This is a genomic window from Conexibacter stalactiti, assembly GCF_033542075.1.
In the GTDB taxonomy this organism is placed as follows: domain Bacteria; phylum Actinomycetota; class Thermoleophilia; order Solirubrobacterales; family Solirubrobacteraceae; genus Conexibacter; species Conexibacter stalactiti.
Map to the genome: position 1 here is coordinate 113,550 of NZ_JAWSTH010000002.1, position 81,930 is coordinate 195,479.

Here is an 81,930-nt window from a genome sequence, read left to right on the forward strand (position 1 = left end):
GCGGGCTGCTGAACGGCTGCGACGGGAGCCGCGGGAGCGGCGCCGACTGCCCGAGGTGCCGGTCGCCACCGACCGCGCGCACGCTGGCATGGCGTCCACGCAGCAGGCGTTCGGACGCTTCTTCTCGGACCTCGCGCACGCCGCACCCGACGTCGCGGCGCATGTCGTGACCGTCAGCCCCGACGTCGCGTCTTCGACCAACCTGGGTGGTTGGATCAATCGCGTCGGTGTCTGGCATCCCGGCGAGCGCGTCGACTGGTTCGCCGACGACACCGACACGCTCGTCAGATGGCGAGAGTCTGAGCACGGCCAGCATGTCGAGCTGGGAATCGCAGAGGGCAACCTCGTCGGCCTGCTCAGCGAGCTGGGCACGACCTGGTCGCGTGACGGGCAGCCGCTGCTGCCGATCGGGACGATCTACGACCCCTTCGTGAGCCGCGCGCTGGAACCGTGGTCGTTCGGGATCTACGCCGGCGCGCAGGCAATCCTCGTCGGAACGCCTTCCGGTGTCACGCTCGCCCCTGAGGGAGGCGCACACCAATCGATCGGGACGCCTTCGATCGGGATCGAGCAGCCGAGATGCGTCGCCTGGGAGCCTGCGTTCGGCCAGGACCTCGAATGGACCCTGCTGCACGCGCTCGGCCGCCTCGGCCGCTCGGGCGGCAGCTCCGCGTACTTTCGTCTCAGCACTCGACCTGTGGACCAGCGGCTCGCGGCCGTGCCCGACGATCCGGCTGCTCGGGAGCAGCGACGGCGTGCAGTCCTGGCGGGCGGTTACACCGTGCGCTATGCCGACGGACCGCCGCACGCGACGTTGATCGGGATGGGCGTGATGATGCCCGAACTCCTCGGAGCGGCCGACGAGTTGACCGCCTCTGGGATCGAGGTCGACGTGATCTGCCTCACATCGGCAGACCTCGTCTTCCGCGCTCTGCAGGCGCGTCGCGGACTCGCCGACGGCGAGGACGCGATTCTCGACGCCCTGTTGCCGGCGGAACGCGCGGCGCCGTTGATCACCGTCCTCGACGGCCATCCACACACCCTCGCTTTCCTCGCAGGCGTCAACGGCTCGCCGATCTCCTGCCTCGGTGTGCAGGACTTCGGCCAGTCAGGCGACGTCGAGGACCTCTATCGCCACTTCGGGATCGACGTCGAGACGATCGTTGGCGCGACCCTCGACATGCTCGGTTGAGCACGGAGACCACGCATGACGCAGATCACGATGCCAAAGCTCTCCGATTCGATGATCGAGGGCACGATCCTCAGCTGGCTGATCGAGGACGGGCAGCTGGTCGCCCTCGGCGATGAGCTGGTCGAGATCGAGACAGACAAAGCGACGGTGACCTACGAGGCCGAGGGGGAAGGGACGTTACGGATCGTCTCGCCCGTCGGGACGTCAGTGGCCGTCGGCGAGGTCATCGCACAGCTCGACGAAGTCCCTGCAGGCAGCTTGGTCCAGGAGGCAGGGGAGACGCCCGCGATCCCCGAACCCGTTCGGCCTACGGCGGTCCGTTCAGGCGCCCAGAGCGCCCCGGCCTCCGTGGCGGCAGTGGAGGCGTCCGCTCCCGACCTCGTCGTCCGCGCAACGCCGCTGGCACGACGTGCGGCTCACGCCCACGGCGTCGTGCTCGAGGGAATCGAAGGAACTGGTCCGCGTCGCCGGATCGTCCGCGCTGACGTGTTCCGCGTTGCCGGCCTGATGCTGCCCGATCCGGTTGTGCCTGAGCCCGCCGGGCCGCCCGCCGAGGCTGCCGGAGCAGCCCCGGTAGCTGAGACTGCGCCGTCGGCGAACGGCCTCACGGCCTCTGGCGCCGCCGCGCCGAACGCGGTCGCGGATCCGACAAGGCGCGAGCTGACGCGGTTGCAGCGCGTGGTCGCGAAGCGCATGGCCGAGGCGAACTCGACGGTTCCCCACTTCCAGGTCCAGACCGAGGTGACGCTCGACAGCGTGATCGCGCTGCGCGCGCAGCTGAAGCAGAGCGCCGGCGCGGAGACAGTCGTGCCGTCGATCAATGACCTGGTGGTCAAGGCATCTGCACTCGCGCTCCGCCGCCACCCCCTCGCCAACGGCAGTTTCCGCGACGACGGGCTCCAGCTGCACGAGCGGGTCAACGTCGGCGTCGCCGTCGCTGCCGAGGGCGCGCTCGTGGTGCCGGTCATCAGAGACGCCGACGTCAAGTCGGTCGGGCAGATCGCACGCGAGACGCGCGCGCTGGCCGCGCGCGTGCGGGACGGCTCGAGCACGCCCGAGGATCTCGACGGCGGCACATTCACGGTTTCCAACCTCGGCATGTTCGGCATGACGGCGATCTGGCCGGTCGTCAACCTTCCGCAGGCGGCGATCCTCGGTGTTGGCGCTGCAAGGGAGGTGCTTCGACGCCGCGACGGCGAGATCGTCGACGCGACAATGTTGACGCTCACGCTCTCATGCGACCATCGCATCCTCTACGGAGCCGATGCCGCTCGCTTCCTCGCCGACATCGGGCAGATGCTCGAGCGGCCGCTGGAGCTCGCGTTGTGAGCGAGTGCGAGGTCTCTCGCCGCCTTCTGGCGGCGGCCGTGATCGTTGAGCGCGTCGAGGTCGAGGCCGTCGATTCAGGGCTCGTGGTTGGCGTTCGTCTCAACGCGACGCTCGTGCGAGCCCGCGCCGAGCAACAGGGGATCCCTGACGACTCCATCGGGGCAGCTGCCCGGGATCCCCGGGTTCAGCGGGTGTTGAGCGACGCGGTTGAGCGGGTCAACGGCGCCGTCAGAGGCTCGCAGCGAATCGTCGCTCACCGGATCACGCCGATGGTCGAAATGGATGATCATGCAACGTCACGTGACCGAAGTAGACGGAGACCCGTCGCGACCGAGTAGCCGAAGGCGCCGTCAGGTCTTGATCCCGTCGTGCGCAGCCGCTGCCAGGAGCTCGCTGCGAAGGGTCGATGCGGCGGCGGGAAGCGCTCGGTTGGTGGGCGTCAGCAGGACGAGTCGCACCGGTGGCGCGTCGGGTGCATCAAGTGGCAGGGCTTTGAACTCGTCGGGGTGGAGCGTTGCGACGGCCGGGACACCGAGACCGACTGCAGTTCCTCGTCGCAGCGCGCTGAGCGTGCTCTCGTAGCCGTCGACTTCGAGGACGATGGTGGGCTTCAGCCCGATCGCGTCGCAGACCTGGTCCATCAGACTGCGGAACTGGTCGCCGAGAGGCCGTCCGATGAACGGCTGGTCGCGGATGTCGTCGACGGTCACGCGCTCCTGCGCGGCGAGTGGGTGAGTGGTCGAGAGCAGCAGCACATACGGCTCGCTGCGCAGAGTGTCGGAGCGCACGCCGGCGGGAGGGGCCTCGACGGTGATCGTGAGCCCCATGTCGAGGCGCCCAGCGAGGATGGCCGCCGACATCGGGCGGATGCTGAGATGCTCGATGAGCGTGATCCGGACCGCGGGATGACGGCGGCGGAAGTCATCGATGACGTTCGGGACGTCGAGGTCGAACGCGAAGACTGACGATCCGAGGCGCAGCGTTCCACCGGTTCCCTGCGCCACCGAGCGAAGTTCGCGCCATGTCTCGTCGAGCGCGTTCAGCGCTTCCGTTGCATGTGGAAGAAGGGCGGCGCCTGCGTCGGTGAGGGTCAGCGGGCGCGTTCGCGTGAACAGCTGGGCGCCAAGCTCGCGCTCGAGCTTGGTGACCGCCGCAGACACCGTCGGCTGTGTGAGACCGAGCCGATGCGCGGCGGCGGTGAAGTTCCCTTCCTGGGCGCTGGCGACGAAGGCGCTGAACTCGGCGCGATCCATACGTGCAGGCTACGGCCTCATCCCGCCGGATGCCGGCGTGACGGGGCGGGCAGCCATCAACCGGCTCGCGTCTGGATGCCGAGTTCCAGCACCGTGGCGCGACAGGCGTCGCTGACGTCGTCGGCCACCAACGCAACGGCGCTGGTGGGCGCGACGGGCAGGCGGTGGCCCGCTTCAGCGACCGTCGTCGTCGAGTCGATGAGGACAAGAGCCTCACGCGAGTGCTCCAGCATCGCGCCTTTGACGGCAGCCACCTTCGGGTCTCGTTCGAGCAGACCGAAGGGATTCACCGCATCACATCCGATGACGGCGCGATCGACGAAATGACGTTTGAGGGCGTCCACGGCGACACGCCCGACGAAGGTCTGAGTGACAGGTCGAAACGCGCCTCCGGCAAGGACGATCGTCGTATCGTCCCGACCGCGGTCCATCAGCAGCGCAGCGATCGCCAGCGACGTCGTCACGACGTTGATCTGGACGCGTCGATTGACGATCTCATGGGCGACCGCCAGCGCGGCCGCCGAGCCGTCGACGAAGGCGGTCTCGTTGGGCTCCAGAAGGCTGACAGCTGCTGCGGCAAGCCTCCTGCTGGCGACGTTCGCCCCCGTCGGTCGGCGTGAGCCGCGCCTTGGGGGCAACGCGCGCAGCACGATTCCACCGTGTGTGCGCGTGGCGAGTCTTCGTCGAGCGAGCTCGTCGAAGTCGCGCCGGACCGTGACCGAGGAGACTGCGAAACGCGCGGTGACATCGGCCACCGTTAGCGTGCCCGACTCGCGCAGCATCCGTTCGATCTTGATGATCCGGAGGCCAGCGGGCCGCCGGTCGCGGCTGGAAGTGGAGGTTGTCGGTCGGAGGCTGCTCATGTGCGGTCCGGGCAGCTGGCGCGCGGACCGGTCAACGGTACGGCGGGAACACCGGCTCGTTCAACGGGGGTCTACGCGATGCTCGCCATAGCCATCCAGCATGCCGGCGCCGAGTCGGCGGCCGCGCTTTCTCCTCGTGGCCTCGACGATGTCGTCGAGCAGCTCGTTTGCTGCCGGCGACAGCGGGCGGGCTGAGGAAGTGACCGCGCGCAGGGTCGCCGGCGGCAGGTCGGCGTCGACGGTGAGGAGCCGTATGCCAGGACCGGCTGCTGCTGAGAGCGCTTCGGGAAGGATCGTGACGACCTCACCGGCGCGGACGAGTCCCACCAGCATGTCGAGGTGGTGCACTTCGCAGACGATCGGCGCGGGGACGTCGATCTGGGCGAGTAGCACGGCGAGGTCCGACGGTTCTGAGTGGCCGGATCTGAGTGCGACGAACTGCTCATTGGCGAGCGCGGCCGTCGGTACGCACTCGACCGTGGCCAGCGGATGGTCGGCGGCGACCCAGAGCCTGTATGCGTCGTTGGTGAGCGGAGCGACGCGGACCGCGCCCTGCACAGGAAGGACATCGGCCACGAGCGCGATATCGATCGCTCCGCTCCGGAGCAGTTCGGCGAGGGATCTGTCCGTCGCGTGCAGCTGCGAGGTACGCAACTCGACCAGCCGATGCCGTAGGCGGAACGCTGCCAGCACTGCACCGAGGTCGATCCCCGGCAGATAGGCCGAGGCGGCGATGCGGATCGTTCCCTGGTGGCCACCGAGTACGGCACGAACCGCTGCAGCGCCTGCGTCGGCGGCCGCAAGGCAGCGTCGCGCCCCGGGCAGGAGGGTCTCACCTTCGTGCGTCAGTTCGATCGCAGGCCCGGCACGGCGCAGGAGCTCTACGCCCAGCTCGGATTCCAGTCGCCGGATCGCGGCTGAGGCCGCTGGTTGCCCGACGCCGAGTCTGGCCGCGCCTACGGTGAAGCTGCCCGCGTCGGCAACAGCGACGAAGTACGCAAGTTGTTTGAAGTTCATCGCGGCCATCGACTTTGCCTATGGAAGGTATTGCACCGATCGCCCATGACTTTCACGGTACTCGACCATAAGCTCCCGTGACCGCTCACGAATGATCGTCGGTGGTGGTTGGTGAAGAGATCCGCGCACCCAGGTGCGCGGTGGAGGAGGAGAGATGGTGAGATCCAAGCGAGTCATGCTCGCGGTGGGCGCGGCTGTGACGCTCGGTTCCGTACCGCCGGCATACGGTGCTCCGTCGCCGCAGCCTGCGGAGCCGTTGGCATCCCCGGCGACGTTTCAGGCGCCGCCGAAGTCGGTGCGTCCGAGAATTCGCTGGTGGTGGGCGGCGCCGTACGACCTTACGGAGACGCGCCGCGAGCTGGACGCGATGGACAGAGCAGGATTCGGCGGCGCGGAGATCGCCTTCGACGCCGGCTCGTGGGCGAGCGCTGCGCAGCGCAACAACCTCACGGAGGCAATCGCGTTCGGCGAGGAGCGCGGCTTTCAGCTCGACATGACGATGGGCGCGTCGTGGCCCGTGAGAACGCCCAACACCAGAGCGGGCACGGGGCTCTCCTCACAGGAGCTGCAGTACGGCCGGATCGATCTCGATGGCGGCACGACGTTCAACGGCACGGTGCCGACACCGTTTGACGATCCGACCAACACGCGGGGCGCGAGACTCGTCGCCGTCGTCGCCGCTCGGGTGCTCGACGCCGGCCCAGCCGTCGTCAGACCGGACGAAGCGCCGGCGAGATCGACCATCCTCGCGCCGACCTCCCTGACCGATCTGACCGCCAGCATCGGGGCCGGCAACAGCCTGGTCTGGGACGTTCCGGATGGCGGCAGATGGATCCTCTTCGGGTTCTGGTCGCGTGACTCGGCGCAGGGCGTGATGGATCACTTCAGCGCCGATGCGGCCACCGCGGTGACGCAATACCTCGATGTCAACCAGATCGGTGAGGACAACTCGCGCCGGCTGCGCGCGGTCGGCGGCTCGTTCTTTGAGGACTCGCTGGAGATCGACGCCGCCGAGCTGTACTGGACGCCGAAGATGGCGCAGCAGTTCGAGCAGCGGCGTGGCTATGCGATGGCGCGATACCTGCCGCTGATGTTCGTGCAGGGGATGAATCGCTACTGGGTTCCCAACGAGGAGCCGACCCCGGACTTCGAGCTGCCTGACGGGCAGGGCGAGCGGATCCGCCGTGACTACTACCGCACCATCACCGACCTGTACGTGGACGAGCACCTGCCCACCTTTGCGGACTGGGCCCAGCAGCACGGAATGCAGTTCCGCTCGCAGGTCGCCTTCGGTCAGGACCTCGACGCGATCCGCAGTGCGCGCGAACTGGTGCGGATGGGCGGCATCGCGGACGAAGAGTCGCTCAACGCCGGTGACGTGCTGCCCTCCGACCAGACGAACCCGATGTGGCGCTTCGCGCTCGACCACCATCGCACGGTCGCCGGTGGCGTCCACCAAGGCGGTGGCCTGGAGATCAACAACGAGCTCGGCGCCGTCTTCAGACGCGCCTTCCACGTCGGCCTGCAGCAACTGAAGGGCATGCAGGACAAGGAATGGGCAGCCGGCACGACCCGTCCGATGGTTCACGGCTACGCGTACCAGACCGCTGGCGCCGCGTGGCCTGGCCGCCAACAGTTCTTCAGATACATCGCCGACAGCTGGAACGCCGATACCTATCCGCAGTGGAGACGCTTCAAGTCGCTCAACGACTACTGGGCACGCGGCACGCTCGTCCTTCAGAGCGGAATGGCTCGCACCGACGTCGCGATCTACCGTGACGGCTTCCTCACGACCGCTGCGCGTGGCGGAGGGGAGAGCGACTGGACCGTCACAAAGCAGCTGTTCGACGCGCAGGCGATCGAAGAGCAGGGCTACACGCTCGAGTACATCGACCCGGTCGGGGTGGCCGAGCGCCAGGCACAGGGCGACGGCGTGCTGTATCCCAACGGGCCGCGCTATCACGCGCTGGTGATCGACGAGCGCAGACTGCCGGCGGACGCCGCCGAGGCGATCGCCGACCAAGCCGAGCGAGGCCTCGCAGTGGTACTGGTCGGCGCGCTGCCCGACGCCGACACCAGCTACAAGAATCCCGGCCGCGGCGATACCCGCGTGCGGCAGGCGGTCGCGCGGATGCTGCGCGCTCCCAAGGTCGCGCGCGTCGCGACACAGGCAGATGCCGCCGGCGCCCTGCGCCAGCTCGGCGTGCAGCCCGCGGCGGCGTGGGACCGGCCGGTGCAGGTGTACTCGCAGCACCGGGACACCGCCGACGGTGACTACTTCTACCTCTACAACGCGACCGACAGAGCGGTCTCGTTCACTCCGTCATTCGCGACCGTCGGGCGGCCCTACTCGCTGGACTTGTGGGACGGATCGATCGACTCGGTCGTGCGATACGACGAGCAGGGCGGACGTACCAGCGTCCCCCTTACGCTGGCACCGCACGGCAACGCCGTGCTGGCGTTCCGCGCCGGAGAGCGGGCCGGCACGCCGCACGTCGTCTCTGCCGACGCCGACACGATCGTCCCGCACGGCGCGGGCGGCGCGGTCGAGCTGCGTGACGATCAGCCGGGTGCGCGCGAGGTTCGCTTCTCCAACGGTGAGATCCGCACCCCGACCGTTCCTGCCGCCGGCGATCCGATCGTCCCGAGCTCTTGGAGCGTGCACGTCGACGCCGTGAGCGCAGCCGGGACGACGCCGATCGACCTGCAACTCGACGGTCTGCGCGACTGGCGCCAGATCCCCGCACTCGCCACAGTCGGAGGCACCGCCACCTACACCACCAACGTCTCGCTGCCCGCCGGCTGGAGCACGGCCGATCGCGGCATGACGCTCGAGCTCGGACGGGTCGAAGGAGCGATCACCGTCCTGCTGAACGGCAGAGAGGTCGCGCCCGACGGCGTCGCCACCCGCAGCTACGACGTCACCGACCTGCTGAAGGCCGGCGAGAACGAACTGACGGTCAGACTCGCGTCGACACTTGCCAACCAACAGGCAGCTCTGCCCGGCTGGCCGAACATACCCGGGGTCTTCGTGATCGAGCCCCAGACCCAGGCGACCGGCCTCATCGGCCCCGTCCGTCTGGTTCCGTTCGGTCGCGCGGTCGTCGACCCGACTCCGGGGTCGCCGAGACCGCCGGTCGAACCGCCCAGACCGCCAGTCGAGCAGCCGAGACCTCCGGCTGGCAGAAGACCGTCGCGCGTAGCGGTCAGCGCGGCGAAGACGGTCCGGCTCGCAGGCTTGACCAAGCGCGGACTGCTTGTGACGGTGAGGCTGCCTCAGGGCGGCGGAGGCGTGACGGCGATGCTGTCGGCGAAGCTGCCGAGAGCGACGCGGACGAGCGTGCTTGCGCGCTCGAGCCGCAGCACAACGCGAGCGACGACAATCAGCCTTCGCCTGAAGGCCGGTCCGGCCGCCGCCAGACGCCTGCGTCTCGCGCTCGCCAAGCGCAGAAGCGTGAAGGCGAGCATCAGGGTCACCGCGAGAATCGTGGGCGCCAAGCCCACGACCCGAACGTTGCGGGTCACGATCCTCCGCTGACAGACACCGGCCGGGCGGGGTGAGACCCCGCCCGGCCGGTCTTCCGCTGGTTGGCGTGCAGTCTCCAGCTCACATTCATGAAGGGGCGACGGCGCGATGAGACGAGCGAGGCGGCCCGACAGGTTCCGTGACGAGATCATGGACCTGCGCTCGACGAGCACTGCTGCGAACCGCGCTGCGGCTGGCATTGGTCGCGTTGCGCGATTGGGCTGTCGCGCGGTCGGCCGCCTGAGCGCCGGCTACGGCTCGACGAGCTGCTCGGAGACCTCCCACAAGCGCTTGGCGTTCTGCGCGTCGAGCGCGTAGCGGGCGACGCCGCCGAGCGAGCCGGAGCGGGCGTCGAGGGTCTCCTGCTCGGCGCCGTCGTAGAAGTAGCGCCCGCCGACGCCGGCGAGCTCTGGCCGTGCGGCGAGCAGGAGCGACGTGGCGGCGCCCTGCTCGGCGCTCTTGATCAGCTCGGGCGGGACGCGGCCGCTGCCTCTGCCGCCGGTGTGGCGTTGGAGGTTGGTGTAGATCGCGCCTGGCATCAGCGCGTTGGCGACAATGCCGTCCGCGGCCCAGCGGCGCGTCGCTTCGACGGCGAAGAGGATGTTCGCGGTCTTTGACTGGCCGTAGGCCAGCCATGGGTCGTAGGGGCGAAAGCGGAAGTGGAGGTCGTCGAAGATGACGGGGGACACCTGGTGCCCCGTGGAGCTGACGGCGACGATGCGCGCGTCGCCGGCGGCCGCGAGCGCCGGGTGCAGCCAGAGCGCGAGCGCGAAGTGCCCGAGGTGGTTGGTCGCGAACTGCAGCTCCGCGCCGCGGGCGGTGCGCGTCTCGGGCGCGGCCATCACCCCGGCGTTGTTGACGAGGATGTGCAGCGGCCCGGCCCAGCTCACGGCGAAGGCGCGGACCGAGTCGAGGTCGGTCAGCTCCAGCGCCGCGACCGCGGGGGCGGGTCGGTGTGTCGTCGCGGCGATGTTGGCGGCGACGCGGGAGCCGGCGTCGAGGTCGCGCACGGCGAGGACGACGTCGGCGCCAGCGGCGACGAGCGCGCGGGCGGTCTCGACGCCGATCCCGGAGGCGGCACCGGTGACGACCGCGCGACGGCCCGCCAGGTCGAGGCCGTCGACGACGTCCAGGGCGGTCGCGTCGAAGCCAAAGGGGGTGACAATCATCGGCTCTCCTGTCAGCGGCCGGGGTTGATGGTGACGACGGCGCCCGTCGCGTCAGCGGCCGCGTCCATCGCGGCCGGCAGCTCAGACAGCGGGAACTCGCGCACTTCGAACGCCGCGAGGTCGAGCAGTCCCGCCGCGGTCAGCCGCAGCAGCTCGGCTGGGGCGCTGCGCGCGTACATGAACTGGCCGACGATCTCTCGGTTGGAGAGCATCAGCTGCGTGAGGTCGACCGGCAGCAGAGCGCTCGAACTGCCCATGAAGACGAGCCGTCCGCTGTCGTGCAGGGCGGCGAGCACGGCCGCGGTCGCGGCACTGTCGGTCGCGCCCCCGATCATGTCGATCGCGCAGTCCGCCCCGCCGCCGCAGGCAGCCCGCAGTGCCTCAGCGTCGGCGTGGACATCGCCGTTCAGCCGCACCGTCCGTACGCGCGGAAAGGCCGCGAGAGCGTCGAGCCGTGCGCGGTTGCGCCCGGCAGCCACCACGCGGGCGGCGCCGAGAGCGCGCGCTACCTGGACCGCCGCCCCGCCGAAGTCGCCGGTGGCGCCGTTGACGATCACGGTCTCGCCCGCGGCCATCCGCGCGCGCCGCAGGCCGCCGTAGGGGACGAGGCAGCGCAGCAACGGCGACAACGATGCGGACGAGAGGCCGGCGAGCTCGTCGGGCACCGGGGTGACCGTCGAAGCCGGCACGGCGGCAAGCTGCGCCATCGTGCCGGTGCGCCAGTCGTCGAGCAGCGGCTGCGCCTCGGGCCGGGCCGTCATCGACAGCAGCGCTTGGGCCGGCTCGGGCACGTTCTCGGCGACGACGGCATGACCGGTTGCGAGCACGCGCTGCCCGGGATAGATCCCGTAGACGCCGCTCCCGACGCGCTCGACCACACCGATGCCGCTGGTCCCCAGCGTGAACGGCTCGGCTGGTGGCAGATAGCCCGGCAGGCCGCCGCGCACGTACTCCCGCAGGTAGCTGACGACCAACGCCGCTTCGCTGCGGAGCACAACCGCGCCGTCACGTGCGGCCGGCTCCTGGACGTCGGCGAGCGACAGGCCGCCGGTCGACATTCTCAATTCCCATGCTTGCATGGCAGCCATGATGAGCAGGCGTACCAGCCTGGTATAGAGTGGCGTTTACACTGGTACCATTGCCACCACCACCAGGCTCCAGCGGGTCTGCTTCGATGAGCGACGTCGTGCAACGCAAAGAGCTCGCGAGCTTCCTCCGCGCCCGCCGTGAGGCGTCCGACCCGATCGCGCTGGGCCTCGACCCCGGCACCCGGCGCCGCACGCCTGGGCTGCGGCGCGAGGAGGTCTCCCAGCTCTCCGGCGTGAGCGTCACGTGGTACACGTGGCTGGAGCAGGGGCGCGACATCACGGTCAGCCGTCAGGTCGTCGAGAGCCTCGCGCGCGCCTTGCGGATGCCCGCCGCCGAGCGCGAGCACCTCTTCACGCTCGCCGGCCACGTGCTCCCGCCCGAAGCGGACAGTGCGCAGCCGGTCGACGACACTTTGCGGCGACTCGTCGACGAGCTCGCCCCGAACCCGGCTTGCGTCGTCGGTCGCTGGTGGGACGTGCTCGCCGCCAACGACGCCTACGTCGCCATCTCAGGACTGGACCTCGACGGGCCGCCGGCCGAGCGCAACCTCGTCTGGCGGACGTTCACCCACCGCCGTCCGACCGACCTCTACGTCGACTGGGAGGACGAGGCGCGGCAGCTGGTCGGCCAGCTGCGCGTGCAGCTCGCCCGCCATCCCGATGACGCGCGCGGGCCGGCGCTCGTCGACGCGATCTCGCGCGCCGACCCGCGCTTCGTGCGGTTATGGGACGAGCAGACCGTCCGCCGGCCCCACAGCGCACGCAAGCGCTTCCAGCACTCGAGACTCGGCCGGCTGCACCTCGACTACGTCAAGCTCGCCGCCGACGGCGACAACAGCCTGCTCGCCTTTCTCCCTGGAGACGAGCCGACCGCGGCCTCGCTCCGGCGCCTGCGCCGCACGGCCTGACCACGGGTTCCAGTCCCATCGATCAAAGCGCCGACGCGCCGCCGTCGACCGACAGGATCGACCCGTGAACGTTTGCCGCGCGGTCGCTGGCCAGGAACAAGACCGCCTGAGCGACCTCGTCGGGAGCTTTCGACGCTGATCTCGCAGATCGGGCGAACAAGTCCCGCAGCCAAGACGGTGACCGGCGAGCTGCTGCGCCAATGGGAAGCCCATCTGAACGCCGGCGTCCGCGCCATGCAAGCCAGCGGGCTCGTCGACGCGGAACTCGACCCCCAGCGTACTGCCAGCGCGCTCGTCGCAGCGATCCAGGGCGGCGTCGTGATCATGCTGGCCACCGGAAGTAGCGACCACCTGGAATCGGCGATCGATCTCGTCTTGGACCATCTTCGCTGCGGCGTGGGAGCTGCCGGGCCGCCCGCGGACGCTGTCGTCTAGCGACGAGCTCGAAGCGGGCCGCTGACGTCGGCGCCGGCTGGCAGCGCCGTCGCAGCGATCACACGAGCTTGAGCGTGCGGTCGACCACCGCCGAGTGCACACCCACCGAGCTGTCGAGCATGTACCCCTTGCGCAGCTCGTGGGCCTTGGCGTAGCTGTCGGAGGCGAGCGCCTCCCGCATCGCCTCCGGCGAGTCGAAGCTGATCTGGACGATCGCGTCGATCGGTGGCTCGGCGGAATCGGTCGCGAGGTCGCTGAGGTAGTGGTGGACGTATGAGCGGGTCTGCGGCAGCGCCACGTACGTAGGCCCGTAGTCGAATTCCATGAAGCGTCGGAAGGCCTCGGTCGTGACCTCAGGACGCTTGCGAATGACAGTCAGCAGCGTGTACACGGATGTCCTTGTTCTGTGGGGTGTGAGGGTCGTCGTCGCGATGCGTCTAGGCGGCGGGTTGGATCAGCTCGAGCAGGTTGCCTTCCGGGTCCTTGACGTAGGCGAAGCGCGCGCCGGGCCGGACCGCGGGCGCCGGCGGCGAGACCGCGTCGGCGCCGGCGCGCAGGACGGCGGTGTAGACGGCGTCGAGGTCCTCGACGTTGAGCGCCCAGTGGAAGTAGCCCTGGATGCTGGCGCCGTCGAGGGGGTCGGCGAACTCCTGCGGCGTCGAGCCGCCGCGCTCGACGAGTTCGAGCTTGAGACCGTCCGCGCTGCGAAGGATCGCCGTTCGGACCTGGGCCTCGGGCAGCTCGAACGTCTCCTCGGTCTCGGTCAGGCCGAGCGCCCGCGCGTAGAAGCGTCGCTGTGCGTCGAGGTCGCCAACCGAGAGTCCGACGTGGTCGAGGTGCGGTGCCGTCATGCGGCCTCCTGTGCGGTGTTAATGCTGTTCACATGGCACAGGATAGCCGACATTGTGAGTCGCGTTAACATCGTGGCATGACGCCCAAGCCCGACCCCCGGCGCCGCTACCACCACGGAGACCTGCGCAATGCGTTGGAAGCGGCGGCGCTGGAACTCGTCGCGGAGCGCGGCCCGCACGGCTTCACGCTGGCCGAGGCCAGCCGCCGAGCGGGCGTGAGCGTCGCAGCACCGTTCCGTCACTTCGCCAATCGCGAGGCGCTGCTGGCCGCGCTGGCCCTGCGCAGCTTCGCCGAGCAGGAGCGACGGTTCGCGGACGCCGTCAGCGCGGCGGCGGAGCCCGTCGCGCAGCTCGCGGCGTTCGCCGCGGCCTACGTCCAGTTCGCGATCGACGAACGCGCCCTGTTCGACATGACCTTCGGCGCCGACATCGACAAAGCCAGCTATGCCGAGCTGGAGCAGGCGGGACAGCGCGTCCTGGACGTCATCCTTGCTCCGGCGCTCCGCCTGTGCCCCGACCCGCGCGCCGCGCTTGAACTCGTCTACGCGGTTGGGGCGGTGGCGCACGGCTACGCCGCGTTCCTGCGCGAGGGGGTCCTGGGCATCGACCAGGAGGCGGGGGTGCGGGCGATGCACGGCGCGGCCCGAGGCGCCGAAGCGCTCGCCGAGGCGTTGGCGGACGGCGATCGTCCCATGAAGCTCTGACGGGTGGCGACCGCGGCGTGCTCTCAGGCGTGCTCATGCGAGCCCCCTTGCTCAAGGCGATACTCGCGGCGGCACAGCAGCGGCTGCTAGATCGCGCCACCGTTGGCGTAGAGGATCTGGCCGTTGATCCACCGACCGGGTCCGGCGAGGAACCGAACGACCGCAGCGATGTCGTCGGGAGCGCCCATTCGCTCCAGCGGCGACTGTCGGCGGATCTCCTCACGCACCGCTTCACGGCCGACCAGGAACGCATCGAGCATCTCGGTCTCGATCGCTCCGGGCGCCACCGTGTTGACCGTGACGTCCCGCCCATCCAGTTCGCGGGCGAGCAGAAGCGTCAGCGCCTCGACGGCGCCCTTGCTCATCGTGTACGCGGCGTTGCCCGGTCGCGCGAAGCGGGTGACAGAGCTGGAGAAGGTGATAGTCGCCCCGCCGCGACTGACACGGCGTGCCGCCTGCTGCGCCACGACGAACGTTCCGCGGACGTTGGTGCGCAGCACGGCGTCGAGCTCATCGAGGTCGAAATCAGCGACCGTCCCCAGCGGCATGATGCCCGCGGCGTTGACCACGACGTCGACGCCGCCATGGTCGCGCTCGACGGTTTCGAACAGCGACGCGATCGCCAGCTCGTCGGCGATGTCGGCGCGCACCGCAGAAGCGGTCCCGCCTGCCGCCGTGATGGCGGCGACCGCCTCATCGGCGGCCCCCTGGTTGCCGACGTATGCGATCACGACGGCGCAGCCGTCCGCGGCGAGCGTCTCGGCGACCGCTCGGCCGATGCCGCGAGAGCCGCCGGTGACGATTGCAACGCGAGTGGGTGTTTGGTCCAGGTCACCATGATGCGACCACCGATCCGAACTGTGAATAGGCATCCGTCCCGAAAACTCGTGCGAAAGTACGAGCATGGTCGATGACCCGCTGTCAGACGCCCTGGCTTTGGTAGACGCTCGCTGCGTCGTCTCAGGCGCGTTCTCGGCCGCCGGCACCTGGGCGCTGCGCTTCGCCGCAGAGTCGCGGCTGAAGCTGACCGCTGCCGTTCGGGGCTCCTGCTGGGTGATCGTCGACGCGGCCGGCGAGCCAGTGTTTCTGCGGGCTGGCGATGTGGCTGTGATCAACCGCCACGATCGGCTCGTCCTTGCCAGCGACCGCGAGCCGAGGACGACGCCACGGGAGGCCCATCCCCTGTTCGTCCGGGCTGGCCGGTCGATGCTCCGGCTGGGCGCGGCCGAGGAGAGCGTGATCGTCGGTGCCCACGTCGACGTCGACCACGGCGGCGACGACCTGCTGCTCGCATCGCTGCCGGCGGTGACGAAGATCGGCACCGACCAGCCAGAGGCGCCGGTCATCGCCTGGCTGCTCGATCGGCTCCTGTCCGAGACGATCGCCGGCCGTCCAGGTGCGGTGTTCGCGACGCGCCAGCACGCCCAGCTGCTCTTCGTCGAGGTCCTCCGTGCATGCCTGCGCGAGCCAGCGGCGTTTCCGAACGGATGGCTGCGCGCGCTCAGCGACCCCGCCTCGCGCCAGCGCTTCGCAGCATGCACAGCGACCCCGCCCGACGATGGCACGTCGAAGACTTGGCCCAGGCCTGCGGGATGTCGCGCACGACGTTCGAAACGCGCTTCAAGGCGGCCGCGGGTATTCGCGCCGATGGCCTACCTCCACGCCTGGCGCATTCGTCTGGCCCAGCGCGCCCTGCGGGATGACGATGTCCCGATCGCCACGCTCACGACAATGCTTGGCTACGGGTCCGACAGCGCATTCAGCACCGCGTTCAAGCGCACGGTCGGGGTCGCTCCGCGTCACGACCGCGAGGCGACCACCGACCGCTCCGCGTGAGCTCGGCGGTTGATGGAGCGTGTTCCTGCCTAGACGGCGAAACGCTGGCGGCGTTCGCGCGAGAAAGCAGGTCGCGTCGCCAGACTTGTCGCGCGGCCGACAGCTGCTCGAACCCGTGCTCGCTGGATCTCGTCGCTAAGGGAGGACGGGGTTGAGAAGGTAGATGTCCCGCCCGGTCATTGTGCGACGACGCCAGGTCGAGGCGCTCGGGCGGGTCGGCTCGACCGGCGGCCGCCCTGTGCGGCGCAGCGCAGCGCGACGCTGCGCCGTGGCGGTCCAATCGATCTCGAAGGTCTCGCCTGTGAGCACCACGCCGCAAACGTCCTCCGCGAGCCGTCGCGAGACGATTCCGTCGCGAACGTCTCGTCGGACATCCTCAACGTCGCGGTCGTAGGGATTGCCCCAGCCACCTCCGCCAGTCGACACACCGACATGCGTCTCCGCTGAATCGATGCGAAAGTGCGCGTTGGCAGAGAGGAATCGGCGCGAGCCGTCAACCTGCTCGATGTACTGGCCACCGCCCGCTGCCATCGTGCCACCGCGGATGCCATGAGGAGGGTTCTCGAGGCCGTCGCCCCATGACACCCCCTCAATGGAGCTGTGCGTCGGCTGCACTGCGAAGCGGATGCCCGGCCCGCCTATGTACTCGCCGAGACCCATCGAGTCAGGCTCGATCTCCATCTCGAGGCACAGGAGCGGGTAGAGGAGCTCCAGTTGCTCGATCGGTGAGGCCTTCTGACCACCCATCGCCGCAGGCGTGATGTAGATGGGCCACCCGTCTGCACCGCGCGCGGCCGGGCCGCCTCCACCGTTGTTGGCGAACAGCGCCCCCCAAACTTCGTTGTTGCGGTCGTCGAAACCGCTGAGCATCGGCTGACCGGCGCACCGTGCGCTTCCCGCGATCACGAGGTCCGGCGCAGCATCCACCATTGCCTTGTTGATGATGTCCTGCATGGCATCCGTTGGCAGCACCGTTGCCGCTGAGGTCGAGGCCGGGTACCGCGCGTTGCAGATCGTACCCTCAGGAGCGCTGACTTCCAGATGCCGCAAGCAGCCGTGGTTGTGCGGTACGTCGGGATCGATGTAGTACAGGAACGGGATCGCGCCAGCGCCCTGGGATGTCGCAAACGTGCCGTTGATCCCCGTCGGCGACTGCGGCGCGCTGCCGGCGTAGTCCACGTGGGCTCGATCGCCATCGATCGTGACGGTCACCTTGATCGGGATGTCGACAGCGTCGGCCCCGTCGCTGTCGACCCAACCCTCGGCTCTGTAGACGCCGTCCGGGATCGCCTGGATGGCGTGGCCCATGCGCTTGTCGGAGTAGTCGATGATGCGGTCGACTCCCTGGACGACCGTGTCGATGCCGTACTCGTCAACGAGTTCCCGAAGGCGCACACGCCCCTTGCGGATCGAACCGAGCTGCGCGTGAAGGTCCCCCCGCAGCATGTCCTTGTAGCGGAGGTTCGCGAGATAGAACTCGATGACGTCCTTGCGTGGAGCACCACGATCGTAGATCTTGACGGGAGGGATGTGGAGACCCTCTTGCCACACGTCTCTGGCTTGCGGGACGAGGCTCGCCGGGATGAACGCTCCGATGTCCTGTTGATGACCCTTTGCGACCGACCAGAAGAGGTGCTGCCCGTTCGCGAACACGGGCTCGGCCGTGACGACGTCCCCCACGTGCGTGTTGCCCATGAAAGGGTGATTGCACAGGAAGACGTCGCCCTCGTTGATGTCGTCTCCGAAACTCTCGGCGATCGCGTCGAGCACCAGATGCATCGAAGTGACGTGGATCGGCAGCGCGTCACCCATCGCTACCTGTCGTTGTCTGGCGTCATAGATCGCGCAGGAATAGTCGTGCACCAATGCGAGGACGGCGCTCCACGCGGTGCGCTCGAGCGTCTGAGTCATCTCCTTCACTATTTCGTTGAAGCGGCTCAGCATGACGCTGAACGTGATCGGATCGAAGCCATCGTTGGCTTGCTCGAGCTGCGCGGACGACTCCGACATCAGCGGCTCCTTCTCGTTCGGACCATCGCACAAGTGTTCGGGAGCGTCGGTACGGCGCAACGATTGCCAGTGACAAGCGGCCCAACCGACGCTGTCTCGAATGCTAGAGCCGGTCGCGCTCGCATGTTCTAACGCTGGTCTAAAAGCATCCTCTCCTATTGCGCTCTGGGACTATTGCCCTCGCCCATCTCTACGGCGCAGCATCTTCGTACGCAGCGTTCTGCACGAACGTGCCGCGCGCGCTGCGCGCCGGCGAAACCAAAGGGAGATCATGGGCTACCGCATCGGCATCGACATCGGAGGCACATTCACGGACTTCGTCGTGATCGGCGATGACGGCAAGGTGACCCTCTGGAAGCAAGACTCGACGCCGAACCAGCCCGAAGTGGCGATTGAGAAGGGACTCGGTGCGATCGCCGAGCAGCTTGGCGTGCCACTCAGGGGGTTGCTGAGGGCAAGCGAAGCGTTCGTCCACGGCTCCACCATCGCGACGAACACGCTGATTGTGCGAGACGGCGGCCCCGTCGGTTTGGTCTGCACTGAGGGTTTCCGCGACGTCGTGTACTTCCGGGACGGATACAAGCCGCAGCGGTTCAACGTCCACCTTCCGCGCCCGATCGACTTCGTCGATCGATATCTCCGGGTCGGGGCGTCGGAACGGATCGACTACACCGGGCGGGTGGTGAAACCACTGGACGAGGATTCTGTTCGCGTCGCCACCGCGCGCTTCCGTGCGGCGGGCGTGAAGGCTGTCGCTGTTGCGCTGCTCTGGTCCGTCGTCAACGGCGCGCACGAGGATCGCGTCGCCGAGATCGTGCGGGAGGAGATGCCGGGCATTGACGTCATCTGCTCCAAGGACGTGCTCGGCGAAACACGTGAGTGGCAACGCACCTCGGCAACCGTTCTGAGCGCATACGTGCGTCCGAAGATCGGGGACTACCTCACGCGACTGGAGGCCTTTCTCGCAGACAACCAACTCGCTCCTCGGGCACAGTACATCCAGATCAATGGTGGCTGCGCGACGATCGAGGAGATCATGAAGCGGCCCGTCAACATTCTCCATTCGGGGCCCGCTGCCGCACCGGCCGCTGCGCTCTATCACGCGGGAACAACGCTGGCGAGACAGACACGCAATGGTGGGGGCCATGAGCGTGATGCGCTCGGCGGAGGGAACCTGATCACGGTTGACATGGGCGGGACGAGCTTTGACGTCAGTCTCATCCGGGACGGCCGCCCAGTGATGTCTCGTGAGATCCAAGTCGAGTTCCAGCCGATTGGAGTCGCTGGCGTGGAGGTGGAATCGATCGGCGCCGGTGGCGGATCGATCGCTTGGATTGACAGCGGCGGTGCGCTGCGCGTCGGTCCCCAGAGCGCCGGTGCCACACCTGGGCCGGTCTGCTACGACGGCGGCGGCACGGAGCCAACGGTGACAGACGCGAATGTCGTTCTCGGCTACCTGGCGCCCGATGCCTTTCTCGGCGGACGGCGGCAGCTTCGAGAGGATCTCTCCCGCGAGGCGGTCGCGACTCGGATCGCCGAGAAGCTCGGACTCGACGTCGAGCACGCCGCTGCCGGGATCATCGAGGTGGTGAACACGCACATGGTCGGCGGCATCCGTACCGTCTCGGTCGAGCGTGGGATCGATCCGCGCGGTTACCTCCTCGTCGCAGGAGGCGGCGCCGGGGGGCTCCATGCCGCCCGCCTCGCGCGTCGACTCGGTATGCGCCATGTGCTCATCCCGCCGGAGGCGTCCACGTTCTGCGCCTTCGGCATGACGGTCACCGACGTTCGCCACGACCACATCGCGCCGCTCCATGCCCTGTCCTCGAATGTCGATCTCTCGCGGATTGACCAGCTGTTCGCCGGATTGGAAGGCGAAGCTCGCCAGCGCCTCCTCGACGACGGCTTTCGTCCAGAACAGATCGTGCTTGAGCGAATGGTCGACGCGCGCTACCGCAAGCAGGTGCACGAGCTGACGATCCCGATTCCTTCAGCGAAGCGATACGGCGCAGCGGATCTCGATGCGATCGTCGCAAGCTTTCACCGCACGCATGCGTCGCATTTCACGTACGCGCTCGAGGACGTGCCGGTGGAGTTCCTGCACTGGCGAGTCACCGCCATCGCGCTGACGCCGGAGATCGTCCGTACGTCCACGATCGAGTCCGCTGTCGATCCGATGCTTGCCGCTGCCGCAGCAAGGGTGGGAACGCGGCAGGCGTATTTCCCCGAGTTCGAGGAGATGGTCGAGACCCCCGTGTACTCGGCCCCCGCGCTCGTGTCAGGAGCGATGATCGAGGGCCATGCGATCATCCAGTCCCCGACAACAACCATCGTCATCAACCCTGGAGACCGTCTCTCGGTTCTGGAAGGCGATCGCCTGCTCGTCGAGGTGGCGTGACGCTTGTCGGGGCCGCAGGTGCTGCGGTTCGGAGAATCAGGCGTCGCGAGCAGTCAGACGACGTCGATCAAGCCACGGTGATAGTTGCGGGTCGGACGCCGTGACAGCGCGGTCGTGATCTCGTAGTTGATCGTGTCGACGCGACGTGCGAGTTCTTCGGCGCTGATGCGTTCGTCGCCGTCGGCGCCGAGCAGAACCGCTTTGTCCCCCTCGGCGATACGGGGCGTCCCCGGGCCGACGTCGACAGTGAGGCTGTCCATGCTTACGCGTCCTACGATGGGGTACCGGCAGCCGGCGATCAGTACATCGGTTCGGCCGGAGAAGGCTCGCCGCCAACCGTCGCCATAGCCGATCGGGATGGTAGCTATCCATCCTGGCTCGGCTGCGACGAACTGGCCGCCGTAGCCGACGCTTTCGCCTGGTGCGATCGGCTTCAGCGCCGCCACGTAGGAGCAGAGTTCAAGCGCGGGACGAAGTCCATGGTGCGCAGGGTCGCGGCCGAATGGGTCGAGGCCGTACAGCGCAACGCCGCAGCGCACCATGTCGAGTCGGCTCTCGTGAAGCGACAGCGTCGCCGCACTGTTCGCGGCGTGGAGAACCACATCGGGCGCGAACGACTTCAGTCGTGCCCCGAAGGTGCGAAACGCCCGAACCTGAGCCCGCGACCGCTCGGGATCTTCGTCGGCGCAGGGAAGGTGAGTCATGGCTCCAGCCAACCGCAGAGCAGGGGTGGCGACGATCTGTCGTGCCAGCGCCTCGAGAGCGTCGGCCTCGCGAACGCCCAGGCGTCCCATCCCGACGTCAAGCTTGACGTGGATGGCGAGCGGCTCCGCGGACACCGAGCGGAGCCCCAGCACGGTCTCCAGGAACTCGGCTCGCCAGGCGACGACTTCCACGCGGGCTCTCAGGGCACGCGGTATCTCATCACTCGTGAGCGGGCCGAGCAGCAGCACTGGTGCCGTGACTCCTGCATTCCGCAACTCCTCGGCCTCGTCGACTGTTGCGACGGCGAGGCGGCTTGCCCCGCCGGCGAGCGCTGCGTGGGCGACTGCAGGCGCTCCATGACCGTAGGCGTCCGCCTTGACCACCGCGCACAGTTCCACGAGCGGTCCTGTCGCGGCGCGAATCGTCGCGCAATTGCGCTCGATCGCATCGAGATCGATGTGCACAGTGGCTCGCATGGGCCGCACAGCTCGACTGAGACGCGAAGCGCTCAGCGAGTATGCGTCCGGGCGAACAGCCGGATGCGTTCTCGCGCGACAGCGCGGACTGCGCGTTGCGCGGGACCCAGCAGCGAGGGCAGATCATCGCGATGGTGAGACGCCTCGGCGAGGCCGTCCCGCAGGGCGCGGCGAAGCTCCGTGTTGACATTGATCTTCGCCACCCCAAGGGCCACCGCCGAGATCAACTGGTCGTCAGGGAGCCCCGATGCTCCGTGGAGCACCAACGGCACGTCGATTCGGCGCGAGATCGCCGCCAGCAGGTCGAGATCGAGCTGAACGGGCTTGGCTGGGATGCCGTGGACGTTCCCGATTGCCACCGCGAGCGCATCGACACCGGTCGCGCTGACAAATGCCGCCGCCGTGTCGGGATCTGTCAGACCGTCCGCCTGCACCTCCTGGGAGCTGTCTTCGTCGCCGGCGATCCCGGCCAGTTCAGCCTCGACCCAAGCGCCTCGCGCATGCGCTTCGGCAACCGCTTCGCGCGTGAGCCGAATGTTCTCCTCGAGCGGAAGCGCCGAACCGTCGAACATCACCGAGCTGTAGCCGAGCTTGAGGCAGTGCTTGACCTCTTCGAGATCACGCGAATGGTCGAGGTGCACGCCCACATCGGCAGACGACTCCCGCGCACAGGCCAGGGCGAGCGCGGCGAGCGGCTCCCGGCCTGCGTACGAGAAGGCACTCGAACCCGCCTGCAGGATGACCGGCTCGCCCTCCACTGTCGCAGCGTCGCAGACAGCTCGCGCTTGCTCCAGGTTGTACACGTTGAACGCGGCGAGCGCTCGGTGCTCGGCACGGGCTTTGCGGAGAGCATCGATGGGCAGGTGTGCGGTCATTCGCCCTTCATCCTTTCGAGGGTGATCGAGAGTGCGTCGTCAGCGCCGACGTTGCCGGGGAAGACGACGTACGGAATCTCGGACCGTCGGCTCGACTCGGCGAGCCGCCAGACCGACACGAGGCCGGGGAACACCTGCCCCAACACATGCGCACGACTTACGCCCAACCCTCGTGTCGCAACGTCGCTGGAGGTGATTCCGCCCTTTGCCACGATCCATCCGAGCGGTTGCTCCGCCGGCAGGGAACGCACCACCTCGACGATCGCGTCGGCGACGAGCCGAGCGATCTCCAGATCTCGACCCGCCACGACGGAACGACGCACCATCCGGCTGGTCACGAGAGCCGCGTCGCCACGCTGGAGCAGACTCCGAAGCGCGGCGCTGCACGCCTCGATCTCGCGGCGGGTTCCGTCGAGGCGGTCCACGCGCAGCTCAACGGTCGGGATGTCGTGGACACGGCGTACGTGCTCCAGTTGGCGCGTCGTCACTGCCGTGTGCGAACCGACGACAAGGAGTCCCGGGCCTTGGCGCGGACGGATCTGCGCTGTCGTCAGGGGCGGCGTCAGCTGCTGCCCGAGCCGTGCACCCACGAACGATGGCGCGGTGCGGTAGACCAGGCGCAGGCCACGCTGCTCGGCGGCTAGGAGGCCCAGCGTGACGACGTCGAGGTCGGCCTCTTCCACGGCGTTGACGACGATCACGTCGGATGACCGTCGCATCAAGCGGCCGGCGACCGCGTCAGGGCCGCCTGTACGGATCGTGGCCAGATCCAGGCTGGAGATCGTCGCAGGGTTGACACCTCGTTCCTGCGCCCAGGCGCGAAGGTTGGAGGAGGTGAAGCCGAACGTGGCGTCGCGCGCGAACTCCGTCTCGGCGACTGGGACCAACCGGTCGCTGCTCATCACGTAGTGCACGTCGTCGACGGTCATCCGTCCCGCGTCGAAGAACGCCGGTGCCAGGAGGATCCCTTCGAGCTGCTGACCACCCCGTGAGAGCCCTTCGATCAAGGCGTCGACCTCGTCGGGAAAGTGGCCGCGGAGTGTCGAGTCGCTGCGGCTAATGCAGCGGACGTCGATGCCGTGAGCCCGTCCGCGGCGCGCGAGCCGCTCGCCGACCTCGAGGTTCAACTTGACCGCGTCGGCAGCATCGAGGCTGCGGCTGTTCGTCAATACGACGAAGGCCGTTTCCGCCTCGGCCAGCGCCCAGTCCACATTCTCGTCGGTCCAGCTGGTGATAACCGGCAAGCCGGCGACGACTTGCGTGCCGGTGGGATCGTCGTCGATGACGGCGATCTTCGTCCCGCTCTCGACGAACGACTGGCGAATGCGGTTTCGAGCTCCGGGAAGGACAAGCGGCGGCGGCAGCTGTCGCAGCGGTGCGTAGCCGCCGTCGGGGACATCGGTCGGAGCGGTCATCTGGCGCAGTTCTACGTGGCGGCCCGACGACTGGGAATACTCTCCGGGTACAGGCCGAGGCAGGACCTTTGGTTCGCAATCAGGGGTCGGTCTCCCGCGGCGGGACGACGCTGCCGACCGATTCGCAGCGCCATGCCGTGGCCAGGCCCCGTCGGCGCCGCTGTACCTCGCGCTAGCCGAGGGCGGGAACGTTTGCTCCGGTTCCAATGGCCTCTTGCTGTCGAAGAGGCGAAATTACGCGCGCCAAGATGAACGGACAAGGGACACACATGTCGAGCCAGCCACTTGAGGGAAGACGCGTCGTAGTCACGGGCGCAGGAACAGGCTTGGGTTCCGTCTACGCGGAGGCGATCGCCGCCGCGGGCGCTGCGGTCGTCGTCAACGACATCGAGCCAGACAGAGCCGCAGCGGTCGCCGAGCGCATCGTCAGAAGCGGAGGACGTGCGATCGCGTTCGCTGCCGACGTCTCCGATTGGGAGGCCGCCGGCTCGATGATCGAGGCATGCGTGTCAGAGTTCGGCGGCATCGACGGTCTGGTGAACAACGCCGGCATCCTCGGCAGACTCTGCCCGGTTCACGAGGCTGACGCCGGCGCGCGGAATGTCATCGACGTCAACGTGGTCGGGACGCTCTATCCCGGCATCCACGCAGCACGCACCATGGTGGAAGCGGGCTCGGCGGGATCGATCGTGAACGTCAGCTCGGGCTCGCAGTGCGGTCAGACGATGTATGGCCCGTATGGGGCCTCGAAGGGAGCGGTCGCCTCGCTGACGTATGGGTGGGCGCGCGATCTCGAGGATCACCACGTACGCGTCAACGCGCTCTCTCCGAATGCCTGGTCCGGGCAGAACGAGGAGATGGTCCGCCAGCTCGGGTATGACGCCGAGCCCCATATCAAGAGCCACCCGAGCAAAGCGGACAACGCTGCCGTGGTCGTCTACCTCCTCAGCGACGCCTCTCGCAAGCTGAGTGGCCAGGTCGTACGAGTCATGACGGGGCAGGTGACGCTGCTCACGCACCCGTACATCGTCACTCCGGGTGTCGAACTGGATGAGTTCAGCGTGGAGACGGTCGCCACGGCCTTCGACGGGGGAGGCCTCGATCAGCGCCTCCAGCCGGTGGGCATCGCTGCCGGGCCTGCTCCCCAGCTCGAGCTCATCCTCTAGGCCCGAGGCAGAGGACTCGACGATGCGCATCGCGCAAGTGGAGGAGGTCGCGAGGCAAGGCCGGCGACGACAAGTCAGGTCAGTCGGTTCGGTACACGTGCCATGAGATTCAGCTTGAGTGTCAGCACGCTGTACACCGAGGTTCCCTTGCCCGACCGATTCGCGCTTGCCGCCGAGGCCGGCTTCTCCGCAGTCGAGTCGTGGTGGCCAGAAGACGTCGACCTCGACACGTATGTCGACGCGGTTCGTGACGCAAATCTCCGCCTTGCGGTCCTCGGCCTCTATGGGGGGGCGCTGGCCGAGGGCGACTGGGGCGTCCTCAGCGACCTGGAGCGGGCTCACGAGTTTCGCGAAGTCGCGCCGAAGGGGCTCGAGGTCGCCGAGACCTTGGGCTGCTATCGCCTTCACGTGCTCGTGGGGAACGAACAGCCAGGGCAGCTGCGTCCGGACCAGCTGCGCCTGGCGGTCGAGAACGTCCGCTGGGTCGCCGACCTCGCGGCCGCCCAGGGCGCAACGATCTTGATCCAACCGTTGAACCGTCGCGATGCCGGTCCGGCACTGATCCAACACGTCGACACCGCGATCGCGTTCATACGGGAGGTAGCGCGTGAGAACGTCGGACTCCAGTTCGACGCCTACCACGTCGAAGGTGCGGAAGGCTATCTGCCCGCGCGCGTTCAGCGTGCGGGTGGGCTGATTCGCCATGTCCAGATAGCCGACTATCCCGGAGCTCAATACCCCGGAAGCGGACGCATCGACTTCCCGGCCCTCTTCACTGCTCTCACGCGACTCGGCTACAACGGCTACGTCGGCTTGGAGTACATGACGGTGCGCGGCACTACTGCGGACTTGACCTGGCTGCCGGAGAGACTTCGCTCCGGCTCCTTCACGGCCGCTGACATTCAGCGGATCCTTCCGCGTACCTCGCGTGACGTCGCGCGAACGCGATGATCCGTGACCTACGCGGCCTTTAGGTCGCCGCTTCCTGGACGAGTGAAGGACAACTGATTTCAAACGTGCCGTCCCGCGCGTCGTGCAGTCATGGCGAGACGCTCCGGGGCGGCATCGGCTAGGAGAGCAGCAATGGGAACAGCAAGCGACGAGCGTCGGGTCCTCGATTCGATTCCGACGCAGCTTCACATCGGCGGCGAATGGGTCGACGGCCGTCACGGCGAGACCATCTGCGTTGAGGATCCGGCCACGGAGGAGCCGCTGGTCGACGTAGCTTCAGGCGACCAGGACGACGCGCTCGCTGCCCTCGATGCGGCCTGTGCCGCGCAAAGCCAATTCGCCGCGATGGCGCCGATGGCTCGCGGCGAGATCCTTCGCAAGGCATATGAAGCGATGAAGGAACGTGCTGAGGACCTCGCGCTTCTGATGACGCTTGAGATGGGCAAGCCGCTGGACGAGGCACGGACCGAGATCACCTACGCGGCGGACTTCTTGCGTTACTACGCTGCCGAGGCCAGTCGTATCTCGGGTCACTACGGCGCTTCCGTCAGTGGGACCGGCCGCGTGCTCGTGATGCAGCAACCGGTCGGACCCGCGATCCTCATCACTCCGTGGAACTTCCCGATGGCGATGGGCACCCGCAAGGTGGGTCCCGCGATCGCAGCCGGCTGCACCATGATCTGGAAACCGGCTGCGCAGACGCCACTGTGTGCGCTGGCGCTGACGCAGATCTTCGAACAGGCAGGCTTGCCGCCAGGCGTTCTGAACCTTGTCCTTGCGAAATCGGCCGGAGCGACCATGGAGCCCGTGATCCTGGATGGGCGGGCCCGAAAACTCTCATTCACCGGATCCACCGCGGTCGGGCGGACGTTGATCGCGCAAGCCGCTTCGAACGTCTTGAACGTGTCGATGGAACTCGGCGGGAACGCGCCTTTCCTCGTCTTCGACGACGCGGACCTGGATACCGCCGTCGAAGGGGCGCTGCTCGCCAAGATGCGCAACATCGGGCAAGCTTGCGTGGCTGCCAACCGCTTCTACGTCGCGGAACCAATGGTCGAGCAGTTCACGACGATGCTCGCCGCGAGGATGCGCGGTCTCAGGCTCGGGCGTGGCACCGATGTGGATGTCGACGTGGGACCGCTGATCGATGACTCGCAGCAGCGGAAGGTCAACGACCTGGTCGGGGACGCGGTGGCCAAGGGCGGCGAAGCGATCGTAGGGGGGAAGATCCCGGACGGTCGCGGCTACTTCTTCGAGCCGACGGTGTTGGCGAACGTTCCAGAGCATGCCCGTCTGCTGAAGGAAGAGATCTTCGGACCGGTGGCGCCGATCAGCTCCTTCACGTCCGAGGAGGAGGCGATCGCTGCCGCCAACGACACAGAGTTTGGTCTCGTGGCCTATGTGTTCACCAAAGACATGACGCGGGCGATGCGAGTCTGCGAACACCTTCAAACCGGGATGGTCGGCCTCAACCAAGGCGTCGTCTCGAACGTGGCCGCGCCGTTCGGCGGGGTCAAGCAGTCAGGCCTCGGCCGGGAGGGCGGTCGCTGGGGGATCGAGGAGTTCTTGGAGCCGAAATACGTCGCGATGAACGTCTGATCCGCGGGGCGCGCACGACACGGAGGCACGCCTCGAGGCCGGGTCGCGCTTCACCGTGCGGCGCGCTCGACCTGCTGCGTCGATGATCTCGGCGTGCCAACTCGCGGGCGACGGCGAGCCCCACGATGCCGCCGCCGACCACCGCAACGTCCACTCTGGGCATGGCGCGCAGGCTAGTGCGCCATGTTCTGCCGAGGGACTGTGTCCGGATACAGTGATTGGCATGCTGGTGTGCGTCGAGGCTAGGTGCGGTCGCTGGTGCCTTGCGGGACGGTTCATTCGTCGGAGCTGTATCGACCGATGAAAGGGAGTCGAGAGAACCCGTGACGACACAGTCCGCCACCGGGGTCACGGTCGCTGAGATCGTGGCGCAGCCGCACCTGGCGTTCGAGGTCCTCACAGGGCATCGGGGGCTCGATCGCGCCGTTTCGTGGGCCTATGTCGCAGATAGCGAGCGACCATGGGATTGGGTTGATCCCGGCGACATCGTGCTCACATCAGGGTGGGTGATCCCACGCGATCCGCCGGCGCAGGAGAAGTTCGTCGAGCGGTTGGCGGCGGCCGGGATGAGCGGTCTCGTGGTGAGCGACGAACGGTGCCCGCCCCTGAGCGATGAGATGCTCGACGCCGCGGTTCGCCGGAACTTCCCGATCATAAAGACGGACGCTGGCACGTCATGGGCGAGCATCATCCGCTTTGTCGCACGCGCCAACCAGTCGCGCGAGGGACGGGTTCTGAGTTCCATCATGCGTGTTCACGACGTCGTTCGGATCGGGCTGCTCGCCTTCCGCACATCGCTGGAGTTCCTCGATGACCTGATGGACGTCGTGGGATGCGAGCTGTACGTCGTTGATCCAGATGCATGGGAGCCCCTGCTGCCGCGGACGCAGGCTCCGCCTCCGAGTTGGGGACGCGCTCTGACGAAGGCGTTGGCGGAGCGGGGTGGCGGCACGCCTCCTCTCTCCATCAAACTGGAGATCGACGATACGGTCGCGCTCGCGCTGCCGATCCCCAGCAACCGTCCGGCATTTCTCTTCGCTGATGTCTCATCGGGGGTTACCCCCCGACTTGCGCTCCTGCAGCATGTCGGTGCGGCCTGTGCGTTGGAGATCGCACATGTCGAGGCGTTGTTCGACAAGGAGTGGCGAGCTGGTTCGGCGCTGATGTCGGAGGCGCTTCAAGGGCGGCTGGAGCCGACCGCCTTCACTGCCGGCGTCCGGGAGATGGGTCTCGAACTGCCGTGCATCTGCGTCGCCGTCGGCGCACCGCCAGAGACGGCTGAACGAATCGACCGATACTGGGCGATCCGCCGTGTTCCGCACATCGTGATGCAGATGGGTTGGGTGCACGTCATGCTCATCGCGGCCGAGGAGGAACGACTCGAAGATCTGCGCATGCTCAGCGCGAAGCTCGCGTTCCGGGCGGGGATCAGCGAGCCCTTTCTGGTCGCGACCGCGCTAGGCGATGCAAGCCGCCAGGCGCGATGGGCGCTCGAGACCTTGCGTCCAGGCGTCGCCGGCGTGGCGGCCTACGGAGATGAGGGCCACAGCTTCCTCCCGCGAACGCTGGCTGAGTCAGAGCAGGCGGTCGAGCGCATACTTGGACCGTTGATCGACTACGACTCCGAGCACGACGGCGAACTGGTCAAGACGCTTCACACCTACCTGGAGTGCGATCGATCGCCGAAACGGGCAGCGGCCGAGCTCTTCGTTCACAACCAGACGGTGAACTACCGACTTGCCCGTGTGCAGGAACTCACAGGACGCTCGTTGCGTTCTACGGCCGACATCAGTGAGCTGTGGCTCGCACTCCGCGCGCTGGCACTCACCCGAACTGCTGAGCGCCGCGACTAGTAGCCCCGGGGGAGCGTCCTGGCTTGCGGGCCGGGCGCGTCGGCCGGAGGTGGAGCCCGATGCGTCATGCGCCGGGCTGTGTCGGCGGACAACGAAGTGCCGGTTCTCTTGCGTCGGGACTAATCGCGATGCCGCCCGTCCGTCGCGATGCTGTCGATGCGTCCACCGATCCGCGAGGGATCGGAACTGGGCCTCCAAATCCGACAGCTGGAGGGGATACATGGATTTCTCAATGTTCATGGTGCCGTACGTTCTCGCCTACACCGAAGGACGGCGAACTGCGGCTGAGGTCATCGACTGGGATCTGAAGCTCGCGTCCTGGGCAGATGAGTACGGTCTGACCGGCGCGTTCTTCGCCGAGCACTACACGATCGGTCACGAGCCAAGCCCGTCGCCGGAGCTGATGATTGCCGCGGCCTCGCAGCGGACGAGCCGCATCAAGCTCGGCGCCGCGGCTCACCTCTTGCCTTACCACAATCCGGCCAACTTGGCACACCGACTGATGTGGCTCGACCACATGACCGGCGGCCGGTACATCGCCGGATTCGCGCCTGGTTCCTTTCCGACCGACGCGCAGCTGTTCTCCACCGCCAAGGAGAACCCGAAGATGATGATCGAGGCGCTCGACATCATCGAGGCGATCTGGATGAAGGAACCTCCGTTCCGTATCGAGGGTCAGTATTGGACTGTCGACATGCCTGCCTTCACGACCCAGTGGGCGGGGCCGCATCTCAAGCCGCTTCAGCGCCCGCGTCCCGAGGTGGTCCTGACCGGCATGCAGGCGCAGTCGCCCACGTTCACAGAGGCGGGGAAGCGCGGCTACTCGCCCATGAGCCAGCAGGTGAGCGTCGACGTGCTGCGGCAGCAGTGGGATCACTACGCCGCGACCGCCCGCGACAACGGATACACGCCAGACCGCGCGAACTGGCGGGTCATTCGAGACGTCTTCGTTGCGGATACTGACGAAGAGGCGCGGCGCCTCGTCCTGGACGGCGCGATGGGCGAGACGTGGGAGCGGCACATTCTGCCGACGTTCAAGTCGGTTCGCGCCCGCGGCTTCCAGAGACCGTACGCGCTGGGAAGCCTCCTGGTCGACCCCGGAATGGAGGTCGAGGACCTCACGATCGAGTGGATGGTCGACAACTTCTGGCTCGTCGGCTCGCCGGACACTGTTGCGGGGAAGGTGGCGAAGCTCAACGATGAACTCGGTGGCGTCGGCGAGATCGTAACGGTCACGTTTGACTACAGCGCGGACCCCGAGCCGTACCGGCACAGCATCGAGCTGCTGGGCACCGAGGTCATCCCCCGGGTCGCGGACGTCGGCGCACGCGCCACGGCCGCCGCATAGCCACACCCCGGCGACGACCCTGTCCGTCATCGCCTCGCCTCGTGCAACGCGCTCAGGCGACCTGACATCGCTCGGCGGCGGCGGCCACGTGACCCGGGCGGAACCCGACGCCTCGGCGAGGAAGGCAGACGCCGTCCTCGCCGGCGGCTGTCGGCGCGCGCCTTGAGTGCGCGCCTCTGACTGCCAGCGCTGGGCGGTAGTCGGCTGCAGCGCGGAGGGCGCTTGAAACACATTCGCAACGGTCGCGAGGTTCGTTCGTCCGCGTCCAATTCACCGGCGCGGGTATGACCGCCCGGGTCCGGATCGCACGAGACTGCGCTGCGCCCGACGGGGTCGACCGGGCCGAATCGACGTGGGTCGTGTCAACCGCGCGCGAGCGTGTCGAGCGCGGCCGGAAGCGACTCCGGCCGCGCGCTGCGCGACGCAGCTGGATCGACCCGGCGCTCAGCTGCCTCGAACCTCGTCCACGCTGGACGTGAACCTCGGCGAGCGCTGGTACTCGGCCAGCTTCTCCTGCATCTGCCGGGTGAGCGGTCCGGGACGTCCGTCGCCGACCGGGGCGCCGTCCAGGACGCCCAGCGGAATGATGCCGCCGGCGGTACTGGAGCCGAAGATCTCGTCAGCGCTGCGGAGCGCTGACAGAGTGACGGTCGTCGCCGCGCACGGGATGTTGAGCTCGTGCGCGATGTCGATGACGGTCATCCGCGTGATTCCTTCGAGGACGCCGGAGGCCGGCGTGAGCAGCTTTCCGTTCTCCACGATGAAGACGTTGAAGCCAGGGCCTTCGGTGACATCGCCCTTCATGTCGAGCAAGATGGTGGTGTCGGCGTTCTGCTGCTGAGCGTCACGCAGACTCTGCACCAGGTCCTGCCAGTGGAAGTTCTTGATCGTCGGGTCCACCGAGGACGGATCGATGCGCCGCTTGGGACCGACCGTGGCAGCCAGCGCACGATCTTCTTCCCCGGGTTGCACGAAGACCGGCATCGGCACAGCCATCGCGTACAAGCGGTTGCGGGCATGACGAGGGTCGCGCGACATCCCCAACGGCGGGACGCCTCGGGTCGCGATGACGTACACGGCGCAGGTCTCGAGCCCTGAGCGAGCCACCACCTCCCCGAGGATCGCGCGGACCTGTGGCCATGTCTCGGAGAGTCTGAATCCCAGTCGGTCGCACGATCTCCTGAAGCGAGCGAGATGATCGTCGATTCGGAAGAACCGAAGCTGGTTGACCTTCAGCACGTCGTAGGTGGCGTCGGACCGAAGGATGCCCCAGTCCATCAACGGCATCTTCGCCTCGTCGATCGGGCAATAGCGACCGTCGACGTAGGCGTATCCCGGACCGGCGGTCGCTTCGGCGGTCTGGCGTGAGCCAGTGGACTGCGTTTCGGTGGTCATGCGCGCGAAGCTAACACCGGGCGCGACGCGGCTGGGGGGATCCGGATATGAACGATCAGCGAGGTTTGTGCTTCCCGGCTGGTCGGCACGTTTCGCTCGGGAAAGTCCGACGAGGGTGCGCGCGCAGCGGCTTGGAACGCCGTTTGTATCGGCTGCTAGATGCGGAGCGGCGTTTTGTTCGGTGGGGCGTGGCAGCGGGCAAGCCGGTGAGGAGAAACTGGCCGCACCGCGCTGGACGGAACGAGTTCGCGCGCGGGCGACGAGCACTGCCAATCCACGACTCTGATCCGGAGAGCAGATGAAGACTTTCGTGACTTCGAGGAGAGGCCTTCTCGCATGGCCCGGGTGCCCTGTCGGATGAGTCAGATCGACGCACCGCCATCGTCCAGCGCGCCCATGGGTTCCGAGGTCGACCCGATCACCCTCAGCGTGATCATGAGCCGTTTCAACGCGATCGTGACTGAGATGACACGCGTGGTCGAGAAGTCGGCTTGGACCACGATCCTCGCACTCGCACACGACTACTCGTGCGCGATCTACGACGCGGTCCCGCGTCAGGTCTCGATGCACGAGGCACTCCCGATCATGACATCGGCGATGCATTTCGTCGTCGGGGAAATCGCTGATGCCTTCGAAGGCGACGTCCACGACGGCGACGTGTTCCTGTGCAACGACCCGTACTCCGGCAACACGCATGTCGGCGACTACGTCACCGCGGCGCCGGTTTTCGCGGATGGCAAGCTGGTGTTCTGGTCGGTCACCAGCGCCCATCAGATGGACACAGGGGCTTTCGTCCCCAGCTCCGTCGCTCCGTCCGCCCTCAACGTCTATCAGGAAGGCATCACGATCCCGCCGACGCGACTCGTCGAGCGGGGGACGATGCGCGACGACCTGTTGCGGCTGCTGCTCTCCAACCTGCGCTACGCGGAGCTGATCGAGGGCGACCTTCGGGCGTTGACGGGGTCGATCGAAAAGGGCCGCCAGCGCCTTAGGGAACTCTGCGATGAGTACGGCACCGAGGTCGTGCTCGCGTACGTCGAGGAGATGATCAGCTACTCGAGCCGACGGGCGGCGCAGGAGTTCCTTTCGATGCCCGATGGTCGTTATACGGCCGAGGGATGGGTCGACTCTGACGGGCTGGATGCGGAGCACATCCCGGTCAAGGTGGCGGTCACCATCGACGGGGACCGGGCACACGTCGACTACACGGGGAGCGGGCCTCAGGCGCGCGGCGGAACCAACGGGTCGTTCGCGACCTCCCAGGCCGCGGCGCGCGTTCCGTTCCTCCACTACATCGCCTCGGACATCCCCCACAATCACGGTGTCCTCTCGCACATTGACGTGTTCGCGCCCGAGGGCACGATCTGCAACGCGAGATTCCCGGCATCGACCAGCGTCGGGACGACCGTTCCGTCTGACCTGATGCAGGAGGTCGTCAGTCGTGCGCTGGTGGCAGCGATGCCGGATCGCGTCCCGGCCGGCGGCGTACGCTGCGGATGGAACCAGACGATCTCCGGCAAAGGAGCCGACGGTGCGTCGGAATGGGGTTTCATGCTGTTCAACGGCACTGGCGGAGGACCCGCGGCCAAGGGAGCGGACGGCTGGCCTCATTGGGTGACCGCGTCGGCCGCCGCCGGCGAGAAGATTCTTCCTATCGAGCAGCTCGAGCTGTTGTTCCCGGTTCGGATCGAGCGGTGCGAGATCGAGCCAGAGTCGATGGGCTTCGGTCAGTGGCTGGGCGGACCCGGGATCCGGTGCGTCGTGCGACCGCTTGTCGATGAACGCATGTACGTCGTCTCCCACGGTGACGGGGCTGCGAATCCGCCGCATGGTGCGATGGGCGGGACTCCCGGTTGCGGAGGCGGCCAATACGTCCATGACCTCCCGACCGGAGCGCGTCGATTCATCTCCGTCAACGGGGTGTTCACCGTCGACTGCCGGAGCGAGCTCTACGTCGGCGTCTCCACAGGCGGCGGCGGCTGGGGGCAGCCGTACGAACGCGCCGCCGACCAGGTGCGGCGGGACGTCCGAGACGGCGTGGTCAGCCGGCACGCGGCAGCGGAGGTGTTCGGCGTCATCCTCACGGACGACGAAGATCCTGTAGTGGACATCGAGGCCACGACCGTCAAGCGCGATGAACTGCGACGGACGCCCGGTCCTGTCGTCTCACCGACGCACGCCAACGCCTCGACGTGGCTCGGCGAGAACATGCGCGAGGGCGACGAGTACTTCCTCAATCCACGACTCTGAACCGGGGACCAAGTGGCATATCGCATCGGCATCGACATCGGTGGAACCTTCACCGACTTCGTCATCGCAAAGGACGACGGCGAGCTGTTCCTGTGGAAAGAAGACTCCACGCCCGACGACCCCGCGCGTGCGGTGCTCGTCGGGCTCGCGGCAGTGGCTGACGAACTGAACACCGACGCTGGTCGGCTGTTGGCGGACACGGAGCTGTTCGTGCATGGGACCACCGTGGCTACCAACATGCTGATCCAGCGCAACGGACCTACCCTCGGGCTGCTCTGCACGGAGGGATTCCGCGACGTCCTCTACTCCCGGGACGGCTACAAGCCAGAGCGGTTCAACTTGCACCTCGAGCGCCCGAAGGAGCTCGTCGACCGTTGGCTTCGCGTCGGGGTGCCAGAGCGGTACGATGCGCATGGAAACGAGGTCGTCGCGCTCGACGAGGAAGCCGTCCGCGTTGCCGCCGCGAAGTTCCGTCGGGCTGGCGTCACCTCGATCGCCGTAGCGTTCCTCTGGTCGATGTTCTATCCCGACCACGAGAGACGGGCAGCGGAGATCCTCCGGCAGGAACTCCCAGACGTGCACATCGTCTGCTCCAGCGACGTGCTCCCAGAAATCCGGGAGTGGGAGCGCACGTCGGCGGCGGCGATGAGCGCCTACATCCTCCCGCGCATCCACGACTATCTCGGACGGCTGGCGGACCAGCTCGTCGAGACAGGGCTCAGAGCGACGCCGCTCATCATGCAGATCAATGGAGGGTGCGCGCGAATCCCCGACATCCTGCGCGTCCCAGTGAACATTCTTCACTCTGGTCCGGCGGCGGCACCGGCTGCGGCGCAGCACTTCACGAACACAGTCGGCGACGACCTGATCATCGTCGACATGGGCGGCACGAGCCTTGACGTCTGCATGATCCGGGAGGGCCGCCCGGCGATGAGTCGCGAAATCCAGGTCGAGGATCAGCCGATCGGGGTGTCTGCCGTCGACGTGCACTCGATCGGCGCCGGTGGCGGATCGATCGGGTGGATTGACGGCGGCGGCGTCCTGCGGGTCGGTCCCCGAAGCGCAGGTTCGCTTCCAGGTCCCGCCTGCTACGACCGCGGCGGTGTCGAGCCGACGGTCACAGATGCCAACGTCGTGCTGGGCTACATCCAGCCCGATGCGTTCCTCGGTGGCCGCCGGCAGCTGCGCGACGATCTGTCGGCTGCGGCGGTGGGCGAGCACGTTGGTGACGGCCTTGAACTCAGTCCCGTCGACGCGGCCGCGGGGATCATCCGGGTCGTCAACGCCAACATGGTCGGGGCGATCCGTGCCATGTCGGTGGATCGTGGGGTAGATCCACGAGGCTTCACGCTCGTCTGCGGTGGCGGCGCGGGCGGTTTGCACGCCGCAGAGCTCGCGCGTGCGCTCGGCATGACACGCGTCTTCGTCCCTGTCCAGGCATCCGTCCTCTGTTCGTTCGGCATGACGGTCACTGACGTGCGTCACGACTATGTCGCGGCGATGCACGGCACGACGAGCGAACTGGACCTCGCGAAACTCAACGCGCTCTTTGAGAATCTTGAGAGTTCCGGTGGGTGCGCGCTGCAAGAAGAGGGGTTCGCGCCAGAGCGGATCCGCCTGGAGCGCAGCGTCGACGCTCGCTATCCCGGTCAGGTTCACGAGATCACGGTGCCCGTTCCCGACGATGCCGTGCTCACACGTGAGTCGATCGCAGCGCTCGAGGCGACGTTTCACGAACAGCACCGGGCACAGTTTGCGTACGACCGGCCAGGATTGCCGGTGGAATGCCTGCACTGGCGCGTCGCCGCGGTAGGGGAGAGCGTCGTCGAGCCGGCGCCTTTCCCAGTTGCATGCCGTCCAGAGGCGATCGTGCCGACCGGTGAGACGCTCGCATACTCACCTGATGCAAGAGAGATGCGTCCGACGGCCGTCTTCGAAATGGACCAGCTCGCCATCGGCACGACGATTGCCGGTCCCGCGATCATCGTCGCTCCGACGACGACCGTGGTGATCCACGCTGGCGATACGGCGTCCCGGACCGCTCGCGACGGGGTGCTGATCGAAGTGGCTCAGCGGACGATGGCCGCGAAGGTCGCCGTCGTGGAGGACCGCGAGTCGGTGTGACCGATCGGCTGTGTGACGCGGCGACGACCGCCAGCCGAGCAGCGGCTTTTGGGCTGTCGGTAGGCGGCCGCGGGGCCGCCGGCAGCGATCCCCCGTCGAACATTCGGATGCGTGCTCCGCACGCAATGTTCTGCCTCGCACGAGCGCCGAAAGCGCCGCCTGCGTCAGCGAAGCGGTCGCCGGCGGCGCCGCGCCTGTTCGTCGTAGCTCAGGCAGCTGAGCGCAGCGAGAGGATCGGCGCGCTTGTCAGACCCTCGGCGACGGGGGTCGACTTGCGACAGGATGCGCCTGCTGACAGCGAACGTCCGTGCGTCGTCTCGGGCGCACCCTCCCACCGCGCGGTGATTCGCGACATTCGCGACGTCGCATCTTCATCGATGCTGAAGCCCCGGCACGCTGCCGTTCACGGCCACCCGGCGGTTCCGAAGGGCTATCCCCGCATACAGGGGCCGGCTAGCGATTCGTGCATTGGTCGCATCGCGTTCACATCTCGGTCGGGTGAAACTCGCGTCGTCATCATCATTGGTTCGCCGTGGACAGGAGCAAGCGTGGACACTGGAAGGCGTAACAAGAGAGACTCCGCCGTTCTGCGCAGACAGAACGGCAACAGGTCGCTGGGCGTCGCGTGCCGTGTGCTTGGCGCGACCGCCGCGACGGTACTCGCGTTTTCGTTCGCTGCGTGTGGCGACAGCGGGACGGCGGGTTCTGACGCAACGACCTCTGCAGGCGGAGGCGACGAAGTTTCCGGGAAGGTCTACTACCTGACGCCCGGACCTGCGCAGGCTGAGCGCTACCTCAACATCGACGCTCCGAACATGAAGGACGCGTTCGAGAAGCTCGCGCCGGGGATCGAGTTCCAGGCGCTCGACTCGCACAACTCGACCGCGACGCAGCTCGCACAGGCCGAGAACGCCATCTCGAATGGCGCAAGAGCGATCATTCTCTCTTCGGTTGATGGGAACCAGGCTGCGGCGATCCTCGCCAAGGCAGCGGCTGCCAGAGTGCCGGTGATCTCATACGCGCCGGAAGCGTTCGGCGGTCCGCTCTACGCTCGCGTGTCGGTGCCCTTCGTCCAGATCGGCCAAGATCAAGCCAGATACTTCGTAGAGCACCTCCCGAGAACCGAAGGACCGGTTCGGCTGGCGCTGATGTACGGCGACCCGGCCCAGGACTTCTACAAGGAGCTCAAGAAAGGCTTCGACGAGTACCTCGATCCGGTGATCGCGGATGGGAGAGTCAGTGTCGTCTGCAGAGGCGACGCCATCGACTGGGACCCCGCCAACGCGCAGCGAAACATGGAGCAGTGCCTGACGAAGACCAACAACGGCGTCGACGCGGCGTTGGTGATGAATGACGGCACCGGGACCGGTGTGATGGCCGCCATCTCACGTGCCGGCGTGGCCGACAGAGTCAAGCTCTATGGAGGCTACGACGCGACGATCGAGGGAGTCCAGCGCGTGCTCGCCGGCAAGCAAGCCGCCGACATGACAGCGGACTACGCGCTGATGGCCAGAACAGCCGCGGAGCTCGCGATCACAGGCATCAGAGGCGAAGAACCGCCGAGACCACCGATCAACGGTGTCTTCGACAGCAGATTCTCGGACTCAGTGCCCGCCGCATATCTGCCGAACACGTTCGTGACCGCGGACAACGTGCAAGAGACGATCGTTGACACCGGCATCTACGACAAAGCCACGATTTGCACGGGCGAGGCGCGCTCGTCGAGCTTCTGCAGACGCTGATCTCATGACTCTTCTCGAAGTTCGCTCTGCGACCAAGCACTTCGGCGGCGTGACCGCACTTGACGAGGTGTCGATCTCGGTGGATGCCGGAGAGGTCGTTGCGCTTGTCGGAGACAACGGGGCGGGGAAGTCGACGTTGGTGAAGACCATCGCCGGCTACCTCCCACCGGATCACGGAGAGATCCGGTGGCGAGGAGAGCCAGTGGATCTGCGCCATCCGACCGACGCAACGGCCCTCGGCATCGAAACGGTCTATCAGGACCTTGCTCTCTGCGACAACCTCGACACGGTCCAGAACCTCTTTCTGGGACGAGAGAAGGTCATGTATGGCCTCTTTGGTCGCCGTCTTGCTCGTGCCGAGATGGAGAAGCAAGCGCGCGCGGCACTCGACGGCCTCAACATCGTCACGCTCAAGAGCCTGCGGACTCCGATCGGCAAGCTTTCAGGCGGCCAGCGCCAGTCGGTGGCCGTCTGTCGGTCGATCCTGACGGATCCTCAGCTGGTGCTGCTGGATGAGCCGACCGCGGCCCTCGGCGTCGCGCAGCGGAGAGAGGTGCTCGATCTCATCCGTCGTGTACGTGACCAGAACCGGGGAGTGCTTCTCATTTCACATGACTTGGCAGACGTCAAAGAGGTGTCGGACCGTGTGGTCGTGCTCCGCCTTGGTCGTACCGTCGCAGAACTCGATGGTGCGAGCTGCACGCACGAAGAGCTGATCGCACACATCACCGGAGCAGCGACTGGGGGTGTCAGCTCGTGAGACGGCGTGACCTGACCGAGAAACTGAGCGGCGAGTGGCGCCTCCTTCCCGTCCTGGCGACGTTGGCGCTGATCTGGCTGTTCTTCGCCACCCAGTCTGACGCGTTTCTCACTGCTCGCAACCTCTCGAATCTCTCACAGCAGATTGCCGTGACGGCGATCATCGCATTGGCGCTGGTGTTCGTCCTGATCTTGGCGGAGATCGACCTCTCGGTCGCCGTCTTGAGCGCGGTGTGCGGCGCGGTTACCGCAAAGCTGGTGGTGGAGTCAGGGATGCCCGCCGTACCGGCCATCATCATCGGTGTCGCAGTCGGCACGGGAGTGGGAGCGATTCAAGGCGGAATCGTGACGACATTTGGCGCGCCGGCATTCATTGTGACGTTGGGCGGCTCGCTGGCTCTGCAAGGGGTTCTGCTTCAGGTGCTTCCTGCTGACACAGGAATCGTCCCGCTGTCGGACACGTCTCTTGCCGGGATCGCGAACGACTATCTCTCCGACGTGGTGGGGTATGCGCTCGCTGCCGTGCTTGCGGTGCTCGTCGCGGCGCTCCGGTGGCAGGGTTACCGGAGCCGAGTTCGGGAAGGGCTGCCGGCGGACCTTGGAAGGTCCGTGGGCGCGCCCGTGGCCGCCGTCCTGGTATTAGGTGTCGCTCTCGTCGCGATGTTCAACGCGTATCAGGGCGTGCCCGGTCCGATCGCCATCCTGGCAGTCCTTCTTGTGGTGTTTTCGTATGTGACGACCCAAACGCGCTGGGGAACGCATCTCTACGCGATCGGTGGCAACGCAGAGGCCGCACGCCGTGCTGGCATTCATGTCAGTCGTGTCACGCTCACCGCATTCATGCTGGTCGGTGCGCTGGTGGCTGTGGGTGGAATCGTTGCTGCTTCCCGTCAGCTGGGCGTCTCGGCGCAGTCGGCCGACTCCACGCTCGTGCTGGAGGCGGTCGCGGCCGCGGTCATCGGCGGGGCGAGCCTCTTCGGCGGGCGAGGGTCAGTCTGGGCGGCGTTGTTCGGCGCGCTGATCATCGGATCGATCGCAAACGGACTGGCGCTGCTCAACGCGACGACCCAGGTTCGGTTGGAGGTCGAAGGCGGCATTCTGGTGGCGGCAGTCGTCATCGACGCCCTCATCGTGCGAGGACGGTTGCGGAGTCCGTAGGGCGGTTCTCCTCGTGGCCTGATCCTCAGATCGTGGCGACGCGTGCGACGACGTGGGTGGGCTTAGCGTCTGCGTCGTCGCACGCCGCGGGCATACGGGGTTCATATTGATCGCAGCGCGCACCTAGGAGAGACTGCAGATATGTCGTCGATCGTGAGCATCCTGTATGCACGACATCAAGCAACGTGTGGGCTTTGTGGGAACTCGCGACACGAAGGGATCCCGCACGAGGCGGTTTCTCCCCAGGCGCAGCCTGACAAGGAAAGAGGTCGCCGCGACGCCGCAATTCGCGTCGTCGCCGATGCTCCGCGGCATCGTCCTTAGCGAACAACTGCTGGTGGCCTGACGCAGGGCGATACCGAGCACAAGCTGCGATCGCCTCGCGCCACGAAATTCTGCGTCGCCTTCGGCGGCGGCACCGTGCTATCGGCCGCACGGTCTCGGGGTCGCCGCGAGAGTCTGCCGAGGTCGCGCACGATCCGTCTGCGCCTGACGATCGGCCGGACCCGGCCGAGCCGGCGCGCATGTCGTCGCGGTCCGCATGCGGGTCGGCGGCGAGACGGTGACGCAAAGCGTCCACCTCCGCGTCACGCGGGCGGCGTCGATCGCCTCACGGCGGTCGGACAGGACGAGCGCGAGCGGGCCCGCCCGGGAGAGACGTCGCCCGGGGGCCCGTGGGCAGCGCTGGAGACTAGTCGGCGGTCGCAGCGTGATCGGCGGCGCGCCGGCGACGACCACCGTGCGGGCACTCGTCGCGTTTCATGTTCGGACGCCGTCGGTCGAGGCTTCCGTGTCGCCCTGCGCTGTGTGCCATCGCTCGGAGGCTGAGCGTCATCACGACCGGATCGTCGATGCGGTGGGCTCGCCGCGGCGGGCGTGCGTGAGGGCCTCGGCGGCGCGGCGGCGTGCCTCCGGAACCGGCGGATCGGGTTGAGCGATCCGTCGGTCCGTGCGGTCGAGGTGCAGCGCCGACCGCAGCTCGCTATCTGGTGGAGCCGATCCCCGCCTGCCAGCGAGCAAATGAGACCACCTGGTAAGCAAGGAGTGCGAGCTGCGGCGCAGCTGCCGAAATGGGATCGGGGGCGGCGTCGCTACTCGCGGAAGAGTTGATGGTGACGCCGAGAGGTGTCGGCCAGCCGCGGAGGGCGTGAACCGTGGAGCGGACGGCGGCGAGCGTCGTGGCCGTCGCCTGCCAACCTGCAGCGCAGACGATGCAGCCCACTGCGCGGCCTTCAAGGTACGGACGAGGTTCGTCTCGCAGCTCCTCGGTGTAGTCGAGGGCGTTCTTGAGCAACCCGGAGGGGCCGCCGTGGAAGCCGGGGGTTGCGATCATCAGCCCGTCGCACTGGATGATGAGGTCGAGCATGCGCCTGGCTTGTGGAGTGAGTTCATGCTGTCCCGGCGCGTAGTGCGGCAGAGCGAGATCGACAGCCGACAGAATCTCGGTCGTCGCACCAAGAGCTCTCGCTTCGCCGAGTGCCAGGCGCAACGCGCGCTCGGAGGAAGAGCCCGGTCTCGTAGTCCCCCCGAGGCCGAGGATCAATGGCGAGGTGCGGACGTCGTCGTTCGGATTCACCGATGCGCCGGGGTTCGCGCGCGATGGGGAAGCAGTAGAGGTCATAGGCGGATGGTGCTCCCGGATGGGGAGTGGGCCTACTGTGGGCTCGCACAAAGTGTGGAGATGCGTTCATCGCGGCCCTTCCGCGAGTCGGAGCGAAGGTCCGCATGCCATATCGCGGCACAGCACCGACGACGCTTCTTAGATGCGTGCCTGGCGTGGGTCCGATCGCGCTCGACGAGGATAGAGAGGATGAGCGCACACGCGATCACGCGCGAAGCCAGCCTGGAGCGGGACACGTCCGCCGAGACTGCGGTCCGGCACGCGTTGCGAGATATCGCCCTTGGGAGGATGGTCGTCCTCGTGGACGATCTGTCACCGGAGCACGGTAGTTGCCTGGTCATGGCCACCGAGTTCGTGACAGGCAAGCATGTGAACGCGATGACGCGGGAAGCCGGCGGCATGATTTGTCTCGCCCTGACCTCTGAGCGGTGTGAGCAGCTCGAGCTGAAGCCGATGGTCGGCAGGAACGAGAACGCCCGCGGCACGGCCTTCATGGCGACGATCGATGCACGTGAGGGAGTGACGACCGGCGCCTCAGCCGCAGATCAAGCTCACACGATGCTGGTTGCGATCGACCCTTCGAGCACGCGCAGCGACATCGTGATGGCCGGTTGCGTGCATCCACTCCGCGGCCGCCCTGGCGGCGTTCTCGAGCGTTGCGCGCATACCGAAGCGTCGATCGACTTGGTGCGACTGGCCGGCTGTCGACCGGCGGCAACCATCTGCGGCGTCCAGAATGACGATGGTGCGGTGGCGGGGATGCTGGAGTCCCGCGCGTACGCTAGGCGCCACGGCCTTCAGGTGGTGACGATCACTGACGTCATCGCGTTGCGCCGGTTGCACGACCGTCGCATCCAGCGTGTCGTTTCGACGGCGATGCCGACGCGCTTCGGGACGTTCAGCGCAGTGGGCTATCGCTCAGGGGACGGTGGTGAGCACCTCGCCTTGGTCAAAGGTCAGGTCGACGGCAAGGAGAGCGTCCTCGTCCACGTCCATCGGGCGTGCACCACCGGAGATGTGTTTCACGCGCGTGGCTGCACGTGTGGAGAACGGCTTGAGGCGGCAATGAGAAGCCTCGAAGCCGAGGGCGCCGGAGTGCTGATCTACTTGTCATCGGACGCGCCCGCCGAGGCCCTGGTCGAGCAGGTCATCTCGGAGCTCGGGGTGGCCTCGACGCGTGTCACTCCCACGGCGGCACCGTCCGCCGGGGGATCGTGCGAGCACCTCGTCGCCGGCGGTGAACGCGAGCGGTGGCTCGATGCCGGCTCACGCTGATCGGCACGGGAGCGTCGCAGGTAAGGCTTCCGGCGCGGCATCCGCTGCGTCGGTGGGTGGGGCACCGTCACTCGAGGGCGCCGATCAAGGTAGCTGAGTGCCATAGTCCGGCGCGGTCGGATCACGCGACGAAGCGGACGGGCAGTCGATCGATGCCCTGGAGCGTGTTGTTGCGGAGCCGGCCTGGGGTGCCCGCGACGATTCGATCGACGCGTGGGACCATCGCGTCGAGGAGGAGGCGCATCTCGAGCTTGGCGAGGTGGATGCCGACGCAGGTGTGCGGGCCGTTGCCCCAGCCGACGTGCTGACCGTTGGAGCGGTGGAGGTCGAAGCGCTCGGGGTCGGGGAAGTGGGTCTCGTCGAGGTTGGCCGCGCCGAACAGGAGCGCGACCCGTGCGCCTGCGGGCAGCGTGATGCCGTCGATCTCGTGGTCGGCGGCGAGCTGGCGGGTGAAAGCCCGGATCGGTGATGCGATGCGGACGTTCTCGACGACGGCTGCGGGGGTCAGCGCGGGGTCGGCGCGGATCTCGGTCCAGGCGTCGGGGTGCCGCGCGAGGGTCCACAGGAGATGGGTGGAAGCGAGGATGGTGGTGTCGAGCGAGGGCGCGACGAAGTCGATGACGAGCGCCTTCGCTTCCTCAAAGGTCAGCTCGCCGGCGCGCTGCGCGTCGAAGACCGATGCGGCCCAGCTGCCCGAGGCGACGCCGCCGGGGCGCAGACGGCGGCTGTAGAGCAGGAGGCCGAGCGAGCGTGGAACGGCTCGGAGGCCGCGGCGGTTGATCGGACCGAGGACTTCGAAGGTCGCCGCGGCCCAGCGCAGCAGTCTGTCGCTGCTGCCGTCGACGCCGACGAGCTCGGAGACGACGCGAGTCGGCAGGCGGCTCGCGAAGTCGCTCGCGGCGTCGAAGTACGCGCGGCCGAGCAGCTCGCCGACGACGGCGGCGGCCTCGTGCGCGAGCGGTTCCTCGATCGCGGCGACCGCCTTCGCGCCCAGCGATCGCATCAGCACACGGCGGCGAGCGGTGTGGACCTCGTCGTCGCTGCTGAGGGTCGTGTGCCTGCCCAGTCTGTTGACGAGCGCGTTGGCGGCGACGCCGTCACCGCTGCGGAAGTGCGTGTCGTCGCGCAGGGCGGCGCGGACATCTGCGAAGCGGCCGATGGCATACATGCGATGGCGGGGAAGCCAGACGACCGGGCCCGCGTGCCGGATGCGGGCGAACAGGCCACGGGAGTCCGCGAGCACGTCGTCGCTGTAGAGGTCCGCATCGACGACGGGAGCGGCGGTCGGAGCCCGGCGGCTCGGCGTGACGATCATCTCAGCCGCCATCTGATGGAGTACGGGGAAAGGGCTTCGTGGGCATCCCGCTCGCTGATGCCGGAGGTCTCGACGACGACCTCGCCGTCGTGGAGGTGGGCGTGGACGTCGTCGGTGCGTCCGCGCAGCGCGTCGCGTGCCGCGTCTTCGGCGGCACGGCGGCGCAGCTCGGGCTTGAAGGGCTTGCCGACGATCGTGAGCGGGATCGCGTCGACGATTTCGACCTGCTTGGGGACCGCGGCGGGCTCGGGGACGCGGGTGGCGGCCCATGCGCGCAGCTCGTCGGTCGTGACCGAGGCGCCGTCGGCGAGCTGGACATAGGCGATCGGGACCTCGCCGGCGTGCGGGTCGGGACGGCCGACGGCGGCCGCGGCAGTGACGGCGGGATGATCGAGCAGGACGTCTTCGATCGCCGCCGGATCGATGTTGTGGCCGCCGCGGATGATGAGGTCCTTGACGCGGCCGGCGAGGGTGACGTAGCCGTCGGCGGCGACGCTGCCGCGGTCGCCGGTGTCGAGCCAGCCGTCGCGGACCTTCTCGCCGGGGTCGGCGACGAGCCCGTCGCGGCTGTCGGTCAGGTAGCCGGCGAAGACGTTGGGGCCGCGGATGACGAGCGTGCCGATCTCGCCGTCGGGCAGGAAGCGCCACCGACCAGTGGTCTCGTCGATCTCGATGGCGCGGATCTGCTGGTAGGGCATCCGCTGCCCGACGCTGCCGGGGCGGATCGCGCCGGGCCAGTTGCGGGCGCTGGCGCAGGTGCCCTCGGTGAGGCCGTAGCCCTCGCAGAGGTCGAGGCCGGTGCGGTCGCGAAATGCCTCGGTGACGGCGGGCGGCAGTGGCGCGGCGCCGACGACGGGGTAGCGCAGGCTGCTGATGTCGGCGTCGACGGGAACCTGCCCGAGCACGGCGTAGACGGTCGGGACTGCCGACATCGCGCCGATCCGATAGCGCTCGACGAGTCTCCAGAAGACGCCGTAGAGCGGGATGTCGCGGTACCCGAGTGGACCGGCCCAGACGACGTGCTGGCCTCTGAGCAGTGCTGCCAGCACCGTGACGACCAGCGCGTTGGTGTGGAAGAGCGGCAGCGCGGCGAAGGCGCTGCTGTCAGCGTCGAGCGAGGTCGCCGCAGCGACCATCCAGGCGTTGGTGATCTCGTTGCGGTGGGTGCGGGCGGCGAGCTTGGGGGTCCCGGTCGTTCCGCCGGTGTGCAGGCAGCTCGCGAGGTCCTCGGCGGCCGCGGGAGGAAGCGCCGCGGGCGCGGCGTCCGCGTCCTCCACGGCCTTCTCGAACCATGCGACGAAGGCGTCGTGAACCGGCTCCAACTGCGGCGGCGGGCCGCTCGCGGCGGTCGGCCGCAGCGCGAGCAGGACGGCTGACGGCGTCGCGGCGGCGAGGCGCCGACCGAGCTCCCATGCGTCGGGGTCGAGTTCTGGTCCGGCCGCGACGATGACCGGCGTGTTCAGTCGGCGCAACAGTGGGTGGGCGTGCTCGAATCTGAGCGCTGGGTTGATCGGAGCGGCGATGCCGGCGACCTCCGCGGCCAGCAGCGCGGTCAGCATCTGCTCGCAGTTGACCGACACGAGCGCGACCGGCGTCTGGCGTCCGACGCGCAGCGCGCGGAGCGCGCTGGCAGCTCGCTCGACGTCGTCCAGGAGCCGGGCGAAGGTGCGCGTCGAGGGCTGCTGCCACCGTTCGGCGTCGGGCAGGAAGGTGACGGCCGGGCGGTCGGGCCAGCAGGTCGCGGCACGGCGCAGCAGGTCGTGGGTGGTGGCGGGCAGGCCACGCTGTGCCAGCGGCACCTGTTCGATCGCGGCGAGGTCGTCGGGGCCGTCGGCGCGCGGCCACAGCAGCTGCTCGGTCGCGGTCATGCCCGCACCGTCGCGGTCGTCGTCTCCGGCGGCCGGCCGTCGCCGACCGCCCACGGGGGTCGGCCTGGCTGGGGTGGGGCGATCGGGAAGCCGGTCAGCAGGAAGCGGGGTGGGGGCGGAGCGCCCCATTGGTTGATCGTGCCGGGATGCATCGACCAGCGTCTGGGCTGGTAGCGGTCGGCCTGCATCTGGGCGAGCTCGGAGCAGCATTCGATCATCGCGCCGTCCTGGTCGTGGAAGTAGAGGAAGTGGTTGTTGCCGGGGCCGTGGCGGCTTGGCCCCCAGATGCACTTCTGGTGGCGCGCGGCCTTGAGGCGGTCGGCGACGCGTCCGAGCGCGGCGAGGTCTCCGAACGTGTACGCGTAGTGGGAGAGCTCGGCGCGCGGGGCGAGCGTCAGCGCGATCCCGTGGTGGTCCTCGTCGCAGTGCCACCAGGAGGCGAGGAAGCCCATCCGGTCGGAGCAGCGGAAGCCGAGCCCCCGGGTGAGGAAGCGCTCCTCGGCACGGTGGTTGAGGACCTTGGTGGAGACGTGCTCGAACTTCAGCGGCCGGTCGCCGGGCGGCGGCGGTGCGACGGTCTGCATGCCGCAGAAGAGCTTGTAGACGTGACCGGCGGGCGAGGCGACCTTCAGCGCGCGGTCGATCCCCGGCTCGCCGTCGTAGACGCCGCCGAGCACCGTGCCGCCCGCGGCGGCGATCCGCTTGCCGGCGGTCTCCAGGATCCCGGCGTCGGCGACCTCGAGCGCGAGGTGGTCGTAACCGCGGCGGTGCGGGTCCTCGATCAGGATCAGCTCGTGGTGGCGGTCGTTGCAGGTGAGGTAGCTGACACCGGCGAGGCGGTCGGTCTCGACCATGCCGAGCACCTGCTGCTGGAAGTCGACGGCGGCGTCGAGGTCGGCGACGTGGAGGGCGATGTGTCCGACGCGGGTGACCATCGTCAGCGGGTCTCCTTGGGGGCGTGGTGGGCAAGCGCCCGCGCCAGCGGCGTCGCGGGCGCGAACTGGTCGCGGTGCTCGTCGAGGAACGCCTCGATCGAGCGGGGCGCGGCGCCGGTGAGACGCCGAACGTGATCGGTCGGATGGCCGTCGCTGCCGGCGGCGAAGTACGCCGCCATGCGCACCGCGTGGTCGACGGCGTGCGGATCGGCATCGCGGCGCGCGAGCGCGCGGCCGACGAGCCGTGGCGGGATCGAACGGTGTCGAGACCCGAGCAGCGCGGCGAGGCGAGTGAGCGTCACCGGTCGCGGTCCGGTCAGCTGCCATGTCTGGTCGGAGGGGGCCGGGTTCAGCAGCGCCGCCGCGGCGCAGGCGGCGATGTCGCGCACGTCGACCATGGCGATCGGCGCGCCGCCGAACGGGTCGACGACGATCCCTCCGCGCGACGCCAGCGGTGCGACGGTCTCCAACAGGTTCTGCATGAAGAACGAGGGGCGCAGGAAGGTGAAGCCCAGGCCGGTCCGCTCGATGCGCCGCTCGCTGCGCCAGTGGCCGACGGAGGTGGGGGTGACGCCGTTGGGACCGAGCGTCGGCGCCCCGCCGGAGATCTTCACGATGTGCCGGACCCCGGCGGCGGTCGCGGCGTCGATCGCGGTCGCTTCGAGCTGCTCCTGCGCAGGGCCGCCGGGCGTGACCAGCAGCAGCCGCACGGCGCCGGCGAGGGCGGCACGGACGGTCGGCGGGTCGGTCAGGTCCGCGGCGACCGACGCCACCGGCAGGCCGGCCTCGGCCGGACGCCGCACGAGCGCGCGGACCTCGACCTCCGCCGCCGCGAGCTGTTCGGCGACGTGGCGGCCGACGCGGCCCGTGGCGCCGATCAGCGCGATCATGCGACCGCTCCCACCGGTGCGGCGAGCGCTCGCCAGGCCGCGCAGACGGGGCCGATCTGCTCGGCGCGACCGGCGCCGAAGACGAAGCGGTCGGGGCGCAGCAGCGCCCACGTCAGGCCGCGGTCTCGCAGCCAGGCGCCGTCGGCGCCTGCGTCGTGCACCGGCAGTCCTTCCTCGGCCAGCAGCGATGCGGCGAGGTCGTCGACGGCGACGGCCGCCCATCCGTGGGGCAGCCGGTCGTCGAGCCGGTCCGACTGGGGAAACAGCGTCCCGGCCGTGCGGCGGTTCGGGATGCGCGCCGGGCGCCGCGCGAAGGCTCCGGAGCCGTAGGTCGGCAGCGGCTTGACGTTGGTCGCGGCCCAGCGTTGAAGGCGGGTGCCGTCGATCGCGTGCAGCAGCGCGTCACGAGCGCGGACGATGCGCGGGTCGGTCGCCTGGACGAGCCCGCCCATCGTGGTCGCCAGGCGCTGCATCGCGGCGACGTGCGGCTTGCGCTCGGCCTCGTAGCTGTCGAGCAGCGCGACCGGCGCGCCGGCGAGCACGTCGGCGAGCTTCCAGGCGAGGTTGGCGGCGTCGCGGGCGCCGGAGGAGAAGCCCTGGCCGGCGAAGGGCGGCATCACGTGCGCGGCGTCGCCGGCCAGCAGCACCCGCCCGACGCGCCAGCGGCTGGCGGTGCGGGTGTGGAAGGTGTAGACGACCGCGCGCTCGATCTCGACCGTCTCGCCGTCGAGCCATGGCGCGATCGCGCGGCCGATCGCCTCCGGCCGCAGGCGCGGCTCGGCGTCTTCGCCAGGCTTCAGCATCCACTCCCAGCGGTGGCGGCCGGGCGACATCGGCAGCGTCACCGCCTGCTGCGCGGCGCTGCCGACGAAGTGCGGGTGCGGCACCTTCGCCAGCGGACGGTCGACGAGCGCGTCGACGACGATCCACCGCTGCGGCGCCGTGCGGCCGTCGAACGGGACCTGCAGCCGTGCGCGCACCGCGCTGCCGGCGCCGTCGCAGCCGATCAGCCAGCGGCAGCGGATCAGCTCGCTCGGCCCGCCGTCGGCCGGGCGCACGAACGCCTCGACGCGATCAGAGCGACGGTCGAGGACGTCCAGCGCGACGCCGCGCCGCACCTCCACCGACGGACGCTGCGCCAGCGCGGCGAGCAGGGTGCGCTCCATCGAAGGCTGGTTGATCGAGACCAGCGGCGGGTGGCCGAGCGGCCCGGTGCGCGAGCGGAAGACCTCGACCGGCCGGCCCGCCGCGGTCACGATGCTCGCGCCCGGCTGCACCTGGGCGTCGGCGAGGACCGCCCGATCGAGCCCGACCGACTGCATGATTCGCAGCACCTCGTCGTCGATCACGGCCGCGCGCGGCAGCGTGTACGGCGCGGGCGCGCGGTCGATCGCGATCGTCGCGACGCCGCGGTCGCCGAGCAGCAGCGCCAGCAGCTGCCCGACCGGGCCGAGGCCGCAGATCAGCACGTCGCAGTCCACCGGTGGCTCCTAGACCGGGGTGGCGCTCGTGGAGATCCGGTTCGTCAGCGTGCCGATGCCGTCGATCTCCAGCTGCACCGTCTGGCCGGGTCGGACCCAGCGCTCCAGCTCGAGGCCGCAGCAGCCCGGCATCGTGCCGGTCGAGATCACGTCGCCGGCGTCGAGGCGCTCGCCCGCGGAGGCGTAGGCGAGCATCTCGCCGAGGCCATGCTGGGGGCCGGCGGTCGCGCCCTCGCACCACACCTCGCCGTCGACGCGGACGCGGCCGGTCATGCGCGTCCAGTCCGGGACGGCATCGGCGGTCACGACGTCGCTGCCGAGCGAGTTCGCGAACGACTTCGCCTTGATCACCGGCCCGAAGACGTTGCGACGCGCGTCGTCGGCCTGCACGTCGCGCGCGGTCCAGTCGTTGAGCACCATCCAGCCGCCGACGGCCTCCAGCGCCTCCCGCGGCGTCGCGTCGGCGATCGGTCTCGCCAGCACGCAGGCCAGCTCCAGCTCGAAGTCGAGCGCTCTCGTGTGCGACGGCCACCACATCTCCTGCCCGTCGGCGAGGATCGAGGTGTGGTTGGCGACGTAGAAGGTCGGCGCCTCGTAGAAGCGGCCATTGGGCTTCAGCTTCGGGAACGGCCGTCTCGTCACCCGCTCGAAGGCCGAGACCGCCTTCCACGCCGGCGGCGGGAAGAAGTGCTTGACGAGCATCCGGCTGGAGGCGACCACGTGCGACTCCCACAACATGAACGCCCGCAGCGACCGCGGCCGGAACGGCAGCCCCGCCGCCGCCGGATCGACCACCTTCGCGTCGTCGTCGGCGAGTGTCGCCGCGGCGCGCTCGCGTGCCGCCCCGCCCTCGGCCAGGAACGACAGCAGGTCACGCTCGTCGGGCAGGAGGACCCATCGATCCCCCCTCGGGTCCTCGGCGATCAAGCCTTCAGCGGTGGTGCGCAGTCTCACGGCATCTCCTCCGGTAGTCAGTGCTCGCCCGGCAGTGAGACTCTACCCAGAACTGAAGAAATCCTCAATCATGTGCCGATCCTCAGAACTGTAAGGTTCTCGTTCATGTCGACGGACGCTCCGGAAGGCAGGGTCAACCGCGGCGAACGCCGCAAGGCGCAGACGCGCGCTCGCCTGCTCGACGCGGCGCGCACGCTCTTCGCCGCCCAGGGCGTCGACGCGACCCGCATCAGCGAGATCACCGACACCGCCGACGTCGGCGCCGGCTCCTTCTACAACCACTTCACCGACAAGGACCAGCTGGTCTCGGCGATCCTCGCCGAGCTCGCCGAGCAGCAGGGAGCGCTCGTCGACCGGATCACGCAGGATCTCGAAGATCCCGCCGAGATCGTGGCGTACGCCCACCGTCACTTCGTCCGCCTCGCCCGCGAGGACGCCACCTTCGGCAACCTCGTCGTCCGCCTCGACCTCTCCCACCGCCTGCTCATGCACGCGCTGGGCCCGCGCGCCGTCCGAGACGTCCAAGCCGGCGTCGCCGCCGGTCGCTTCGAGGTCCCCGACGTCGCGCTCGCCGTCTACGGCACAGGCGGCGCGCTGCTCGGAACCATCCGCGCCGTCCTCGACGAGGCCACCGGCCCCGACGCCGACCAACACCACGCAGAAGGCGTGCTGCGCTCGCTCGGCGTGCCCGCGCCCGAGGCCGCCGAGATCGCGCGACGGCCGCTGCCGGCCGCATGAAGGGGTGCGCACCGGCGAGCCGGCCGCGGCGGTCGAGTCACACCGCGCGCGGAATCCAACGCAAGCTCGGCCGCGCCCGCCGGTCCGACGTCGTCGGCTACGCGCTGGAGCGGGGGGTGGTGAAAACGTCGGACCGGGGGTGAGACTAGAGCGTCCGGCGAGCGTCGGCGCTCTCCCACAAGCGCGGCTCCCCGGCGCGGATCCGCGCGGCGATCTCCTCAACCTCGCGGAGGCTCGCGTGACCGCCGCGGACCCGCCAGGTGAGCTGCTGGCGCGGCGGGTTAGCGCTCGTCGCGATCACTCGCCAGGGTCGGTCGAAGAGGTGCAGGACGGCGCCGCAGAGGAAGGCGACCACGTACTCGACGGGCATGAGCAGCCATGCGGCGAGCCAGAAGACGACGCCGGCAGCATCGAAGTCGAGATGGGTCGCGTCGAACCGCCGACGAACCCGCCACGGCGTCCATCGCCGCTCCACCGTCCACTCAATACCGGCGGGGTCGCGCACGGTCGCCATCACGCGGGGATGATACGCAAGAAAGCTGTCTGATTGTGCCGATCGGCAACAGCTCGCTGGCTCGTCGCGCTTCGTGAGTCAGCAGCGCACCGCGTGCGCATCACTGTTGTCTATGCAATGTATTGCACGAACACGGGATGTAACCCGTCCGTAACGACCATAAGCTCCCAATAGTCGTCGTTGGTCGCGCATTCGGCGCGGAGAGCGGCGAGGAGTGGAGAGAGAGCAGCACCAACGCGCCCGTCGCCTTCCCTCGGGTCGCCCGCACATCGCCCTGGGCGGTGCGGATCGTCGGTGGCGCTGGAGCTCACTAGCAGGAGGAGCAGGAGTGACGAGAATCGTGATGGACGCGCCCGACGCGAGGCGCGCTCGCTCCGGCGTGCGCGCACGTCGGAGCCTGATCGGGGTCGCGGCGCTCGTCGCCGTGGCGGCCGGGCCGGCGCCGTCCACCCACGCGGCACCGGCGTTCGACGTCAAGCTCGTGGATACACCGACGCTTGACCAGGCGAGTTTCGCGAACCCGCCGATGGCGGTCCGTCCGAAGTACCGCTGGTGGATGCCGCGCGGTGCGACCGATCCGGCGGAGCTGTCGGCCGAGATTCGCGCGATGAAGGCGGCCGGCGCCGGAGGTGCCGAGATCTCGCCGTTCGCGGTGCCCGGTCTGGCAAACACCACGGGCCAGGGATTGCAGCAGAACGGCTGGATGAGCGACGCCTGGATGCAGCGTCTGACGCAGATGTACGAGACTGCCGCCGAGGAGGACTTCCTCCTGGACGACACGATGTCGGGGCTCGGGTCCGACGCGATCAGCGTGCCGATGCCGGGTGCCATCAACGCGGCGGCCAACAGCAAGCGCTATGTCACCGGCTACACCCTCTTGACGGACGGCGCGTCCTACGATGGCGCGCTTCCGACGACCGCCAATGTGACCTTCAGCACCGCGCTGTGCGCGCCGGCGCAGGCGGGCGCGACACAGATCCTTCCCGTCATCACGCGTTCGCTGAGCGTGGGCGACACGATCACGGTCGGCACAGGCGTTGATGCCGAGACCGCGAGAGTCGCTCAGGTCGGCGACGGCTCGTGGGGCTGCGGACGCACGTTCACGGCGAGCGCCGCCGGTGACAGCCGCATCTTCGTCTCGTACCTGGCAGGCGGCGGCGGACAGGACAGCGGCGGCGGCCGCTTCACGCAGTTCAACATCGGACAGAGAGTCGTCGTCGGCTCGGGAGTAGACGCGGAGACGGTGACCGTCAAGAGCATCGGGCGCGCCCCGTCCGCCGCTCCGACGACGCTCGCTGCTCCCGTGAACGCCGGCGATGCGACGGCCAGAGTCGCGAGCGCCTCGACGATCGCCGTCGGCCGCTACGTCCTGCTCGACGGACAGCTTCTGCGGGTCAAGACAGTCGGCGTCGGCGGTGACGCCAGAACGATCGAGTTCGAGACGCCGATCGCCAGAGCGGCTGCCGCCGGAGCGCCCGTGCAGGATCTCGGCGAAGGGATCGAGGTCACACCGCTGAACAAGCCTCACGGAGCGAGCGAGGACGTCGTCGTCGATGCGCCGCAAGGAAGAGGCATCGCACTTGAGGCCCCGCTCCAGAGAGCGCACGGCTTGACCGACCCCGTCACCTCCGACGCGCGCAAGACGCTGGTCGCGGCGCTTGCTGTCAAGTGCGCTGACAGATGCGCGGAGGCCCCGAAGCTGCTTGATCCGAGAGCGACCATCGATGTCACTCAGGATGCGGCGGACGGAACGATTGACGACTTGGCCTGGCGGACGCCGGGCACCTGGGTCGTCTACGTCCAGCAGATGGTCAACGATCCCGCGTTTCAGAAGGGCGCGTTCTCGCCTTTGGCGCAGGACTATCCCGTTGATCACCTCAGCGGCAGAGGCGCCAGAGCGCTGATCGACTACTGGGACGCCAACGTTCTCACGCCGCGGATTCGCGCCGCGATCGCGAAGAACAGAGGCGGTCTGCAGACGTTGTTCGAGGATTCGCTCGAGATGCCGTTCACGCCGAAGTGGACCGGCGACTTCCTCCAGGAATGGGAGGCGCGGCGTGGATACGACCTGACCCCGCTGCTGCCCGCGCTGTCGGGAACCAACCAGCAGGCGAGACCATCCGGGTCAGCCGCGAACCAGTTCGCCTTCCAGGGCCTGGACGTCGAGCGAGTCCGGGAGGACTACCGCCAGACTTGGAGCGACCTGTTCATCGAGCGGTTCGTCTCGCCGATCCAGAGATGGGCGCAGAAGCAGGGTCTCGGTGGCCGCTTCCAGCTCTACGGCAGCTTTCCGATCGACACCTCCGCGGCCTCCAGCGTCGTCTCCAACCCGGAGGCCGAATCGCTCGGTTTCGGCAACGACCCCCACGCGTACACGATCGTCGCAACCGGCGCCCACATGTCCGGGACCGACGTCGTGTCCAACGAGTGCTGCGCCGCCAACGGCCAGACCTATCGCGCGCAGGTGGCCGACAAGCAGTCGCCCCTCCAGCAGATCTACCAAGCGTTCGCCGGCGGCGTGACGCAGCAGATGTGGCACGGCTTCGACTACAAGACGTCCGCGATCGCCAAGTGGCCGGGCTACCACGCGTGGAGCCCGGAGGGAATCACCTCCAGCTTCTCCGAGGCGTTCGGCCCGCGCATGCCCGTGTGGGGATCGGGCGGCATCAAGGCTGTCAACGACAACGTCGCTCGTCTCAGCCTGGTCCTTCGCCAGGGCAGCCCGCGCTACGACCTCGCCGTCTACAACCAAGTCTTCGGCGCCGGCACCTTCCAGGGCCCTCAGGCGCCGACGATCAGACCCAATGGGCCGCTCGCCCAGTCGGGCTTGTCGATGGAGTTCCTGAGCCCTGACTACCTGGTCTCCGATGCCCGGCGGATCTGGGACGGTCGACGACTCTTCCCGGACAACTCCAGCTACCGGGCGCTGGTGCTCAACAGACAGGAGACGATGGCCCCTGACGTCGCGCGCCGGATCGTCTCGCTGGTCGAGGACGGTATGCCCCTGCTCGTGATCGGCGGGCTGCCGTCGCGTGCCGCCGGGCTGGATCCGGGAGGTGTCAAGGATCGCTCGCTGGCGCGGGCGATGGGCCGGCTCGGCGAGCTGATCGCCGAAGGACGGAACGCTGGGCAGGTCGCGGACGAGAGCGGCGCCGCCGCCGCGCTGCACGCGCTCGGCGTGAGACCGTCGGCCGAGAAGGCGCAGCCGAGCACGACGCTGACCGTCCGCCGTGCCGCCGACGGCGTGGACTACTACTACCTCTACAACAACAGCGACGCTCCCATCACTGACGTCTGGACCTTCGAGGGCGAGGGTCGGCCGTTCCGCCTCGACGCCTGGAGCGGCAAGATCGTCGGCCTCGGAAGCTATGAGGCCGGACCACAGGGCGTCACGGTGCCCCTGACGATCGGCGCGCGAGACGTCGCGGTGATCGCTGTCGCTCCGGAGCCTCCGGGCTCGACGTCGACGCCGAAGGATCATGTCGTCGCCGCCGACGGCGATGCCGTCGAGCGTGACAACGGCACGATCGGTGTGCGCTCGACTCAGAACGGTCCGGTCAGCGCGACGCTCGCCAGCGGCAAGGTGGTCACGGGTGCGATCGAGGGCGTGCCTGCCGCCCGGGTGCTCAACAGATGGTCGCTGCGACTGGAGTCGTGGCAGCCGGGGCCCGATCCGACGTCCGATGACTATGACTGGATGGTCGACAAGGTCGACCGCGGCACGTTTGAGGTCGCCGCGAGCGGCGAGGATCCGCTGCCGTCGTGGCGCAGACTCGTCGGTGACAGCTCGCTTGACTTCGTGTCGGGCATCGGCGCCTACACGACAACGGTCGACCTGCCCGAAAGCGCCTGGACCGGCGGTCATGGAGCCTACCTCGCACTCGGCGAGACAAATGACTCCGTCCGGCTGACGGTCAACGGCCACGACGTGCCGGTGAGTCTGCAGGATCTCTCCCGCATCGACATCGGGCCGTTCTTGCGAGGTGGTGCGAACACGATCGAGGTGAAGGTCGCCTCGACGCTCAACAACGTCGCGAACCGAACGAACGTTCAGGACTATGGCCTGCTCGGACCCGTGAGACTGACGCCCTACGGTGAGACGACGGTTGTCGGCCCGGTCGCGCCCACCGCGACTTCCGCGCCGGTTGTCTCCGGCACACTCAAGGTCGGCGAGACGCTCCGCGCCACAGACGGTATCTGGGACGTCACGGATCTTTCCTTCGCGCACCAGTGGCTGCGTGACGGCCAGCCGATCCCTGGCGCAACAGGTCTCGCCTACACGTTGACATCTGCTGACGCGGACCATCGCATGGCGGTCACGGTCACCGCATCCGGCCCCGACTACCAGGACGCCAGATCCACATCTGAGCAGACGGCGCTCGTCGCTCCCGCTGACAGACAGGGCGGTGGCGGTGCTCCGAACGGCCCGAGCGCCCCGAACGTGACCATGCCGCCGACCATCAGCGGCACGGCGATGGTGGGCCGCACGCTGAGCACCTCCAACGGCGTATGGACCGTCGAAGGTCTCACGTTCGGCTACCAGTGGAAGCGCGACGGAAAGCCGATCGCGGGAGCGACCAAGGCGACGTACCGCGTCGCGATCGCTGACGCCGGCCGTACGCTGAGCGTCGACGTGACCGCTTCCAAGGCAGGTCTGATCTCGACGACGGTCGCAGCGAGACCGATCTCGGTGCGCAAGCTCGCCGCAACGCTCAGCTGGCGACTGAAGGCAGCGAGAGCGAAGGTTGGCATGCGTGTCGGCGCCGTCGCTCGCGTGCGCGTCAGTGGCATCGCGCGACCGACCGGCGTCTTGCGCGTCCTCGATGGCCACAAGGTCGTCACGGTCAAGACGCTCCGTCCCCGCGACCGGGGCAGCCTCACCTTCCGGCTGCCCAAACTCGCGCGGGGCAAGCACAAGCTCACGCTCAGCTACGGCGGATCTCCCGCCATCAGAGCGTCGCGCTCAAAGCCCATCAGTCTGGTGGTGCGCCGCTAGCTCGCGTTCCAGGCAGGTCGGTCGTCCAGCCCTCCTTGGAGCTTGGTGGTTCTGAGAGCTCCGCTCCAAGGAGTTCTGGCCGGCCGCAGACGAGGCAGTCGCACGGCTGACATGCACCAGGGCAGCTGCGCCGCGGACTAGCGAGATCGCCGCCAGTCGTCCTCCGGACGACTGGCGATCCGCAGGTCCAAGCGGATTGATTGGATGAGGATCGCGGTGACAGTGTCGATTGCGAGAAGCCGATTCTCGTCGTTCTCATGCGTCGGCCTGTCGGCATGGGGAACTGCGGCACCTCCGCGCTGAGTCCCAGCGCGGGTGGCAACCGGCGGGACGCCGCAGATCCCGGAGTCCGCTCAGTTCGGCGCCGCGGGGACTGGCCGGTGACCGTGCACATTCCGTGCACACCAGCACGTGTCCAAGCGCCCCCGGACGTGCCCGCAGCGCATCTGAATCGCCGTAGTCACGGGACATCCGGGAACACCGAGGCACTCAGCTCCGCCCTCTCACGGCGGAAACCGGGGTTCGAATCCCCGTAGCGGTACCTCCAGAAAGCCCCGCAAATGCGGGGCTTTCTCGTTGCCCGGTGAGGAACAGGGTGTGGCTGCGGCCCTGGTTCTCCGAGGCGACGTCGAGGCGCTCTGCAAGCGTGGAGAGGCGCTTGTCCTTCGTCCACAGCACCGCGTCAGGGGTGAGCCGGGCGGCAGCCAGGAGCTGGGCGTCGACGTAGCCAATGCCGTGGCCGTGGAGTCTGCGGTCGGCGATCAGACGAAAGACCTCGTCGTGCTCGGCGACGACCGCCTGGGGGAGGTCGCGCAGCAGGCCGAGGATCTCGTCGCGGTTGCGGAGGTTGGCGAGCGCGAGTTCGCCGATGACGCACGGGTGAGAGAGGACGGAGCTGTGGTCGAGCAGGCGGGTGAGCGTGTCGTCGCCGTGACGGAGGAAGTGGATCCAGACGGAGGTATCGACGAGGATCACTGTGGCTCGCTTCGCCGGCGTCGGACGTCCTCGAGCGCGGGCTCGCTGCCGCCGAGGCGGGCGAGGCGGCGGGCGCTCTCGCGCTCGATCAGCGCGCCAAGCGCCTCGCGCACGAGCGCAGTCTTCTCGGTCGTGCCGGTGAGGCGCTGAGCTTCAGCGAGCAGGTCGTCGTCGAGAGCGGACGCACCGGTGACGCGAAGAAAACGCCGCTGGGCCGGGACTTCCGGGGGGCACAAGGGCACTCAGATCCGCCATCTCAAGGCGGAAGCCGGGGTTCGGTTGAAAGTGGTCCTGCGGGCGTAGCGGCACAAACGCGCGCAGCTAGTTCCGCTCGGCCTGCTCGCGCGCTTGGACGGCATCGGCCAAGCGCGCCTCGGCGGCGTCGCTCGCGGCGAGGCGCTCGGCCATGGCCGCCTCGGCGTCATGCAGCGCGCGTTGGGCGTCCGCGGCGGCGGCCGCAGCGGCTTCCTCCTGCTCGCGAGCTTGCGAGATCCGCGCGCGTCGCGCCGCGGCGGCGCGTTCCTCGGCCTCCTGGGCAGCGCGTTCCTCAGCGTCTCTGGCGGCGCGCTCCGCCGCCTCCACCGCGGTCTGCTCCGCTGCCTCTCGCCCAGTTCGCGTCGCAGCCGCGACCGCTCTAGCACTGGTCGCCACCTTCCCCGGTGCGCTGACGTGGGGCGTCGCCTCACGTGGGGCAGGGACAAAGCCACCGAGGTCGCCGAAGCCGCTGGCGACCCGCTCGCGGAGCAGCCGCCCGCTCGTGACGTCGGCGAGCGCGTCGGCGTCGACGGTGGCAGCGCGCAGCGTCTGACGGATCTTCTCGAGCGTTGGTGGATCGGTCACCGGTACGGCGGCGGTGAGCGTGTCGCAGGCGGCGTCGACCCGGGCCTGGGCTTCGCGAAGGTGCGACGGATCGCCGCCGGTGAGCAGTTCGCGCTGGGCGTCGCCGAGGCACCCCGCCGCGTCGGTCAGCTCCTGTGCCGCGTCGGGGTGCTGACGGACGGCGAGGTTGATCGCCCACGCTGCTCGCGTCGGGCGGCGCAGAGCTCTCACGCGTGCGGCGCCGGCTCTGTCGCCGTCGACGCGCAGCTGCTTGGCAAGCGCGTCACGGGCAGCGACGAAGCTGTCGGGTGACTCGACGTAGAGGGCCTCTTCCTCGGACTCGATGTCTGTCATCAGCGACAGACGCTACCGTCGCCGTGTGTTCAAGACCACGTGCGTGCGGGACGTGGTGGCGAGGATGCGGTCGAGGTGGGCGAGCGGGTCGCTGACGGTGGTGGTGCGGAGGTCGTCGAGCCAGACGCGGTAGGCGGCGACGCCGCGGGCGACGAGCAGGCGGGTCCGCCAGTCGGCGGTGCCGCTGTCGTGGTGGCGGCGGTGGAGCTGGTCGGCCATCGCGCGTTCGCGGTCGGCCAGTTGGATGAGCGGTGAGGAGCGGCCGGCGGTCGTCTCGCTCGTGACGCGGAAGTAGGGGGCGAGCCGCTCCCAGTCGGCGAGCATGTAGCGGGCGAGGTCGCGCAGCGCGCCGTCGAGGACGTCGCGATCGGACAGCTCGGGCGGAGCCGCGGCGAGCGCGGCCTGCATGCGGTCGGCCGTCGCGCGGATCGGCTCGAGCAGGACGTGCTCCTTCGCCGGGAAGTAGCGGAAGAAGCTGCGCTCGGCGATGTCGGCCGCCGCGCAGATGTCCGCGACGGAGACGGCGTTGTAGCCGTGCCGGTCGAACAGCGCGATCGCGACGCCGACGACCCTCGCCTTCGCCGCGGCGCGCTTGCGCTCGCGCAACGAGGTCGGTTCGGCAGGCGGGGTGGAGGCCACGAGATAAGTGTGGCATATTATGCCAGTAGGCATAATCTGCCAGGAGATCGAAATGGCCCGCACTGAACCCGTCACACCTCCGAGCGGCCCGGCCGCCGCCCCCGCCGCGTCAGGCGGCTGGACCTCGCAGCAGGTCGCCGCGTTGGCGGTGATCGCGGTCTGCGGCGTGATCGTCGCGTTGACGCAGACGCTGCTCGTGCCGGTGCTGGGGACGATCCAGGCCGATCTCGGCAGCTCGACCGCCGGCACGCAGTGGCTGCTGACCTCCACGCTCCTGGCGGCTGCTGTGGCGGTGCCGGTCTTCGGTCGTCTCGGCGATCTCTACGGCAAGCGGCTGATGTTGATGGTCGCGGCCGGCTCGCTGGCCGTCGGCTCGTTGATCTGCGCGCTCACGAGCGACCTCGCCGTGATGATCGTCGGGCGTGCGATCACCGGCTTCTCCGCCGCGGCGATTCCCCTCGGGATCTCGCTGATCGGCACGATCCTGCCGCGCGAGCGGGCCGGCACGGGCATCGCGCTGGTGAGCGCGACGCTCGGCGTCGGCGGTGCGCTCGGGCTGCCGCTGGCAGCGCTGATCGCCGAGCAGGCCGACTATCACGTGCTCTTCTGGGTCTGCGCGGGCGGCGGCGTGCTGACCGTCGCCGGCCTGCTGTTCGCCGTCACCGAGCCCGCGGGCCGCGGGAGCGGACGGTTCGACCTCGGCGGCAGCATCCTGCTCGGCGCGACGCTCGTCTGCCTGCTGCTGCCGCTCTCGCAGGCCAACTCGTGGGGCTGGGGCGATCCGCGCACCCTCGGCCTGCTGGCCGCCGCGATCGTCGGCCTCGTCGTCTTCGTGCTCGTCGAGAAGCGGCTGAAGTCGCCGCTGATCGACGTCGTCGCCAACGCGCGACCGGCGCTGCTGCTGACCAACGTCGCCTCGATCTGCGTCGGCTTCGCGCTGTTCGCGTCGCTGATCGGGACCGCGTCGTTCGTGCAGGCGCCGCCGGAGGCCGGCTACGGCTTCGGCTCCTCGGTGCTCGAAGGCGGCCTCGCGATGCTGCCGTCGGGCGTGATGATGCTGCTGCTCTCGCCGGTCTCGGCGAAGCTGTCGGTCCGCTTCGGGCCGAAGATCACGCTCGCGCTCGGCGCCTCGATCGTCGCGCTCGGCTTCCTCTTCCGCATCGTCTTCGTCGACAGCTACTTCCAGGTGCTCGTCGGCACGACGATCGCCGGCGCCGGCACCGGCATCGCCTATGCCGCGATGCCGAGCCTGATCCTGCTCGGCGCCAAGCAGTCCCAGCTCGCGGCGGCCAACGGCCTCAACGCGCTCTCGCGCACCGTCGGCAGCTCGCTCGCCAGCGCGATCGGCGGCACGCTGCTCGCCTCGATGACGATCAGCCTCGCGGGCAACGAGCTGCCGTCGCTGGGCGCCTACAGAACGCTCTTCGCGATCTGCGCCGGCGCCGCCCTGCTCGGCGGCCTGATCTCGCTCGTGATCCCCGCCGCCGGGGCTGACGGCGAGGATTAGCGACGCAGCGGCGCGCTCAGAACTGCGGCACGCGGGTGCTGGCGGGGGTGAGGCGGCCGCCGGCGCGGGTGCGGACGGCGTGGGCCGAGGCGGCGGCGTCGCGCACCAGCTGCGGCACGTCGAAGCCGACGAGCTGCTTGTCGCGCTTGAGGATGCGGCCGTCGACGAGGACGGTGTCGACGTTGGCGGGGGTCGCGACGCGCACCACCGCCGACTCGACGTCGGCCGCCGGGGCGATGTTGAGGTCATCCTGGCGGATCAGGATGAGGTCGGCACGCTTGCCGGGGGTGATCGAGCCGATCTGTCTGTCGAGCCCGAGCGCCTTCGCGCCGTTGATCGTCGCCATCGCGAGCGCGTGTCTGAAGAGGATCGGCGGCAGTCTCTCGGTGTCGGTGCCGATCCACGGGATGCCGATGTTCCAGGCGATCCCCATCGACTGGAACATGTCGATCGGCGCGATCGAGGAGGCGTCGAAGGAGAGGCTGGTGAGGACGCCGTCGTTGACCGACTTCAGCAGCTGGTCGTGGAAGCCGCCGGCGGTGCCGAGTCGCATCTCGGAGTGCGGCGAGATGCTGAGCGGGGTGCCGCTGCGGATCATCGCGGCGCGGTCCTCGGGCGTGGCGGGGAGGTTGTGGCAGAGCAGGAAGTCGGGGCCGAGGTAGCCCTGTCGCTCCAGCTCGGCCGCTCTCACGGCCGTCGTCGGTCCCTGGCCGGAGTGGACGCTGACGGGGATTCTGCGCTCGCGCGCCCACGCCATCTCGATTGCGAAGTTGGCCGGGTTGGAGGGGCCGCGGAGGTTGACGCCGAGGTGGACGAGCCCGTCGAGCGGCGATCTCGGCCCGAACCACTCCTGCCGCACGCGCTCGATGTCGGCGAAGTCGATCGGCTGGGTGGCGGGCTGGCCGTCGCGGTGGCCGTAGGAGTAGCGGGCGCGCAGGCGGGCGTCGCGGTGGGCGGTCAGCTCGGCATCGGCATAGTCGGGTCCGCGCACGTTGTGGGCCCAGTTGTTGACGGTGGTGATGCCGGCGGAGGCCAGCTCGGCGAGCCCGAGCGAGACGCTGTTGTAGAAGTCGTCGGGCTCGTAGGCGGCGACGGTCGCCGACTTCGCCGGGAAGTACTCGAAGCCGTCGCCGACGAAGTTGCGGCCGAGCGCGCTCCACATGTGGTAGTGGGTCTCGACCATTCCCGGCATCGCGATCATCCGCGAGGCATCGATCGTCTCGGCGCCGCGGGCGCGCAGGTTCGCGCCGACTGCGACGATCACGCCGTCCTTGACCTCGATGTCGGCCGCCGGCACCGTCCCGATCGTCGGATCGACCGAGATCAGCGCCGCGCCCTTGATCAGGTAGTGGCCGCGCTTCGACGAGCCCCCGCCGCCATGGCCGGGACCGTGGCCGTGCCCGTGACCTCTGCGCTCCCACCAGTCGCGCCAGCGTGACTTCGAGCCGCCGCCGTGCGCGCCGGCCTCGGCCGCCCCCAGCGCCAACGGCACCGCCGCCGCGCCGGCGCCCGCCAGCAGCGCCCGCCGCGAGACGAGATGGCGCGGGACCGGCCGGCCGCAGTCGTCGACCTGCTCCTCGGCCGACGGGACGTGCGACGCGTCAGAACAATCTCTGCACACGAGGGAACTCCTTCGAGGGAATGCGACGGCGACGGGCGCCGCACGCTAACCACCGTTGGCGCGTCTCGGTATCGACCGCAGGGCGAGAATCGCTCCGGTCCGTTCGGACCGTCGGTCGGAGCCGGTGTCGATTCATCGAAAGCAAGTCCCCACGTCGAACGAGTCGGCGGCGGTTCTGTCCGCGCGGACAGATGCCGCGCCGTCGGCTTCACATAGTCTCAACGTCGCTTCTCACGGTGACTGTTTCATGCGAAAAGTCACAGTGTGAGTTAAAGGACTACCTGTAGGAGTTTCATGACAGTCCGTTCACAACGGCGCGGTCTCGCACGCGGCGGAGCGACCGCCGCGGCAGCCGTCACGCTCGCGCTCGGCGCGATCGCCCCGGCGGCAGGCGCCGCGGAGGCGGTTCGGCCCGACGTCGTCGAGTTGACGATCGGCGAGGCATCAGACCTGCTCGCCAGGCACGCGACGACGTCGGTCGCGCTGGTCGACGAGTACATCGCACGGATCGCCGCCTACGACGACGCGTACGGCGACCAGCCAGGTCTCCACGCCGTCATCGCCGTCAACGAGCAGGCGCGGCAGCAGGCGGCGGCGCTCGACGCGGAGCGCGCGGCCGGGAGCGTCCGCGGGCCGCTCCACGGTGTGCCGATCATCGTCAAGGACAACATCGACATGCTCGGCATGCCGACGACCAACGGCGCGATCGCCTTCGCGAGCTACAAGCCGAAGAACGACGCGACCGTCATCAGACGGCTGAAGGCGGCGGGAGCGATCGTCGTCGCGAAGGCCAACCTGTCGGAGTTCGCGTGGAACGGCTCGGACTCCAAGAGCGGGCTCGGCGGGGAGGTCCGCAACCCGTATGACCAGAGCAAGACCGCGAGCGGCTCCAGCGGCGGCACCGCCGCGGCCGTGGCCGCGAGCTTCGCGACCGCGGGGCTCGGCAGCGACACCTTCGGCTCGATCCGCAACCCGGCCGCCAACCAGGCGCTCGTCGGAGTGCGCCCGACGCACGGCCTCGTCAGCCTCACCGGTGTCACGCCGCAGGTCGAGCCGCAGGACACCGTCGGCCCGCTCGCGAAGTCGGTCGAGGACGCGGCGATCCTGCTCGACGCGACGGCCGGCTACGACCCGAGCGACCACTGGACGACCGGCACGATCGGGCAGGTGCCCGAGTCCTACGCCGCCGGGCTGAGCACGACGGCGCTCGCCGGCAAGAAGCTCCTGACGTTCACGAACGCGAGCTTCCACGGCGGCTCCGGACCGGCCCGTGCAGCCGAGCGCGCGGAGGTCGCGGCGATCCAGGATGCCGCGCTCGCGCAGCTGGAGGCGCAGGGCGCGACGGTCGAGCGGGTCGAGCTGACCGCCGACGAGGTGAGATCGCTGCAGGGTCGCGGCTGGCTGGGCATGGCCTACTACCTCGACGGCTTCTTCGCGCGCAACGACGCCTTCTGGCCGGTCGGCCTGGCCGCGAGAGCCGCTCCGACCGACAGGCTGACGACGGCCGACTACGTCGCCGACGACCGCGAGACGCCGCAGATCAAGCCCGACGCCGCGTGGCTGTTGAGCACGGCTGGGATCACCGACACGGACCTCGCGACGCAGGATGCGCGGGCGGCGGCGGCGCTTGCCGCCTGGAAGAGACTGCTGGCCGACCACGACGCCGACGCCGTCGCGATCCCGACCGACGCGCTCGCGGCCAGCCCGGTCACCGAGGACCCTGCCGGCTACTCGGAGAACGCCGACAACGCCTCGCTGTCATCCGGGATGGGAACGCCGGCGGTCGTCCTGCCGGTCGGCTACACGCAGTCGAGACTGCCGGTCAGCCTGCAGCTGATCGGCCTCCCGTACGCGGAGGGCGAGCTGCTCGCCTACGCCTACGACTACGAGCGCGCGACCCGCACGCGCGTCGCGCCGCCGACGACCCCGGAGCTGGCACATCCCGCGCCGCCGGCGCCGCCGGCACCGCTCGTGCCGCCGGTCGCGCCGCCTGTGAGCCAGCCGGCGGCCCCCGCTCCGGTTGCGCCCGCCGTGCCGGCCAAGCCCGCGCTGTCGCTGTCGGTCAGACGGACCGGTGCCGCCAAGGTCGGCAGATCGCTCGGCGTCCGCGTGGCGGTCCGCTCCTCCTCCGGGACGAGCGTGTCGCGCGTCGCGGTCAGCTACCGCTGGTACGTCGGCGGCAAGCGCGCCGGCAGCTCGCGGACGCTGAAGCTGACCAAGCGGATGACGGGCAAGCGCGTGACGGTGCGGGTCACCGTCAGCAAGGCCGGTTACAGAACGGTCAGCCGCACGGTGCTGCTGACCAGAAAGGTCACGGCGAGGTAGCACGAGTCGCGAGATCCGCGGCCGAGCCGAGGGGGCGGCCTCGGCCGCGGGTCTCCATCTCCGAGAAATCCGTCACGATCTCGGAGATGACCGACGCCGGAGTGCGTGACAGATCGACGGCGGGCCCTGGGCTGCGCGAACGCAAGCGGGCGGCGGCGAAGGCGCACGTCGCGGAGGTGGCGATCGGGCTGTTCTTCGAGCGCGGGTACGGGGAGGTGTCGATCACTGAGATCTGCGAGGTCGCGGGCGTCGCGCGACGCAGCTTCTTCCGCTACTTCGCGACGAAGGAGGACGCACTGCTCGAGCCGATTCGCGCGATGGCCGACCTCTTCGAAGGCGCGATCGCGGGCGCTCCGGCCGAGCTCGACGACGGCGCCGCGCTCGACCACGCGCTGCGGGCGCTCGGGGTGCACGTCGTCGAGCAGTGGGCGTGGCTCGAGCACTACTTCCGCATGATCGAGGAGACGGCCGCGCTGGCCGCCGCGCCGGAGCTGCAGCTCGCGGGGCGCGAGCGCGCGGTCGCGGGCGAGCTGCTGCGGCGGCGCGGCGAGACGGGTGCGGCGGACTGGCGCCTGCGCCTGCGGGTCGGCTGCGGGATCGCCGCCTTCCGCGTCTGGCTCGACGACATGCGCGCGGGCGCGGCCGTCGAGCCGGTCGCCCATCTCGACCGTGTCCTCGCCGCCCTGCGCGCGGGCTGACCGGAACGCCGACCACGACCCGCGCGGCGGCCCGCTGGGACGCCGCGCAGGTGGTCAGCGAGAGCGTCAGTTGATGCCGTTGGTCACGAAGGCCGCGACGTCCTGGATCTCCTTGGGGGAGAGCGAGTCGCCGAAGGCGGGCATGGCGCTGCCGCCGTCCGTGGTCTGTCTGATGACCGCGTCGAGGTCCCTGGCGCTGGGGATCGCGGTGAGGTCGGGGCCGCCGTTGCCGCCTCTGCCGGTGACGCCGTGGCAGGTGGCGCAGTTGTCGGCGAAGACCGTTCTGCCGGCGTCGGCGTCCGGTCTGGCGGAGACGTCCTCTCTCGTCTCGGCGTCGCCCTCGGCTGACTCGTCGGTGGGCTCGCCACCCCCGTGCGTGATCGCCTCACCCTCTCCGGTGCCGTCCAGCTCCATCACGTCGCCGTCGAGCGAGAAGACCCACAGGTTGGCGCCGTGCGGCGAGCCGGCGAGCGCGTTGCCACCGGCGACGATCGCGACCTTCTGCTTGCCGTCGACCTCGAAGACCGTGGCCGGGGCGTTGGCGCCGGCGCCGGTCTGGAAGTCCCACAGCTGCTCGCCGGTCGTGGCGTTGAGCGCCACGAGACGACCGTCGTTCTTGCCGACGAAGACGAGGTTGCCGGCCGTCGCGGCGGAGCCGCTGTAGCACGACTGCGGTCTGCCGTTCTCGTCCTTCATCCGGTACGACCAGACCGGCTCGTTGGTGTCCGCGTCGAGCGCGGTCAGATAGCCGGGCGTGTCGAAGCCGAGGCCGCCCAGGCCGCCGCCGATGACGAACTGGCCCTCCGTGAACGCGGTGGGGGTCGAGCCCTGCGCGCTCCAGCCGATGCTCGTCTGGCCGCAGACGTAGAGCATGTGCGTCTCGGGGCTGTAGCTCATCGGCGCCCACGTCGTGCCGCCCTGCGGAGCGCTGATGTGGACCGCCGCGCCGCGCTCCGTCCCGCTCGGGTTGAAGACGAGCTCCGGGATGTTGCCGTCCTCCGGGCGGTTGATTCTGATCGTCCCAGCGTTGGGGATCGCCGGCGTGGTGCGGATCTGTCCGACCAGCGCTCTGAACTGCTCGTCGGTGATCTTCGCCGGCATCAGCGGCGGCGTCGACGGGATCCACTGGGTCGCGGCCGTCTTGTTCTCGGGCGCCTGCGGGACCGGGGTCTCTCTGCCGGGGTAGATCGGTCTGCCGTCGCGGCGGTCGACGGCGTAGACCCACGGCATCTTCGGCGCGATCGCCGCCGCCGGGACCTTCTCGCCGTCGATCTCGGCGTCGAACAGCACGACCGGGCTGCTCACGGTGAAGTCCCAGATGTCGTGTCTGACGAGCTGGAAGTGCCACTTGTATCTGCCGCTCGTGGCGTCGATCGCGACGATCGAGTTCGAGTACAGGTTGTCACCGCCGCGTCTGGAGCCATTGACGTCGGGACCCGCGGTGCTCGTGCCGAAGATCAGCAGGTTGCGCTCTCTGTCGACGGCCGGGGCGTTCCAGAGGCCGGAGCCGCCGGTTCTGGCGCTGTCGCCCTCCCAGGTCGGATCGGCGACCGGGTCGTTGCCGTCACCGGTGGTCCAGAACTGCCACTTCAGCTCGCCGGTCTTCGCGTCGAGCGCCGTCACACGGCCTCTCGCGAGCAGCTCCGAGCCGGAGTTGCCGATGTAGACGAGGCCGTTGTAGTACAGCGGCGCCGCGATCGCCGTGGCGTTGTCTCTCTTCCAGTCGAAGACCTTGACGTCCCACTTGACTCTGCCGGTCTCGAGGTCGAGCGCCTGGACTCTGCCGTCGATGCGCGCCGAGTAGAGCGTGTCGGTGCCGTTGTAGCCGAGACCGCGCGACTCCCAGCCACAGCAGACGGACGTGATCTCCGGGTCGAGGTCGCCGTTGACTCTCCACTTGATCCGCTTCGCGCGGCTGTCGATCGCGAAGACGTCGTTGGCGCCGGTCGAGATGTACAGGTCACCGTTGATCGCGAGGATGTTCTCCTCGTGCGAGTACTTCGCCTCGGTCCCCGAGTCGAGGTCGAGCATGAAGTCGCCCTTGAGGTCCTTCACGTTGTCCGCGTCGATCTGCTTCAACGGCGAGAACTGCGTGTGGGCGTAGTCACCACCGGTCACGGGCCAGTTGCGGCCGGACGGACTCGACGGATCGATCTCACCGGCCGCCGGGACCGGGCCCGGGATCGTGCGCGACTGCGTCGTCGTGTCGTCATCGCCGCCGCCGCATGCCGCCACCGTGACCGCGAGGACCGCGGTCACCAGCGCCAGAAGGCATGCGCCGAGCAGGCGACGCCCTGTGCCGCGGTTGGGGTTGTCGCTGCTCGTGCCTGTCATCTCTCCGTGCCCTCCGTGGACTCGCCACGACCGTTTCCTCGCGCCATCCGACGCGCATCTAAAGTGACACTAAGTGACAGTACATGATCAGATACGGGGATGACGGCGACCGGGAGACCACTTCGCGCTGACGCCCGACGCAACCGCGAGGCGATCCTCGGCGCTGCCCGCGAGCTGTTCGCCGAGCGCGGCCTCGACGTCCCGCTCGACAGCATCGCCGAGGCCGCCGGAGTGGGCGCGGCGACGCAGCGGCGCCACTTCCCCACCCGCGCGAGCCTGATCCAGGCGATCTTCGACGAGAACATCGGCCGCATGACCCTCATGGTCGATCGCGCGGAGGACCCGGCGCACGCCTTCGAGGCGATGCTCCACGGCGTCTTCGAGGCAATCCTCGAAGACCGCAGCCTCGTCGAGATCGCCAACAGCAGATACGTCCTCCGTGACGTGCACCGGCAGATCGCCGCCGGCGTCCTCGAACGCATCGAGGAGCCGCTGAGACTCGCGCAAGAGGCCGGCCGGGTACGTGCCGACCTGCGCCCCGACGACTTCTTCCTGCTGATCGCCATGCTCGGCACCGTCGCGCGCATCGACGCCCATGACAGCGCCATCGACCGCATCGACCGCGGCATCGGCCTCATCATGGAAGCGATCGCGCCCAACCCGCTCCGGCCGTTCGGTCACGCAGCGGCCGGCTGAGGACGGCCGCCGCGGCGGCGCAGGAGCGCGGTGGTCGCGAGCGTCGAGAGCGCGAGCACCGCGAGCGTGATCACCATCACGACGGTGAAGCCGCCGTCGAAGGCGCTGTGCGCGGCGGCCAGCAGCGCGTCGGCCGCCGGGGCCGGCATCCCTTCTGCGGCGGCGCGGGCGCCGTCGAGGCTTTCCTCGGCGGCGGCCGGTGCGCCCGCTGGCAGGTCGAGGGTCGAGGTGTAGATGGCCGCGGCGACGCTGCCGAGGATCGCGACGCCGGTGAGGTTGCCGAGCTCGTAGGAGACCTCGTCGACTGACGAGGCCATGCCGGCGCGGTGCTCGGGCACGTTGCCGACGATCGCTGAGGAGGCGACGGCCATCACGAGGCCGAGGCCGCTGCCGACGACGAACAGGCTCGCGACCAGCCAGCCGGTGCCGGCGTCGAACAGCAGGACGACGGCCAGCACACCCGCAGCGGCGAGCGCGAGGCCGCCGCTGATCAGCGGGCGGAAGCCGACGCGGTGCAGGATCGCGCCGCCGGGAATCGCGGTGAGGAGCGTGCCGAACGCGAGCGCGGTGACGAGGACGCCGGCCTTCAGCGGGCTGAAGTCGTCGACGAGCTGGAGCCGCTGGGTGCTCATCAGCTGCACGCCGGCGAGCGTGAACATCGCGATCCCTGCGCCGATGACGCCCGTCGGGTTGCGGAAGACCTGGAGGTCGATCAGCGGGTGCTCACGGCCGCGTTGCCGGAGCGCGAACAGCAGGAAGCCGATGGCGGCGAAGGCCAGCGCCGCGACGATCAGCGTCGGCGAGCGGTCGGGCTTCGCGACTTCCTTGATCGCGAACACGACGCCGACGAGGCCGGCCATCGCGAGCAGCGAGCCGAGCAGGTCCCATGGCTTGTCTGGATTCCCGGCGCTGCCCGGTGCGATCACCGCGGCGGCGACGATCGCCGCGATCACGATCGGGACGTTGATGATGAAGACCGAGCCCCACCAGAGGTACTCGAGCAGCAGCCCGCCGACGAGCGGGCCGAGCGCGGCGCCGACGACCGAGATCGAGCCCCAGATCGCGATCGCGAGGTTGCGCTCGCGCTCGTCGGTGAAGGTGATCCGCATCAGCGCGAGCGTCGCCGGCATCATCGTCGCGGCGCCGACGCCGAGCAGGACACGGCCGCCGATCAGCACCTGCGGCGACGGCGCGAACGCGGCCAGCAGCGAGCCCGCGCCGAAGATCGCGAGGCCGCTGACGAACATCTTCTTGTGGCCGATGCGGTCGCCGAGCGTGCCGGTGCCGAGCAGCAGGCCGGCGACGACGAGCGGATAGGCGTTGATGATCCACAGCTTCTCCGAGGCGCTCGCGTGCAGCTCCTCGGTCAGCGTCGGCAGGGCGGTGTAGAGCACCGACATGTCGAGCGCGATCAGCAGCAGCCCCGTCGCAACGACGACCAGCACCAGCCAACGGCGCGGATCCTTGCTCACTTCAGCGTTCGGCGTCATGCCATAACTTTACCAACCGGTTGGTAAAGTTACGAATCTGGCCGTGGCGGCGCGTCAGGGCTGTCTGGGCGCGGCGACCCCGGCGATCCGCTCGATCAGCGCCTGCCGAACCGACGGGCTCAGCGGCGTGCCGCTGGTGGCGTCGAAGAGCCAGATCCCGTCGACCGCCATGCGCGTGAGAAAGAGGTCGACGGCAACCGATCTGGCTGACCGCGGCTGCGGGATCCAGCGCTCCATCAGCTCGTCCCACGGTCTCGCCAGGTAGGGGTGCGCCATCGACTCGAGCACGAAGATCAGGTCGGCTCTGCGTGGCATCTCGGAGCTGATCATCGAGAGATAGGCGGCGGCGGCTTCCTGGGGTGTCGCCTCCTCCAGTGGTCTGCCGAGCGCGTCGAGCAGCTGACCTTCCAGTCGCTCCAGCAGGTGGTGCTGCACCGCCTCCAGGAGCGCCTCCTTGCTTCTGAAGTGGTAGAGCAGCCCGGCCTTCGTCAGGCCCGCCTCGCTCGCCACCGCTTCGAGCGTCACGCCGGCGATCCCATCACGCGCGGTCACATGCACGGCCGCTTCGAGCAGTTGCACCTTCGAGCTGGGACGCATGTCCAAACTCTACCGGCTGGTAGGTGAGGCCGCTCGCGCGCGGGCGGCCCACACCAGGTACAGCACGGCGCCGAGCGCCGCGTAGCCGGCCAGCATCGAGAGGTGCGCGGCGTGCTCGGTGGAGGCTGCGACGAAGCTCAGGCCGGCGACGGTCGAGAGCCCGCCGCTGACGATCATCGGCCACTGCGGGTCGCCGTCGCGGCGGCGGTGCAGCGCGACGCCGAGCTGGATCGCGCCGGAGACGCTCGCCCACGCGCCGAAGACCGCGAGCGTCGCGCCGGCGTCACCCGTGAGCGTCGCCAGCGCCAGGCCGGCGGCCGCGGCGGCGCTGATCGCCGCGTTGACCTCGAGGACGCGCGTGGAGCGGCGGTCCCGCGAGAGCGCGTCGACGAGCGACGAGACGGCGTCGATGATGGGGTAGGCGGTGAGCAGCAAGGCCGCCGCCGTGGTCACCTCGGAGGTCGTCGTGGGGATGCGGTCGCCGACCGCGACGACCAGCGCCGCTGCCCAGACCAGGGCGAACGCGGCGCGCACGGGCGCGATCCGCAGGGCGATCGGGCCGAGGGCGGTGCCTCCTGCCCGTCCGAGCGACGGGGAGGCGGCGAGTGATGGGGCGGGCTTGGGCATTTGGGGCTCCTCGGTCGGCATAAAAGAAAGAACGTTCGTTCTTGTACGCCGATAGGAAAGCAGCAGTACTGCCCGCTTGTCAAGAACGATCGTTCTTTCTCTGGTATCGTCGCCGCCCGTGAAGATCGCGCGACTGCCACCGGCCAAGGACTCAGAGGCGCGTGACCGCCTGCTGGGCACGGCGTCGGCGATCTTCTACGCCGAGGGGATCAACAGCGTCGGCGTCGACCGCATCGTGTCGCAGAGCGCGGTGACGCGCGCGACCTTCTACCGCCACTTCGCGAGCAAGCAGGATCTGGTGCTCGCCTATCTGCAGGCGGCGCATGACGCGATCGAGGCGGGGTTCGCTTCGCTCGTTGAGACGCACGAGCCGGATCGCCTGCTGGAGGCGGTCTGCGAGGACATCGTCGGGCAGATCGAGCAGCCCGGCTTCCACGGGTGCGCGTTCATCTGCGCCGCGGCGGAGTTCGAGGACCCGGACGATCCGATCCGCCGCGCCGTGGTGGCGCACCGCGACTGGTTCCTCGGCGCCGTCCGCGATGCGTTCGGCGCCGCCGGCCACGAGCATCCCGAGGAGGCGGCGCGGCAGTACGTGATGCTGCGTGACGGCGCGATGGTGGGCGGCCACCTCGGCGACCCGGCGCTCGTCGCACGGACGTTTCGCCGGAGCGTCGGCGAGCTGCTGCGGTCCGGCGGCGACGAGCCGGTCTGACGCCTCGGAGCTGTCCGGCGGCGTCAGCTGCCGGCGCTGGAGGAGCGCGACCGATCGCGCGTGGCGCGCAGGCGCCACAGGAGTGCGCCGCCGCCGAGCCCGCCGATCGCGATCGAGGCGACGCCAAAGGCGACCAGCAGCGGCGAGCCCGACCCAAGGCCTTGGCCGAGCAGCACGTAGGGAACGGTCCGCAGCAGCGCGCCGATCGCCATCGCTGCGACGAAGGCATGCGCGCGAACGGGCGAGACGCCGGCCGCGTAGTGCAGGGCCGTGGCCGGCACGCCCGGCATCAGCCGGGCCGCCAGCACGGCGGTGAAGCCGCGCCGCTCGAGCAGGTCGCTGACCGCGGCCAGCTTGGGCCGCCGCGCGACCTGGCGGGTGACCGTGTCGCGCGCGGCGGTCCGCGCCAGCGCGAAGGCGACGAGTCCGCCGAGCACGGCGCCGCTCCAGGCGAGCGCCGTGCCGCCCACCGACCCGAACGCGAGACCGCTGGCGGCCGCCAGGACGGTTCCGGGGAACAGGGCCGGCGTCAGCACGGACCAGGCGATCAGCGCGATCAGCGGCGCGAGCAGTCCCAGCTCGCCGGTGAGCAGCAGGTCGCGCAGGCCCGTGGGCGACTTGGGCAGCAGCAGCGCCGCCGCGGCGAGGATGACGGCCGCGGGTACCGCGAGCATGACAAGACGCCGGAATCCCATCAGTTGATCGTAGTCGCCGCTCTAGCATGGGCTGGATGGGAGATGCGGGACCCCGCCACGACGTGTCGTGCGTGGTGCACGTCCACTCGACCTACTCCGACGGGACCGCGACGGTGCCCGAGGTGCTTGCCGCCGCGCGCGAGGCCGGCGCCGACGCCGTCCTGCTGACCGACCACGACACGCTCGCGGCGCGGCGCGACGGCTGGGAGGGCTGGCACGACGGCGTGCTGCTCGTGGTCGGCATCGAGATCAGCCCGAGAGGCGGGCACTATCTCGCGTTCGGCGTCCCCGGCGAGATCCCGCACGCCGGCCGCGGCGCGACCGAGATCGCCGCGGCGGTGCGGGCGGCGGGCGGGTTCGGCGTCGCGGCGCATCCGTTCTCGGAGGGCGGCCGCATGCTCGTGCCGGCGCTCACCCGGCGGATCGTGCTGCCCCATGGCTGGCCGGCCTTGGCCGACCCGCGGGGGACCGACGGGATCGAGCTGTGGAGCCTGACGACCGACGCCGCCGAGGGCTGGCGCACGCCGGCCGCGGCGGTGCGGTGGCTGCGCGACCCGGCCTCCGCCACTGACGACGGTCCGCCGGCCCGCCACCTCAGCGCGTGGGACGCGCTTTCGGCGCGCCGCCGCGTCCCCGCGCTCGGCGGCCTCGACGGGCACGCGCCCGGCGTGCGGATCGACGGGCGCGTCCGCTCGCCGCTGTCGCATCGCGCCACGTTCGACCTGCTGCGCACGCACCTCGTCTGCGACCGGCCGCTGTCGGGGGAGGCGGCCGCCGACTGCGCGACCGTCCTGGCCGCGCTGCGCGCCGGCTCGGCGTGGCTGTCACGCCCCTGCGTGGCCGACGCGACAGGCGCCCGGCTGTGGGCCGAGGGCGCCGACGGCGCGACGGTCCCGATGGGCGCCGAGGCCCGCGCCGGCCCCGCGCGCCTGCGGCTGCGGCTGCCCCGGGCTGCCGAGGTGCGGGTGCTGCGCGACGGCGCGATCGTGGCCGCGCGCGCCGGTGCGGCGGTCGACCTCGACGTCGCCGAGCCCGGCGCCTACCGCGTCGAGGCGCGCATCGACGGACGCCTCTGGCTGCTGTCCAACCCCGTCCACCTCCGCGCGGCGAGCCCGCGATGAGCGAGCGCGGCCTGCCGCCGTTCGTGCGCGGTCCGCGCGCGCTGCGCGCCTACCGGCTGTGGCGACGGATCTTCCTGGGCGACTGGCATCCGGTCCTGCGCGACCCGCTCGACCTCTTCCGCCTCAGCTTCCTCGTCGGCGCGATCGTCTTCGCCATCCGCGGCGACTCGCACGCGACGACCCAGCTGGCCCTGACGGCGCTGGCCGTCTTCGTCGCGCGGATGATCGACCTTCCCCGCCTGATCGACTGGGGCTTCTGCATCGCGATGTTCTTCAACGGCTGGGGCGACGCGCTGCACCTCTTCACCAACGTGGCCTGGTACGACAACATCGTCCACGTGAGCCTGCCGGCCTTCTTCGCGCCGATGGTCTATGTCGGCCTCTCGCATCTCGACGTCGTGCCCGAGCCGGAGGCGGTGAGACACCGGTTCACCCGCCTGGTCGGCATGGGCTTCGTCACGTTCTGCATCGGCGTCACCGCCGCGACCTTCTACGAGATCTACGAGTGGGTCGCCGTCAGATGGCTGAACCAGAACCTCTTCATCAGCTACGCGGACACGATCGCCGACCTCGCCGACGGCTTCGTCGGCTCGGCGGTGGGCTCGCTGCTGCTGTGCGGCTGGGCGCTGGGCCGCTTCTCCTCGCGTCGGCGCCCGCGCCCGCGCACCGAGCAGCTCGAGCGCTGAGGCGGCCTCAGGCCTCCCCGCGCTGGGTCTTGAGCTGCTCGGCCAGCTGCGTCTCTCTGTCCTGCAGCTCGGGCGTGAGCGCGTCGCCGAAGTCCTCCATCGTGGCGTAGGGGCGGATCTCCAGCAGCGAGCGGACGTCGCCGTTGTGATCGCTCGGGCAGCGCTTGGCCCACTCGATCGCCTCCTCGAGCGTTCTGACCTCCCAGACCCAGTAGCCGCCGATGACTTCCTTGGACTCCGTGAACGGGCCGTCGACGACCGAGGTTCTGCCGCCTTGGAAGACCACCTGCGCGCCGGCTCTGCTGGGCTTGAGGCCGTCGCCGTCCAGCATGACCCCGGCCTTCACGAGCTGCTCGTTGTAGGCGCCCATCGCCTCGAACATCTCCGTCGTCGGCTCGATCTTCTCCTCGTCGGCGCCGTTGCTCTTGACGATGACCATGACCTTCATGACGTTTCTCCTCGCGTGGGTGCCGCCCGGACCCTAGTGCCGTGACGACCTGTTCAAGAGGACGTCGAACGGGGCCGGCCGTTTTCGACACGGATGCGAAAAGAATTCTTCAGCGCGCCGTTCTCGCAGCCCGACGGAGCTGTGCGCGCCGTCAGCGCGTGAGCGTGACGCGCAGCGTCGTGCGCCCGGCGCTGGTCGTGACCTCGACCGTGACGGGCAGGCTGCGTCTGCCGCGGCGCAGCGCTCCGCGACCCGCCGGCGAGAGGTGCACGCCGACCGTCGCTCCGCGGCCCGCGGCGATGCGGAAGCGGGCGCCGCCGTAGACGACCGCGCGGCGTCTTCTGGCGGCGGCGCTGGCGCCGCCGGCGTTGCGCGGCAGCAGTCGCAGGCTGCCGCTGCAGGTCGCTCTCAGCAGGCAGCGCAGCCGCAGCCCGGCGACGCCGTCGCGGACGGGCACGGTGCGCGAGATGGCGCCGAGCGGAGTGGAGGCCCCGGGCAGGCACGCGGTCGTCGGGTCGGCAGGCGCGACCGGGCGCAGGTTGCTGCCCGTCATCGGCACGCCGCACCAGTCGTACTGCAGCAGGACCTCGTAGCCGTCCATGATCCCGACGTCGGTGTTCGACGCGCCGAGCGCCAGCGCCGGGTGCAGGAACGCCGCCTGCGCCTGGTTGGCGGCGGAGCCGAACAGGAAGCCGTGCGCGCCGCGGTCGTTGACCGGCAGCGAGCCGGGTCCGACCGCGGCGATCACGAGGATGTCGTTGTACTGCGAGCCGGGCGTGTCGCCGACGCCGGAGCCGGCGGGCAGGTTGACCGCGAACTCGGTGACCTGGTCCGCGAGCGGCTGCACGGGCGGCGAGGCCTGCTTGGTCGTGCAGCACAGCCCGCCGCCGGAGCCGAGGACCGCGAACTGCAGCTGCGCGGGCGCGGCGCCGCTGCGCACGCGCACTCTCGTGACCGCGCCCGCGCCGCGCGGCACGTACGTGTTGGCGACGACCTGCCCCGTCGGGCCGTACTGCGACGACCACCACATGCACGTCGTCTGGTTGGTCGGGATGAACTGTATGGAGCCCGCGCCGAGGCCGATGTACGGGCGCGCCGCGCACTGGTTCGCGCCGCCGGGCAGCGCGAGGTTCGCCGGCGCCTGCAGGCTGCTGCCGTTCGTCGCGAGCACGGCGGTCTGGGCCGGCGCCGCGCCCGCCGGCAGCAGCGCGAGCGCGGCGGCGAACGCGACGGCGAGTGCGCACGGGCGGCGTCGGCGGAGCGGCATCGAACGACCCTACTCAGCCGCCGGCGGGCTCACGACGGCGGCTCGGCGCCCTCTACGTGGGACTCACGTATCGCCGGCCGCCGCACCCCGACGGCGGCCCACGCGGTCGCGGCCGCTTCCGAGCCGGTCCGCACCCCGAGCTTCGCGTAGACGTGCTGGAGGTGCTTCTCGACCGTCCGCGGGGAGATCCCCATCACCCGCGCGGCGTCCGGGCCGCTGCGCCCGAGCGCGATCCAGCGCAGCGCCTCCGCCTCGCGCGGCGTCAGCCCCAGCCCCTCCAGCTCGGCGCGGCCGAGCCCGCCGAGGCCGTCCTCGACGACGAGCAGCGTCATGCCCTCGCCACCGGCCTCCGGCAGCACGCGCAGCGTCACCGGCTCGCCCTCGCCGAGCGTCAGCACGAGCGGCTCGGCGGCGGGGGTGCCGTGCGCGCGCCGCTGCGCGAGCGCCTCGCGCAGCGCCGGCGGCAGCCGCCCGGTCGAGCGGGAACCGCCCAGGCGCGTGCGCAGCAGCTCGCGCGCGGCCGGCGTCGCCATCGCCACGCGGTCGTGCCCGTCGGCGACGATCAGCGGCGCGGCGACGGCGTCGAGCCCGGCTTCGAGCGCGAGCAGCGCGGCCGCGCGCACGCTCGACAGCTCAGCCGCGCGGTAGGCCTGGATCAGGTGCGGGCGCGCCGCGCCCAGCAGCGCGCACTCCGCGTCGCTGAAGTCGTCGGCGTCGCGCACGAGCGCCATCCCGACGACGACCGGCGGGCGCGAGGGCAGCGTGAACGCGACCTGCGCCTCGCAGCCGACCTCGCGGTAGAACTCGCGATAGAGCGCGAGCCGGTGGTACTCCTCGCGGCTGAGGAAGTCCGATATGCGGCGTGGCCGCCCGTCGCCGGTGCGCCGGGTGTGGGCGAGTATGGGGTTCTCGTGCGCGAGCGCGCGGAAGCGCTCGGCGGCTGCCGGCTCGACCGCGAGGAACGGGTCGCTGATCCACCACGTCTGGTCGGGCGGGTCGCCGAACTCGTTGTACGAGGCGCGGTGCGCCGGCACGGTCTCGCGCAGCAGCGGCAGGATGCCGGCGCGGAACTCGTCGAGCCCGTCGAACGCGTAGGCGTTTCCAACCAGGTCGATCAGCCGCCGTGCGGCGGTCTGGTGCGCGCGGCCTGACATGAGGTGGAAATCTAGTCGGCCGGCAGGCGGCCGGCGCCGGATCCGGCGCCGGATCGCCGGCAGCGTCGGGCGGCGTCGGGCAGCGCGCTCAGCGTGCCGTGCGGGTCGCGGCGCGGCCGTTGGCGCCTGTCGCCGAGATCGGCCAGGCGGTGACGCGGGCGGCCTTCGCGCGGCGCGGGACGGTCACCGCGACGCGCGATCCGCGCACGAGCCGCGTGACCGTGCGGCCGCCGCCGGTGACCTGCACGAGCGTGCGTCGCGCACCGCAGGAGGGGCGCCAGGCGACGACGACGCGGCGGCCGGCCCGCGTCGCGCGCAGCCCGCGGATCGCGGGCACGCGGGCGCTCGGCACGCGGTAGCGGCCCAGCCCGAGCTGCGCGCGCGGCGCCCCGTCCTGCTCGACGACGGCCGTCAGCCGGCGCGCCGGGCCACCGCCGGCGCCCGGCGTGAACGTGCGGCGCCCGCGTGCGCGGGAGACGACGGCGATCTCGCGCGCACCGGACGAGCTGTGCTCGAACAGGTGGACGCGCTGGCCGGGGCGCGGCGCGAGCGCCCACCGCAGCGTCGCGCGGCACCGCTCGACGCGCACGCTCGCCCGCACCCGCGGCGTCGTCGCGCGGCGCGCGAAGCGCACGTCGGCGATCGCGGAGGAGCCGGCCGCCGTGCCGATCCGGTAGCTGCCCGCCGCCGGCGCGTTCAGGACGACGTACGTCGTCTTGCGTCGCTCGTCGCGGAAGACCGCGGTGCGCGCGGTCGCCGCGCCGAGCCGGTCGCCGGGCGTCTCCAGGCGCATGCCGTCCGGCCCGTCGAGCGTGACGAGCGGAGCGGCGGTGCGACCGCGCACGGCGATCGCGACGTCCTCGCGTCCGGCGCCGACGGCGAACGCGGTCGCGGCGGCGGCGGCCGAGGCGCGCGCACGGGCGCCGAACGCGTCGAAGCCGCACGCCGTCGTGGGGTGGAAGCCGCCGTCGTAGACGATCCCCCAGCCGTTCGCCATGCAGACGCCGAGCACGTCGGAGGTCCAGCGGAACTTGCCCGCGCCGGTCTGTCCGAGCAGCGTGACGCGCCCGTCGCCGTGCAGCGTCCACGGCTGGCCGGCCGGGATCGACAGTCTCGCGCCGCCGAGGAATGAGATGTCGCCGACGCCGGCCGGCAGCCGGCGGATGAAGTCGCGCAGGTTGAGCGAGCTCTCGCCGGTCACCTCGGCGGAGCCGCCCATGATGTTCCACACGATCCGTCCGTTGATCAGCCGGGCGTTCGCCGCGCGCAGGACGGCGTTGCCCGCGACCGTCAGGTCGTAGGTGTCGCTCGGGATGTAGAGCCCGCCGTCGACGTCGAGCGAGAGCAGCTCCTGGAACCACACGTCGCTGCGGATCCGCGGGCCGAGCGTCAGCCCGCCGTTGAGCTGCAGCTTCAGCGGCGTCTTCGCGGCGTCCGTGTCGCGGCCCATGTCGATCCCGAGCCGCTGCAGGTAGGTGAACGGGAGGACGACCTTGTTGATGCCGTTCGCGCGCAGCGCGGCGCGGTCGACGATCGCGGCGATCGCGCCGCCGCCGCTGAACTTCAGGCCCAGCTCGACGTCGAAGACGAGGGCGGAGAAGAACCCCTCGCCGTTGTCGTTGGTGCCGATCCGTCTGAGGATCGACAGCGGCAGCGGCGGCAGCGCGCCCTTCGCGCCCGGCCGCCAGTGCGAGACGACGGTGCCCGAGAAGCGCCACACGTCGGCGGCGAAGTCGCGCTTGACGGCGACGCGCGCGAGCTGGATCTGGCCTCTGACGGGGAAGGCCGTCTTCGAGACGCCGAAGACCCCGTTGTGCGAGGTCGCGCCGAACGAGAAGATCGCGCTCGGCGCAAAGCTGCCCTCGACCGTCTGGATGCCGTTGTCGTTGGTCAGCGCGACCGTGCCGCGCACGACGTTCGGATACGCGACGCGCAGGTCGCCCTTGTCGTTCGGCGCCTTCCACAGCCCGGACTGGGCGTCGAGCAGCGCACCGTCCTTCGGCGGCGTCGAGAGCTGCAGCGTCAGCGTCGTGCGGCCGGCGGTCGACTCCAGCTCGAGCGCCGGCGCGTGGGCGGGGAAGCCGAACAGCGTCGCGTTGACGGTGCCGTTGAGGTTCCAGCCCTTCGCGCTCTTGCCGAGCGCGAGCGTGTAGCGCACGGTCCGGCCCGGGAAGCTCTGTCTGAACGTGCCGAGGTGGTAGGCGAGCCAGCGCTTGTCCTGCTCGCCGCGCGAGACCCACACGAGCAGGTCCGTGCCCGTCACGAGCTTGCGCTCGGTGTCGAACGTGATCGGCGTTCTGTCCCGCACCGCCTCGAAGTCGACGCCGTTGATCCGCACCGGCCCCTTCGCGCGGTAGCGCTTGCCGCGCGCGTCGAGGCGGATCAGGCAGCCCTTCGCGACCATCGAGGTCTGGAAGCTGACGGTCTGCTCGCACTCGCTGACGAAGTCGGCGGTGCGCGGCTCGCGGTCGAGCGTGACCGTGCAGGCGGCCGGCTTTCTCGTCCCCTCGCAGGCCCCGGGGACGAAGCTGATCGGCCCGTGCGCACCCTCCGGCGCGCGCGGCGTGACCGTGTAGACGCCCGGCAGCAGCAGGCGCGCGTAGCCGCCTCTGGCGTCGCTGGAGACGGTCACGTCGACCGCCTTGCCCGTCTCGTCGGTGCCGGTGAGGCGGACCGGCACGCCGGCGACGGTTCTGCCGCCGGGGTCGCGGATCGTGCCGCGCACTGGCAGCTTGAAGACGTAGGCGAAGCTCGCCACGCGCCGCTTCGTCAGGCGCACGAAGCAGGTCTGCTCGACGGCGATGCAGTCGTCGCTGGCCTGCGGCTCGAAGACGCCGTCATCCGGCTGGCCGGGCGGCGGCGCGACCGGCGCGACCGTGTAGGTCGCCGGCAGCAGGCGCGCGCTGTAGGCGCCGTTCGCGTCGGTCGTGACGACTCTGGGGTCGATCCCGTCGATCCGCACGGTCACACCCGCGAGCGGGCGGTTCTTGCGGTCGACGAGGCGGCCGCTGACGCGGTGACGCGAGGCGATCGTCGCGGTGCCGGTGCGCTGCGCGACGGTCGCGCCGGACTCGTTCGACAGCGCGAGCGTGAACTGCCGGTCGTCCTTCTCGTCCTCGACGTGGAGGACGGGGACGGCGATCGTCTTCGCCGTCTCGCCGGGCGCGAACGTGAGCGTGCCGCTGCGCGGCGCGTAGTCGCCGCCGGCCGCGGTCGCGGTGCCGTCGTGCGTCGCGTAGTCGACCGTGACCGGCCCCGCCTGCGGCGGGCGCAGCGTGACGACGAAGCGCGCCTCCTCGCTGCCGGAGTCGGGCTCGGCAACGGCGACGTCGCCGACCTCGAGCTTCGGCGTGCCGTCGTCGGGCGCGGGGTGGAAGTCGGGGCTGGAGCTCGTGCCCGGGTTGCCGGGCGGCAGCGGATTCGGCGAGCCGCGTCTGCCTCTGAGGCCGCCGTCGAAGGCGTCGCCGCCGAAGCCGCCGCCGCCCCACGCGCCTTCGTTGCCGCGCGCGGCGTTGTCTCTCGTCGTGCCGCCGTCGAGCGTGAACGGCACGGTGCTGTACACGGCGCCGCCGGCCGCCGCCGAGCCGGGCCCGGGCGCGCCCGCGTCGCCGCCGTCGCCGCCGTTGCCGCCGTTCGCGTCGCTGCCGCGCGGCGCCCCGTTGCCGCCGTAGCTGTAGGGGCCGCCATCGCCGCCTGTGCCACCCCAGCCCGACTGGCTGTTGCCGGCCCGTGCGACGTTGTCGGTGAAGGTCGTGTCGAGCACGTCGAGCGTGCCGCCGGCGTTGTAGATCGCGCCGCCGCGGGCGTCGCCGGAGATGCCGGCGGGGCCGCCGCTGCCGCCGGCTCCGCCCGCGCCGGGGCGCCCCGCGTCGCCGCCGCGCGCACCGCTCCCGGTGCCCCCGGTGCCGCCCGCGGCTCCCCAGCCGCCGGCGCCGCCTTGGTTGTCGAAACCACCCTGGCCGCCCGCCGCTCTGTTCCAGCGCAGGGCAGAGGAGACGATCGTCAAGGCGCCCTCGTTGTAGATCGCGCCGCCCTCGGCGATGCCTCCCACCCCGCCCGCTCCGCCGGTTCCGCCTCTGCCGCCGCTGCCGCCCGGGCCGCCTCTGCCGCCGGCGACGCCCGCTGCGCCGGCGTTGCCGCCGCTCCCGCCGGGGCCGCCGGTGCCGCCGCCGCCACCGGGCCC

Annotated in this window: 64 protein-coding genes, 1 tRNA gene and 3 pseudogenes (1 of these 68 cut by a window edge); 32 read left to right on the plus strand and 36 right to left on the minus strand. The window is 69.5% G+C overall.

The window, feature by feature from the left end:
• Positions 1-1,192, plus strand: partial view of a transketolase-like TK C-terminal-containing protein gene (locus R7226_RS01785; protein WP_318595312.1) — the 3' portion only. It extends 1,145 nt beyond the left edge of the window; only the last 1,192 of its 2,337 coding nucleotides appear in the window; its start codon lies off the left edge, out of view; its stop codon occupies positions 1,190-1,192.
• A gap of 15 nt (positions 1,193-1,207) precedes the next feature.
• Positions 1,208-2,521, plus strand: a complete 1,314-nt coding sequence (locus R7226_RS01790) for a dihydrolipoamide acetyltransferase family protein (protein WP_318595313.1) — start codon at positions 1,208-1,210, stop codon at positions 2,519-2,521.
• Between the two features lie 350 nt (positions 2,522-2,871).
• Here the strand turns inward: R7226_RS01790 and R7226_RS01795 are convergent, their stop codons facing one another.
• From R7226_RS01795 to R7226_RS01805, 3 genes are read right to left on the minus strand one after another with little or no spacing between them, the layout of a single operon-like run.
• Positions 2,872-3,774 (minus strand): LysR family transcriptional regulator, encoded by a 903-nt coding sequence (locus tag R7226_RS01795; RefSeq protein WP_318595314.1) that lies wholly within the window; start codon positions 3,772-3,774, stop codon positions 2,872-2,874.
• A gap of 56 nt (positions 3,775-3,830) precedes the next feature.
• A complete protein-coding gene (locus R7226_RS01800; protein WP_318595315.1) occupies positions 3,831-4,637 on the minus strand; it encodes a DeoR/GlpR family DNA-binding transcription regulator in 807 nt (268 codons plus the stop codon).
• A gap of 60 nt (positions 4,638-4,697) precedes the next feature.
• Positions 4,698-5,663, minus strand: a complete 966-nt coding sequence (locus R7226_RS01805; RefSeq protein WP_318595316.1) for a LysR family transcriptional regulator — start codon at positions 5,661-5,663, stop codon at positions 4,698-4,700.
• Positions 5,664-6,021: 358 nt separating this feature from the next.
• On the opposite strand from R7226_RS01805, the gene R7226_RS01810 reads away from it, so the two are divergent.
• Positions 6,022-9,192, plus strand: a complete 3,171-nt coding sequence (locus R7226_RS01810; RefSeq protein WP_318595317.1) for a glycosyl hydrolase — start codon at positions 6,022-6,024, stop codon at positions 9,190-9,192.
• Between the two features lie 239 nt (positions 9,193-9,431).
• Here R7226_RS01810 and R7226_RS01815 read toward each other — a convergent pair whose 3' ends face one another.
• Positions 9,432-10,349, minus strand: coding sequence for an SDR family NAD(P)-dependent oxidoreductase (locus R7226_RS01815; protein ID WP_318595318.1), 918 nt, complete (start codon positions 10,347-10,349; stop codon positions 9,432-9,434).
• An 11-nt stretch (positions 10,350-10,360) separates the two neighbouring features.
• Positions 10,361-11,428: a zinc-binding alcohol dehydrogenase family protein gene (locus R7226_RS01820; protein ID WP_318595319.1), complete on the minus strand. Its 1,068-nt coding sequence runs from the start codon at positions 11,426-11,428 to the stop codon at positions 10,361-10,363.
• 107 nt (positions 11,429-11,535) lie between these two features.
• Between R7226_RS01820 and R7226_RS01825 the strand changes: the two genes are divergently transcribed.
• Positions 11,536-12,345: a helix-turn-helix transcriptional regulator gene (locus R7226_RS01825; protein ID WP_318595320.1), complete on the plus strand. Its 810-nt coding sequence runs from the start codon at positions 11,536-11,538 to the stop codon at positions 12,343-12,345.
• A gap of 22 nt (positions 12,346-12,367) precedes the next feature.
• Here the strand turns inward: R7226_RS01825 and R7226_RS01830 are convergent, their stop codons facing one another.
• Entirely contained in the window at positions 12,368-12,547 is a 180-nt protein-coding gene (locus R7226_RS01830; protein ID WP_404827745.1) for an SDR family oxidoreductase, read from the minus strand.
• Here R7226_RS01830 and R7226_RS01835 point away from each other — a divergent pair.
• On the plus strand, positions 12,493-12,780 hold the full coding sequence (locus R7226_RS01835) for a TetR family transcriptional regulator C-terminal domain-containing protein (protein WP_404827746.1): 288 nt from the start codon (positions 12,493-12,495) through the stop codon (positions 12,778-12,780). The genes R7226_RS01830 and R7226_RS01835 overlap by 55 nt on opposite strands.
• A gap of 58 nt (positions 12,781-12,838) precedes the next feature.
• On the opposite strand, the gene R7226_RS01840 is transcribed toward R7226_RS01835, so the two are convergent.
• Positions 12,839-13,171, minus strand: coding sequence for an EthD domain-containing protein (locus tag R7226_RS01840; protein ID WP_318595323.1), 333 nt, complete (start codon positions 13,169-13,171; stop codon positions 12,839-12,841).
• 46 nt (positions 13,172-13,217) lie between these two features.
• Entirely contained in the window at positions 13,218-13,631 is a 414-nt protein-coding gene (locus R7226_RS01845; protein WP_318595324.1) for a VOC family protein, read from the minus strand.
• Between the two features lie 77 nt (positions 13,632-13,708).
• Here R7226_RS01845 and R7226_RS01850 point away from each other — a divergent pair, with 77 nt between their 5' ends.
• A complete protein-coding gene (locus R7226_RS01850; RefSeq protein WP_318595325.1) occupies positions 13,709-14,335 on the plus strand; it encodes a TetR/AcrR family transcriptional regulator in 627 nt (208 codons plus the stop codon).
• Between the two features lie 86 nt (positions 14,336-14,421).
• Here the strand turns inward: R7226_RS01850 and R7226_RS01855 are convergent, their stop codons facing one another.
• Complete coding sequence (locus R7226_RS01855) at positions 14,422-15,207, minus strand: SDR family oxidoreductase (protein WP_404827747.1); 786 nt, start codon at positions 15,205-15,207, stop codon at positions 14,422-14,424.
• A 31-nt stretch (positions 15,208-15,238) separates the two neighbouring features.
• Here R7226_RS01855 and R7226_RS31655 point away from each other — a divergent pair.
• From R7226_RS31655 to R7226_RS31665, 3 genes and pseudogenes are all read left to right on the plus strand, one after another.
• Positions 15,239-15,784, plus strand: a pseudogene (locus R7226_RS31655) (cupin domain-containing protein); the annotation flags it as partial.
• 38 nt (positions 15,785-15,822) lie between these two features.
• Positions 15,823-16,038 carry a helix-turn-helix transcriptional regulator gene (locus R7226_RS31660; RefSeq protein WP_404827748.1) on the plus strand — a complete coding sequence of 72 codons (216 nt, stop codon included), beginning with the start codon at positions 15,823-15,825 and terminating at the stop codon, positions 16,036-16,038.
• Positions 15,935-16,171: pseudogene (locus tag R7226_RS31665) on the plus strand (helix-turn-helix domain-containing protein); the annotation flags it as partial. The gene R7226_RS31660 and the pseudogene R7226_RS31665, both read left to right, overlap by 104 nt.
• A gap of 135 nt (positions 16,172-16,306) precedes the next feature.
• Here the strand turns inward: R7226_RS31665 and R7226_RS01865 are convergent.
• On the minus strand, positions 16,307-18,181 hold the full coding sequence (locus R7226_RS01865) for a hydantoinase B/oxoprolinase family protein (RefSeq protein ID WP_318595328.1): 1,875 nt from the start codon (positions 18,179-18,181) through the stop codon (positions 16,307-16,309).
• Positions 18,182-18,452: 271 nt separating this feature from the next.
• On the opposite strand from R7226_RS01865, the gene R7226_RS01870 reads away from it, so the two are divergent.
• Complete coding sequence (locus R7226_RS01870) at positions 18,453-20,579, plus strand: hydantoinase/oxoprolinase family protein (protein ID WP_318595329.1); 2,127 nt, start codon at positions 18,453-18,455, stop codon at positions 20,577-20,579.
• A 53-nt stretch (positions 20,580-20,632) separates the two neighbouring features.
• Here R7226_RS01870 and alr read toward each other — a convergent pair whose 3' ends face one another.
• Genes alr through R7226_RS01885 form a run of 3 tightly spaced genes read right to left on the minus strand, consistent with a single transcriptional unit; the run spans position 20,633 to position 24,050 of the window.
• The gene (alr, locus tag R7226_RS01875) at positions 20,633-21,748 is read right to left on the minus strand and encodes an alanine racemase (RefSeq protein WP_318595330.1); all 1,116 of its coding nucleotides are present in this window, start codon (positions 21,746-21,748) and stop codon (positions 20,633-20,635) included.
• Positions 21,749-21,792: 44 nt separating this feature from the next.
• Entirely contained in the window at positions 21,793-22,635 is an 843-nt protein-coding gene (locus R7226_RS01880; RefSeq protein ID WP_318595331.1) for a class II fructose-bisphosphate aldolase, read from the minus strand.
• Positions 22,632-24,050, minus strand: coding sequence for a four-carbon acid sugar kinase family protein (locus R7226_RS01885; RefSeq protein WP_318595332.1), 1,419 nt, complete (start codon positions 24,048-24,050; stop codon positions 22,632-22,634). The genes R7226_RS01880 and R7226_RS01885 overlap by 4 nt, the downstream gene beginning before the upstream one ends.
• Positions 24,051-24,319: 269 nt before the next feature.
• On the opposite strand from R7226_RS01885, the gene R7226_RS01890 reads away from it, so the two are divergent.
• The 5 genes from R7226_RS01890 (at position 24,320) to R7226_RS01910 (ending at position 30,967) form a co-directional block, all read left to right on the plus strand.
• Positions 24,320-25,216, plus strand: coding sequence for an SDR family NAD(P)-dependent oxidoreductase (locus tag R7226_RS01890; RefSeq protein WP_318595333.1), 897 nt, complete (start codon positions 24,320-24,322; stop codon positions 25,214-25,216).
• Between the two features lie 114 nt (positions 25,217-25,330).
• On the plus strand, positions 25,331-26,167 hold the full coding sequence (locus tag R7226_RS01895; protein ID WP_318595334.1) for a hydroxypyruvate isomerase family protein: 837 nt from the start codon (positions 25,331-25,333) through the stop codon (positions 26,165-26,167).
• A 132-nt stretch (positions 26,168-26,299) separates the two neighbouring features.
• Positions 26,300-27,766, plus strand: a complete 1,467-nt coding sequence (locus tag R7226_RS01900) for an NAD-dependent succinate-semialdehyde dehydrogenase (RefSeq protein ID WP_318595335.1) — start codon at positions 26,300-26,302, stop codon at positions 27,764-27,766.
• Between the two features lie 323 nt (positions 27,767-28,089).
• Entirely contained in the window at positions 28,090-29,619 is a 1,530-nt protein-coding gene (locus R7226_RS01905) for a PucR family transcriptional regulator (RefSeq protein WP_318595336.1), read from the plus strand.
• A gap of 220 nt (positions 29,620-29,839) precedes the next feature.
• A complete protein-coding gene (locus R7226_RS01910) occupies positions 29,840-30,967 on the plus strand; it encodes an LLM class flavin-dependent oxidoreductase (RefSeq protein WP_318595337.1) in 1,128 nt (375 codons plus the stop codon).
• A gap of 444 nt (positions 30,968-31,411) precedes the next feature.
• On the opposite strand, the gene R7226_RS01915 is transcribed toward R7226_RS01910, so the two are convergent.
• Positions 31,412-32,362: an aminotransferase class IV gene (locus R7226_RS01915; protein ID WP_318595338.1), complete on the minus strand. Its 951-nt coding sequence runs from the start codon at positions 32,360-32,362 to the stop codon at positions 31,412-31,414.
• A gap of 396 nt (positions 32,363-32,758) precedes the next feature.
• On the opposite strand from R7226_RS01915, the gene R7226_RS01920 reads away from it, so the two are divergent.
• The 6 genes from R7226_RS01920 to R7226_RS01945 all read left to right on the plus strand — a co-directional run bounded on the left by R7226_RS01920 (position 32,759) and on the right by R7226_RS01945 (position 40,741).
• On the plus strand, positions 32,759-34,612 hold the full coding sequence (locus tag R7226_RS01920) for a hydantoinase B/oxoprolinase family protein (protein ID WP_318595339.1): 1,854 nt from the start codon (positions 32,759-32,761) through the stop codon (positions 34,610-34,612).
• A gap of 12 nt (positions 34,613-34,624) precedes the next feature.
• Complete coding sequence (locus R7226_RS01925) at positions 34,625-36,736, plus strand: hydantoinase/oxoprolinase family protein (protein WP_318595340.1); 2,112 nt, start codon at positions 34,625-34,627, stop codon at positions 36,734-36,736.
• A gap of 548 nt (positions 36,737-37,284) precedes the next feature.
• Entirely contained in the window at positions 37,285-38,478 is a 1,194-nt protein-coding gene (locus R7226_RS01930; protein ID WP_318595341.1) for a substrate-binding domain-containing protein, read from the plus strand.
• A 4-nt stretch (positions 38,479-38,482) separates the two neighbouring features.
• On the plus strand, positions 38,483-39,238 hold the full coding sequence (locus tag R7226_RS01935; protein WP_318595342.1) for an ATP-binding cassette domain-containing protein: 756 nt from the start codon (positions 38,483-38,485) through the stop codon (positions 39,236-39,238).
• On the plus strand, positions 39,235-40,395 hold the full coding sequence (locus R7226_RS01940) for a sugar ABC transporter permease (RefSeq protein ID WP_318595343.1): 1,161 nt from the start codon (positions 39,235-39,237) through the stop codon (positions 40,393-40,395). Before R7226_RS01935 ends, R7226_RS01940 begins: the two co-directional genes overlap by 4 nt.
• Before the next feature lie 166 nt (positions 40,396-40,561).
• On the plus strand, positions 40,562-40,741 hold the full coding sequence (locus R7226_RS01945; protein ID WP_318595344.1) for a hypothetical protein: 180 nt from the start codon (positions 40,562-40,564) through the stop codon (positions 40,739-40,741).
• Positions 40,742-41,377: 636 nt separating this feature from the next.
• On the opposite strand, the gene R7226_RS01950 is transcribed toward R7226_RS01945, so the two are convergent.
• A complete protein-coding gene (locus tag R7226_RS01950) occupies positions 41,378-42,016 on the minus strand; it encodes an NADPH-dependent FMN reductase (protein ID WP_318595345.1) in 639 nt (212 codons plus the stop codon).
• A gap of 189 nt (positions 42,017-42,205) precedes the next feature.
• Between R7226_RS01950 and R7226_RS01955 the strand changes: the two genes are divergently transcribed.
• Positions 42,206-43,291: a 3,4-dihydroxy-2-butanone-4-phosphate synthase gene (locus R7226_RS01955; protein WP_318595346.1), complete on the plus strand. Its 1,086-nt coding sequence runs from the start codon at positions 42,206-42,208 to the stop codon at positions 43,289-43,291.
• A 121-nt stretch (positions 43,292-43,412) separates the two neighbouring features.
• Here R7226_RS01955 and R7226_RS01960 read toward each other — a convergent pair whose 3' ends face one another.
• From R7226_RS01960 to R7226_RS01985, 6 genes are read right to left on the minus strand one after another with little or no spacing between them, the layout of a single operon-like run.
• Positions 43,413-44,618 (minus strand): cytochrome P450, encoded by a 1,206-nt coding sequence (locus tag R7226_RS01960; protein WP_318595347.1) that lies wholly within the window; start codon positions 44,616-44,618, stop codon positions 43,413-43,415.
• A complete protein-coding gene (locus R7226_RS01965; protein WP_318595348.1) occupies positions 44,603-46,474 on the minus strand; it encodes an acyl-CoA synthetase in 1,872 nt (623 codons plus the stop codon). The genes R7226_RS01960 and R7226_RS01965 overlap by 16 nt, the downstream gene beginning before the upstream one ends.
• Positions 46,471-47,409, minus strand: coding sequence for a VOC family protein (locus tag R7226_RS01970; RefSeq protein WP_318595349.1), 939 nt, complete (start codon positions 47,407-47,409; stop codon positions 46,471-46,473). The genes R7226_RS01965 and R7226_RS01970 overlap by 4 nt, the downstream gene beginning before the upstream one ends.
• Positions 47,410-47,411: 2 nt before the next feature.
• A complete protein-coding gene (locus R7226_RS01975) occupies positions 47,412-48,299 on the minus strand; it encodes an NAD(P)H-binding protein (RefSeq protein WP_318595350.1) in 888 nt (295 codons plus the stop codon).
• A complete protein-coding gene (locus tag R7226_RS01980; protein ID WP_318595351.1) occupies positions 48,296-49,780 on the minus strand; it encodes a bifunctional 3-(3-hydroxy-phenyl)propionate/3-hydroxycinnamic acid hydroxylase in 1,485 nt (494 codons plus the stop codon). The genes R7226_RS01975 and R7226_RS01980 overlap by 4 nt, the downstream gene beginning before the upstream one ends.
• A gap of 9 nt (positions 49,781-49,789) precedes the next feature.
• Complete coding sequence (locus R7226_RS01985) at positions 49,790-50,734, minus strand: fumarylacetoacetate hydrolase family protein (protein WP_318595352.1); 945 nt, start codon at positions 50,732-50,734, stop codon at positions 49,790-49,792.
• 105 nt (positions 50,735-50,839) lie between these two features.
• Between R7226_RS01985 and R7226_RS01990 the strand changes: the two genes are divergently transcribed.
• Positions 50,840-51,472, plus strand: a complete 633-nt coding sequence (locus tag R7226_RS01990; RefSeq protein WP_318595353.1) for a TetR/AcrR family transcriptional regulator — start codon at positions 50,840-50,842, stop codon at positions 51,470-51,472.
• Positions 51,473-51,617: 145 nt separating this feature from the next.
• On the opposite strand, the gene R7226_RS01995 is transcribed toward R7226_RS01990, so the two are convergent.
• A complete protein-coding gene (locus R7226_RS01995; RefSeq protein ID WP_318595354.1) occupies positions 51,618-51,986 on the minus strand; it encodes a hypothetical protein in 369 nt (122 codons plus the stop codon).
• Between the two features lie 343 nt (positions 51,987-52,329).
• On the opposite strand from R7226_RS01995, the gene R7226_RS02000 reads away from it, so the two are divergent.
• Both R7226_RS02000 and R7226_RS02005 read left to right on the plus strand, forming a co-directional pair.
• A complete protein-coding gene (locus R7226_RS02000; RefSeq protein ID WP_318595355.1) occupies positions 52,330-56,982 on the plus strand; it encodes a glycosyl hydrolase in 4,653 nt (1,550 codons plus the stop codon).
• 450 nt (positions 56,983-57,432) lie between these two features.
• A tRNA-Glu gene (locus tag R7226_RS02005) sits at positions 57,433-57,523 on the plus strand.
• Between the two features lie 77 nt (positions 57,524-57,600).
• Here R7226_RS02005 and R7226_RS31670 read toward each other — a convergent pair.
• The 4 genes and pseudogenes from R7226_RS31670 to R7226_RS02020 form a co-directional block, all read right to left on the minus strand.
• A pseudogene (locus R7226_RS31670) lies at positions 57,601-57,957 on the minus strand (type II toxin-antitoxin system VapC family toxin); the annotation flags it as partial.
• On the minus strand, positions 57,954-58,121 hold the full coding sequence (locus tag R7226_RS31675) for a type II toxin-antitoxin system VapB family antitoxin (protein WP_404827749.1): 168 nt from the start codon (positions 58,119-58,121) through the stop codon (positions 57,954-57,956). The pseudogene R7226_RS31670 and the gene R7226_RS31675, both read right to left, overlap by 4 nt.
• A gap of 157 nt (positions 58,122-58,278) precedes the next feature.
• Positions 58,279-59,130: a hypothetical protein gene (locus tag R7226_RS02015; protein WP_318595357.1), complete on the minus strand. Its 852-nt coding sequence runs from the start codon at positions 59,128-59,130 to the stop codon at positions 58,279-58,281.
• Positions 59,131-59,142: 12 nt separating this feature from the next.
• A complete protein-coding gene (locus R7226_RS02020; RefSeq protein WP_318595358.1) occupies positions 59,143-59,769 on the minus strand; it encodes a TetR family transcriptional regulator in 627 nt (208 codons plus the stop codon).
• A gap of 52 nt (positions 59,770-59,821) precedes the next feature.
• On the opposite strand from R7226_RS02020, the gene R7226_RS02025 reads away from it, so the two are divergent.
• Positions 59,822-61,276: an MFS transporter gene (locus R7226_RS02025; protein WP_318595359.1), complete on the plus strand. Its 1,455-nt coding sequence runs from the start codon at positions 59,822-59,824 to the stop codon at positions 61,274-61,276.
• A 16-nt stretch (positions 61,277-61,292) separates the two neighbouring features.
• Here the strand turns inward: R7226_RS02025 and R7226_RS02030 are convergent, their stop codons facing one another.
• Positions 61,293-62,897 carry an amidohydrolase family protein gene (locus R7226_RS02030; RefSeq protein ID WP_318595360.1) on the minus strand — a complete coding sequence of 535 codons (1,605 nt, stop codon included), beginning with the start codon at positions 62,895-62,897 and terminating at the stop codon, positions 61,293-61,295.
• 294 nt (positions 62,898-63,191) lie between these two features.
• Between R7226_RS02030 and R7226_RS02035 the strand changes: the two genes are divergently transcribed.
• Both R7226_RS02035 and R7226_RS02040 read left to right on the plus strand, forming a co-directional pair.
• Entirely contained in the window at positions 63,192-65,222 is a 2,031-nt protein-coding gene (locus R7226_RS02035; RefSeq protein ID WP_318595361.1) for an amidase, read from the plus strand.
• Between the two features lie 86 nt (positions 65,223-65,308).
• On the plus strand, positions 65,309-65,920 hold the full coding sequence (locus tag R7226_RS02040; protein WP_318595362.1) for a TetR/AcrR family transcriptional regulator: 612 nt from the start codon (positions 65,309-65,311) through the stop codon (positions 65,918-65,920).
• A 66-nt stretch (positions 65,921-65,986) separates the two neighbouring features.
• Here the strand turns inward: R7226_RS02040 and R7226_RS02045 are convergent, their stop codons facing one another.
• Entirely contained in the window at positions 65,987-68,254 is a 2,268-nt protein-coding gene (locus R7226_RS02045) for an outer membrane protein assembly factor BamB family protein (RefSeq protein WP_318595363.1), read from the minus strand.
• A 99-nt stretch (positions 68,255-68,353) separates the two neighbouring features.
• Here R7226_RS02045 and R7226_RS02050 point away from each other — a divergent pair, with 99 nt between their 5' ends.
• Positions 68,354-68,950, plus strand: a complete 597-nt coding sequence (locus R7226_RS02050) for a TetR/AcrR family transcriptional regulator (protein WP_318595364.1) — start codon at positions 68,354-68,356, stop codon at positions 68,948-68,950.
• On the opposite strand, the gene R7226_RS02055 is transcribed toward R7226_RS02050, so the two are convergent.
• From R7226_RS02055 to R7226_RS02065, 3 genes are read right to left on the minus strand one after another with little or no spacing between them, the layout of a single operon-like run.
• The gene (locus tag R7226_RS02055; RefSeq protein ID WP_318595365.1) at positions 68,932-70,440 is read right to left on the minus strand and encodes an MFS transporter; all 1,509 of its coding nucleotides are present in this window, start codon (positions 70,438-70,440) and stop codon (positions 68,932-68,934) included. The two genes, R7226_RS02050 and R7226_RS02055, sit on opposite strands and share 19 nt — an antisense overlap.
• Before the next feature lie 54 nt (positions 70,441-70,494).
• The gene (locus R7226_RS02060; RefSeq protein ID WP_318595366.1) at positions 70,495-71,037 is read right to left on the minus strand and encodes a TetR/AcrR family transcriptional regulator; all 543 of its coding nucleotides are present in this window, start codon (positions 71,035-71,037) and stop codon (positions 70,495-70,497) included.
• A 9-nt stretch (positions 71,038-71,046) separates the two neighbouring features.
• Entirely contained in the window at positions 71,047-71,664 is a 618-nt protein-coding gene (locus R7226_RS02065) for a DUF308 domain-containing protein (protein ID WP_318595367.1), read from the minus strand.
• 76 nt (positions 71,665-71,740) lie between these two features.
• Between R7226_RS02065 and R7226_RS02070 the strand changes: the two genes are divergently transcribed.
• Positions 71,741-72,376: a TetR/AcrR family transcriptional regulator gene (locus R7226_RS02070; protein WP_318595368.1), complete on the plus strand. Its 636-nt coding sequence runs from the start codon at positions 71,741-71,743 to the stop codon at positions 72,374-72,376.
• 23 nt (positions 72,377-72,399) lie between these two features.
• Here the strand turns inward: R7226_RS02070 and R7226_RS02075 are convergent, their stop codons facing one another.
• Positions 72,400-73,071: a TVP38/TMEM64 family protein gene (locus R7226_RS02075; protein ID WP_318595369.1), complete on the minus strand. Its 672-nt coding sequence runs from the start codon at positions 73,069-73,071 to the stop codon at positions 72,400-72,402.
• 35 nt (positions 73,072-73,106) lie between these two features.
• Between R7226_RS02075 and R7226_RS02080 the strand changes: the two genes are divergently transcribed.
• Together R7226_RS02080 and R7226_RS02085 are read left to right on the plus strand one after the other, a co-directional pair.
• Entirely contained in the window at positions 73,107-74,192 is a 1,086-nt protein-coding gene (locus tag R7226_RS02080; protein ID WP_318595370.1) for a PHP domain-containing protein, read from the plus strand.
• On the plus strand, positions 74,189-74,878 hold the full coding sequence (locus R7226_RS02085) for a hypothetical protein (protein ID WP_318595371.1): 690 nt from the start codon (positions 74,189-74,191) through the stop codon (positions 74,876-74,878). Before R7226_RS02080 ends, R7226_RS02085 begins: the two co-directional genes overlap by 4 nt.
• Positions 74,879-74,885: 7 nt before the next feature.
• On the opposite strand, the gene R7226_RS02090 is transcribed toward R7226_RS02085, so the two are convergent.
• The 4 genes from R7226_RS02090 to R7226_RS02105 all read right to left on the minus strand — a co-directional run.
• Positions 74,886-75,326: a YciI family protein gene (locus R7226_RS02090; protein WP_318595372.1), complete on the minus strand. Its 441-nt coding sequence runs from the start codon at positions 75,324-75,326 to the stop codon at positions 74,886-74,888.
• A gap of 151 nt (positions 75,327-75,477) precedes the next feature.
• Positions 75,478-76,593, minus strand: coding sequence for a hypothetical protein (locus tag R7226_RS02095; protein WP_318595373.1), 1,116 nt, complete (start codon positions 76,591-76,593; stop codon positions 75,478-75,480).
• Between the two features lie 29 nt (positions 76,594-76,622).
• Complete coding sequence (locus tag R7226_RS02100) at positions 76,623-77,747, minus strand: helix-turn-helix transcriptional regulator (protein WP_318595374.1); 1,125 nt, start codon at positions 77,745-77,747, stop codon at positions 76,623-76,625.
• A gap of 88 nt (positions 77,748-77,835) precedes the next feature.
• Positions 77,836-81,930, minus strand: a 4,095-nt coding sequence (locus R7226_RS02105) for a Calx-beta domain-containing protein (RefSeq protein ID WP_318595375.1), incomplete at its 5' end; no start/stop codon positions are given.

Coding starts and splice junctions, on each gene's coding strand:
- R7226_RS01790 (WP_318595313.1), top strand. CDS start 1,208: ATGACGCAGATCACGATGCCAAAGCTCTCCGATTCGATGATCGAGGGC.
- R7226_RS01795 (WP_318595314.1), bottom strand. CDS start 3,774: ATGGATCGCGCCGAGTTCAGCGCCTTCGTCGCCAGCGCCCAGGAAGGG.
- R7226_RS01800 (WP_318595315.1), bottom strand. CDS start 4,637: ATGAGCAGCCTCCGACCGACAACCTCCACTTCCAGCCGCGACCGGCGG.
- R7226_RS01805 (WP_318595316.1), bottom strand. CDS start 5,663: ATGGCCGCGATGAACTTCAAACAACTTGCGTACTTCGTCGCTGTTGCC.
- R7226_RS01810 (WP_318595317.1), top strand. CDS start 6,022: ATGGACAGAGCAGGATTCGGCGGCGCGGAGATCGCCTTCGACGCCGGC.
- R7226_RS01815 (WP_318595318.1), bottom strand. CDS start 10,349: ATGATTGTCACCCCCTTTGGCTTCGACGCGACCGCCCTGGACGTCGTC.
- R7226_RS01820 (WP_318595319.1), bottom strand. CDS start 11,428: ATGCAAGCATGGGAATTGAGAATGTCGACCGGCGGCCTGTCGCTCGCC.
- R7226_RS01845 (WP_318595324.1), bottom strand. CDS start 13,631: ATGACGGCACCGCACCTCGACCACGTCGGACTCTCGGTTGGCGACCTC.
- R7226_RS01850 (WP_318595325.1), top strand. CDS start 13,709: ATGACGCCCAAGCCCGACCCCCGGCGCCGCTACCACCACGGAGACCTG.
- R7226_RS01855 (WP_404827747.1), bottom strand. CDS start 15,207: ATGCCTATTCACAGTTCGGATCGGTGGTCGCATCATGGTGACCTGGAC.
- R7226_RS31660 (WP_404827748.1), top strand. CDS start 15,823: ATGGCTGCGCGCGCTCAGCGACCCCGCCTCGCGCCAGCGCTTCGCAGC.
- R7226_RS01865 (WP_318595328.1), bottom strand. CDS start 18,181: ATGTCGGAGTCGTCCGCGCAGCTCGAGCAAGCCAACGATGGCTTCGAT.
- R7226_RS01870 (WP_318595329.1), top strand. CDS start 18,453: ATGGGCTACCGCATCGGCATCGACATCGGAGGCACATTCACGGACTTC.
- R7226_RS01880 (WP_318595331.1), bottom strand. CDS start 22,635: ATGACCGCACACCTGCCCATCGATGCTCTCCGCAAAGCCCGTGCCGAG.
- R7226_RS01885 (WP_318595332.1), bottom strand. CDS start 24,050: ATGACCGCTCCGACCGATGTCCCCGACGGCGGCTACGCACCGCTGCGA.
- R7226_RS01890 (WP_318595333.1), top strand. CDS start 24,320: ATGTCGAGCCAGCCACTTGAGGGAAGACGCGTCGTAGTCACGGGCGCA.
- R7226_RS01900 (WP_318595335.1), top strand. CDS start 26,300: ATGGGAACAGCAAGCGACGAGCGTCGGGTCCTCGATTCGATTCCGACG.
- R7226_RS01910 (WP_318595337.1), top strand. CDS start 29,840: ATGGATTTCTCAATGTTCATGGTGCCGTACGTTCTCGCCTACACCGAA.
- R7226_RS01915 (WP_318595338.1), bottom strand. CDS start 32,362: ATGACCACCGAAACGCAGTCCACTGGCTCACGCCAGACCGCCGAAGCG.
- R7226_RS01920 (WP_318595339.1), top strand. CDS start 32,759: ATGGGTTCCGAGGTCGACCCGATCACCCTCAGCGTGATCATGAGCCGT.
- R7226_RS01935 (WP_318595342.1), top strand. CDS start 38,483: ATGACTCTTCTCGAAGTTCGCTCTGCGACCAAGCACTTCGGCGGCGTG.
- R7226_RS01945 (WP_318595344.1), top strand. CDS start 40,562: ATGCACGACATCAAGCAACGTGTGGGCTTTGTGGGAACTCGCGACACG.
- R7226_RS01950 (WP_318595345.1), bottom strand. CDS start 42,016: ATGACCTCTACTGCTTCCCCATCGCGCGCGAACCCCGGCGCATCGGTG.
- R7226_RS01955 (WP_318595346.1), top strand. CDS start 42,206: ATGAGCGCACACGCGATCACGCGCGAAGCCAGCCTGGAGCGGGACACG.
- R7226_RS01960 (WP_318595347.1), bottom strand. CDS start 44,618: ATGGCGGCTGAGATGATCGTCACGCCGAGCCGCCGGGCTCCGACCGCC.
- R7226_RS01965 (WP_318595348.1), bottom strand. CDS start 46,474: ATGACCGCGACCGAGCAGCTGCTGTGGCCGCGCGCCGACGGCCCCGAC.
- R7226_RS01970 (WP_318595349.1), bottom strand. CDS start 47,409: ATGGTCACCCGCGTCGGACACATCGCCCTCCACGTCGCCGACCTCGAC.
- R7226_RS01975 (WP_318595350.1), bottom strand. CDS start 48,299: ATGATCGCGCTGATCGGCGCCACGGGCCGCGTCGGCCGCCACGTCGCC.
- R7226_RS01990 (WP_318595353.1), top strand. CDS start 50,840: ATGTCGACGGACGCTCCGGAAGGCAGGGTCAACCGCGGCGAACGCCGC.
- R7226_RS01995 (WP_318595354.1), bottom strand. CDS start 51,986: ATGGCGACCGTGCGCGACCCCGCCGGTATTGAGTGGACGGTGGAGCGG.
- R7226_RS02000 (WP_318595355.1), top strand. CDS start 52,330: ATGGACGCGCCCGACGCGAGGCGCGCTCGCTCCGGCGTGCGCGCACGT.
- R7226_RS02015 (WP_318595357.1), bottom strand. CDS start 59,130: ATGACAGACATCGAGTCCGAGGAAGAGGCCCTCTACGTCGAGTCACCC.
- R7226_RS02025 (WP_318595359.1), top strand. CDS start 59,822: ATGGCCCGCACTGAACCCGTCACACCTCCGAGCGGCCCGGCCGCCGCC.
- R7226_RS02035 (WP_318595361.1), top strand. CDS start 63,192: ATGACAGTCCGTTCACAACGGCGCGGTCTCGCACGCGGCGGAGCGACC.
- R7226_RS02040 (WP_318595362.1), top strand. CDS start 65,309: ATGACCGACGCCGGAGTGCGTGACAGATCGACGGCGGGCCCTGGGCTG.
- R7226_RS02045 (WP_318595363.1), bottom strand. CDS start 68,254: ATGACAGGCACGAGCAGCGACAACCCCAACCGCGGCACAGGGCGTCGC.
- R7226_RS02050 (WP_318595364.1), top strand. CDS start 68,354: ATGACGGCGACCGGGAGACCACTTCGCGCTGACGCCCGACGCAACCGC.
- R7226_RS02055 (WP_318595365.1), bottom strand. CDS start 70,440: ATGACGCCGAACGCTGAAGTGAGCAAGGATCCGCGCCGTTGGCTGGTG.
- R7226_RS02060 (WP_318595366.1), bottom strand. CDS start 71,037: ATGCGTCCCAGCTCGAAGGTGCAACTGCTCGAAGCGGCCGTGCATGTG.
- R7226_RS02065 (WP_318595367.1), bottom strand. CDS start 71,664: ATGCCCAAGCCCGCCCCATCACTCGCCGCCTCCCCGTCGCTCGGACGG.
- R7226_RS02075 (WP_318595369.1), bottom strand. CDS start 73,071: ATGGGATTCCGGCGTCTTGTCATGCTCGCGGTACCCGCGGCCGTCATC.
- R7226_RS02080 (WP_318595370.1), top strand. CDS start 73,107: ATGGGAGATGCGGGACCCCGCCACGACGTGTCGTGCGTGGTGCACGTC.
- R7226_RS02085 (WP_318595371.1), top strand. CDS start 74,189: ATGAGCGAGCGCGGCCTGCCGCCGTTCGTGCGCGGTCCGCGCGCGCTG.
- R7226_RS02090 (WP_318595372.1), bottom strand. CDS start 75,326: ATGAAGGTCATGGTCATCGTCAAGAGCAACGGCGCCGACGAGGAGAAG.
- R7226_RS02095 (WP_318595373.1), bottom strand. CDS start 76,593: ATGCCGCTCCGCCGACGCCGCCCGTGCGCACTCGCCGTCGCGTTCGCC.
- R7226_RS02100 (WP_318595374.1), bottom strand. CDS start 77,747: ATGTCAGGCCGCGCGCACCAGACCGCCGCACGGCGGCTGATCGACCTG.